This window comes from Paractinoplanes globisporus DSM 43857 (assembly GCF_000379645.1).
In the GTDB taxonomy this organism is placed as follows: Bacteria; Actinomycetota; Actinomycetes; order Mycobacteriales; family Micromonosporaceae; genus Actinoplanes; species Actinoplanes globisporus.
The window spans coordinates 340,351-452,399 of sequence record NZ_KB903295.1; the positions used below are offsets into that span (position 1 = coordinate 340,351).

Annotated in this window: 101 protein-coding genes and 1 riboswitch (2 of these 102 only partly in view); of the genes, 49 read left to right on the top strand and 52 right to left on the bottom strand. The window is 71.4% G+C overall.

What is annotated here, in order from left to right; translation table 11 throughout:
* The 4 genes from A3CQ_RS0108320 to A3CQ_RS0108335 all read right to left on the bottom strand — a co-directional run.
* On the bottom strand, positions 1 to 280 hold the 5' end (the start) of the coding sequence (locus tag A3CQ_RS0108320) for an EamA family transporter (protein ID WP_020510467.1). It extends 551 nt beyond the left edge of the window; the window shows 280 of its 831 coding nt (coding positions 1-280); the start codon lies at positions 278 to 280; the stop codon falls past the left edge of the window.
* Between the two features lie 115 nt (positions 281 to 395).
* The gene (locus A3CQ_RS57175) at positions 396 to 791 is read right to left on the bottom strand and encodes a hypothetical protein (protein ID WP_020510468.1); all 396 of its coding nucleotides are present in this window, start codon (positions 789 to 791) and stop codon (positions 396 to 398) included.
* A 258-nt stretch (positions 792 to 1,049) separates the two neighbouring features.
* A complete protein-coding gene (locus A3CQ_RS0108330; RefSeq protein ID WP_020510469.1) occupies positions 1,050 to 2,423 on the bottom strand; it encodes an MFS transporter in 1,374 nt (457 codons plus the stop codon).
* Between the two features lie 7 nt (positions 2,424 to 2,430).
* Positions 2,431 to 3,003 carry a histidine phosphatase family protein gene (locus tag A3CQ_RS0108335; protein WP_020510470.1) on the bottom strand — a complete coding sequence of 191 codons (573 nt, stop codon included), beginning with the start codon at positions 3,001 to 3,003 and terminating at the stop codon, positions 2,431 to 2,433.
* Between the two features lie 153 nt (positions 3,004 to 3,156).
* Here A3CQ_RS0108335 and A3CQ_RS0108340 point away from each other — a divergent pair, with 153 nt between their 5' ends.
* A complete protein-coding gene (locus tag A3CQ_RS0108340; protein ID WP_020510471.1) occupies positions 3,157 to 3,579 on the top strand; it encodes a hypothetical protein in 423 nt (140 codons plus the stop codon).
* Positions 3,580 to 3,583: 4 nt separating this feature from the next.
* Here A3CQ_RS0108340 and A3CQ_RS0108345 read toward each other — a convergent pair whose 3' ends face one another.
* The 6 genes from A3CQ_RS0108345 to A3CQ_RS0108370 all read right to left on the bottom strand — a co-directional run bounded on the left by A3CQ_RS0108345 (position 3,584) and on the right by A3CQ_RS0108370 (position 8,821).
* Positions 3,584 to 4,225 carry a response regulator gene (locus A3CQ_RS0108345; RefSeq protein ID WP_020510472.1) on the bottom strand — a complete coding sequence of 214 codons (642 nt, stop codon included), beginning with the start codon at positions 4,223 to 4,225 and terminating at the stop codon, positions 3,584 to 3,586.
* Entirely contained in the window at positions 4,222 to 5,484 is a 1,263-nt protein-coding gene (locus A3CQ_RS0108350; RefSeq protein WP_245577121.1) for a sensor histidine kinase, read from the bottom strand. Before A3CQ_RS0108350 ends, A3CQ_RS0108345 begins: the two co-directional genes overlap by 4 nt.
* A gap of 7 nt (positions 5,485 to 5,491) precedes the next feature.
* On the bottom strand, positions 5,492 to 6,223 hold the full coding sequence (locus tag A3CQ_RS0108355; RefSeq protein ID WP_020510474.1) for an ABC transporter permease: 732 nt from the start codon (positions 6,221 to 6,223) through the stop codon (positions 5,492 to 5,494).
* Positions 6,220 to 6,936 (bottom strand): ABC transporter ATP-binding protein, encoded by a 717-nt coding sequence (locus tag A3CQ_RS0108360; RefSeq protein WP_020510475.1) that lies wholly within the window; start codon positions 6,934 to 6,936, stop codon positions 6,220 to 6,222. Before A3CQ_RS0108360 ends, A3CQ_RS0108355 begins: the two co-directional genes overlap by 4 nt.
* Positions 6,937 to 7,106: 170 nt before the next feature.
* Positions 7,107 to 7,718, bottom strand: a complete 612-nt coding sequence (locus A3CQ_RS0108365) for a CE1759 family FMN reductase (protein WP_020510476.1) — start codon at positions 7,716 to 7,718, stop codon at positions 7,107 to 7,109.
* A complete protein-coding gene (locus A3CQ_RS0108370; RefSeq protein WP_020510477.1) occupies positions 7,715 to 8,821 on the bottom strand; it encodes an LLM class flavin-dependent oxidoreductase in 1,107 nt (368 codons plus the stop codon). Before A3CQ_RS0108370 ends, A3CQ_RS0108365 begins: the two co-directional genes overlap by 4 nt.
* A gap of 329 nt (positions 8,822 to 9,150) precedes the next feature.
* Here A3CQ_RS0108370 and A3CQ_RS0108375 point away from each other — a divergent pair, with 329 nt between their 5' ends.
* From A3CQ_RS0108375 to A3CQ_RS0108390, 4 genes are read left to right on the top strand one after another with little or no spacing between them, the layout of a single operon-like run.
* Positions 9,151 to 9,930, top strand: a complete 780-nt coding sequence (locus tag A3CQ_RS0108375) for an SCO2525 family SAM-dependent methyltransferase (protein ID WP_020510478.1) — start codon at positions 9,151 to 9,153, stop codon at positions 9,928 to 9,930.
* 33 nt (positions 9,931 to 9,963) lie between these two features.
* Complete coding sequence (locus A3CQ_RS0108380) at positions 9,964 to 11,820, top strand: SCO2524 family protein (protein ID WP_020510479.1); 1,857 nt, start codon at positions 9,964 to 9,966, stop codon at positions 11,818 to 11,820.
* Positions 11,820 to 12,740: an SCO2523 family variant P-loop protein gene (locus A3CQ_RS0108385; protein WP_020510480.1), complete on the top strand. Its 921-nt coding sequence runs from the start codon at positions 11,820 to 11,822 to the stop codon at positions 12,738 to 12,740. Before A3CQ_RS0108380 ends, A3CQ_RS0108385 begins: the two co-directional genes overlap by 1 nt.
* Positions 12,737 to 13,681: an SCO2522 family protein gene (locus A3CQ_RS0108390; RefSeq protein WP_020510481.1), complete on the top strand. Its 945-nt coding sequence runs from the start codon at positions 12,737 to 12,739 to the stop codon at positions 13,679 to 13,681. Before A3CQ_RS0108385 ends, A3CQ_RS0108390 begins: the two co-directional genes overlap by 4 nt.
* Here the strand turns inward: A3CQ_RS0108390 and A3CQ_RS0108395 are convergent.
* Together A3CQ_RS0108395 and A3CQ_RS0108400 are read right to left on the bottom strand one after the other, a co-directional pair.
* Positions 13,666 to 14,631 carry a DUF6879 family protein gene (locus tag A3CQ_RS0108395; RefSeq protein ID WP_020510482.1) on the bottom strand — a complete coding sequence of 322 codons (966 nt, stop codon included), beginning with the start codon at positions 14,629 to 14,631 and terminating at the stop codon, positions 13,666 to 13,668. The genes A3CQ_RS0108390 and A3CQ_RS0108395 overlap by 16 nt on opposite strands.
* On the bottom strand, positions 14,628 to 15,548 hold the full coding sequence (locus A3CQ_RS0108400; protein WP_020510483.1) for an SCO2521 family protein: 921 nt from the start codon (positions 15,546 to 15,548) through the stop codon (positions 14,628 to 14,630). The genes A3CQ_RS0108395 and A3CQ_RS0108400 overlap by 4 nt, the downstream gene beginning before the upstream one ends.
* Positions 15,549 to 15,855: 307 nt before the next feature.
* Here A3CQ_RS0108400 and A3CQ_RS0108405 point away from each other — a divergent pair, with 307 nt between their 5' ends.
* Positions 15,856 to 16,818 (top strand): FAD-dependent oxidoreductase, encoded by a 963-nt coding sequence (locus A3CQ_RS0108405; protein ID WP_020510484.1) that lies wholly within the window; start codon positions 15,856 to 15,858, stop codon positions 16,816 to 16,818.
* Here the strand turns inward: A3CQ_RS0108405 and A3CQ_RS0108410 are convergent.
* Positions 16,807 to 17,343, bottom strand: a complete 537-nt coding sequence (locus A3CQ_RS0108410) for a helix-turn-helix domain-containing protein (RefSeq protein WP_020510485.1) — start codon at positions 17,341 to 17,343, stop codon at positions 16,807 to 16,809. The genes A3CQ_RS0108405 and A3CQ_RS0108410 overlap by 12 nt on opposite strands.
* A 36-nt stretch (positions 17,344 to 17,379) precedes the next feature.
* Between A3CQ_RS0108410 and A3CQ_RS0108415 the strand changes: the two genes are divergently transcribed.
* Positions 17,380 to 18,222: an alpha/beta fold hydrolase gene (locus tag A3CQ_RS0108415; protein WP_157295513.1), complete on the top strand. Its 843-nt coding sequence runs from the start codon at positions 17,380 to 17,382 to the stop codon at positions 18,220 to 18,222.
* Between the two features lie 637 nt (positions 18,223 to 18,859).
* On the opposite strand, the gene A3CQ_RS0108420 is transcribed toward A3CQ_RS0108415, so the two are convergent.
* The 4 genes from A3CQ_RS0108420 to A3CQ_RS0108435 form a co-directional block, all read right to left on the bottom strand.
* A complete protein-coding gene (locus tag A3CQ_RS0108420; protein WP_026205456.1) occupies positions 18,860 to 20,200 on the bottom strand; it encodes a carbohydrate-binding protein in 1,341 nt (446 codons plus the stop codon).
* A 67-nt stretch (positions 20,201 to 20,267) separates the two neighbouring features.
* Positions 20,268 to 21,350: a winged helix DNA-binding domain-containing protein gene (locus A3CQ_RS0108425; protein ID WP_020510488.1), complete on the bottom strand. Its 1,083-nt coding sequence runs from the start codon at positions 21,348 to 21,350 to the stop codon at positions 20,268 to 20,270.
* Between the two features lie 33 nt (positions 21,351 to 21,383).
* Complete coding sequence (pgi, locus tag A3CQ_RS0108430) at positions 21,384 to 23,018, bottom strand: glucose-6-phosphate isomerase (protein ID WP_020510489.1); 1,635 nt, start codon at positions 23,016 to 23,018, stop codon at positions 21,384 to 21,386.
* 73 nt (positions 23,019 to 23,091) lie between these two features.
* Positions 23,092 to 23,661 carry a TetR/AcrR family transcriptional regulator gene (locus A3CQ_RS0108435; RefSeq protein ID WP_020510490.1) on the bottom strand — a complete coding sequence of 190 codons (570 nt, stop codon included), beginning with the start codon at positions 23,659 to 23,661 and terminating at the stop codon, positions 23,092 to 23,094.
* Positions 23,662 to 23,741: 80 nt separating this feature from the next.
* Between A3CQ_RS0108435 and A3CQ_RS0108440 the strand changes: the two genes are divergently transcribed.
* From A3CQ_RS0108440 to A3CQ_RS52005, 3 genes are all read left to right on the top strand, one after another.
* A complete protein-coding gene (locus A3CQ_RS0108440) occupies positions 23,742 to 24,566 on the top strand; it encodes an SDR family NAD(P)-dependent oxidoreductase (RefSeq protein WP_020510491.1) in 825 nt (274 codons plus the stop codon).
* A 56-nt stretch (positions 24,567 to 24,622) separates the two neighbouring features.
* Positions 24,623 to 26,869 (top strand): ArnT family glycosyltransferase, encoded by a 2,247-nt coding sequence (locus A3CQ_RS0108445; protein WP_026205457.1) that lies wholly within the window; start codon positions 24,623 to 24,625, stop codon positions 26,867 to 26,869.
* A 66-nt stretch (positions 26,870 to 26,935) separates the two neighbouring features.
* Positions 26,936 to 28,174, top strand: a complete 1,239-nt coding sequence (locus A3CQ_RS52005; protein WP_020510493.1) for a benzoate/H(+) symporter BenE family transporter — start codon at positions 26,936 to 26,938, stop codon at positions 28,172 to 28,174.
* Positions 28,175 to 28,306: 132 nt separating this feature from the next.
* Here A3CQ_RS52005 and A3CQ_RS0108455 read toward each other — a convergent pair whose 3' ends face one another.
* Positions 28,307 to 29,218, bottom strand: coding sequence for a LysR family transcriptional regulator (locus A3CQ_RS0108455; protein WP_020510494.1), 912 nt, complete (start codon positions 29,216 to 29,218; stop codon positions 28,307 to 28,309).
* Between the two features lie 151 nt (positions 29,219 to 29,369).
* Between A3CQ_RS0108455 and A3CQ_RS0108460 the strand changes: the two genes are divergently transcribed.
* Both A3CQ_RS0108460 and A3CQ_RS0108465 read left to right on the top strand, forming a co-directional pair.
* The gene (locus A3CQ_RS0108460) at positions 29,370 to 30,116 is read left to right on the top strand and encodes an SDR family NAD(P)-dependent oxidoreductase (protein WP_245577123.1); all 747 of its coding nucleotides are present in this window, start codon (positions 29,370 to 29,372) and stop codon (positions 30,114 to 30,116) included.
* Positions 30,117 to 30,202: 86 nt separating this feature from the next.
* Positions 30,203 to 30,820, top strand: a complete 618-nt coding sequence (locus A3CQ_RS0108465) for an NADPH-dependent F420 reductase (RefSeq protein ID WP_020510496.1) — start codon at positions 30,203 to 30,205, stop codon at positions 30,818 to 30,820.
* 91 nt (positions 30,821 to 30,911) lie between these two features.
* Here the strand turns inward: A3CQ_RS0108465 and A3CQ_RS63900 are convergent, their stop codons facing one another.
* Both A3CQ_RS63900 and A3CQ_RS0108475 read right to left on the bottom strand, forming a co-directional pair.
* Entirely contained in the window at positions 30,912 to 32,825 is a 1,914-nt protein-coding gene (locus A3CQ_RS63900) for a DUF6596 domain-containing protein (RefSeq protein WP_020510497.1), read from the bottom strand.
* A 6-nt stretch (positions 32,826 to 32,831) separates the two neighbouring features.
* The gene (locus tag A3CQ_RS0108475) at positions 32,832 to 33,152 is read right to left on the bottom strand and encodes a YciI family protein (RefSeq protein WP_020510498.1); all 321 of its coding nucleotides are present in this window, start codon (positions 33,150 to 33,152) and stop codon (positions 32,832 to 32,834) included.
* Between the two features lie 114 nt (positions 33,153 to 33,266).
* Here A3CQ_RS0108475 and A3CQ_RS0108480 point away from each other — a divergent pair, with 114 nt between their 5' ends.
* Positions 33,267 to 33,896: a DUF998 domain-containing protein gene (locus A3CQ_RS0108480; RefSeq protein ID WP_020510499.1), complete on the top strand. Its 630-nt coding sequence runs from the start codon at positions 33,267 to 33,269 to the stop codon at positions 33,894 to 33,896.
* A 551-nt stretch (positions 33,897 to 34,447) separates the two neighbouring features.
* Here A3CQ_RS0108480 and A3CQ_RS0108485 read toward each other — a convergent pair.
* Positions 34,448 to 37,015 (bottom strand): putative bifunctional diguanylate cyclase/phosphodiesterase, encoded by a 2,568-nt coding sequence (locus A3CQ_RS0108485; protein ID WP_157295516.1) that lies wholly within the window; start codon positions 37,013 to 37,015, stop codon positions 34,448 to 34,450.
* 518 nt (positions 37,016 to 37,533) lie between these two features.
* Between A3CQ_RS0108485 and A3CQ_RS0108495 the strand changes: the two genes are divergently transcribed.
* From A3CQ_RS0108495 to A3CQ_RS0108515, 5 genes are all read left to right on the top strand, one after another.
* Positions 37,534 to 38,718, top strand: coding sequence for a dipeptidase (locus A3CQ_RS0108495; protein WP_020510502.1), 1,185 nt, complete (start codon positions 37,534 to 37,536; stop codon positions 38,716 to 38,718).
* A gap of 102 nt (positions 38,719 to 38,820) precedes the next feature.
* Positions 38,821 to 39,720, top strand: coding sequence for an ABC transporter ATP-binding protein (locus A3CQ_RS0108500; RefSeq protein WP_020510503.1), 900 nt, complete (start codon positions 38,821 to 38,823; stop codon positions 39,718 to 39,720).
* On the top strand, positions 39,717 to 40,490 hold the full coding sequence (locus A3CQ_RS0108505; RefSeq protein ID WP_020510504.1) for an ABC transporter permease: 774 nt from the start codon (positions 39,717 to 39,719) through the stop codon (positions 40,488 to 40,490). The genes A3CQ_RS0108500 and A3CQ_RS0108505 overlap by 4 nt, the downstream gene beginning before the upstream one ends.
* Positions 40,491 to 40,575: 85 nt before the next feature.
* The gene (locus A3CQ_RS0108510) at positions 40,576 to 40,842 is read left to right on the top strand and encodes a hypothetical protein (protein ID WP_026205459.1); all 267 of its coding nucleotides are present in this window, start codon (positions 40,576 to 40,578) and stop codon (positions 40,840 to 40,842) included.
* A 47-nt stretch (positions 40,843 to 40,889) separates the two neighbouring features.
* Complete coding sequence (locus tag A3CQ_RS0108515) at positions 40,890 to 42,962, top strand: M6 family metallopeptidase (RefSeq protein WP_026205460.1); 2,073 nt, start codon at positions 40,890 to 40,892, stop codon at positions 42,960 to 42,962.
* Positions 42,963 to 42,984: 22 nt separating this feature from the next.
* Here the strand turns inward: A3CQ_RS0108515 and A3CQ_RS0108520 are convergent, their stop codons facing one another.
* A complete protein-coding gene (locus tag A3CQ_RS0108520) occupies positions 42,985 to 43,794 on the bottom strand; it encodes a cyclase family protein (RefSeq protein WP_026205461.1) in 810 nt (269 codons plus the stop codon).
* Between the two features lie 105 nt (positions 43,795 to 43,899).
* Between A3CQ_RS0108520 and A3CQ_RS0108525 the strand changes: the two genes are divergently transcribed.
* A complete protein-coding gene (locus A3CQ_RS0108525; protein WP_040431877.1) occupies positions 43,900 to 44,463 on the top strand; it encodes a MerR family transcriptional regulator in 564 nt (187 codons plus the stop codon).
* Complete coding sequence (locus A3CQ_RS0108530; RefSeq protein ID WP_020510509.1) at positions 44,460 to 46,847, top strand: VIT domain-containing protein; 2,388 nt, start codon at positions 44,460 to 44,462, stop codon at positions 46,845 to 46,847. Before A3CQ_RS0108525 ends, A3CQ_RS0108530 begins: the two co-directional genes overlap by 4 nt.
* A gap of 50 nt (positions 46,848 to 46,897) precedes the next feature.
* Here A3CQ_RS0108530 and A3CQ_RS0108535 read toward each other — a convergent pair whose 3' ends face one another.
* Entirely contained in the window at positions 46,898 to 48,652 is a 1,755-nt protein-coding gene (locus tag A3CQ_RS0108535; RefSeq protein ID WP_020510510.1) for an alpha/beta fold hydrolase, read from the bottom strand.
* Between the two features lie 285 nt (positions 48,653 to 48,937).
* Here A3CQ_RS0108535 and A3CQ_RS0108540 point away from each other — a divergent pair, with 285 nt between their 5' ends.
* A complete protein-coding gene (locus A3CQ_RS0108540) occupies positions 48,938 to 49,927 on the top strand; it encodes a ricin-type beta-trefoil lectin domain protein (protein WP_020510511.1) in 990 nt (329 codons plus the stop codon).
* Between the two features lie 84 nt (positions 49,928 to 50,011).
* Here A3CQ_RS0108540 and A3CQ_RS0108545 read toward each other — a convergent pair whose 3' ends face one another.
* Positions 50,012 to 51,697 (bottom strand): FAD-binding dehydrogenase, encoded by a 1,686-nt coding sequence (locus tag A3CQ_RS0108545; RefSeq protein WP_026205463.1) that lies wholly within the window; start codon positions 51,695 to 51,697, stop codon positions 50,012 to 50,014.
* 49 nt (positions 51,698 to 51,746) lie between these two features.
* On the opposite strand from A3CQ_RS0108545, the gene A3CQ_RS0108550 reads away from it, so the two are divergent.
* Entirely contained in the window at positions 51,747 to 52,343 is a 597-nt protein-coding gene (locus A3CQ_RS0108550) for a TetR/AcrR family transcriptional regulator (protein WP_020510513.1), read from the top strand.
* A gap of 13 nt (positions 52,344 to 52,356) precedes the next feature.
* Here A3CQ_RS0108550 and A3CQ_RS0108555 read toward each other — a convergent pair whose 3' ends face one another.
* Together A3CQ_RS0108555 and A3CQ_RS0108560 are read right to left on the bottom strand one after the other, a co-directional pair.
* Positions 52,357 to 52,719, bottom strand: coding sequence for a group I truncated hemoglobin (locus A3CQ_RS0108555; protein WP_020510514.1), 363 nt, complete (start codon positions 52,717 to 52,719; stop codon positions 52,357 to 52,359).
* A gap of 97 nt (positions 52,720 to 52,816) precedes the next feature.
* Positions 52,817 to 53,278 (bottom strand): MarR family winged helix-turn-helix transcriptional regulator, encoded by a 462-nt coding sequence (locus A3CQ_RS0108560; RefSeq protein WP_020510515.1) that lies wholly within the window; start codon positions 53,276 to 53,278, stop codon positions 52,817 to 52,819.
* Between the two features lie 75 nt (positions 53,279 to 53,353).
* On the opposite strand from A3CQ_RS0108560, the gene A3CQ_RS0108565 reads away from it, so the two are divergent.
* Positions 53,354 to 54,274, top strand: a complete 921-nt coding sequence (locus A3CQ_RS0108565; protein WP_020510516.1) for a quinone oxidoreductase family protein — start codon at positions 53,354 to 53,356, stop codon at positions 54,272 to 54,274.
* A gap of 1 nt (position 54,275) precedes the next feature.
* Here the strand turns inward: A3CQ_RS0108565 and A3CQ_RS0108570 are convergent, their stop codons facing one another.
* The 3 genes from A3CQ_RS0108570 to A3CQ_RS0108580 form a co-directional block, all read right to left on the bottom strand.
* The gene (locus A3CQ_RS0108570) at positions 54,276 to 56,465 is read right to left on the bottom strand and encodes an RICIN domain-containing protein (protein ID WP_020510517.1); all 2,190 of its coding nucleotides are present in this window, start codon (positions 56,463 to 56,465) and stop codon (positions 54,276 to 54,278) included.
* A gap of 14 nt (positions 56,466 to 56,479) precedes the next feature.
* The gene (locus tag A3CQ_RS0108575) at positions 56,480 to 57,541 is read right to left on the bottom strand and encodes an alginate lyase family protein (RefSeq protein ID WP_020510518.1); all 1,062 of its coding nucleotides are present in this window, start codon (positions 57,539 to 57,541) and stop codon (positions 56,480 to 56,482) included.
* A 469-nt stretch (positions 57,542 to 58,010) separates the two neighbouring features.
* A complete protein-coding gene (locus A3CQ_RS0108580; protein ID WP_157295518.1) occupies positions 58,011 to 58,520 on the bottom strand; it encodes a hypothetical protein in 510 nt (169 codons plus the stop codon).
* 35 nt (positions 58,521 to 58,555) lie between these two features.
* Between A3CQ_RS0108580 and A3CQ_RS0108585 the strand changes: the two genes are divergently transcribed.
* The 3 genes from A3CQ_RS0108585 (at position 58,556) to A3CQ_RS52010 (ending at position 60,537) form a co-directional block, all read left to right on the top strand.
* A complete protein-coding gene (locus tag A3CQ_RS0108585; protein WP_020510520.1) occupies positions 58,556 to 58,927 on the top strand; it encodes a VOC family protein in 372 nt (123 codons plus the stop codon).
* Positions 58,928 to 59,285: 358 nt separating this feature from the next.
* The gene (locus A3CQ_RS0108590; RefSeq protein ID WP_020510521.1) at positions 59,286 to 59,846 is read left to right on the top strand and encodes a TetR/AcrR family transcriptional regulator; all 561 of its coding nucleotides are present in this window, start codon (positions 59,286 to 59,288) and stop codon (positions 59,844 to 59,846) included.
* A gap of 1 nt (position 59,847) precedes the next feature.
* A complete protein-coding gene (locus A3CQ_RS52010; RefSeq protein WP_342663652.1) occupies positions 59,848 to 60,537 on the top strand; it encodes a lysophospholipid acyltransferase family protein in 690 nt (229 codons plus the stop codon).
* Here A3CQ_RS52010 and A3CQ_RS0108600 read toward each other — a convergent pair.
* Positions 60,526 to 61,467 carry a DUF4037 domain-containing protein gene (locus A3CQ_RS0108600; protein WP_020510522.1) on the bottom strand — a complete coding sequence of 314 codons (942 nt, stop codon included), beginning with the start codon at positions 61,465 to 61,467 and terminating at the stop codon, positions 60,526 to 60,528. The two genes, A3CQ_RS52010 and A3CQ_RS0108600, sit on opposite strands and share 12 nt — an antisense overlap.
* A 122-nt stretch (positions 61,468 to 61,589) precedes the next feature.
* On the opposite strand from A3CQ_RS0108600, the gene A3CQ_RS52015 reads away from it, so the two are divergent.
* On the top strand, positions 61,590 to 62,531 hold the full coding sequence (locus A3CQ_RS52015; RefSeq protein ID WP_051115186.1) for an SGNH/GDSL hydrolase family protein: 942 nt from the start codon (positions 61,590 to 61,592) through the stop codon (positions 62,529 to 62,531).
* Here the strand turns inward: A3CQ_RS52015 and A3CQ_RS0108610 are convergent.
* Both A3CQ_RS0108610 and A3CQ_RS0108615 read right to left on the bottom strand, forming a co-directional pair.
* Positions 62,528 to 63,055 (bottom strand): EXLDI protein, encoded by a 528-nt coding sequence (locus A3CQ_RS0108610; protein WP_020510523.1) that lies wholly within the window; start codon positions 63,053 to 63,055, stop codon positions 62,528 to 62,530. The two genes, A3CQ_RS52015 and A3CQ_RS0108610, sit on opposite strands and share 4 nt — an antisense overlap.
* 25 nt (positions 63,056 to 63,080) lie before the next feature.
* Positions 63,081 to 64,280: an APC family permease gene (locus A3CQ_RS0108615; protein WP_020510524.1), complete on the bottom strand. Its 1,200-nt coding sequence runs from the start codon at positions 64,278 to 64,280 to the stop codon at positions 63,081 to 63,083.
* Between the two features lie 40 nt (positions 64,281 to 64,320).
* Here A3CQ_RS0108615 and A3CQ_RS0108620 point away from each other — a divergent pair, with 40 nt between their 5' ends.
* Genes A3CQ_RS0108620 through A3CQ_RS0108630 form a run of 3 tightly spaced genes read left to right on the top strand, consistent with a single transcriptional unit; the run spans position 64,321 to position 69,171 of the window.
* Positions 64,321 to 65,763 carry a hypothetical protein gene (locus tag A3CQ_RS0108620; protein WP_020510525.1) on the top strand — a complete coding sequence of 481 codons (1,443 nt, stop codon included), beginning with the start codon at positions 64,321 to 64,323 and terminating at the stop codon, positions 65,761 to 65,763.
* A 58-nt stretch (positions 65,764 to 65,821) separates the two neighbouring features.
* The gene (locus A3CQ_RS0108625; RefSeq protein ID WP_020510526.1) at positions 65,822 to 66,601 is read left to right on the top strand and encodes an FAD binding domain-containing protein; all 780 of its coding nucleotides are present in this window, start codon (positions 65,822 to 65,824) and stop codon (positions 66,599 to 66,601) included.
* Positions 66,598 to 69,171: a molybdopterin-dependent oxidoreductase gene (locus A3CQ_RS0108630; protein WP_020510527.1), complete on the top strand. Its 2,574-nt coding sequence runs from the start codon at positions 66,598 to 66,600 to the stop codon at positions 69,169 to 69,171. The genes A3CQ_RS0108625 and A3CQ_RS0108630 overlap by 4 nt, the downstream gene beginning before the upstream one ends.
* Positions 69,172 to 69,289: 118 nt before the next feature.
* Here A3CQ_RS0108630 and A3CQ_RS0108640 read toward each other — a convergent pair whose 3' ends face one another.
* A complete protein-coding gene (locus tag A3CQ_RS0108640) occupies positions 69,290 to 70,096 on the bottom strand; it encodes a TRADD-N-associated membrane domain-containing protein (protein ID WP_020510529.1) in 807 nt (268 codons plus the stop codon).
* Positions 70,097 to 70,490: 394 nt separating this feature from the next.
* Positions 70,491 to 71,138, bottom strand: coding sequence for a class I SAM-dependent methyltransferase (locus A3CQ_RS0108645; RefSeq protein WP_020510530.1), 648 nt, complete (start codon positions 71,136 to 71,138; stop codon positions 70,491 to 70,493).
* 60 nt (positions 71,139 to 71,198) lie between these two features.
* On the opposite strand from A3CQ_RS0108645, the gene A3CQ_RS0108650 reads away from it, so the two are divergent.
* Entirely contained in the window at positions 71,199 to 71,570 is a 372-nt protein-coding gene (locus A3CQ_RS0108650; protein WP_020510531.1) for a hypothetical protein, read from the top strand.
* Positions 71,571 to 71,583: 13 nt separating this feature from the next.
* Here the strand turns inward: A3CQ_RS0108650 and A3CQ_RS0108655 are convergent, their stop codons facing one another.
* The 6 genes from A3CQ_RS0108655 to A3CQ_RS0108680 all read right to left on the bottom strand — a co-directional run bounded on the left by A3CQ_RS0108655 (position 71,584) and on the right by A3CQ_RS0108680 (position 79,826).
* On the bottom strand, positions 71,584 to 72,303 hold the full coding sequence (locus tag A3CQ_RS0108655; protein ID WP_040431884.1) for an SGNH/GDSL hydrolase family protein: 720 nt from the start codon (positions 72,301 to 72,303) through the stop codon (positions 71,584 to 71,586).
* Positions 72,300 to 73,262 carry an alpha/beta hydrolase gene (locus A3CQ_RS0108660; protein WP_020510533.1) on the bottom strand — a complete coding sequence of 321 codons (963 nt, stop codon included), beginning with the start codon at positions 73,260 to 73,262 and terminating at the stop codon, positions 72,300 to 72,302. Before A3CQ_RS0108660 ends, A3CQ_RS0108655 begins: the two co-directional genes overlap by 4 nt.
* The gene (locus A3CQ_RS0108665) at positions 73,259 to 73,921 is read right to left on the bottom strand and encodes a hypothetical protein (protein ID WP_020510534.1); all 663 of its coding nucleotides are present in this window, start codon (positions 73,919 to 73,921) and stop codon (positions 73,259 to 73,261) included. Before A3CQ_RS0108665 ends, A3CQ_RS0108660 begins: the two co-directional genes overlap by 4 nt.
* A complete protein-coding gene (locus tag A3CQ_RS0108670) occupies positions 73,918 to 75,639 on the bottom strand; it encodes a phosphatidylglycerol lysyltransferase domain-containing protein (RefSeq protein ID WP_020510535.1) in 1,722 nt (573 codons plus the stop codon). Before A3CQ_RS0108670 ends, A3CQ_RS0108665 begins: the two co-directional genes overlap by 4 nt.
* A gap of 51 nt (positions 75,640 to 75,690) precedes the next feature.
* The gene (locus A3CQ_RS0108675) at positions 75,691 to 77,649 is read right to left on the bottom strand and encodes an ATP-binding protein (RefSeq protein ID WP_020510536.1); all 1,959 of its coding nucleotides are present in this window, start codon (positions 77,647 to 77,649) and stop codon (positions 75,691 to 75,693) included.
* Positions 77,650 to 77,735: 86 nt separating this feature from the next.
* The gene (locus A3CQ_RS0108680; protein WP_020510537.1) at positions 77,736 to 79,826 is read right to left on the bottom strand and encodes a transglycosylase domain-containing protein; all 2,091 of its coding nucleotides are present in this window, start codon (positions 79,824 to 79,826) and stop codon (positions 77,736 to 77,738) included.
* A gap of 412 nt (positions 79,827 to 80,238) precedes the next feature.
* Between A3CQ_RS0108680 and A3CQ_RS0108685 the strand changes: the two genes are divergently transcribed.
* Positions 80,239 to 80,859 (top strand): DUF6230 family protein, encoded by a 621-nt coding sequence (locus A3CQ_RS0108685; protein WP_026205466.1) that lies wholly within the window; start codon positions 80,239 to 80,241, stop codon positions 80,857 to 80,859.
* Positions 80,860 to 80,966: 107 nt separating this feature from the next.
* Positions 80,967 to 82,688, top strand: a complete 1,722-nt coding sequence (locus A3CQ_RS63595) for a DUF6114 domain-containing protein (RefSeq protein WP_020510539.1) — start codon at positions 80,967 to 80,969, stop codon at positions 82,686 to 82,688.
* Here A3CQ_RS63595 and A3CQ_RS0108695 read toward each other — a convergent pair.
* Together A3CQ_RS0108695 and A3CQ_RS0108700 are read right to left on the bottom strand one after the other, a co-directional pair.
* Entirely contained in the window at positions 82,685 to 83,071 is a 387-nt protein-coding gene (locus A3CQ_RS0108695; RefSeq protein ID WP_020510540.1) for a DnaJ family domain-containing protein, read from the bottom strand. The two genes, A3CQ_RS63595 and A3CQ_RS0108695, sit on opposite strands and share 4 nt — an antisense overlap.
* Before the next feature lie 11 nt (positions 83,072 to 83,082).
* Positions 83,083 to 83,748 (bottom strand): TetR/AcrR family transcriptional regulator, encoded by a 666-nt coding sequence (locus tag A3CQ_RS0108700; RefSeq protein ID WP_020510541.1) that lies wholly within the window; start codon positions 83,746 to 83,748, stop codon positions 83,083 to 83,085.
* An 80-nt stretch (positions 83,749 to 83,828) separates the two neighbouring features.
* Between A3CQ_RS0108700 and A3CQ_RS0108705 the strand changes: the two genes are divergently transcribed.
* The 5 genes from A3CQ_RS0108705 (at position 83,829) to A3CQ_RS0108725 (ending at position 89,901) form a co-directional block, all read left to right on the top strand.
* Positions 83,829 to 84,569, top strand: coding sequence for a DUF4386 domain-containing protein (locus tag A3CQ_RS0108705; protein WP_020510542.1), 741 nt, complete (start codon positions 83,829 to 83,831; stop codon positions 84,567 to 84,569).
* Between the two features lie 285 nt (positions 84,570 to 84,854).
* Positions 84,855 to 85,124, top strand: a complete 270-nt coding sequence (locus A3CQ_RS0108710; protein ID WP_020510543.1) for a DUF2277 domain-containing protein — start codon at positions 84,855 to 84,857, stop codon at positions 85,122 to 85,124.
* Between the two features lie 895 nt (positions 85,125 to 86,019).
* On the top strand, positions 86,020 to 87,012 hold the full coding sequence (locus A3CQ_RS0108715; protein ID WP_020510544.1) for a polysaccharide deacetylase family protein: 993 nt from the start codon (positions 86,020 to 86,022) through the stop codon (positions 87,010 to 87,012).
* Positions 87,013 to 87,093: 81 nt separating this feature from the next.
* Complete coding sequence (locus A3CQ_RS57180; RefSeq protein WP_020510545.1) at positions 87,094 to 88,788, top strand: family 43 glycosylhydrolase; 1,695 nt, start codon at positions 87,094 to 87,096, stop codon at positions 88,786 to 88,788.
* A gap of 177 nt (positions 88,789 to 88,965) precedes the next feature.
* Positions 88,966 to 89,901, top strand: a complete 936-nt coding sequence (locus A3CQ_RS0108725) for a hypothetical protein (protein WP_026205467.1) — start codon at positions 88,966 to 88,968, stop codon at positions 89,899 to 89,901.
* 103 nt (positions 89,902 to 90,004) lie between these two features.
* Here the strand turns inward: A3CQ_RS0108725 and A3CQ_RS0108730 are convergent, their stop codons facing one another.
* From A3CQ_RS0108730 to A3CQ_RS0108740, 3 genes are all read right to left on the bottom strand, one after another.
* Positions 90,005 to 90,739 (bottom strand): YcnI family protein, encoded by a 735-nt coding sequence (locus A3CQ_RS0108730; RefSeq protein ID WP_020510546.1) that lies wholly within the window; start codon positions 90,737 to 90,739, stop codon positions 90,005 to 90,007.
* Positions 90,740 to 90,848: 109 nt separating this feature from the next.
* Entirely contained in the window at positions 90,849 to 92,204 is a 1,356-nt protein-coding gene (locus tag A3CQ_RS0108735) for a sensor histidine kinase (protein ID WP_020510547.1), read from the bottom strand.
* Position 92,205: 1 nt separating this feature from the next.
* Positions 92,206 to 92,865 (bottom strand): response regulator transcription factor, encoded by a 660-nt coding sequence (locus tag A3CQ_RS0108740; RefSeq protein WP_020510548.1) that lies wholly within the window; start codon positions 92,863 to 92,865, stop codon positions 92,206 to 92,208.
* Between the two features lie 103 nt (positions 92,866 to 92,968).
* Here A3CQ_RS0108740 and A3CQ_RS0108745 point away from each other — a divergent pair, with 103 nt between their 5' ends.
* The 5 genes from A3CQ_RS0108745 (at position 92,969) to nicT (ending at position 98,074) form a co-directional block, all read left to right on the top strand.
* Positions 92,969 to 94,081 carry a LolA family protein gene (locus A3CQ_RS0108745; protein WP_026205469.1) on the top strand — a complete coding sequence of 371 codons (1,113 nt, stop codon included), beginning with the start codon at positions 92,969 to 92,971 and terminating at the stop codon, positions 94,079 to 94,081.
* A gap of 75 nt (positions 94,082 to 94,156) precedes the next feature.
* Positions 94,157 to 95,311, top strand: coding sequence for a tryptophan synthase subunit beta (gene trpB / locus A3CQ_RS0108750; protein WP_020510550.1), 1,155 nt, complete (start codon positions 94,157 to 94,159; stop codon positions 95,309 to 95,311).
* A complete protein-coding gene (trpA, locus tag A3CQ_RS0108755) occupies positions 95,308 to 96,048 on the top strand; it encodes a tryptophan synthase subunit alpha (RefSeq protein ID WP_020510551.1) in 741 nt (246 codons plus the stop codon). The genes trpB and trpA overlap by 4 nt, the downstream gene beginning before the upstream one ends.
* Before the next feature lie 31 nt (positions 96,049 to 96,079).
* Positions 96,080 to 96,844: a GntR family transcriptional regulator gene (locus tag A3CQ_RS0108760; protein ID WP_245577125.1), complete on the top strand. Its 765-nt coding sequence runs from the start codon at positions 96,080 to 96,082 to the stop codon at positions 96,842 to 96,844.
* A 117-nt stretch (positions 96,845 to 96,961) separates the two neighbouring features.
* Positions 96,962 to 98,074, top strand: coding sequence for a Nickel transporter NicT (gene nicT, locus A3CQ_RS0108765; protein ID WP_051115187.1), 1,113 nt, complete (start codon positions 96,962 to 96,964; stop codon positions 98,072 to 98,074).
* Here the strand turns inward: nicT and A3CQ_RS0108770 are convergent.
* A complete protein-coding gene (locus tag A3CQ_RS0108770) occupies positions 98,060 to 98,680 on the bottom strand; it encodes a tyrosine-protein phosphatase (RefSeq protein WP_026205472.1) in 621 nt (206 codons plus the stop codon). The two genes, nicT and A3CQ_RS0108770, sit on opposite strands and share 15 nt — an antisense overlap.
* Positions 98,681 to 98,778: 98 nt before the next feature.
* On the opposite strand from A3CQ_RS0108770, the gene A3CQ_RS0108775 reads away from it, so the two are divergent.
* Complete coding sequence (locus A3CQ_RS0108775; RefSeq protein WP_020510555.1) at positions 98,779 to 99,171, top strand: SCO5389 family protein; 393 nt, start codon at positions 98,779 to 98,781, stop codon at positions 99,169 to 99,171.
* A 277-nt stretch (positions 99,172 to 99,448) separates the two neighbouring features.
* On the opposite strand, the gene A3CQ_RS0108780 is transcribed toward A3CQ_RS0108775, so the two are convergent.
* The 3 genes from A3CQ_RS0108780 to A3CQ_RS0108790 form a co-directional block, all read right to left on the bottom strand.
* Positions 99,449 to 100,477, bottom strand: coding sequence for a tetratricopeptide repeat protein (locus A3CQ_RS0108780; RefSeq protein ID WP_020510556.1), 1,029 nt, complete (start codon positions 100,475 to 100,477; stop codon positions 99,449 to 99,451).
* Between the two features lie 202 nt (positions 100,478 to 100,679).
* Positions 100,680 to 101,921 (bottom strand): AAA family ATPase, encoded by a 1,242-nt coding sequence (locus A3CQ_RS0108785; RefSeq protein WP_020510557.1) that lies wholly within the window; start codon positions 101,919 to 101,921, stop codon positions 100,680 to 100,682.
* Positions 101,922 to 101,957: 36 nt separating this feature from the next.
* Positions 101,958 to 103,040, bottom strand: coding sequence for an epoxide hydrolase family protein (locus A3CQ_RS0108790; RefSeq protein WP_020510558.1), 1,083 nt, complete (start codon positions 103,038 to 103,040; stop codon positions 101,958 to 101,960).
* Between the two features lie 68 nt (positions 103,041 to 103,108).
* Between A3CQ_RS0108790 and A3CQ_RS0108795 the strand changes: the two genes are divergently transcribed.
* Together A3CQ_RS0108795 and A3CQ_RS0108800 are read left to right on the top strand one after the other, a co-directional pair.
* Positions 103,109 to 103,561 (top strand): MarR family winged helix-turn-helix transcriptional regulator, encoded by a 453-nt coding sequence (locus A3CQ_RS0108795; protein ID WP_026205473.1) that lies wholly within the window; start codon positions 103,109 to 103,111, stop codon positions 103,559 to 103,561.
* Between the two features lie 21 nt (positions 103,562 to 103,582).
* Positions 103,583 to 104,920, top strand: coding sequence for a M1 family metallopeptidase (locus A3CQ_RS0108800; protein WP_040431886.1), 1,338 nt, complete (start codon positions 103,583 to 103,585; stop codon positions 104,918 to 104,920).
* 49 nt (positions 104,921 to 104,969) lie between these two features.
* Here A3CQ_RS0108800 and A3CQ_RS0108805 read toward each other — a convergent pair whose 3' ends face one another.
* From A3CQ_RS0108805 to A3CQ_RS0108815, 3 genes are all read right to left on the bottom strand, one after another.
* A complete protein-coding gene (locus A3CQ_RS0108805; RefSeq protein ID WP_020510561.1) occupies positions 104,970 to 105,965 on the bottom strand; it encodes a C40 family peptidase in 996 nt (331 codons plus the stop codon).
* Between the two features lie 14 nt (positions 105,966 to 105,979).
* Positions 105,980 to 106,118, bottom strand: a riboswitch (cyclic di-AMP (ydaO/yuaA leader).
* Between the two features lie 122 nt (positions 106,119 to 106,240).
* Positions 106,241 to 107,143, bottom strand: coding sequence for a M56 family metallopeptidase (locus A3CQ_RS0108810; RefSeq protein ID WP_020510562.1), 903 nt, complete (start codon positions 107,141 to 107,143; stop codon positions 106,241 to 106,243).
* Positions 107,140 to 107,499 (bottom strand): BlaI/MecI/CopY family transcriptional regulator, encoded by a 360-nt coding sequence (locus A3CQ_RS0108815; RefSeq protein WP_020510563.1) that lies wholly within the window; start codon positions 107,497 to 107,499, stop codon positions 107,140 to 107,142. Before A3CQ_RS0108815 ends, A3CQ_RS0108810 begins: the two co-directional genes overlap by 4 nt.
* A gap of 76 nt (positions 107,500 to 107,575) precedes the next feature.
* Here A3CQ_RS0108815 and A3CQ_RS0108820 point away from each other — a divergent pair, with 76 nt between their 5' ends.
* The 3 genes in view from A3CQ_RS0108820 to cydC are tightly spaced (at most 11 nt apart) and all read left to right on the top strand, a layout consistent with a single transcriptional unit that may run on beyond the window.
* On the top strand, positions 107,576 to 108,937 hold the full coding sequence (locus A3CQ_RS0108820) for a cytochrome ubiquinol oxidase subunit I (RefSeq protein ID WP_020510564.1): 1,362 nt from the start codon (positions 107,576 to 107,578) through the stop codon (positions 108,935 to 108,937).
* A gap of 11 nt (positions 108,938 to 108,948) precedes the next feature.
* Positions 108,949 to 109,929, top strand: coding sequence for a cytochrome d ubiquinol oxidase subunit II (gene cydB / locus A3CQ_RS0108825; protein WP_020510565.1), 981 nt, complete (start codon positions 108,949 to 108,951; stop codon positions 109,927 to 109,929).
* A protein-coding gene (gene cydC / locus A3CQ_RS0108830; protein ID WP_020510566.1) for a thiol reductant ABC exporter subunit CydC crosses the window boundary here: on the top strand, positions 109,926 to 112,049 show its 5' portion. It continues 1,284 nt past the right edge of the window; the window shows 2,124 of its 3,408 coding nt (coding positions 1-2,124); it begins with the start codon at positions 109,926 to 109,928; its stop codon lies off the right edge, out of view. Before cydB ends, cydC begins: the two co-directional genes overlap by 4 nt.

The window sequence follows — 112,049 nt, forward strand, 5'->3', positions numbered from 1 at the left end:
GCGCCACCACCGCCGGCGAACCGTCCCGCATCGCCCTGTAGAGCAGCCCCATCGCCGGCAGCCCGGCCAGCCCGGCCGCGACCGCGAGCCACAGCCGCTCGTCCCGGACCGGTGGGACCGCCCGCACCGCCGCGACCACCAGCACCAGCAGCATGGCCGCGATCTTCGAACCGATCAGGATCGTCAGCACCGGCGTGCGGCGGGCCAGCACCCCCGCGAGAAAGTCGGAGACCCCCCAGGCCACAGCCGCCCCCGCCGCGGCCGTCATCGCCCACGCCATGCCGGTTAGGAGGCTTCGCCGTGGGCGCCCGATACACCTGAACTCATGCGCCGATGATGCCGACCACAAAACCGCAGGTCAGTCGCCTGCAGGGGGACGCTCTATCGGGTTAGCCTCAGTAGTTGGGGCAGATGTACTTCTGGACCGTCGCCAGGATCTTCTTGGCGGTGGCCTCCCCGAAGCCCTTCGGGTGCTGGGCGGAGGTGAATCGCTGGTTGGTCCACCACAGCCATTTCGCCTCGTTGCCGGGGAACTCCTCGATCGTCGTGCACTGGTCCCGGGCGAGGTCGACCATCGCGTCCCGCGTCTTCCCCGCGACCAATTCCGGGCTGATGGTCTTCAGCGCGGCCATGTAGGCGTCCGCATACTTCTGGTCCGGCTCGGCCTTGAGACTGGCGAACTCGTTCGGCGAGATCGGCTTGGCATCGGTGGCCGCGGCCGGGGCAGCCTGATCGGCACACCCCGAAACGGCGAAAAGCGCGAGGAGCGGAAGGGGAAGCAGGCGAGTCACCCCCGGGATGCTCCCACCAACGTCAACACAAGACAGTCACCCACTCGGCCGACGCCAATACCCCCTGCAACCTTGAAAACCATTTAAAACACCATATTGTACGATCCGAGCACGAGCGCACGTCGCTCGTGAGCGATCTGGCTGCAACTGCAGGCCGTAGCGCCTCCGCCGGGCTGAAGTGGCCACCAAAACCCCGGACGACGCCTTCCCGGGCTCTTTGTAAAACTTCTGTTACGCAGCGAACAGAGCCGGCGGAGATCAGCGGCCGGCCACGACGTTGCCGGCCTCGCGCGGCAGCAGGAACGCCTCCACGGCGGGCACCGCCAGCAGCAGCGCGAGCAGCACGAACGCGAACCGGTAGGGCCCGTCGCCGTCCGCGCCGACCCCCGCCCCCAGCCGCACGAGCAGGGCGCCGGCCGCGACGCCGAGGCCGCCGCCCAGCTCCTGGACCGTGGACATCAGCGTGTTCGCGCTGGTCATCCGGGGTTGTGGCACGTCGGCGAAGGCAACCGTGTTGTACGTGGTGAAGCCGACCGAGCGGAAGACCCCGCTCAGCGCCAGCAGGCCGAGCAGCAGGAGCAGCGGCGTCGTCGGCTGGAGCCAGGCGATCCCGACCAGGCAGGCGGCCGAGGCCAGCACCGAGCCGAACATCACCGTACGCATCCCGAAGCGGCGCATCAGCGGCGTGGTCGCCGGTTTGATCCCGATATTGCCGGCGAACAGGGCGATCACCAGCAGGCCCGCGTGCGCGGCGCTCCAGCCGAAGCCGAGCTGGAAGAACAGCGGCAGGAGGAACGGGATCGCCGTGATCACCGCCCGGAAGACCGAGCCGCCGAACGCCGTCACCCGATAGGTCCGCACCGCCAGGATCCGCAGGTCGACCAGCGGCCGCTCGGCCCGCATCAGGTGCAGGATCGTCGCGGTCAGCGCGGCCGCCGCCAGCACCAGGGCCGAGAGGGCCAGCGACCACCGCGGGCGCGTCGCGGCGACTCCCTCCAGGCCGAAGACCAGCGCCGCGATGCCGCACGCCGCGAGCAGGAAGCCCCGCACGTCGAGCCGGCCGGCGTCGTCGGAGCGCACCTCCGGCACGAGCCGCAGGGCCAGAGGCAGCGCGATCAGCCCCAGCGGCACGTTGATCAAGAAGATCCACCGCCAGGACGCATACGTGCTCAGCACACCGCCGAGCGCCGGGGCGATGAGCGGGGCGACCAGCGCCGGCCACGTGAGGTACGCGATGGCCCGTACGAGATCGGTCTTCTCGGTCGTCCGGATCACCACGAGCCGCCCGACCGGCACCATCATCGCGCCGCCGACCCCCTGCAGCACCCGGGTCGCCACCAGCATCGGCAGGCTCGTGGCCGCCGCGCACCCGGCCGAGGCCAGCGTGAAGACGACGATCGCGAGGGTGAAGATCCGGCGGGCGCCGAACCGCTCGGTGAGCCACCCGCTGATCGGGATGAGCACGGCCAGCGTCAGGACGTACGCGGTGATGGCGACGTTTATCGAGACGGCCGCGACCCGCAGGTCCTCGGCGATGTGCGGCGCCGCCGGCGCGATGACCGTGGCGTCCAGGATCTCCATGAAGAACGCGCCGGCCACCAGCAGGGCCAGCCAGCGCGCACCTCTCGTCATGAGTAGATCATGATGCACCGGCGTTCCAGGAGTCGATCACCTGGTTGCCGTGCTCGAACCCGAGGGTGGAGAGCGTCGCGGTGCCGAGCTTGAGCTTGCCGCCGCCGGACGCGGGCAGGCCGATCCAGCGCGCGCCGGCGACCCGCAGCGAGTGTCCGTGAGCGATCAGCGCGACATCGCCGAGTGCGGTGAGCTCGAGGGCCCGGGCGAGGACCCGGTCGATGCGTGCCGCGATCTGGTCGGGCGACTCGCCGCCGGGCGCGCCGTCGGTCCACAGCGACCAGCCCGGGTTCGACTCCTGGATGGCGGCGGTGGTGATGCCCTCGTACTCGCCGTAGTTCCACTCGGCCAGGTCGTCGGTCACCTCGGTGACCTCGAGCCCGGCCAGCTCGGCGGTCTTGAGCGCGCGCTTCCGGGGCGAGGAGAAAACCGCGGCGAAGGTACGCCCCGAGAGCCGGCGCCCGGCCTCGCGGGCCTGCCGCTCGCCCTCCGGCGTCAGGTCAAGATCCGTGTACGAGGTGTGGCGCCCGGCCGCGCTCCACTCCGTCTGCCCGTGCCGGATCAGCACGATCTCCGCCATGCCCTTCTTTCTACCCGCCCGCGCGCCCCGGCGCGCCCGGACGTGCCCGCGACCACAGCCAAGATCGATGCTGAGATCCCGTTGCGCGCGGGCATCGCATCTGCTTTTGTCGATCTAATCCTTACTTAAGGCTTCCGCGGATCGGGGGTCGCGATGGGCGTCTCGGTAGCACGATCGTTCGAGACCGAGGTGGCGAAGGCGTTCCGCTTCCTGGTCTCCGAGTACGGCCTGTCCGGCCCGGTCACGGGCCCCGGGCGGGTCGAGTATTTCGCCTTGGGCGTGACGTACGAGGTCGTGCTCGACCCGGTGGCCCGGGCGGTGACGACGCACGTCGGCAAGGAGCTGGGTGCGGTCCGGTTCGATGCCGACCTGCCGGCGCTGGTCGTGGGCGCGGCGCTGGGCATGCCCGAGCACGTCCGCCGCGGCGCGCACTCGCTGACCGAGCTGCGCGCGACGGTGCTGTCCCAGGCCGCGTACGTCCGGCGGCTCCAGCCCTATCTGACCCCGCTCAACGTGCTGCCGCTGATGCGGGCCGCGTACGCCCAGGAAACCCCGCTCACGGTCGAGGCGTCGTGAATTTCTAGGACTTTCCGAGCAGGCCCCGGTTGTAGCCCTCGGCGACCGCCGCCGCGCGATCGTTGACGTCGAGCTTGGCGTAGATGTTGAGCAGGTGCGTCTTGACCGTGGCCTCGGTGATGAACAGCTGGGCGGCCGCCTCCCGGTTCGTGTTGCCCGACGCGACCAGCCGCAGCACGTCCAGCTCGCGCTGGCTCAGCGGCCCGGTCGACGGCGCCGGGGTGCGCAGCCGGCTCATCAGCCGGGCCGCGACCGAGGGCGAGAGCGCCACCTCGCCGCGGGCCGCCGAGCGCACGGCCCGCAGCAGCTCGTCCCGGGGCGCGTCCTTGAGCAGGTAACCGGTCGCCCCGGCCTCGATCGCCGGCAGCACGTGGCTGTCCGTGTCGTACGTGGTCAGCACCAGCACGCGAGCCGGCACGCCGCGCCGGGCCAGCTCGCCGATCGCGGTGACCCCGTCCATCCCGGCCATCCGCAGGTCCATGAGGATCACGTCCGGCCCGAGCGCCTCGGCCAGCCGCACCGCCTCGGCGCCGTCGGACGCCTCGCCGACCACGGTGAACTCGGGGTCGCGGGCGAACATGCTGCTCAGCCCGTCCCGGACGACCGGGTGGTCGTCGGCGATCAGCAGCTTGATCGGGTCGTTCACGAGCGCACCTCCGGCGCGAGCGGGGCGGGCAGGCAGGCCGAGATCCCGGTGCCGACTCCCACCTCCGATTCGATCTGCAACGTCCCCGACAGCGCCTCGATCCGCTGCCGCATGGCCTCCAGCCCGAAGCCGTTGCCGTCCGGGCGGGCCGGGTCGAATCCCCGGCCGTCGTCGCGGACGTCGAGGGCGGTCTCCCGGTCCATGTAGGAGAGCGTGAGGCCGACCCGGCTCGCGGTCGGCGCGTGCTTGGCGACGTTGGCGAGAGCTTCCTGGGCCGTACGCAGGAGCGCCACCTCCGCCTCCGGGCGCATCGCGCGGGTCTCGCCGGTGACGGTGACCCCGGCCGGGATGCCGTGCCGGGCCGACCACTTGGCCGCCACCTCGGTGATCGCGTCGGCCAGGCGCCCGGTCTCCAGCGGCTCCGGCCGCAGCTCGTTCACCGAGCGCCGCGCCTCGGTGAGGCTCTCCCGGGCCAGCGCGGTCGCCGCCGCGTGGTGCCGGCGCCACGCCGGCGGGTCGTCGGCCGCGTGCTCGGCCGCCTGCAGCTGGGTGACGATGCCGGTCAGGCCCTGGGCGAGGGTGTCATGGATCTCCCGGGCCATCCGCGCCCGCTCGTCCAGGACGCCGGCCGCGCGGGCCTGCTCGACCAGCCGCTGCTGCAGCGCCGCGTTCTCGGTCAGCGCCGTGGCCAGCCGCGCGTTGGCCGCCCGGGCCTCCCGCAGCGCCGTCTCCCGGGTGTCGTAGTACTTGGTGCCGATCTCGCCGAACCAGGCGAGCAGGCACATCGGCACGACGTTGGCCGCCAGGACCGCGAGGAACTGCGCGCGGCCGAGCCAGGTGCCGATCTCCACCCCGGTCGCCTGCGCCGTGCCCGCCACCACCGCGGCGCCGGTGATGAAGTACAGCTCGTGCGGCCAGCCGATGATCCGGAACGCGTACAGGTACAGGGCCGTCGAGTAAAAGCCCCACCACGGGTCCCGCACGACCATGACCAGCCCGAACAGGATCAGCCCGGCCAGGAAGGCGCCCATCACGACCGGGCGGTCGCGCCACGCCGGCCGCAGGGTGAACAGCGCGAGGCTCCACGCCGCGGCCGCCGCGCACAGCACGAGGTCGACCGCGAGGGCGCCCGGCTGGCCCCGCCGGAACGCGAGGGTCACGGCGGTCATGACGGCCAGCAGCGCGTACGGGACCACGGTGACCAAGGGCCGGAACCGCCGGTCCCAGCCCTCCGGCCCGGACATCTGCCACGTCGCCATCGCGCTCCTACTCCCAGCGGAACAATCTAGCCGCCAGCACGGCCGCCCCGGCGGCCCACGCGAGCAACGTGACGAGGGCGAGCCAGTGCGGCCAGTGCCCGTTCGAGGCGTCCTGCATCGCGGTGACCGCCGCGCCCATCGGCGTGGCGTGGCTGAGGTGCCGCAGCGTCGCCGGCATCGTCTGGATCGGCAGGAACAGCCCGCCGAGGAACACGAGCGGGTAGAAGACGACGGCGCCGAGCGCGTTCGCCGCCCGCCCGCCGGGCGCGGCCGCCGTGACCAGCAGCCCCACGGCCAGCAGCGCCAGGGCCGCGAGCAGGATCGTCAGCAGGAAGCCGGCGAACTGCCGGGGCAGCACCACGCCGAAGGCGAACCGCGCGACCAGCAGCAGCGCCGCCACCGAGACCACCGCGGTCAGCAGCATGACGATCAGTTGAGCGGCCAGCACCCGGACCGGCCCGACCGGCGTGGTCCGCAGCCGCCGCAGCACTCCCTTCTCCCGGTAACCCGCGAGCACCGGCGGCAACACGTTCAACGCGAGCATCGCCAGCACAAAGGCCACCAGGATCGGGACGTACGTGTCGAGCAAGGTCAGCCCGCCGAGGTCGTCCCGGTGCTTGTTGTAGAACGGCAGGTTCCCGAAGATGACCAGCAGCAGCAGCGGAAGCCCGACGCCGAACGCCGGCCCCGACCTCTCCCGCAGGAACAGCCTGAGCTCGGTCAGGGTCAGCGTGATCATGCGTTCCTCCCGGTGAGCGACACGAACGCGTCCTCCAGCGTCGGCTGCCCCGCCCGCGCGATCAGCTCGCCCGGCGAGCCCGTGACCAGCACCCGCCCCGCGTCGATCAGCGCGATCCGGTCGCAGAGCCGCTCCGCCTCCGGCATGAAGTGCGTGACCAGCACGATCGTCACCCCACCGGCCCTGATCCCGGCGATCAGATCCCACGTGTCCCGCCGCGCGTGCGGATCGAGCCCGGTCGTGAGCTCGTCCAGCACCGCGATCCGGGGCCGCCCGACCAGCGCCAGCGCGATCGACAGACGCTGTTTCTGACCCCCCGAGAGCTTCCCGTACGGCGTTCTCTCCCGCCCGGCCAGCCCGAGCTGGGCGAGCAGTTCCCGGGAGTCGGCCGGCTCCGGATAGAACGACTGATACAGCCGCATCGCCTCACCCACCCGAAGCCGCTCGGGCAGCTGGCTGTCCTGCAGCTGCACCCCCACCCGCCGGGTCACCTCGGCGTGGTCCCGCTGTGGGTCCCGGCCCAGCACCCGGACGGTCCCACGGTCGGGCCTCCGCAGCCCGACCAGGCACTCCACGGTCGTCGTCTTCCCGGCGCCGTTGCGCCCGAGGATCCCGAAGATCTCCCCCTGCCCCACCGTGAACGACACGTCGTCCACGGCCACCGTGCCGCCGTAACTCTTGTGAAGGTGCTCCACCTCGATGACCGAGCCCACGCCGGTTCTCCTCCGCCCGCTCGCTCCTGCTGACGGCACCCAGAGTCCCCGCTACGGCACCCCACCCGGATCGCCCGATCTCCCGGGCCCCCGGTGGAAACATCCGCTCCCGCAAACGGCCGAGCCACTCCACCGATCGGTGGAGTGGCTCGGGCTTCCGGGCGTACGGGCTAATGCTTGAGAAGGTCTTCGAAGTTGACGGTCAGGGCGAAGGGGTCGATCACCGAGACCGGGTCGCGGCGCTCGAGTTCGCGGGCCAGCTCGTCGGCGGCGCGGGTGATGCGGGAGCGCAGGGTGCCGTCGGCCGAGTCGGCGCCGAAGTCGTCGGTGGCGGCGAAGACCGAGGTCGGGATCACCACCGCGTGCAGGTACGCGAAGAGCGGGCGCAGGGCGTGCTCCAGCGCCAGCGAGTGGCGGGCGGTGCCGGCCGTGGCGGCGATCAGGACGGGCTTGCCGGCCAGCGTGTCCTTGTCGAGGACGTCGATGAAGGACTTGAAGAGGCCGCTGTAGCTCGCCGTGAAGATCGGGGAGACGGCGATCACGGCGTCCGCGGCGGCCACCGCGTCCGCGGCCTCCTTCAGGGCCGCCGGCGGGAAGCCGGTGAGCAGGTTGTTCGCGATGTCGTGGGCCAGGTCGCGCAGCTCGACGAACGTCGTGGTCACCTGGAGGCCCTGCTTCGCGGCGGCCTCGACCGTCGCCGCCGCCAGCTGGTCGGCCAGCAGGCGGGTGGACGACGGCTGGCTCAGGCCGGCGGAGATGACTACCACCGTGCGCTGGTTCATGCCGACACCTCCTCGGAAGCGTTCTCGGCTGCGTTCCTGGCCGCCAGCAGGGACGCGTGGGTGGGCGCGTCGGGGACGTGCGCCGGCTTGAGGGCGGCGAACTCCTTGCGGAGGACCGGGACGACCTCGCCGCCGAGCAGGTCCAGCTGCTCGAGGACCGTCTTCAGCGGCAGGCCGGCGTGGTCCAAGAGGAACAGCTGGCGCTGGTAGTCGCCGACGTAGTCGCGGAAGCCGAGCGTGCGGTCGATGACCTGCTGGGGGCTGCCGACGGTCAGCGGGGTCTCCCGGGTGAAGTCCTCGAGGCTCGGGCCGTGGCCGTAGACGGGGGCGTTGTCGAAGTACGGCCGGAACTCGTTGACGGCGTCCTGGCTGTTCTTGCGCATGAAGACCTGGCCGCCGAGGCCGACGATGGCCTGATCGGGGTCGCCGTGGCCGTAGTGGGCGAAGCGCTCGCGGTAGAGCGCGATCATCCGCTGGGTGTGCGACGCGGGCCAGAAGATGTGGTTGGCGAAGAAGCCGTCGCCGTAGTACGCGGCCTGCTCGGCGATCTCGGGCGAGCGGATCGAGCCGTGCCAGACGAACGGCGGGACCTCGTCGAGCGGGCGCGGGGTGGAGGTGAAGCTCTGCAGCGGCGTGCGGAACTTGCCCTGCCAGTCGACGACCTGCTCGCGCCACAGCTGGTGCAGCAGCGAGTAGTTCTCGATCGCCAGCGGGATGCCGGCGCGGATGTCCTTGCCGAACCACGGGTAGACCGGGCCGGTGTTGCCGCGGCCGAGCATCAGGTCGACGCGGCCGTCGGACAGGTGCTGCAGCATCGCGAAGTCCTCGGCGATCTTCACCGGGTCGTTGGTGGTGATCAGCGTGGTGGCGGTGCTCAGCAGCAGCTTGTCGGTCTGCCCGGCGATGTAGCCGAGCGTGGTCGTCGGCGAGGACGAGAAGAACGGCTCGTTGTGGTGCTCGCCGAGGGCGAACACGTCGAGGCCGACCTCCTCGGCGTGCTTGGCGATCGTGACGATGTCCTTGATCCGCTCGCGCTCGCTCGGCGTCCGGCCCGTGGTGGGGTCGGTGGTGATGTCGCTGACGCTGAAGATCCCGAACTGCATGGCCCGCTCCCTCGACTTGTTGCTTACGGCTGCGTCAACGCCGCCAGCCCGGCAAGTATTTCAAATCTAAAGAACCTAGGCTGCGGCGGGGGTCACACCACCTCGGTCGAGTGAGGCGCTTGTAGCAGAATTCAGCAAAAAGGGGCAATCGTGCGTGTGGAGGATGCGTTTCCGGGCACGATATGGAATGTTGGCCGCGCTACTGGCGACGATCGGATGATGGCGCAGTGACTAGGTCGGACTACTCTGAGTAGTGACCTCGGCCGAAGGCGTCCTTCAGCACCCGACCGCCGCGTCTTTGTTTAGGCCTTGAGCTGGAGGAACGCCCGGTGAGCGATAGTGGTACGTCTGGTGGCCTGACGACGATCGGCGCCGGCAACAACGACGCACCCTGGGACTTCTTCGACTCGAAAGAGTACTTCGAGCACAACTACGGGCACCTGCGCGACGACGACCGGCAGATCATCAAGATCGTCACCGACTTCTTCGTCCACTGCTTCGACCGCACCGTGCCGCAGAAGCAGCTCGCCTCCGCGATCGACGTCGGCAGTGGCACCAACCTGTACCCCGCGCTCGCCATGCTGCCGTTCTCGTCGAGCGTGACCCTGTACGAGCACTCCTACACCAACCGGCAGTGGCTGTCGGACCAGCTCGGCAGGCCGAAGCCGTCCTGGAAGAGGGAGTTCTGGCCGGTCATCGCCGGCGCGCGCGGCCCGTACCGGAAGATCAACGACCCGCTCGACCTGCTGGCCAGCTGCGCCGAGGTGACCAAGGGCAACATCTTCGAGCTGCGCCCGAACCAGTACAACCTCGGCACGATGTTCTTCGTGGCCGAGTCGATCACCACCCGGGTTGATGAATTCCGGCGCGCGACGCTGCGGTTCGTCAACTCGCTCAGGCCCGGCGCGCCGTACGCGGCGGCGTTCATGTGCCGGTCGCAGGGCTATTTCGTGGGGTCGACCTTCTTCCCGGCCTGTTCGATCAGCGTCGACGACGTCCGGTCGTGTCTTGCTCCCGTGGCTCGCATACGGGACATTGAGACGGTGGAGAGCCACGGCCTTCGGGACGGTTACGAGGGGATGATCGTGGCTACCGGATGGAAGAAGTAACCAGCCCACGGACGGGTAGGTGACGGCACACCTATGCGGATCCAGCCGCGGCAACAACTGCTCGACATCTGGCAGGCGACGGCCCGCGTGTCCTTTCAGGACGGCGAGTGGGCACCCAACGGCACCGACGGAGGCAACTCGATCAGTGACGCGGAGCAGCTGCTCTGTGTCATGTGGCCGGCCACCGAGATCCCGCTGTTCCGCCTGGACCGGCCCGACGCCGTGGCCGGTGACGTACTCACCAAGCTCAAGATCATGGGCGACAACCGGCAGATCCCGATCCGCCTGATCCGGGCGCTCACCGCCCACATCGACCAGTACACCGGCCCGGACGGCACACCCGTCTTCGCCGGCGGCGCGTACTTCCGGTCGCATGTGGACGGCGAGGAGGTCAAACAGGCCCAGCGCGAGCTCGACGTGGTCGACTCGTTCTCCATCTCGATCACGCTGATGCTGGCGATCATCGGCTTCACCAAGGTCTTCCGTCAGGTGATCACCCGGGAGTCGTTGATCAAGGAGGTCGACGACCTCGAGCAGAAGGCGAGCAAGCGGCTGTCGGCGGCGATGATCGGCCTGCTGCGAAGCTTCGCGGTCAACGTCTTCCCGATCGAGAGCGACTTCGGCCGCGAGCTCGTCCGCGCGGTCAACCAGGAGCGCCGGCCGGTCCACCAGGTGGTGGAGGAGCTGCGCGAGGCGCTACGGGAGATCAACGCCCGGCTGCGTGACGAGGTCAGCATCGGTTCCGGTGCGGCCGAGGGCAGCGAGCTGGACAACCCGAACCGGCTTTTCGAGTGCGGCTGGTCCTGGGGTGTGGTGCGCGAGGCGCCCGACATCGAGACCGTGGCCGAGGTCGGCTCGCAGAAGAAGGGCGTGGCGCAGAACGCGCCCTATCTGTACTTCACGACCGTGGCCCTGGACGCCATCCAGGCGCTCTCCTCCGAGCGCACCCGGCTGCTCGGCCTGCTCGACTCCGAACAGGCCCGTCTCGCCCAGTCGTTGCAGCTGCGCTTCGAGCTCACCCGGTCGTACTGGGCGGCCATCGCCACCTTCGGCGCCGGCCGCTGGCCCCTGGAGGACCTTCCCTGGCGTACGACCGACGGCATCGAGTTCGACTACTTCAGCCTGCTGATCACCGGCATGGTCATGCAGAACATGCAAACCGCCGGATCCCGTACGTCCGACACGGACCGCCGCCGGGTCGCCGGGGTGCTGGAGGAGCTGGCCAACCGGAGCCGCATCACCCGGCGCTCGACGGAACCCGAGACCGCGGTCGACGTGCACCACCCCGGCCTGCGCTTCCCGCTGGAGGGCAGCGAGGAGGTCGGCGGCCCGACCCTGGCCTGGACCGTCTACGACATCTCGCCCAACCTGTTCCGCCGCACGCTGACGCTGGCGCGCATGGTCACCGACACCGGCGCCCGCAGCCGCCTGGTCGAGCTGTCCAATGCGGTCTGGGAGCACCTGAGCTCCCGGATGATCGACGAGGGCGAGGCCCGGGGGCTGTGGGACAAGCCGGCCGGCGCGTTCTCCTATCTGGACGGTCACGGCACCGCCGAGGTCTCCTGGTACTACACCAAGCGCGTGGTGGACTGCCTGGTCACCGCCGCCCAGATGATCCAGGAGGCGTCGCCGCCGAGCGACCTGCTCGGCCGCGTCGCCGAGGAGCTCATGAACGAGGCGGAGTACCTCTACGACCGGGAGCTGCTCAACGGCACCACCACGCGCGGCGAGCCGCTCAAGGCCGAGCTCGACCGGATCGACGCCGACCTGCGCCGGGCCCGCACGGTGCGGCCGGCGCGCCCCGGCGTCGCGGTGGCGCTCGCCGAGGACGTCCTGCGCCGGCTCGACCGGCTCTCCGCGGCCCGCCGGGCGGACAGCGGGGTGACGTGATGCTGCTGTTCGCGACGTCCGACAAGGGCGGCACGGGCCGATCCGTCACCAGCTGCAACCTGGCATACCGGCACGCGTTGCAGGGCAAGGACGCCTGCTATCTGGACTTCGATTTCGGCTCGCCGACGGCCGGTGCGATCTTCGACCTGCCGGAGGCGCTGGCCGGGATCCCGGGCGGCGGCCTGCACAGCTACCTGATCGACGGCGAGACCGAGCCACGCGAGATCAACATCTGGGCGTCGTCGCAGCGGGAGGCGCTGCGGGCGCGGCCCAGCGGCGCCGGCGAGCTGACGCTGCTGCCCGGCGACCGCGGCCGCGGCGAGTTCAGCTCGGGGCCGGGCATCGTCGACCGCTGCGCCGAGCTGCTGCTGCGCCTCGACGAGGAGTACGACCTGGTGCTCGTCGACCTGAGCGCCGGCCGCTCGTACGCGACCGAGATCGTGCTGGAGGCGACCGCGTCGGAGGCGCTGCGCGATCGGGTGATGTCGCGCTGGATCGTGTTCCACCGCTGGACCCGGCAGCACATCATCGCGGCCAGCAACCTCGTGCAGGGGCCGCAGGGCATCCTCGAGACCGGCGCGCAGAAGGGCCACTCCCCCGCCGAGCTGGCCGATCGGATCCGCTTCGTGCGGACGGCGGTGCTCGACCCGTCGGCGCCCGAGCAGGCCGGGCTGCGTCCCGAACAGCTGGCCTGGCTGGACGTGTGCAACCGGCGCCTGCAGGAGCTGGCCAGCCGCAGCGGTGTCGGGCAGGCGAAACTGCTCGGCGAGGTGCCGCTCGACCCGGTCCTGCAGTGGCAGGAACAACTGCTGTCCAACGACGACGTCTGGATGTACCGCACGGCCAACGAGCGCACGGTCAACGCGCTGGAGGAACTGGCCAAGCGGATCGTCGACGACGCCGCGTGGGAGGGTCTGTGACCACGCGGGACGACGTGTTCACCGAGGTGAGCGCGGTCCCGGCGGTCCGGTCGGTCGCCCTGTCGCACCTGTCGGTCGAGTTCGGCCACCTGTACATGGAGGACTACGAGCACGGGCCCGAGCACCTTCGCAGGTACTTCCGGCGGATCGCGCCGTGGGCTCAGGCCGCCGCGAGCACGGTCCCGGTGAAACGTCCCCGGATCAGCACGTGCTTCTTGATCGACGACTACTTCACCCGGTTCTCCTCGCCGCGCGAGGTGGTGCCGGCGGTGGTGACGGCGGCCCGGGAGAGCGGCCTGGAGATCGACTACGTGGCGCGTGAGTCGGGCTGCGCGCGCGTCGGCGAGATCGACCTGGCCGCGGTCGTGCAGGCGCACATCGTGGACGAGCCACCTCGGGACACCAACGGCGGGCGGCCGCCGGCCAGCGTGTCGGGCTGGCTGACCAACGGCGAGCGGTCGCCGTCGGCCGCGGCGTCGGCGATGGCCGCGCCCCGGCAGTGGTCGCCGCCCCGGGAGAGCGCCGCCCGCAACCACTCGATCTTCATCGACGTCGAGCTGTGGAGCGAGGAGCCGGCCGGGCGGAAATGGTCGTGCCCGTTCCTGGCCGCGGTCTGGCAGTTGCAGCGCCTCGGGCTGCTGCGGCACCGGGGCGAGCCGGTCGCCGAACCCGTCCCGGCCGAGCCGGCCTCGCTGCCGCGGGAGTGGGACGAGATGCCGGCGATCGTCAAGGTCAACCCGGCCGCCGCGGCTCTGCGGGCCTATCGCACGTTCAGCGTGCTGGACAGCCGGTTCCTCGCGATCGAGCACGCGGTGCGCACGATACTGGCCCAGGTGGCGGTCGACCCGCTGGTCTCCGCCCAGGTGCTCGAGCGGGCCGGCAACGAGGGCCTCGAGCTGCCGGAGGAGACCGTCGACCGGATCAGCTACCTGTTCGACTGAGCGGGCCGCAGTTCGCGGGAGACGTCCCACAGTTCCCGGAACAGCTGCGTGCACTCCTTCACACGGGAGTCGGTGAGGACCAGGCGGGTCTCGGCGACCTGGGCCATGCGCGGATCGGTGGTCGTCGGCGTCGTCTCGTACGCCAGAATGTCGTCGAAGAGAATGAGGTCGCGGACCTGGACCTGCAACGGGGTCGGCACGGCCGTGCGGTCGAGCAGGCGCACCTCGATCAGCATCTCGCGTTGCTCCTCGTACGCCCGGCGCAGCTCCGGCTCGTACTCCATGTCGGGTGTGTCCAGCACGAAGATCCGCCGCACCCGGCGGCCGTCGCGGGCGGCCCGGCGCTGCGCGTCGAGGTAGCGCTGGCCGATCTCGCTGCGCCACAGGTCGTGGTCGACGGCGGCCATGCTGATCGCGTCGACGCTGGCGGTGGCCGTGCGGGTCAGCCCGAGCAGCCAGTCGCGGTCCTCGCCGTAGTAGGTGACCGTGCCGCCCTCGGCCAGCTGCTTGAGGAAGTCGGACATCTCCTTGATCTTCTGCTGGACGAACCGGTAGACGATCGGCGGCGAGTCGGGCGAGATGTTCGTCGAGTTGCGCACCAGCTGGGTGACCAGATCGGTCTGCAGCGCCGACGCCTCGATCAGCCCGAACAGCGCGGTCGCCTCGCTGATCTCCGAGAAGGCGTCGCCGACCATCTTCTTGATGTCGGCTATGCCGTCGCGCTCGAGCTGCTCGACGGCGGCCAGGCGGTTCTCGAAGTCGACCAGGAAGCGGACCATCAGCGCGATGCCGCCGATCAGGATCGACAGGATGATGCAGATCGCCTGCGGCTGGTCGAGCCCGTTGGTGACCAGGAACGTGACACCGCCGGAGGCGACCGTCAGCACCGCCGTACGGATGACGTTGTTGCTGTTCTCCCGGGACCGCCGGGCCCCCGCGTCGGCGCTCACGAGCGGGTCGCCGCGGACAGGGACTCGGCCAGCATGACCGAGAACTGGTCGCGGATTCGGGTCGCCAGCGTCGTCCACTGCCGGCTGAACCCTGCTCCTCGCTCGAGAACTGTCCACATCGTCTCGGTGAGCTCGTCGGCGCGGGCCGCCGGCATCCACAGGTGCAGCAGGCGGTCGATGGCCGGACCCAGTCGCTGCAGCGTCTCGCCGCGCGGCGCCCGGCCGATCGCGGCCTTGCGCACGTTCTCGATCAGCGTGGAGAGCAGCCAGTCGTGCAGTGCCACGTCCTCGCAGACGGCGGCCAGATCGGCGGGCTTCGCGGCGCCCGCGTCGAAGCGCAGCAGCCGCAGCCGGCGGTCGTGGACCTCGAAACGGATCCCGGTGAGCGGGCCGTCGCCGCCGGTCCGGGCCACCCAGCGCAGCCGGGAGCGGGCCGCGCGGAAATCCTCCTGGCCGCCGCGCGTGCCGTTCTGCACCTCGTCAGTCGCCCGCTGGGCGACCGCGCCGAGATCCAGCGCCGTACGCGGGCGGCCGGGCGACGCCAGTTCGGCGGCGACCTCGTCCCACCGGGGCCGGCCGACCATCTCGATATGGCCGGGACGGGCCAGATAGTGCGACCACGGGCGCCGGGCCGTGTGCTCGGTGGGGACGATCATCGCGTACGCCGAGCCCTGCACCACCTCGTTGTCGGTGATCGCGGCCCGCTGCATCACCGTGCCGATGCCGCGCACCTGCGGGACACCGAGCGGACAGTCCACACCGACCGGGCGCTCCGGGGAACGCACATAGGACCGTGGCCGGGTGGCCACCAGAACCCGTTCGCCGGCGACCAGATCGACCAGGCTCCGGCCGTCGTCACTCGACGACGGGTCCCGCCCGCGCAACAGTCCGGTGTCGACCTCACCCACGACGAGCACGTCGGGTCCCCCATTTCTTCGGCGGCGCGGGGACCTGGGGTGGTACAGAAGACTGTGCGGTCGACGATGACCCTGTCGCGCGCCCCAGCGGCGCGTCCCCGCCCGCATGACGCCAGCCTGTCGATTGCACCCCAAACCCCAGCGGATTGCAACAGTGGGTGATCGATCGGCAGCGGTGAGTGCATATAGCACTCGGGACCGGTGCGAATCAAGCCGGACAGACCGTAGTGCGCATTGTACGCACATTCATGTTCCTCACGTGGCCCGCTCCCGTCATCGGGGCATCGATCACCGTTAGCTTCGAAGGATGGACCGACCCGATGTCCTCATCGTCGGCGCCGGTGTATCCGGGCTGACCACGGGGGTGCGACTGACCGAGCGGGGCGTGCGCGTCCGGATCCGGGCCGCGGAGCCCCCCGGCCGGACGAACTCGGCCGCCGCCGGCGCGATCTGGGACCCGATCTACGCGGAGCACCCGCGGGTCGGCGTCTGGGCCGCGCGCAGCTACGAGGTCTTCTCGCGGATGGCCGCGGAGCAGTTCCCCGGCGTACGCCTCGTCGAGGGCGTCGAGGCCTCCCGCCACCCGATGAAATCCCCCGACTGGGCGCGCGGACTGCCCGGGTACCGGGAGTGCTCGCCGGACGAGTTGCCCACGGGCTTCGTACACGGCTGGCACTACACGGCCCCGATCATCGACATGCCGCCGTACCTGGCCGCCCTGGAGGCGATGGTCCGCTCGTACGGCGCCGACCTGAGCTTCGGACACCGCCTGACGTCGCTGTCCGACGGCTTCGCCCACGCGCCCATCATCGTCAACTGCAGCGGGGCGGGCGCCCGCGAGCTGGTGCCCGACCCGTCGGTCAAGCCGATCCGCGGCCAGCTGGTCGCCATCGAAAACCCCGGCCACCAGGGCTTCTTCGCCGAGCACACGGTCGAGCTCGGCGAGATGATCTACCTACTCCCCCAGGGCGACACGCTGCTGCTGGGCGGCAGCGCCGAGGAGGGCATCGCCGACCCCGAGCCGGATCCCCTGGTCGCCGACGCGATCGTGAAGCGCTGCGGCGACATCTTCCCCGAGATCCGCAACGCGCCCGTCCTGGGCCACCGCGGCGGCATCCGCCCCTCCCGCCCGATGATCCGCCTCGAGCACGAGACCCGCGGCTCGGCCCACCACGTCGTCCACAATTACGGCCACAGCGGCGCGGGCGTGAGCGTCTCCTGGGGCTGTGCGGACGACGTCACCGACATCGTGCTGGGACTACTCGGCTGAGTCGGCCATCGGGAACAGGATGGGGCTCAGCAGGTGGGGTGAGCGGCCCTCGGCCGGCCCGTTGGCGATGACCGGGACGATGGCGTCGCGGAGGCCGGCGATCAGTTTGTCGCGCTCCTCGGTGGTCAGCCAGATCGCGTGCTGGCGATAGCCGACCAGGTCCGTCGCCGGGTCGGCGTCCTCACTGTCCAGATAGGAACCGAACTCGGCCAGCAGGACCGCCATCGCGGTGGCGAAGACCCGGCGGTGGTCGTCGGTCGTAGCGGAGGCGGCGCGGTCGGCGTCGATGACGGCGCGGTCGCGAACCAGGCGGTAGCTGCGCTCGACGAAACCGCGGACTCTCTGCTCGCCGGCGACCTCGAGGATGCCGGCGTCGGTCAGCAGGCCGACGTGGCGGTACACGGTCGCCTGGGAGACGTCGGGCATGCGGGCGCACAGCTGGGCGGTGGTGACGGTCCGGCCGCCGGAGAGTGCGTGCACGATCCGCAGCCGTACGGGATGCAGGAGAAGCTCGACCGGATCCATTCCCCTATGTTCGCACACCTGATAATGTTCGCAGTCATGAGAACAATGGTCGGCGGGGTGGCCACCTCTAGGTTTGGCGAAGGCGGGCCCAGCGTGGTCTACCTGCCCGGGGCCGGGCTGGTCGGGCTCGACTTCCTCAATCTCACGGCGGAGCCCGGGGCGCGGCATCTGCTCTACGACCGTGGCGGAACGGGCTGGAGTGATCCCATTCTGCTGCCGCGCAGTGCCGCCGAGGTGGCGCGGGAGCTGCGCGCGGTCGCCGGCCCGGGGCCGCATGTGCTGGTCGGCCATTCGATGGGTGCGGTCTACGCACGCCGGTTCGCCCAGCTCTTCCCGGAGGCGACCACCGGGCTGCTGCTGCTCGATCCCGGCCACGAGGACCTGTTTGCACACCTGCCGCCAGAAGCGGCAGAGCTCAACGCCGCGATGAAGCCCGACCCGGCCCAGCTGCCCGACCTGACGGCCTCGCAGCGCGCCGCCGCGCGTTCGGGCTGGGGGCAGGTGCTGGCTACCTGGCCTTCAGACCTACGCGATGAGCTGGTCGACAAACACGTAGACCAATGGCGGACCGGGCTGCTGGAGGCCGCAAACCTCGAGTCGGAGGTCTACGACGAGCTCCGCCACGGCGGCCCGGTGCCCGACGTTCCCGCGACAGTCCTCTCAGCCGGCGCGGGCAACCCGGCGTGGGCGGGCTTCGGGTCGCCCGAGCTGATCCGGCAGGCGCTGGAGGGCATCCGCGCCCTGCACACAAAGATCGCCGCCTCCTTCACCGACGGCGAACACCGGGTGATCGACGGCGCCACCCACAACTTCATGCACATCGAACACCAGGACGAGGTACGCGCCGCCCTGCGCGATCTGCTTACACGCCTGCGCTGAGACCCGCGGCCCGGGCACCAGAGACAGCGCCAAGCGGCGCCGGGACGCGAGGCGCGGGCGACCGCCCCACGCGATCTGCTCACACGCCTGCACCGAGACCCGCGGACCGGGCACCAGAGACAGCGCCAAGCGGCGCCGGGACACGAGGCGCGGGCGACCGCCCACGCGATCTGCTCACACGCCTGCACTGAGACCCGCGGGCCGGACACCAGCGCGAAGGGCGAGGGAAGCGCCAAGCGGCGCCCGGACGCGAGGCGCGTGCCGGTCGCCCTGCGCGACCTCCTCGCACGCCTGCGCTGAGACACGCGGGCCGCGTGCCCGGCACGAACGGCGCGCGGCGGGCAGCGACGAGCGGCGCCTTGGGCGCGGGGTGCAAGGCGGGCGCGGGGTGCAAGGCGGGCGCGGGGTGCAAGGCGGGCGCGGGCTGCAAGGCGGGCGCGAGGCACGAGGCGGGCGCGACGCGAGACACGAGCGCGCGGTGCGGGGCGAGCGCCAGGCGCGGAGCGAGCGCGCGGCGCTGGGTGAGGGTGGTGACGGCCGGCGCGGAGCGAGCGCACGGTGTGACGCGAGCGCACGGTGCGGGTGGTGACGGCCGGCCGGTTGCCGCCGGCCGGCCGTCGGGTGCTGGGTTGCAGGGTCAGCGGCCCTCTAGGGCCTTTACGTTGTCGCCGAAGGTCCAGGAGCGGGAGCCGTCCCAGTTGATCGACCAGGTCATCAGGCCCTTGATGGAGCTGACACTGTTGTAGGCCTGGGAGACCAGGGACGGTGACATGTAGCCGCCGCCGGCGCCGGACTGGGCGGGCAGGCCGGGGACCTGCTTGTCGTAGGGGACTCGGATGGTGGTGCCCTGGATGGTCAGGCCGTTGTTGAGGCATTGGGTCTGGACGGTGAAGCCCTGGACCGTGCCGGCCGAGTACGAGTCGCCGGAGCAGCCGTACATCGAGCCGTTGTAGTACTGCATGTTCAGCCACCAGAGGCGGCCGTTGTCGGCGTACTTCTTGATGATCGGGAGGTAGGAGCCCCAGATCGAACCGTAGGTGACGCTGCCGCCGGTGACGTACGCCGTCTCGGGGGCCATGGTGAGGCCGAAGTTGGACGGCATCTGGGCGAGCACGCCGTCGATGATGCGGATCAGGTTGGACTGCGAGGCGGACAGAGTGGTGATGCTGCCGCTGCCGGTCAGGCCGGTCTCGATGTCGATGTCGATGCCGTCGAAGTTGTACTGCTTGAGGATCGGCACGATCGTGGCGACGAAACGGTCGGCGACGGCGGAGGACGACAGGTCGATGCCGGCGGCGGCACCGCCGATCGACATGAGGATCGTGGCGCCGGCGGCCTTGGCCGCGCACATCTCGGCGGGGGTGGAGACCTTCACGCCGGCGTCCATGCCGTTCTCCCACAGCACGGTGCCGTCGGAGCGGATCACCGGGAACGCCGCGGCGAGCACGTTGTAGCCGTGCTGCTTGATCCGGCTGTCATTGATCGGGATCCAGCCGAGGCCGGGGTGCACGCCGTTCGAGGCGCCGTCCCAGTTCTCCCAGTAGCCCTGCAGCACCTTTCCGGCCGGCCGCGACTTGACGGCGCAGGTCGAACCGGTGGGCTGAGTGGTGGGCGAGGTCGTCGGCGGCGTGGTGGGGGTCGTGGTCGGCGGCGTGGTGGTCGGCCGCGTGGTGGGAGCCGTGGTCGGCGTGGTGGTCGGGCCGCCGGTGCACGCCCCGAGGTCCTTCCACAGCGACGGCGTGGCGGCCGGGTTCCACCCGGCGCCGACGTAGGCCGTGTGCGTGACGAGCGCCTGGTACAGATGACCGCTGTAGGTCACCTGCTGCCCGGCCGTATAGGTGACACCCTCGGCCCAAACCGTGCCCGAGCACGCCACCGCCGCGAACGACGTGCCCTCCCCCGCGACGGCCACGGCGAACGCCCCGGCCGCCACCGCCACCCCTGCGACCAGCGCTAACAACCGACGACGGAAGCCCATGACAGCCCCTTTTCATAGACGAACGTGAGCCACGACACCCATATCGTGGCGTTCACATTCGTAAATATCAAGGGTTCTTAACAGTCAGCGGAACTCCGAGGAAGGAAGCGAACGGGGCAAGCGCTTTCTCGACGGCGCGGGCGTCGCGAGCGGTCAGCGAGGCCAGGGGCAGAACGGTCACCGTGACACCGCGGGCGCCGAGGACCCGTTTCCAGGTCGCGACCACCCGGCCGTCGCGCACAAGAGTCGACTGGAACACCCCGTTCCCGCCGGGGATGATCGCGGCGAGATCGTCGGCCGACGCCATCAACGAGCGGTCCTTGTACCCCAGCATGTACTCGTCGAAGCCGGACAACGCGAGCCAGCCGGCAAAGGAGGACGCCGCATCCAGCGCAGCAGTCGAGGCGATCATCTCGACACCGTCGACGTCGACCACCGACAGTTCGTCCCCGGCGGCGGCGATCCCGGTCTTGCAGTCGCCCATCGTCAGGCCGGTCCAGCCGGCGAAGTCCTTCCGCGTCGCCGGCCCGTGGCTCCGGAAGTAGCGCAGGGCGATCAGGCCCAGCGCCTCGTCGCGTTCCGGCCGCGACGGCTCGGGGACCCAGTCGTCCAGGAGCACGAACGTCTGCTCCTTGCCGACGTGCGGCGCGATGGCGGTGACTCCGCGCTGTGCCGCGTACCAGAGCAGGTGGTAGCCCCGCTGCCCACCGACCTCGACGCCGCCCTCGGTCAGGGTGACCATGCACTCGGCTCGCGTCATGCGGCGGCCGCCGGCGAGGGCGAAGCCGAGCAGGTCGACCGCCTTTTCCGCGGTCTGCTCGTCGAGCCCGAGGGTCTCCCGGCGTTTGGCGGCGCCGGCGAGCGCGCGCGACCCCATCAGCTCGAGCATCCAGTGCGCGTCCACCGACGGCACGAGATGCACCGTGCCGCGCATCGGCCACGTGCGCAGGACGTCGCGTTTCTCGAGCGCGGCGTTGACGTCCTCCAGGGTCCAGCCGGGGAGACGCGCGCCGAGGGACCAGAGAATGCTGTTCACGTCCTGCGCCTGCATGGCGCCGAACCACGACACGATCTCCCCGACCGACGACGGGGCGTTGCCGCGCAGGAGAAGGCTCGAAAGCCGCAGCCCTAGGGCCGTCCGACCATCCATGGGAACGACCCTAGAGCGGGGGTACGACAGAAATCAGCCGCGGCCGCGCGCCGACCGGTAAAGGCGGATCAGGTTGTTCGTCGACGAATCGTCGTCGGCCACCGGCGAGGACGACGCGGTCAGCTTGGGCGCGAGCTGGTTGGCCATCACCTTGCCCAGCTCCACGCCCCACTGGTCGAACGAGTTGATCTGCCAGATGGTGCCCTCGGTGAACGTGATGTGCTCGTAGAGGGCGATCAGCTGCCCGAGGATCGCCGGCGTGAGCTTGTCGGCCAGGATCGTCGTGGTCGGGTGGTTGCCCTGCATGACCCGGTGCGGCGCGACCGACGGGCTGCTGCCCTCGGCCTCGACCTGCTCGAGCGTGCGGCCGAACGCCAGTGCCCCGGTCTGCGCGAAGAAGTTCGACATGAACAGGTCGTGCATGCCGTCGATGTCGTGGTTGGGCTGGGCGAAGCCGATGAAGTCGGCCGGGATCAGCTTGGTGCCCTGGTGGATGAGCTGGTAGAAGGCATGCTGCCCGTTGGTGCCGGGCTCGCCCCAGAACACCTCGCCGGTCTGGAAGCTGACCGGGCTGCCGTCGAGGCGTACGGACTTGCCGTTGCTCTCCATGGTCAGCTGCTGGAGGTACGCGGCGAACCGGTGCAGGTACTGCGAGTACGGCAGGATCGCGTGCGACTGCGCGCCGAGGAACGTGTCGTACCAGACGTTGATCAGGCCGAGCAGGGCCGGCACGTTCGACTCGAGCGGCTGGGTGCGGAAGTGCTCGTCGACGGCGTGGTACCCGGCAAGCATCTCGGCGAACTGCTCCTTGCCGACCGCGATCATCACCGACAGGCCGACGGCGCTCGGCAGCGAGTAGCGGCCGCCCACCCAGTCCCAGAAGCCGAACATGTTGGCCGTGTCGATGCCGAAGTCGGCGACCCGCTGGGCGTTGGTCGAGACGGCGACGAAGTGCTTGGCGACCGCGGCCTGATCGCCGCCGAGACCGGCGAGCAGCCAGTTCCGCGCCTCGGTCGCGTTGGTCAGCGTCTCCTGCGTACCGAAAGTCTTGGAGACCACCACGAACAGCGTCGACGCCGGGTCGAGGTCGTGCGTCTTCTCGTACAGGTCGGTGGGGTCGATGTTCGAGATGAAGCGGCACTCGATCTCGGGCGTTTTAAAGGCCTTCAGCGCCTCGTACGCCATGACGGGCCCCAGGTCGGAGCCGCCGATGCCGATGTTCACCACCGTCTTGATGCGCTCGCCGGTGTGGCCGGTCCACTGGCCGGAGCGCACCTTGTCGCTGAACGCGCCCATCCGGTCGAGGACCTCGTGCACCTCGGCCACCACGTCCTGCCCGTCAACGACGAGCGTGGCGTCCCGCGGCAGGCGCAGCGCGGTGTGCAGCACGGCCCGGTCCTCGGTGACGTTGATGTGCTCACCGGCGAACATGGCGGCGATCCGCTCGCTCAGCCGCGCCCGCGAGGCCAGCGCGAGGAGGGAGGAGAGCACCTCCTCGGTCACCAGGTTCTTGCTGTAGTCCACGGTCAGGTCGGCGACGCGCACGGTCAGGCGTTCACCGCGACCCGGGTCGCTGCCGAACAGGTCACGAAGGTGCACCGCCGAGAACTTCTCCGCGTGGCCCTGAAGGACCTGCCACTCGGCGCTGTCGGAAACGTGTTCGCTCATTGCCCCAGTCTCTCCCTTGAACCCGGACTCCCGCTCTCATCCTGGCATGAAACGGAGGCCGCGACCGCGCAGTTCAACCGTCCGTCACGAGGAGATCAGCGAGTCGCATCACAGCCGGCATCAACGCGTCGGGGTCGGGGCCGGCGACGCGCTGCGCGGCCCGGAAACAGGCGATCGCCACCTGGGCGGCGAGCACCGCGATGTCGGCGGCGGCGCCGCGGGCCACGAGGACGCCCTCCATCGCGTCGGCTATCCGCTGCAGCTTGCGGTCGGCCCGGTCGCGCAGCTCGGGGTTGCCGGCGATGAGTTCCTCGTGTTCCGCGTACCGGCTGGGGTCGCCGACGATCAGCGGGGTGACCTGCTCGGTGAGACTGCGGAGCTGGCGCAGGGCGGCGGGCAGCGAGGAGGGTGCCGCGCCGCCGGTGGGCGCCGCGGCGATCGCCTCGAGCAGCTCCTGCTCGCCGGCGAAGACGACCTCCCGCTTGTCGCCGAAGTAGCGGAAGAACGTCGTGCGCCCCACGCCGGCGCGCTCGGCGATGTCGGTGACCGTCACCTGGGCGAAGCCGCGCTCGGCGAACAGCTCGTGGGCCGCGTCGACGATCTGCTCGCGGGCCTGCTGCTGCTTGCGTGCACGGAGGTCCATGTCACGCAGCCTAGCGGATCGGGTACCAAGTCCCGTACGGTACTGAGTACCACTTGGTTCCAAGTACCGGGAGGTACGCAGTGCCAACCATCCTGTTCACCGGCGCGAGCCGCGGCCTCGGCGCCGTCGCCGCCCGCCGCATGCTCGACGACGACCCCGGCCTCCGCCTGATCGTGCTGACCCGCGACGGCCGCACCGACCTCCCCCGCACCACGGCGATCAAGGCCGATCTCGCCAGCATGGAAGCGGTGCGGCGGGCCGCCGGGCAGATCACCGAGCCCCTCGACGGTTTCGTCGGCAACGCCGGCGTCCAGATGCCCACGACCAGGACGGCCACCCCCGACGGCTACGAGACGACCTTCGCGGTGAACGTCCTCGCCAACTACCTGCTGCTCCGCCTCCTGCCGTTCAAGAGCCGGGGCCGCATCGTCATCACCGGCAGCGACAGCCACTTCGGCACCTTCCGGCACACGTTCGGCCTGGTCCCGGCCCCCACCTGGACCGATCCCGAGCGGCTGGCCAGGCCGGGCACCGTGCGCCGGGGCCGCGGCGCCTACTCGACCAGCAAGCTGGGCGTCCTCTACCTGGTGCACGAACTGGCCCGGCGACTGCCCGAGGGCCTCGACGCGTACACGTTCAATCCCGGCTTCACCCCCGGCACCGGCCTGGTCCGCTACGACCGCGCCGGCGACGTCCTGTGGCGCCGCTTCCTGCCACTGATGCCCGGCGTCAACACCGTCGAGCGGGCCGGCCACCAGCTGGCGAAGGCAGCCACCGGCCCTCGACCCGGTCCGTCCGGCGCCTACATCGACCGCTGGGAGGTCGTCCCGTCCTCGGACGAGTCCTACGACGAGGCCCGCGAGAAGGAGCTCTATGAAGCGGCGGCCAAGCTCACCGCCTCATAGAGACCGCACAGCCCGGCCACAACGCCGCCGTAGAAGCCGCGCTGAAGGTAATACCCATGACGACGCTGATGGAACGCCCTCGGGTGGCTTCGCCGAGACACGAAGCACCACCACCGCCGCGCGGTTCGCGACGATGGCCGGTCCTGGTCCTTCTGGCCGCCACCGCGGTGCTCTATCTCTGGGACCTGGGCGCGTCCGGCTGGGGCAACAGCTTCTACGCGGCGGCCGCGCAGGCCGGTTCGCAGAGCTGGAAGGCCTGGTTGTTCGGCTCGCTGGACGCCGGCAACGCCATCACCGTCGACAAGCCGCCCGCCGCGATGTGGGTGATGGGCCTGTCCGCCCGCGTCTTCGGGGTCAACAGCTGGTCGATCCTCGCCCCGCAGGCGCTGATGGGCGTGGCAAGTGTCTATCTGTTGTACCTGACCGTGAAGCGATGGTTCGGCCAAAATACGGCCTTACTCGCCGGCGCGGCGCTCGCGCTGACCCCGGTCGCGGTGCTGATGTTCCGCTACGACAACCCCGACGCGCTGCTCGTGCTGCTGATGACCGCCGGGGCGTACACGACCACCCGCGCGGTGGAGAAAGCCTCGTGGAAGTGGCTGGCGCTCACCGGCATGCTGCTCGGCTTCGGCTTCCTCACCAAGATGATGCAGGCGTTCCTGGTGCTGCCCGGCTTCGCATTGGTCTATCTGATCGCCGCCCCGAACGGTCTGGCCAAACGGATCCGCGACCTGCTCATCGCCGGGCTCGCCCTCGTCGTCTCGGCCGGCTGGTACGTCGCGCTCGTCTCGCTCTGGCCCGCGTCGTCCCGCCCCTACATCGCCGGCTCCACCAACAACACGCTGTGGGAGCTGGCTCTCGGCTACAACGGCCTGGGCCGCATCTTCGGGAGCGAGGGCAACGGCGGCGGAGGAGGTGGCGGGGGAAATTCCGGAAATGTCGGGTTCGGCGGCGCGTCCGGCATCGGCCGTCTCTTCGGATCCGCCATGGGCACCGAGATCTCCTGGCTCCTCCCGGCCGCCCTGATCGCCACGGTCACCGTTCTCGCCATCACGTTCACCGCTCCGCGCATCGACAAGGCTCGGGCCGCGATCGTCATGTGGGGCGGCTGGCTCCTGGTCACCGGTGTCACGTTCTCCTACATGAGCGGCACGATCCACCCGTACTACACCGTCGCCCTGGCCCCCGCGATCGCCGCCCTCGTCGCCATCGGCGGCCGCGTCCTCTGGCTCCACCGCTCCCGCACCTGGGCCCGGGCCCTGCTGGCGGCCATGATCATGACTACGGCGATCTGGAGCTCGGTGCTCATGGGCCGCGCCGACTGGCTGCCCGCCCTCCGCTGGGCGTCGCTCGCCCTCGGCGTACTCCTCGCTCTGGTCCTGCTGGCACCCGCCGCCAAGCTCAAGGGTTTCGCCGTGGTCGCGCTCGCCGCCGCGCTCCTCTCGGCCGGCGCTTCCGGCGCCGCATACGCGGCAGAAACGGCCTCGGTGGCCCACACCGGTTCGATTCCCGCTTCCGGCCCGTCCTCTTTCGGCGGTACGCGTGGCGGGGCCCCCACCAGCATGAGCGGGGCGGGCGGCTTCGGGGGGCCGTCCGGAACCGGCACCGGATCGGACAGCTCCTCGTCGTCGGACAGTTCCTCTTCCTCGTCCAGTGGCGGTGCGTCCAGCGCGACCGGATCGGGTTCGTCCACCGGCTCGGCCACCGGCTCCGCGTCCAGCGGCTCGTCCTCCGGCTCCGCGTCCAGCGGCTCGGCCAGCGACTCGTCCTCCGGCTCCGCGTCCAGCGGCTCGGCCAGCGGCTCGACCGGCGGCTCGACCGGCGGCTCGACCGGCGGCTCGGCCGGCGACTCGGCCGGCGACTCGGCCGGCGACTCGGCCGGCGACTCGGCCGGCGACTCGTCGGCGGCGCAGCAGGCCGGCGGCGGCACGGGCGGCATGGGCGGCGCCGACGGTCAGACCAGCAACAGCAAGCTGGTGGCCCTCCTGAAGGCCAGCACCACCAAATGGTCGGCCGCAATCAGCGGCGCCACCTCCGCCGCCGAGCTCGAGCTGGACAGCGGCACCTCGGTGATCGCCCTCGGCGGCTGGAACGGCAGCGATCCCAGCCCGACCCTCGCCCAGTTCGAGGCCTACGTGGCAAACGGTCAGATCCACTACTACATCGCCGGCGGCGGCATGGGAGGCGGCGGCTCCTCCTCCGACTCGTCGCAGATCGCCGCGTGGGTGGCCTCGCACTACACCTCCACCACGGTCGGCAGCGCCACCGTCTACGACCTGACCCAGGCCGCCACAACCAGCTGATCGGACCCCGATCCGGGAGCCCCGTGCCATCCAGGCGCGGGGCTCCGTCCGTTAGCATCGCCGCACATGACCTGGTTGCGCCTGGCGTTCCCCCTCTCCGCCATCACGGCCGGCCTGCTGGCCACGGTCGTCGGCGTCACCAGTTCCGCGGCGATCGTCTTCAGCGCCGCCCGGGCCGCAGGCGCCGGCGACGCCGAGCTGGCCTCCTGGATGCTCGCCCTGTTCGTCGGGATGGGCGTGACCTGCATCGGCCTCTCCCTGCGCTACAAGGCCCCGATCATCACCGCCTGGTCCACCCCCGGCGCCGCCCTGCTGGCCACCGGCCTGGACGGGGTGGGCCTGCGCGTGGCGACCGGCGCCTTCCTGGTCTCCGCCGCCCTGATCACCCTCTCCGGCGTGACCGGCTGGTTCGCCCGCGTGATGGACCGCGTACCCGTCTCCCTGGCCGCGGCCCTGCTCGGGGGCGTCCTGGTCCAGTTCGGCATCGGCCTGTTCACCCAGATGCAGGACAACTTCGTCCTCGTCTTCACGATGTTCGCCGAATACCTGCTCTGCCGCCGCCTGCTCCCCCGCTACGCCGTCCTCACCGCCCTGGCCGCCGGCGTCCTGGTGGCCGCCTCGACCGGTTCCCTGCATCTCTCCGGCGTACACCTGGCCCTGGCCAAGCCCGTGTTCACCGCGCCCGCCTTCACCTGGCAGGCCGTCTTCGGCATCGCCATCCCGCTGTTCGTGGTCACGATGGCCTCGCAGAACCTCCCCGGCGTGGCGGTTCTGCGCAACGACGGCTACGACGTGCCCGTCTCGCCCCTGATCACCTGGACCGGCGCCACCAACCTGGTCCTGGCTCCGTTCGGCGCCTTCGGCCTCAACCTGGCCGCCATCACCGCCGCCATCTGCACCGGCCCGCAGGCCCACCCCGACCCCCGGCGCCGCTACGTGGCCGGCGTCTGGGCCGGCCTGTTCTACCTGGTGGTGGGCCTGCTGGGCGCCACCGTCGGCTCGCTGCTGACCGCCCTGCCCGCGGCGCTGGTCCTGGGCATAGCCGGCATCGGCCTGCTGGGCACGATCGGCAGCTCGCTGACCTCGGCCCTCACCGACGACCGCTGGCGCGAGGCCGCCGTGGTCACCTTCCTGGCCACCGCCTCCGGCTTCAAGCTGCTGGGCATAGGCTCCGCCTTCTGGGGTCTGCTGGCCGGCCTGCTGACCGCCGCGGCAACTGGAGCCTTCCACCTCCACAAGCCAACTCCCGACGCGCCCACGCCCGCCACCCCCGAGGCGACCCTGGCGGCCTCCACCGACGATTAGCAGCACCCTTCAAGAAGGCCAGCCTTTTACCAGGGTCGACGCCCGGATAGCCGATGTGAGTGCGCTGAGTGTCTGGCGGAATCGATTGCGACACCCACTGCTGCCGGTCGGCCGCTATTTCCTCGGAGTGTCTCAACCGTGCTTTGAAGCGGCATCGCCTTCTAGCCGCCACATTTCATAGTTCCCACATTCTGCCGTGATCTCGGACGTCGCCTGAGCCGCGGAGAGGAAGTCGTCGACCAGCGGCGAGGTGCGCGATTCCGCCACGGCGAGGCACACCTGGTCGGGCGCCAGATCCGGAATGGGCACATAGCTGACCTCCGGATGCGAATAGAATACGGTCGCCGAACGGGCCAGGAACGAAATGCCCCGGCCGGCCGCGACCTGCTCGAGCGTCTCGTCCACCCCGCGCACCCGGTATCCGGCGTCAGGGTGCGGGCGCTTGGTGGGCTGCGTGCTCGTGTCGGCATGCCAGAGCACCGGCTCGCCGGCCAGGTCGGCCTCGGCGATCCGGTCCTTGCCGGCCAGCCGGTGGCCGGCGGGAAGAACTGCTACCCGCGGCTCGGTGTACAGCGAGGTGACGCGCAGGCCGGCCTCGTCGATGGGCAAGCGCACATAGCCGACGTCGATGCGGCCGTCGAGCAGCATCGCGGCCTGGTCGTCTCCTTCGATCCGCCGCAGATCCACCAGCACGTCCGGGTGCCGGATGGCGAACCGCCGTACCGCCGGGGTGACCGCGATGCCCGCCCGGAAGCCGACCATCAGCCGCCGGCTGCCGTGCGCGGCCACGGTCACCCGGCGGCGGACCGCGTGCGCGGAGGCCAGCAGCGGGCCGGCGTCGGTCAGCAACTGCCGGCCGGCGTCGGTCAGCGCCACGCCGTGGCTGTCCCGGGTCAGCAGCGGAGTGCCGAGCTCCTTCTCCAGCGCTCGGATCTGCCGGCTGAGCACCGGCTGCGCGATATGCAGCTCATCGGCGGCCCGGCCGAAGTGCAGCTTGTCGGCGACAGCGGCGAAGTAACGCAACTTGCGCAGGTCCAGATCCATCGAGCCTCCCGGTCCGGCGATGCCTCCAGGGTATCGCAACAGCTGAAAGAGGTCTTGGACAACTGACTCGGGCCAATGGCACGCTGAACAAGCACCTGATGGGCCGGAATTGAATCCGTACGAAAAACCTGACATCGGTACGGTTATGTGAGTGGAGTCAGTGGTGGGAAAGCTCGAGGGCAAGGTTGCGGTCATCACCGGCGCGACAAGTGGCATGGCGCTGGCCGGTGCGAAATTGTTTGTCGACGAAGGAGCCCACGTCTTCATTTCCGGCCGGCGGAAGGACGCGCTGGACGAGGCCGTCAAGCTGATCGGCCGGAATGTGACCGGCGTGCAGGCCGATTCGGCCGACCTCGACGATCTGGACCGTTTGTTCGAGACGGTCAAGCAGGAAAAGGGTGCGGTCGACGTGTTGTGGGCGAGTGCCGGGTCGGGTGAGCAGGGCAGGCTCGGCGAGATCACCGAGGAGCAGTTCGATGCCGCGTTCTCGCTGAACGCACGCGGCACGCTGTTCACGGTCCAGAAGGCGCTGCCGCTGTTCAACGACGGCGGCTCGATCCTCATGACGGGGTCGAACGCGTCGCTGCGGGGCTACCCCGATTGGAGTGTCTACGCGGCGAGCAAGGCCGTGCTGCCCGCCTATGCACGGGTGTGGGTGTCCGAGCTGAGGAACCGGCGGATCCGGGTGAACGTGCTGACGCCCGGCCAGGTCGCCTCGCCGATGATGGAGCAGGTCCTGGACGCGGAAACGAAGGCACTGTTCGAGTCCGTGATCCCGCGGCGAGAGATGGGCCGCCCTGAGGAGATCGCGTCGGTCGCGTTGTTCCTCGCCTCCGACGACTCGAGCTACGTCAACGGCAGGGAACTGGTCGCCGACGGCGGCACCACGGTGATCTGAGCCCGTTCGGCGAACCCTTCGACGTCCGGCCCAGCACGCCGGACCCCCGACCAACTGATTCGTACACAACGAGGGGAACACATGTCATGACCACGATCAGCATCATCGGCTCGGGCAACATGGCCACCGCCATCGGCACCCGGGCGGCGAAGCACGGCCACACCATCGAGCTCATGAGCCGCAACACCGCCAAGGCTCAGGCGCTCGCCGACCAGATCGGCAACGGAGCCGTCGTCGGCACGTTCGGCGCAAGGCCGGTGGGTGACATCGTCATCGTGGCCGTCCTGTACGCCGGCGCGGTCGACGTGGTCGAGCACTACGGCGATGCGCTGGCCGGCAAGGTCCTCATCGACATCACCAACCCGTTCAACGCCGACGCAAGTGGCGTCGTGACGACCGCGGGCAATTCGGTGTCCCAGCAGATCGCCGCCGTCGCCCCCGAGGGCGCACATGTCGTGAAGGCCTTCAACACGATCTTCGGCGGCGTCATCACCGAGGACAAGCCCCTGGACGCGTTCTTCGCCGGCGACAGCGCCGAGGCGAAGGCACAGGTCGCGGCCTTCCTGGAGAGCTTGGGCATGCGGGCCCTCGACGCCGGAGGGCTCGAGATGACCCACGTCCTCGAATGGGCCGGCATCCTCCTGGTAGGCCTGGCCCGCAGCGGCGCCGGCTTCGACATCGCCCTGGGCGCCGAGGTCCACTGAAGCACGGCTACCGGACTACGCCGAACATCTCCCGGGACCACTGGCCAACAGTCGGCGGCAAGCTGTCCCGGGGGCTCGGTTGTCTTCGGCGCTACTGGTCGGCGTGCCTCAGGGTGCGGAGGGTGTGGCCGGTGGCCTGCTTGAACAGGTATTCGGCTCGCTCGTAGGAGAGCCGCGCGCGGCCGGTGTGCGGGCAGCGGTCGGCGCTCGTGGACGGTCCCGGCCGCCGGTCGGTGAGGAACAGCGGGCCCGACGTGCGGCCGGCGACCAGGCCGGGAAGCAGGGCGGCGGCCTCGGAACGCCACGTCACCCAGCGGCCGCCCGAGCGTGCTCGGCGGTCGTTCAGGTCCAGGTCCTCGACGTCGAGGGCGAGCACCGCGCTCACCGGCGCGCCCGACTCGTGCAGCAGGCGCCACAGCGTGCGCTCGCGCAGCGAATGCCGGGGCGAGTCGAGCACGGTCGCCAGGTCCGCGGGTGGGATCGGATCGTTCTCGGGGGGCTTCTCGGTGCGGCGCTCCAACCCGGCCGCTATTCCGGGCAGGGACGACCAGTCGGCGAACGAGCGCACAGTGGACCGATGCCGGTTCCAGGTCTTGGCGGCGGCGCTCCCCCACGCGGTCGTGCAGACGGCGGCTACCCGGTCGGCGGTGAGCTCGTCGAGGGGCAGGCTGTCGCCGAGCGCCCGCCGCAGCCGGGTGAAGGTCTGTCCGTAGGAGCGCACGGTCGCCCGGTCGAGGTCGTCCCGGGCGAGGAACGCGGCGACGGCCGCACCGAGCGTGCCCGAGGCGGCAGGCGCGGCCATCTCGGCTATGCGGCGGCGCAGGAACTCACGCTCGGACTCGTTGCGGGTCAGGGACAGGGCTCGCTCGAACTCCCGTGCCGCCTCGCTGTGGCGGGACGAACGGGCCAGCAGATCGCCCCGGACCGCCGGGAGCAGGTGATAGTCGCGCAGGGACGGATCGGTCAGCAGCGCGTCGGCCTCGGACAGGCCGGCCTCGGGGCCGTACGCCATTCCGATCGCCACGGCCCGGTTCAGCCGGACGACGGGCGTGGGCAGCAGGCGGACCAGGGCGTCGTAGAGCGTCGCTATCCGCGCCCAGTCCGTCTCGTCGGCGGTGCGCGCCTGGGCATGGCAGACCGCGATCGCGGCCTGCAAGACGTACGGGCCGGGCGGCTTGCCCAGAGCGCGCGCCCGGAGCATGGCGGCGAAGCCTCGCTTGATGAGCAGTTGATCCCAGCGGCCGCGGTTCTGCTCGTGCAGCAGGATCAGTTCGCCGGCCGGGCCGGTGCGGGCGGCGAAGCGCGACTCCTGCAGCTCCATGAGCGCGACCAGGCCGTGCACCTCGGCCTCGGCCGGGGCCAACTCGGCGAGCATCCGGCCCAGCCGCAGCGCCTCGCGGCACAGGTCGGCGCGGATCAGGTCCTGGCCGGCCGTGGCCGCGTACCCCTCGTTGAAGACCAGGTAGAGCACCTCGAGGACCGAGCCGATCCGGCCGGGCAGCGCGTCGGTGGACGGGCGCGCGAAGCCGGCGCCCTCCTCGGCCAGCGTCTGCTTGGCGGCGGCGATGCGGCGCACCACCCGCTGCTCGTCGAGCAGGAACGCGCGGGCGATCTCGGCGGCGCTCAACCCGGCCACCAGACGCAGCGTGAGAGCGACGCGGGCCTCGCGGGACAGCGCTGGGTGACAACAGACAACCATTAGCCGCAGTACGTCATCTTGCTGCGGGGCGGGCTCGTCCTCGTACGGGAAATCGGGGTTGATCTCGGAGGTCCGCCGCTCGCGGCGGATATGGTCGACGGCCCGGCGCCTGGCGACGGTGGTCAGCCAGGCACCGGGATTGTCGGGGACGCCCGCCTCGGGCCACTGCTCGAGCGCGGCGACCAGCGCGTCCTGCGCGAGTTCCTCGGCCAGCCCGACGTCGTGCACGAGCCGGGCCAGCCCGCCGACGATCCGCGCGGACTCGAGTTTCCAGACCGCGTCGATCGTGCGGCGGACGTCGGCCATGGCGGCTTAGCCGAACACCTGCTGGATCGTGCTCTCGCCGTCGCCGACGATCTTGCGGAAGCGGCGGGCGAGCTCGATCGCCTCCTCCTTGGAACCGACCTCGACCAGCGCGAAGCCGGCCGCGGCCTCCTTCGCCTCGGCGAACGGACCGTCGGTGACCGTGATCTCGTCACCGACCGACGACAGCAGCACGCCGCCCGGCTCGAGCCCGCCGGTGGCCAGCAGCACGCCGGCCACGGTGAGCTCCTCGATGAACGCGCCCATCTCGGCGAACAGCTTCTCGTCCGGGTGGGTGTCCGACGGCTTCTGGATCATCAGGTAACGCATGATGGTGCTCCCTCGGGATGAGGTGGTGGGTGATGCGGACACCCTCACGTCGGCTCAGCATAGCGACAGGGAATGGCCGCGTTCCCTGTCACATCGCCCGGACGACGTCTAGGCATGACAACTCTTGCGATCACCACCACCCCCATCCGCATCCGTACGCTTCTCACCTGCGGCGCCGTTGCCGCGCCACTGTGGGCGACCGTCTCGCTCACCCAGGCCTTCACCCGCGAGGGCTTCGACATCACCCGTCACCCGCTGAGCATGCTGAGCACCGGCTCCCTCGGCTGGCTGCAGATCGCCAACTTCCTGATCGCCGGCGCGCTGATGGTGGCCGGCGCGGCCGGGCTGCGCGCCACTATCGCCAGCGTGTGGGCGCCCCGGCTGCTCACGGTCACCGGGCTCGGCATGGTCGCCGCCGGCGTGTTCTCGATGGACCCGGCCGACGGCTTCCCGGCCGGCACCCCGGCCGGGCCTGGCGTGGTGACCTGGCACGCGCTCGCCCACTTCGCGAGCGGGACGATCGCCTTCGGCACGCTGATCGCGGGCTGCTATGTGCTGGCTCGCCACTACGCCCGTTCCGGCGACCGGCGGCGTGCGGTCGTCTCGGTCGTGGCGGGCACGGCGCTGCTGGTCGGCAACGGCTGGGCGATGAGCGGGGGCACGGCCGGGTCGCTGACTCTCGCCATCGGCGCCATCTCCGCGATGCTCTGGGTCTCCGCGATCTGCGCCCGCGAGTCACGCTAGACACCCGATCCCCGGGCGCGGCGACCATGGTCGCCGCGCCCCGCCGTTGTCTCGCCCGCTGAACCGCCGTTCCGCGCCGGCCACGCACGGTGGATGACTGGGCTGGGCGCGCCACGGCTCGGGCCGCTGCATGGTCACGCCCGGTGCGGCCCGTCCGGCTCGGTTCAGGGCCGGGCCGCGGGCAAGTTTGAGGGCTTCGTGCGCGTATCGGACGCCGCGTCGCCGCATTTGCCGTGTATCGCCCATCGTGACGGGCCGCACCCGCCGCAACCATGCAGCGGCGCGGGCCATGGCGCGCCCGGCCGGACCACCCGCCAAGCCGTGCGGGCCGCATCCCGCGCGACCAGGCAGCACCCGGGCCGAAGCACGCCCAGCCGACCACCCTCAAGGCCGCGGCGAGCCGCACCCCGCACGGCCGCGCCGGTCACGGGCCGCCGCGCGGAGCATTCGTAGAGCGCCGCGCGGCCGAGCCGGGCGCGCCGTCTGTCACTGGTGGGCCATCGGAGCCGTCGGCGCGTACATGCGAAAGGTTTCCTAGGAGGCTAGGTGAATCATGCCGGCGCCGGGACGGGGAAGGGGAGCCCGCGATCGAGCAGCGCCGTCGCGTCCGGCTCGGGCAGCGGGCGCGAGAGCAGGTACCCCTGGGCGTAGTCGCAGCCCATCTCCTGCAGGATCGCCAGCTGGGTCTCGTTCTCGATGCCCTCGGCGACGGTGTGCATGCCGAAGCGCTGGCCCAGCCGGACGATCGTGCGCACCAGGGCCTCGTCCTCGGACTCGCCGCCGAGGCGGTCGACGAACGAGCGGTCGATCTTGAGTACGTCCATCGGGAAGCGGCGCAGGTAGGCGAGCGACGAGTAGCCGGTGCCGAAGTCGTCCATGGCCAGCTGGACGCCGAGCGCCTTGAGGCTGACGATGCGGGCGAGGTTGTCGTCGGTGTCGGTCAGCAGGACGCTCTCGGTCATCTCCAGAACCAGCCGGCCGGGCGGCATGCCCGTCTCCGCGAGCACGGAAGCGACCATCTCGGCGACGTCGCCGGCCTCGAACTGGCGGACCGAGAGGTTGACGGCCATCTTCAGCGGCCGGTCCCACGCGACCGCCTGCCGGCAGGCCTGGGTGAGCACCCAGCGGCCGAGCGGCACGATCAGGCCGGTCGCCTCGGCGACGCCGATGAAGTCCAGCGGCGGCACCATCCCGCGCACGGGGTGCTGCCAGCGGACCAGCGCCTCGAAGCCGATGATCTCGCCGGTCCGCAGGTCGACCTTGGGCTGGTAGTGCAGCACCAGCTCGTCCCGCTCGAGCGCGAGCCGCAGGTCGGAGGCGAGCTCGAGGCGGCGCACCACGGCGTCGTGCATGCTCGGGTCGTACGCGGCGTAACCGCCACCGCCGGCGTCCTTCGCCCGGTACATGGCCAGGTCGGCGTCGCGCATCAGCTGGTCGAGATCGCCGTTGCCGGAGGCCGGGGCGATGCCGATCGAGGCGCTCACGTACAGCTCGCGGTCGTCGACGTCGATCGGCTCGGTGAGAGCCGCGATGATCTCCATGGCGGTCAGCTCGGCGTCGTCGGCGGCCTCGTCGGCCTCCACGATCACCGCGAACTCGTCGCCGCCGAGCCGCGCCACCACGTGCGGCGCGGGCAGCAGCCGGCGCAGCCGCTCGGCCACGTGCAGCAGCAGGTGGTCGCCGGCGTCGTGGCCCAGGCTGTCGTTGATCTCCTTGAAGCCGTCGAGGTCGAGCTGGAGGATCGCCACCCGCGCGGGGTCGCGGTCGAGCGCCTCGGCCAGCCGCTCCCGGAACCCGGCCCGGCTGGCCAGCCCGGTCAGCGCGTCGTAGTAGGCCTCGCGGCGCAGGCTCTCCTGCAGCTCCTGGGCCTCGCTGATGTCCCGCGTGTTGAAGACGAGACCCTGCACGTGCGGGTCGTCCAGCAGGTTGGTGATGGTCATCTCGGCCAGCCGCGCCTGCCCGTCGGCGTGCCACAGCATGATCTCGAAGACCGTGGTGGCGCCCGGCACGTCCTTGACCTCGTCGATCGCGGCCTGGATGCGGCCGCCGACCTTGCGCCCGGCCAGCTCGCAGAACGGCCTGCCGACCAGGGCCGACGCCGGGTACCCGAAGATCCGCTCGACGGACTCGGACTGGTAGCGCACGGTCGAGTCGGCCTCGAGGATCGCCATCGAGTCGGTGCTCTGCTCGACCAGCGCGCGGAACCGCTGCTCACGCGCCCGCAGATCGGCGGTTCGCTCGATGACCCGGTCCTCGAGCCGGCGGGCGAGCCGCCGGTTCTCCACCATGATCAGCACCTGCCGGGCGACGATCAGGCCGATGCTGATCGACCGGGCCCAGCTGCCCACCATGCTGGGCGTCCCGCCCAGGGCGAGACGAACAAAACCAACAATCAGACCGACAACCACGATGGCGTACGGCAGGAGCACCGTCACCGAAGGGCGACCGTCCGGCTCCGCCTCGGCGTCGACGTCCGCACCCGTGTGCCCGAGAGTCGCCGCGAAGCCCAGCAGCACGAACCCGGCCAGCCACCCGGCGGACGCGGCCGTTTCCAGCCCCGCGTAGGCGACGCTGCTGGACAGCGCGAGGCCGAGCAGGGCCCCGGCGGTCAGCGTGATCGCCCGCAGGTCGGGCACGCCGCGACGCATCCGCGACAGCCCGGCGAGCGCGACGGTCCCGAGAACCACGTTGCCGACCGCGTAGGCCACCGAGAACGAACCGTTCTTCAGCGCCGGGTCGAACAGCAGGTGGTAGCCGAGCCCGATCAGCGCCGACGCGATCAGCAGCGTGTCGATGACCGCCCGCACCCGCTCGATCCCGGTCCGCGGCGGCAACGGCACGAGGAAGATCGCGGCCGCCACCAGCGGAACCATCGCGAGATAGCCCGGTGTCCGATCGCCCAGCACGCCACCGGCGGCCACGCCCAGCCCGAGGGCGCCCCAGACGATGCGCATCCGGCCACGCCGCCGTCCTGCCCGAACCAGGCAGGCCGCGGCCGCGCACAGGGCGGCCACGGTGGTGACGGCGGCGGTGAGGCCGGGCGGGACGGTGGCGGCCAGAAGGCCGGCCAGCGCCAGTACCACCAGGATCACCACAGGAAGAGGACGCCTGACGGTCATCCGACTCACTCCCCCAGGTGCCCTCGAGGCATGCCGGTGCATGCCGTCGAACCCCAGAATCGGGTCCAGCAATTGGCACTTGAGGAGTTCGGCAAGTCTTCGCCGCTTCGGGAGCTGGGCGGTGTGCCCGCTCGACCGGCGGCGGCAACGGTGGGCGGTGAAGCGCGGGGCGGCCCGGAAGTCCGGAGCCGCCCCGCCTGAGGTCACTTCTTCTTCTTGCTCTTCTTGTCCTTCTTCGACTTCTTCGACTTCTTCGCCATGGTGGGCCTCCCTCCGACGCCGACGGCCTCACGGCCGGCCTCGCGCGCGAACGGCCTTCCGCCGCGCGCGGCCGCCGGGGATTCGTTGGCGGCCGACCGTTAACAATACGGAAATGGCAGCCGTCCTGTGCCCTACTCGAGGTGAACGAAAAGTGCGGCGTTCCTAGATCAAACCCGGGTGAGAGCCCACGAAAGCGACGCGAACGACCCGGTGCGACGAGTTGCGCACGGGCCCCTCCAGGAGGTAGCCAGATCCTCATGATGCCGATCATCGACGGGCACAACGACCTGCCCATGCAGCTGCGCGGCCGCTTCGGATACCGGGTCGAGGGCCTCGACGAGCACCGGCCCGAACTGCAGACCGACATCCCCCGCCTGCGCGCCGGCGGGGTCGGCGGGCAGTTCTGGTCGGTCTACGTGCCGTCGCCCCTGAGCGAGCCCGAGGCCGTCGTGGCGACGATGGAGCAGATCGACGCCGTCTACCGGATGGCCGCGGCATACCCCGACGACCTCGCGATCGCCTGCAGCGCCGACGACGTCGAGCGCATCATCGGCGAGGGCCGGATCGCCTCGCTCATCGGCATCGAGGGCGGCCACAGCATCGCCACCTCGCTGGGCGTGCTGCGGGCGTTCGCCCGTCTCGGCGTCCGCTACATGACCCTCACCCACAACGACAACACCTCCTGGGCCGACTCGGCCGCCGCCGAGCCCGCCGTCCAGGGCCTCAACGACGACGGCCGCGCCGTCGTACGCGAGATGCAGCGCGTCGGCATGCTCGTCGATCTGTCCCACGTCGCTCCCGTCACCATGCACGCCGCGCTGGACACGGCGTTCGCTCCGGTCCTCTTCAGCCACTCCGGTTGCCGGGCGCTGCACGACCACCCGCGCAACGTCCCCGACGACGTCCTGACCCGCCTGCGGGACAACGGCGGCGTCATCCAGCTGACCTTCGTCGCCCCGTTCGTCTCGGCCGAGTCCCTCGACTGGATGCGCGCCGCCGACGCCGAGTGGGAGCGCCTCGGCCTGCCCGACGTGTCGGCCATCGCCCTGTGGCCGCGCGCGCCGCGCCCCGCCGAGGACCCGGCCGCCGTTCCGGCGACCCTCGACCTCGACCCGCTGGCCGAGCCCGCCTTCCGCGCCTGGATGGCCGCCCATCCGCGCCCGCTCGTCACCGTGGCCCAGGTGGCCGACCACGTCGACCACGCCCGCGACATCGCCGGCGTGGACCACATCGGCCTCGGCGGCGACTTCGACGGCACGACCGAGCTGCCGGAGGGACTGACCGACGTCGCCGGCTATCCCCTCCTGCTCGCCGAGCTCGCGTCGCGCGGCTGGTCCGAGGCCGACCTCGGCAAGCTGGCCGGCCGCAACGTCCTGCGGGTGCTGCGCGAGTCCGAGCGCCTCGCGCAGGAGCCGCTCTGGCCGCTCGTCCCCGCCCGCTGACCCCGCCGGCCGACCAAAGTCGACGATCCGATCGACCAAAGTCGGCCGCCATCGACCTCCGGGCGACGCGACGAGGCGGCCCGGCCCGGCACGCTGATCGGCATGATCAAGGTTGAACACCTCACCAAGAGGTACGGGAGTCACCCCGCCGTCGAGGATGTGTCGTTCACGTGCGAGCCGGGCACGGTGACCGGTTTCCTGGGGCCCAACGGGGCCGGCAAGTCCACCACCATGCGGATGATCTGCGGGCTCACCCCGCCCACCTCCGGCGCCGCGACCGTCTGCGGCGTCCCCTACCGCCGCCTCGGCAATCCGGGCCGGCGCATCGGCGTCCTGCTCGACGCCTCGGCGCAGCACGGCGGCCGCACCGGCCGCGAGGTGCTGGCCCTGTCCGCGCTCACGATGGGCGTCGACAGCGCCGAGGCGACCCGGGCGCTGGACCGCGTCGGGCTGAACGCGACCGCCGCCCGCCGCCGGGTGAAACGCTATTCGCTCGGCATGCGCCAGCGGCTCGGCCTGGCCCACGCGCTGCTCGGCGATCCGGCCGTGCTGGTTCTCGACGAGCCGGCCAACGGCCTCGACCCCGAGGGCATCTTCTGGATGCGCGGCCTGCTGCGCGAGTTCGCCGACCGCGGCGGCACCGTGCTGCTCTCCTCGCACCTGCTGCGCGAGGTCGAGGCGGTCGCCGACCATCTCGTCGTGATCGGTGGCGGGCGGGTCGTCGCGCAGGGCGCCCGCGACGAGCTTCTCGCCTCGGCCGGCACCCTGGTCCGGGCGCTCGACCCGGCCGCGCTGGGAGCGGCGCTCCATCGGGCCGGTCTGACCGGCACGCCCACGACCGACGGCGGCGTCGTGGTGCGCGCCGGAGCCGAGGCGATCGGCCGGGCCGCGGCCGAGTCCGGCGTGGCGCTGCTCGAGCTGCGTCCGGCCGGCTCCGGCGGACTCGAGCAGATCTTCCTCGAGTTGACGGCGGGCGAGTCGGTGCGGGAGGCGGTCCGATGATCACGGCGACGAAACCGGCCACCATCACCGTCACGACACGAGTGCCACTCACCCGCCTCACCGTCGTCGAGCTGCGCAAGCTCGCCGACACCCGGGCCGGTCTCTGGCTGCTCGTCCTGATCGGCCTGGGCGCCGTCGGCACGGCGGTGATCCTGCTCGGCTGGGCGCCCGACGACGAGCTCACCTTCGCCGGCTTCTTCGCGTTCGGCCTGGTCCCGTCGGCGTTCCTGCTGCCCGTGCTCGGCATCCTGTCGATGACCGGTGAGTGGTCGCAACGCACCGCCCTGACCACCTTCGCGCTGGTGCCCGCCCGCGAGCGGGTCATCGCGGCGAAACTGGCCGCCGGCGTGCTGATCGCGCTGGCCACGACCGCGGCCACGCTGCTGTTCAGCGCCGCGGCCAACCTGCTCGGCATCGCGCTCGGCGGGGACGGCGGCTGGCGGGCCGACGGCTCGCTGATCTGGCAGGGCGCCCTGATGGAGGTGCTGTTCGTGCTGGTGGGCATGGCCTTCGGCGCGCTGCTGCTCAGCTCCCCGCTGGCCATCGTGGCGTTCTTCGCGCTGCCCACGCTGTGGTCGGTGCTGAGCGAGTCGATCCGGGCCCTGCGCCCCGCCGCGCGGTGGCTGGACCTCGGCGTGACCTCGGGCCCGCTCTCCGAGCCTTCGATGACCGCCGGGGAGTACGGGCACCTCGCCGTCTCCTGCCTGCTCTGGCTGGCGCTGCCGCTGCTCCTCGGCTCGTGGCGCATCCTGCGGCGCGAGGTGTCGTGATGCGGCCGGTGTCCCGATGCGGCCGGGTGTCCTGATGCGGCCTGGCCCCTGTTCGCCGGCGGGCCGGCGCGGGTACGCTCCGGCCGTGCCCATCGGAGCCCAGCCGCCCGGCCGGCGCGGCACGGTCGACGAGCCGTTCAGCGCGCTGAACCTGCGGCTCGTGCTGGCCGCCTTCGGCTTCGTCGTCTGCACCCTGCTGTCGATCTGGCTGTTCCACGTCGGCTGGACGCTGCCCGGCTGGCTGCTGGCCGCCTGGGCCGCCGTCGCGGTCGTCGACATGATCGTGGTCCAGCTGCGCCGCCGCGCCCGCCGCCGGGCCGAGGGCGACGGCCACCACTCGCTGTTCGAATAGCGCGTGTTGGCGCTGCTCAGAGCGTCTGACCGGTAGCGTCCATCCTCATGAGTCGCGTCCGTTTCGCAGCTTTTGCGGTGGTCACCCTGGTGACGCCACTTATGTCAGTGCCGGCCTCGGCCGCCACGTCGGGCGACGCCGCTCGGCCGGCCGCCGGCTCCGACGTACGGGAGCTCGATCGGTTGCGTTTCACGCTCGACGGCAAGGCGCTACCCGACCATCCGCGCTTCCATCGGCGGCCGGAATCGCGCGCGGCCGCGGCCGGGACGCCCGCGGTCGGCACCGAGCGGCAGTGGCTCGGCCTCGACGACACCACGGGCCGGTACTACCCGAAGAAGTACAAGCTGCGGGCCGTCGGCAAGCACATCGAGGTGTGGGTGGCCGACGACCTGGCGTTCCCCAAGGCCGACTGCCGGCCGGACGCGGTCGTGGTCGATGACGCCCAGATCGGCCAGCTGATCCACGAGTTCGACGACAACATCTACCCGAAGGAGACGGCCGCCTTCAGCGTCCCGCCCGACCGCGACGGCGCGAACGCGACGATGGACGGCGACTTCACCGGCGACGGGGACAAGACCGTCACTCTCGTCGACAACGTCCGCGACGACAACTACTACACCTTCCCCAAGGCCGCCACGTACGTGGCCGGGTTCTTCTCGGCCGAGCTCAACGAGCTGTTCGACCGCAACGTCATGACCATCGACGCGTACGACTGGAAGCACCGGCTCGGCGCCGACCCGGCCGACGACCCGACCGACGAGCTGTGCACCAGCAGGCCGGCCCACCCCCGCCTGTACGAGGGCACGTTCGCGCACGAGTGGCAGCACCTGCTGGAGTACTACGTCGATCCGGCCGAGGAGTCGTGGGTCAACGAGGGGCTGTCCGACTACGCGCAGACGCTCGTGGGGTACGTGGACGGCCGGGCGACCGTCTACGACCCCGGCAACGACAACCACCTGATCTGCTACCAGGGGTTCGGCTCGGTCAAGACCAAGTACAACGCCAACCCGCGCGAGTGCGGCGGCCCGCAGAACTCGCTGAATCTCTGGAACGAGGGCGCGCCGAGCGAGCTGCTGGCCGACTACGGCAACGCCTACGAGTTCATGCTCTACCTGCGCGACCGGTTCGGGGCCGACACGATCGCGCTGCTGCAGCGGGACGGCCTGCGGCACGGCCTGGCCGGGGTTCAGGCCGCGCTGCCCGCCGGCACGAACCTCTACGACGTGCTGCACGACTACCAGACGATGACGCTGGTCGACAAGATCGTCGGCGAGCCCGGCGGTCAGATGATCGGCGTCCCGCGGAGCCGGGTCACCGCCGCCAGCCTGCGCTCGACGATCAACCTGGCCGGTAAGTCCGATTACGACATGCCGGGCGCCGCGCCCAACGGCGCCGACTTCGTCCCGCTGCCCACGCCGGTCACCTCGGTCTCGTTCACCGGCGCCACGACGTTGCCGCCGCTGCCGATGGGCTGGAGCGTCGCCGACAAGACCCTGTTCTCCGGCAACGACGACGACCTCGACACGCAGGCCGTCCTTCCGGTCACGGTTCCGGCCGGCGCCGCGGCGATCCTGCGGTTCGAGACGTCGTACGGCATCGAGGACTCCTACGACTTCGGCTACGTGACGATCTCTACGGACGGCGGCAGGACGTACACGGCCCTGGGCGGCGACCGCACGGTCCAGGGTCCGCTCGGCCCCGGCCTCACCGGGACGAGCGGCGGCGTGGTGGCCGCGAACTACGACCTCCGGGCGTACGCGGGGAAGAAGGTTTTTCTGGGTCTGCGGTACGTGACCGACGGCGCGGTGAGCCGCGGCGGCTGGCGGATCGGGAAGATCACCCTCGGCGCCCAGGTGCTGAGCGACGGCACGACGCTGAAGGGGTGGCGGTCGCCCTCGGCGATCGTGCCGGCCCCGGTGCACGCCTGGCACGTCGTGCTGGTCGGCCTCGACGGCAAGCGGGCGCGGCTGGTGCCCGTGAACCGCTTCGCCGAGCTCAAGGCGTACCCGAAAATCGTCGCCATCGTCTCCTACGACGAGCCGACCGAAAAGGTCAAGCAGTACGCGCCCTATCGCCTGGTGGTCAACGGCGCCCTCCAGCCCGGCGGTGGACCGATGTGACGGCCCACCGCGGGGCAACCGGTCAGGTGGGCGGGAGGATGCCGTAGATCAGGGCGGTCGAGCCGGCGCCGGCCTTGTTGATGTGGCCGCCGCAGAGGACGTACGCGCCGGTGGGCGGCAGGGCGGCCAGGTTGGCCAGGATCTCCAGGCTGATCCGGTGCCGCTGGTAGACCAGCAGCGAGACGGCGTACGTGGTGTCGGTGCCGACGTCGGGGCTGAACGTGTCGGTGCCGGTGCCGCCGCGGCGGCCGAGCCGGCCGGTGCCGACCAGCCACTGCACCGTGTCGAGGGCGAAGCCGGGCTGGTGCAGGACCCCGTCGGCGTCGAAGTTGGGGTAGGCGTCGGTGCCCCACTTGGCGTCCCAGCCGGTCCAGATGATCACCATGGACTCGGCGGGGATGCGTCCGTGGCGTCGTTCCCACGCCTGGATGTCGGCGATCGTGACCTCGTAGTCGGCGTCGCGGGCGCATTTCGCCCGGACGTCGATCTTCACCGCCGGGAGGAACAGGTCCTCGAGGTCCAGGTCGTCGGCGAGCGGCTCGCCGGCGTTGAAGTGACCGGGCGCGCCCCAATGCGTGCCGGTGTGCTCGCCCTCGCGGACGAACTGCAGGTAGTAGCCGTCGTTCTCGATGGTGGCGATGGTCTCGAGCTCGAACGGCGGGTCGCCGGGATAGACGTTGGTCGTGGCCGGGTCGTTGACGTGGGAGAGGTTGACCAGCCGCAGCCGGTCGAGCCGGACGCCGTCGCGCCCGCCCGCCTCGGCCGCCTGCCCGGTCATCATCGCCCCCGCCAGCCCGGCCGCGGCCGCGCCCATGATCTCGCGTCGTCGCATGCCATTGTGCTTAACGCTCTTGGGCAAGCCCGTCAATGCGCCAACCTCGGCCCGCAACATTGACACTGTCACGATGACAGTGTCAGAATCATCGGCGTGTGGACGATGGATGAGTTGGTCGAACGAGTGCGCGAGGCCCTGGCGGCCGAGTATCCGGGCGCACCCAACGGCCGTGTCCGCGATGTGCCCGATCGTCGCGCCATCCGGTGGTACACGACGATCGGCCTGGTCGACCGCCCGCTCGGCATGCGGGGGCGCACCGCGCTCTACGGCCCGCGTCACCTGCAGCAGCTGGTGGCGATCAAGCGCTGGCAGGCCGAGGGCCGCAGCCTCGCGCAGATCCAGGCCGATTTCGTCTGGCTCAGCCCGCGAGACCTGACCGAGGCCTCCCGCGTGCCCGAGCGCCTGCTGGCCGACGACGTGCCCGAGACGACCGCCGACGAGGCCGAGCCCCGGCCACGTTTCTGGGCCGACACACCGGCAAAGGGAACGGGGACGGCGGTCGCGGCCGGTGTCGCTCCCGTGCACGGGGTGACGCTCGGAGGCGGCGCCATCCTGCTCCTCCCCCACCCCGTCTCCGACGGCGACCGCGCCGAGATCGCCGCGGCCGCCGCACCCCTGCTCGGCCTGCTCGAGTCCCGTGGACTGATCGATGGGAGAACGCCATGACCTTTTCCGTCACGCCGATGAGCCCGGGTGAGCTCGGCCGCATCCGCATCCTGCCCGACGCCGGCTTCGGCAACCTGCGCACCGACCGGGGCAACCTGCCGCTCGACCGGCTCGAGGTGCGCGCCCGCATCAGCGGCCTGGTGGCCCGCACCGTCGTGGTCACCGAGTTCCTCAACGTGCACGACACCGCGCTCGAGGCGACGTACGTGTTCCCCCTGCCCGACCGGGCCGCCGTCACCGCGATGACGATGACCGCCGACGACCGCACGGTCGAGGCCGAGCTGCAGGAGCGCGGCGCCGCCCGGGAGGCGTACGACCAGGCGATCGCCGCCGGCCGGCGCGCCTCGATCGCCGAGGAGGAGCGGCCCGACGTCTTCACCATGCGGGTCGGCAACATCCTGCCCGGCGAGCGCGTGGTGATCGAGCTAAGCCTCGTCGGCCCGCTGCCGTTCGAGGACGGCGCGGCCACGTTCCGCTTCCCGCTGGTCGTGGCGCCGCGCTACGTTCCCGGCAACCCGCTCCCCGGCCCCTACGTCGGCGACGGCCAGACCCCCGACACCGACGCCGTGCCGGACGCGTCGCGCATCTCCCCGCCCGTGCTGCTGCCCGGCTTCCCCAACCCGCTGCGGCTGTCGATCGGGGTCGACATCGACCCGGCCGGCCTGACCCTCGGCGAGGTCCGCTCCAGCCTGCACACGGTCACCGACCGCGACGGCACGCTGAGCATCGAGCCGGGCGAGCGCGCCGACCGCGACTTCGTGCTCCGCATCGGGTACGCGGGCGGAGGCGAGACCGCGATCGCCGTCCCCGACGAGTCGGCCGAGGAGCCGGAGGGCGTCTACCAGCTCGTCGTGCTCCCGCCCGACGACACCGCCGCCGCCCGCCCGAAAGACGTGGTGCTCCTGCTCGACCGTTCCGGCAGCATGGGCGGGTGGAAGATGGTGGCCGCCCGCCGGGCCGCGGCCCGGGTGGTCGACACGCTCACCAGCGCCGACCGGTTCGCCGTGCTCACCTTCGACCACCAGGTCGACCGCCCGGCCGACCTGGGCGAGGGCCTGGCCGAGGCGAGCGACCGCAACCGTTTCCGGGCCGTGGAGCACCTGGCCCGCGCCGACGCCCGCGGCGGCACCGAGCTGCTCGCGCCGCTGACCGCCGGACTGGGCCTGCTGCGCGCGAGCGAGGGCCGCGACCGCGTGCTGGTGCTGGTCACCGACGGCCAGGTCGGCAACGAGGACCAGATCGTCCACGACGTCACCCCGCTGATCGGCAGCACCCGCGTCCACACGATCGGCATCGACCGGGCCGTCAATGCCGGCTTCCTCGGCCGGCTCGCCGCGCTCGGCGCGGGCCGGGCCGAGCTGGTGGAGAGCGAGGACAGGCTGGACGCCGCGATGGAGCAGATCCACCGCCGGATCGGCGCGCCCGTCGTCACCGACCTCGCGGTGACCGCCACCGGCGTGCGCCTGCTCGACGACGAGCGCACCCCGGCCCGGCTGCCCGGCCTCTACCCGGGCGTCCCGCTCGTCGTCTCCGGCCGTTTCGCGGGCAAGCCCGGCGGCAGCCTCACCGTCACCGGCCGTACCCGCGACGACCGCGAGTTCCGCACCACGGTCGAGCTGCGCGAGCGCACCGAGCCCGCGATCACCGCCCAGTGGGCCCGGGCGCGGCTGCGCGACCTGGAGGACGCGTACGCGGCCGGTGACCGTTCCCTGGAGCAGCGGATCGTCGGCACGTCCCTGCGGTACGGCGTGCTGTGCCGGTTCACCGCGTTCGTGGCCGTGGACAGCCGCGTGGTCAACGAGGGCGGCGAGACCCGGCGGGTCACCCAGCCGGTCGAGCTGCCGTCCGGCTGGGAGGGTGGTGGCGGCGTCGCCCCCTCGATGATCAAGCTGGGCTCGGTGGCGCCGCTGCCCCCGCCGTCCGCCGCCGCTCCGGCGCCGGGTGCGCCGGCCCGGTTCGCCCAGCCGCGGGCCGATGCGGGCGGTGGCCCGGGCCGGGCCGGGGTGCCGCGGACGTTCGCGGCCGTGACCGGCGCGATGCGGGTCGGCAAGGCGATGCCCGGTGGCGCGGCGCCGACTCTCGACCAGGTGCGCGAGATCGCCGCGGTCGAGGCGGGCCGCCTGCGCGAGGCGGCCGGCCTGGCCGCCTACGAACGGCGCGACCTGCTCGACGACCTGGCCAGCCGCCTCACGGTCCTGCTCGGCTCGACGCCGGGCGACGAGTTCGCCCCGCTGCGCGACCTCATCACGGCCCTGACCGGCGACGGCACGCTCGACGAAAAATGGGCCGCGGCCGTGGCGGCGCTGACCGCCTTCGGCGAGGGTGCCGCAACGCCCGGTAAGACGGCCGAGGGCCCGTCCCGCAAGGCGTTCTGGAAACGCTGACAAACGACGGATGCCCGCCCCGGCAAGCGGGGCGGGCATCCGGTGGAACGTCAGCGCACGGGCGGCAGCACCTTCGCCGCGCCCGAGGCCGGCAGGCCGTGCGCCGCGATCTCGGCGACCGATGCCGTGCCGAGGTCGAAGGCGTCCGCCGACTTCACCGTCTGCGCGCTCAGCGGCGTGCGGAACGGCTGCTGGTCGCCGACGCAGGTGGTGCCGGCGGCGGGCAGCGAACGATAGAGGAGGTATCGGTCCGTGTAAGCCGTGGCGCAGGCCGAGGTTCCGTACGCGGTGTGGCCCCAGTTGTCGCTCGACAGCAGCCGGCTGTTCGGCAGCAGCCGGGACGACTTGACGGCGTCGGCGTAGTTGGTGGCCGGGTCCCAGAAGCTTCCGACGATCAGAACGGGATACCGGGTGTGCTTGGTGAACGGCCCGGTGTAGGCGTCCTCGTCGTGCACGGTCCAGTTGTCCCGGGCGCACTGCACGCTCGCCCACGCCCAGGCGCGCCCGAAGTAGGTCGCGCGCTTGTCGGCCCGCGCCGCCGCGTTGGCCCACGAGGCGCCGCTGGCCGGGTGCCTGCCGTCGGTGCACATCACGGCCGCGTACGCGTCGAAGCTGTTGTCGTACGGGAAGGCGCGGGCCTGTCGCAGCCGGCCGATCCGCTCCGCGGCCTGGCTCAGCTGGGTTTTGCCGGGCGTGTACCCGGGGGTGGTCAGCTGGTAGAGCTCGGCCGCGAGCCCGGTGACCTCGGCGCCCGCGTCGGGGGCGTAGAGAGCGCTGAGCACCATGCCGATGAAGTCCGCGTAGGTGACCGTGTCCCCGCCCACCGTGAGCGGCTTGCGCTTGAGCCGCTCGGCGAGCACCCGGAAGCGGCGCATCGGACTGTCGCTGAACGCGCAGTTCGCCTTGCCGGCCACGCCGCAGCGGCGCAGCAGCTCGGCGAGCGCCTTCCACGCGCCGTCGGCCGAGCGCAGCCGGTCGTCCTGGATCTGGCCGGCGGTCGCGGCGGTGCCCACCCACGCCTGCGGGTTGATCACCCCGTCCACGGCGATGGCCCGGAATCGGTCCGGGAACATGTTGGCGTAGTACTGCCCGAGCGCCGTGCCGTAACTGAAGCCGAGGTAGGTCAGCTTGCTGTCGCCGACCGCGCGGCGCATGACGTCCATGTCCCGCGCGACCTCGGCCGTCGACATCGAGCCGGCCAGCTCCCGCCCGGTCGTCGAGCAGCCGCGGGCCTCCTGCCCGGCCGCCTTGACGAACGCCCGCTCCTGCCCGGCGCCCCACGGGAAGCCCATGCCGAGCGTGGTCATCGCGGGTGACTGCCGGGCCGCGTCGGGGAAGCAGCTGACCTGGTCGCTGAAGTTGACGCCGCGCGGGTCCATCCCGACCACGTCGAAGCGGTCGAGCAGCGCGTTGCTCAGGAAGTACGGCGCCGCCAGGGCCATCGTGACCCCGGAGCCGCCCGGACCGCCCGGGTTGACGAAAAGGCTGCCGATGCGGTGCTTCTGGTCGCGGGCCTTGACCCGCAGCAGCGCGAGGCTGACCTGCTTGCCGTGCGGCCGGTCGTAGTCGAGCGGCACCTTCGCCGTGGCGCACTCACCCCAGCCGTAACAGGAGTACCAGCGCAGCTTCGGGGTGGCGACCGCGTCGACCCGGCGGCGCTCGGCCGCGCTGGTCCGGGCCGGCGCGAACGCGGAAGCGGCGGGTACCTCCGCGGCGGCCGACGCCGGCGACGGTGCGATGATCATCGCTCCGGCCAGCGCGAGACTCGCGGCGCCGGCCGCGAGCAGACGGGTGGAGAGCGGCATGCGAGACCTTCCTGATAGACCGGCGCCCGTGTCGCCCCGGATGTTCAGAAAGGTAGGTTCGCGGCGGATCTTCTCGGTTCGCCGTATTGGTGTAGCTGCGTTGCCGGTTCCGGGCGTTGTCGCCTACCCGACGCCGCATGCATCGTCGCAGGTCACTGTGTTCCGTCTCGGCCTCAACGGCCGCAACGTGCGGAAAGTCGGATCTTCCGGGGTCAGCGGGCCGCGCGGCACCGGGGGTAGGTTGGGTCGTCGATCGAGAGGCGGCTCGATGGCGGCGGGTGAATCGTGACGGACGACGACCACGGCGAGGAGCAGAACCCCCTGCTCGTCCGTCCCTTCCTGCTTCGCGACGCCGACGCCAGCGCCGCGGGGGCCGGCGACGGCCTTCGCGACAGCGCCGCTGACGAGGAGTCCACGCAGACCTGGCCGTCGGCGACCACCCGCGAGGTCCGCTCGCAGCACGCGTTCGAGGGCGCCGACGCCGCCACCGCCATCCTGCCGCTGGTCACCTCGCCCCGGGCGGGTCGCGGTCCGGCCCGGCGCCGCGGGCGGCGCCGCCTGGTCGTCCTGGTCGCCGTCGGCGCCGCGGTCCTGCTGGGCGCGACCGCCGCCGGGTTCGCCGCGCTGCGCACCGGCGGCCGGCCGTCGGTCTCGGCCGCGCTGCCCGACGCGCCGATCCCGGCGCTGAGCGGCCTGGTTCCGCCCTCTCCCGCCGGGTCGCCGGCCGTCAGCGCGTCCGGCCCGGCGGATCCCACACCGAGCACCCGGCACCAGACCACTGCCCGTCGCGCCGCATCCTCGGCCGCGGCCACCAGCGCGAAGAGCACCGCGACACGTCCGCCGGCCACGAGCGCCGCGGCGGGGAAGACGACGTCACCGCCCGCGGCTCTCGCCCCTCAGGCGCCGGTCGCGCGCACCGGCACGATCCGCGGCCAGAACGGCCTCTGCCTGGACCTCAACGGCGCCGTGACCGTCGACTTCAACCACGTCCAGGTCTTCGACTGCAACAACACCGGCGCCCAGAGCTGGACCCTGGCCACCGACGGCACCCTGCGCGTCCTCGGCAAGTGCGCCCTGGTCGTCGGCGACGACACCGTCCACATCACCACCTGCGACAGCCGCACCACGGCGCAGTGGCGAGTCTCCGGCCAGCTCCTGATCAACGCGGCCGGCGACAAATGCCTCACCGACCCGTCCGGCGGCACGAACTCCGGCACCGCGGTCACGGTCACCCCCTGCGCCGGCCGGGCGGGCCAGCGCTGGTCCCTCCCCTGAACTGAGCGCGACCACTCGGCGAGCGCCCGGCTGACGGCGCGGCCGCCACCGGGGCCCAGCGAGCGATCGACCGCCGACTCGCCGCTACAGCGACTTCGCGAGCGCCTGCCCCGCCGCACGGCCGCTGAACATGCAGCCGCCCAGGAACGTGCCCTCGAGCGCGTTGTACCCGTGTACGCCCCCGCCCCCGAACCCGGCCACCTCGCCGGCGGCGTACAGGCCGGGGAAGACCTCCCCGCTCGGGGTCAGGACGCGGGACTGCAGGTCGGTCTGGATGCCGCCCAGCGACTTGCGGGTCAGGATGTGCAGTTTCACGCCGATCAGCGGGCCGGCCGCCGGGTCCAGGATGCGGTGCGGCGAGACGGTGCGGCCCAGGCGGTCGCCCCGGTAGCGGCGGGAGTTGTGGATGCCCTGGATCTGCGAGTCCTTGCTGTACGGGTTGCGGATCTGGCGGTCGCGGGCCTCGATCTGGGTGCGGATGCGGGCGGCGTCCAGCAGCGGCTCGGCGGTCAGCTTGTTCATGCCGGCGATCAGCTCGTCGAGGCCGTCGGCCACCACGAAGTCGGCGCCGTGGCGCTTGAACGCCTCGACCGGGGCGGGCGCGGACCGGCCGAGGATGCGCTCGCGCACGAAGGCGCGACGGTCCTTGGCCGTGATGTCCGGGTTCTGCTCGGAGCCCGACAGCGCGAACTCCTTGCGGATGATCTTCTGCGTCAGGATGAACCAGGAGTGGTCGTGCTCGGCGATGTCGGGAGTCGTGCGCAGGTGACGCAGCGTGCTCAGCGTGTCGTAACCGGGCAGGCACGGGTCGGGCAGCCGGCGGCCGAGCGCGTCGAACCACATCGACGACGGCGCGGGCAGGATGCGGATGCCGTGGCCGGGCCAGATCGGGTCCCAGTTGCGGATGCCCTCGGTGTAGTGCCACATGCGGTCGCGGTTGACCAGGCGGGCGCCGGCGTCACCCGCGATGTCGAGCATGCGGCCGTCGACGTACTCCGGCACGCCGGTGACCATGCTCCGCGGCGGCTCGCCGAGGCGTGACGGCCAGTGACGACGTACGAGATCATGGTTTCCGCCGATGCCACCCGTGGTGAGCACGACCGCCTGCGCGGTGAGCTCGAAATCCGCGATCTCCTCCCGGTTGGACGGGACGCCGCGCGCGCCGGCATCCGCGGCGAGGACCTTTCCGCGTACGCCCGAAACAGCCGACGCCGAAACGACAAGCTCATCCACCCGGTGGCGGTGATGGAACGTGACGAGGCCGGCCTCGGCGGCCCGCTTGACGGAGGCGACGAAGGGCGCGACCACGCCGGTGCCGGTCCCCCAGGTGACGTGGAAACGCGGCACCGAGTTGCCGTGGCCGTCGGCGCGCAGCGAGCCACGCTCGGCCCAGCCCACGGTCGGCAGCCAGCTCATCCCCAGCGCCGAGAGCCAGGCTCGCTTCTCCCCGGCCGCCCACTCGACGTAGGCGCGGGCCCACTTCACGGCCCACTCGTCCTCGTTCGACGAGCCCGACGGGCCGAGCCGGTCGAACTGCGCGCTCCCCTGCCAGTCCTGCCAGGCGAGGTCGAACGAGTCGCGGACGCCGAGTCGCCGCTGCTCGGGGGTGTCGACGAGGAACAGCCCGCCGAACGACCAGAACGCCTGCCCACCGAGGTTGGCCGCGCTCTCCTGATCGACGAGCGCGACCCGCTTGCCGGCCGCGACGAGCTCATGGGTGGCGGCGAGTCCGGCCAGGCCGGCGCCGACGACGATCACGTCCGCATTCACGATTCAGAAATGTATCGGATACGCCGACGTATTGGGTAGGGTTCGTCGCGTGCGGGTCACGAAACGGCGGGCGGAGACGCGGGCCCGGCTGCTGGAGGCCGCGTTCCGGGTGTTCGCGGCGAAGGGCTTCGGCCCGGCCCGCATCGACGACGTCTGCGAGGCCGCCGGCTACACCCGCGGCGCCTTCTACTCCAACTTCACCACGCTCGACGAGCTCTTCTTCGCCCTTTACGACGAGCGGGCCGCCCTCATCGCCGCGCAGGTCGCCGCGGCACTCACCGCCGACGAGTCGGCCCCCATCGAGCCGTCGATCCACACCGTCATCGCCCGCACCGCCGCGACGCTCCTGCTCGACCGCGACTGGCTTCTGGTCAAGACCGATTTCCTTCTGTACGCGTCCCGGCACCCCGAAGTGGCGACACGCCTCGCCACCCACCGGGCCGAGTTACGCTCCGCGATCGAGGCCCGCCTGCACGCCGTCGAGGGGCGCCTGACCCTCCCGGCCGGCGTGGCGGACATCCCGGCGGCCGCCCGGGCGGTGGTCGCGGCCTACGACGGCGTGACTGTCCAGCTCCTGCTGGACGGCGATCTCCCCGCTGCCCGCGTGTGGCTGACCCAGCTCCTGACGGCCCTGCTCATCCGCTGAACCGCTGGGACCGCTACGCGGCGATGTCGTCGGCCGTGGCGGCCAGCACTGCGCGCACCGCGTCGAGGATCTCGTCGTCGGCGCCGAGACCGGCCAGCACCCCGACCAGGTAGGCGCCCACGAGGTCGTAGTGCTCCCGCGTGATGTCCAGGCCCGCGTGGGCCAGGCGCAGCGCCCGGCCGGAGTAGCCCTCGGGACCTCCGAGGACCTGACTCAACAGCGCGATCATGTGCAACTTCAGCTGCGCGATGTCGACGCCGTCGAAGTAGGGCGACAGGCGGTCGTCGGCGAGGACCACCCGGTAGAGGCGGTCCACGGCCTCGGTCACGGCCGGCTCGGCGCCGATGCGGGCGTAGAAGCTGACGTTGGTGTCCATTGTGGCCTCCCGGCCACAACGTAGCGGACCACGCCCGGCGACGTGGTCCCGCCGGGGTGTCCGAATCGACACAAGGCGATGTATGCCGGCCGCCCGATCACTCGTGGGAGGGCACCAGGGTGTCGAAGAGATCCACGCCGTTCGCCCGTGCGTGCGCCACCAGCAGGCCGCTGACCAGCGACGACAGGCTCTTCCGGTCGGCGTCGGGCAGCAGGGCCAGGATCTCGGTCACGTCGGCCTCGAAGCGCGCCGCCACCTCCGCGGCCAGCGTGCGGCCCTGCTCGGTGAGGCCGACCAGCACCGAGCGCCGGTCGGCGGCGGACGGGATGCGGGTGACCAGGCCCCGGCGCTCGGCCCGGTCGACCAGACCGGAGACACTCGACTTGTCGAGGCCGAGCAGCTTGGCCAGCTCGAGCATGGTGGGGCGCCGATCGCGCAGCACCCCCAGCAGCCGGGTCTGAACGATCGAGAGGTCGTGCTCGGCCGCGCGGCGCTCGAGCCGTCCCAGGACGAGGAACGACAGCTGAGCAAGGCCGTCGACGATGCTGAGAGAAGCCATGCGGGCATCCTACTTGATTTAGTACGTGCCACCAACTAGATTGGTTTGTGCCACGAACTAACTAGGGAGGATGTCATGGAGCAGATGAACGCCGCGGTGGTCACCTCGTTCGACGAGCCGCCGCACTACCGGAGCTTCGAGGTTCCACCGGCCCACGACGGCGAGATCACGGTCGACGTGGTCGCGGTCGGGCTGCACCCGCGCACCCGCAGCGGCGCCGCCGGCCGCCACTACACGAGCACCGGCCGGCTCCCGATGATCCCGGGCATCGACGGGGTGGGCCGGCGCGCCGACGGCAAGCTGGTCTACTTCGTGGCCGACGACGACGTGATCGGCACGATGGCCGAGAAGGCCGTGGTCGACCCGCGCCGCACGGTCGAGCTGCCCGACGGCGCCGGCCCGGCCCGGATAGCCGCCGCCATGAATCCGGCGATGTCCTCCTGGGTGGCGCTGCGCCGCCGGGTGCCGATCCAGCCCGGGCAGACCGTGCTGATCCTCGGCGCGGCGGGCAACGCGGGCGCGATGGCCGTGCAGGTCGCCAAGCTGCTCGGCGCCGGCCGGGTGATCGGGGCCGCCCGGGACGTGACCCGGGCCCGGGGCGACGAGGTCGTCTCGCTCGACGAGGTGGGCAAGGCCGCCGACGCCGACATCGTTCTCGACTACCTGTGGGGCCGGCCGGCGCAGGAGGCGATCGTCGCGATGCTGACCAACCGGTCCGACCGCGGCCGCCTGCTCGACTGGGTGCAGATCGGCTCGGTGGCCGGCCCGACGATCGAGCTGCCGTCGGTGGCACTGCGTTCGGCGAATTTCCGCCTGCAGGGCAACGGGCAGGGCGCGGTCTCTCCCCGGGGGTACCTGGCCGAGCTGCCGGCCCTGATCGACGAGATCGAGGCCGGCCGCATCCGGGTCATGCCCCGGCCCGTGCCGCTGCGGGACGTGGAGCAGGCGTGGGCTCGCCCGGACCAGCCGGGCGAGCGCACCGTATTGATTCCGTGATTTATGGACCGCTGACGATGCTGGTCACCTGGTGGCCGCTGTTCACCGCCGCGCCCGTGTTGTTGATGACGTGGCTGATCGTGCCGGTGCCGCCGAGCGAGACCGTCACCAGGTCGTGGAACTTGACCCCCGACACGGCCGGCACCTCGAAGGCGTGGGCGTTCACCACAGACGAGTTGACGTTGAAGAAGCAGTAGCTGCCCAGCCCCCACGCCTCGTGCGAGGTCACCGAGTCCGCCACCTTGTACGCCGCCCAGCCCTGGGTCGACCCGTTCATGTAGGCCGCCTGGTTCGGCGGGTCGTACGGCATCTCGTTCTGATAGAAGTAGGTCCGGCCGCCGTTGCCGTTCCAGATCGTCTGGTACTGCTGGTAGTGCTCGACGAACAGGCCGTAGAACGTCACGTTCTGCCCGTTGACGATCAGGCCGTTGCGGGCGGTGTTGGTCGTCCATCCCACGGTGCCGCCGTTGCCGTGGTCGGCCCGCCAGATCCAGGCGTGGTCGCCGATGACGTTGTTGCTGTTGATCTCGACGCTGACGGTGGCCTTGCCGGCGATCGAGCCGCCGATGCGGACGAAGACGTCGGAGAGCACGGTCGGGTTGGCCGCGTGCGACGCCGACGAGCCGGCCGGGCCGACCTGCAGCAGAATGTTCGAGTTGGTGGTGCCGGCGTCGAGGAGCAGACCGGCCACCCGTACGCCGTCGACGTCGGCGACGTGCATGGCGTCGACGCCGCCGTCCGGCACGAACGTGGCGAGGCCGAGACCGAGAATGACCGTGCTCGCCCGGTTCACGTTCAGTGTCTGGTTGAGGTGGTAGACACCGGGCGTGACGAGCAGGTTCTTACCGGCCGCGAGGGCCGCGTTGATCGTGGACGCGGTGTCGCCGGACTTGACGACGTAGAACGTGCTGATCGGCAGCGAGGTGCCGGCCGGGTTGCCCGCCGACCAGGTGGTGCCGCTCGCGTTGGACCGCAGGGCGGGGACGAAGACCTGGTACGCGCCGGCGCTGTCGACGTACAGGTAAGGCTTCTCGGCGATCACCGGCGCCGAGCCGACGGTCGTGAACGGCGGCGACGGGAAGCTCTGCGCGGGCGCGCCCGGGCTGCCCACGAAGACCTGGTTCCAGTTCGAGCCGCTCCAGCTGCCCATCTGCGAGTTGCGGGTGAGGAACTGCTGCTGCGACCCGGACTGGATCTGGTTGTCGATCTTGGAATCGGCGATGAAGCCGCCGGACGACCAGCCGCCGTCCGAGAGCGCCAGGCTGCCGCGTACGTGCATGCGGCGGTAGGGCGCGGCCTGCGACACGGCCCACCGGTCGAGCCCGTCACCCGGGGTGACCGACAGGCCCTCGGCCGAGCGCCAGAAGTTCTGCGTGGCGTTCTGCGATCCGTCCGGCCACCAGTCGGCCTCGACGTGCACGTGACCGTTGATGTTCACCTGGTCCGGGGTGAGCCCGAGGCCGGCGACCTGGGTGAAGAAGCCGACGTTGGCGTCGACGTTGTAGCTGCCCGGCTTGAACAGCAGGGCGTACCGCGCGTTGCCGAACTGGTTGCTGACCTGGGAGTTGAAGACGCTGGTCAGCTTGTTCTGGATCGTCGACGCCGACATCGACGGGTCGAAGATACTGACGTTCGGCCCCAGGTCCGGATTTGTCGGGTTGGTTGGCACGGTGCTCGGCGGGGTTGTCGGCGTCGTGGGCGTCGTAGTGCCTCCCGAGTAGGTCCACTTCTGGTTGGCACTGCCGGCGCAGTCCCAGATCTGCAGCTTGGCCCCGTCGGCGGCGTTGTTGTCCTTGATGTCGAGGCACTTGCCGGAGGCGTTGTTGACCAGGTCCTTCGACGCGTTCAGCGTCCATTTCTGGGTGGCGACCGTGTCGAAGCAGTCCCACAGATGCACCACGGCGCCGTTGGCGGTGGAATTGTTCGCGACGTCGAGGCATTTTCCGCGGCCCTGCACCGAACCGTTGTCGGCGAACGTCCACACCTGGTTGGCGTTGCCGGACGTGCAGGACCACATCTGCGGCTGATTGCCGTTGGCGGTAGAACCGTTGGTGACGTCGAGGCATTTTCCGTTCAGCGACGACACGAGCGTGCCGGAGGTGGCCGCGAAGGCGTTCGTGATGCCGACGACGCCGAGTGCGCCGATCACCACCGCCATCACCGCGCCGGCCAGAAGTTTGCGTCTTGCCATGTCATGAGCTCCGATCAGGCCGGGTTGTTGGCGTGGGTGAGGGTCTCCCAGGCGACGAAGAGGTTGTTCGTCCCCTGCGGCCGGTGCGACTCCGTGTACTGCTGCGAGTTGGTCATCGCGATGCCGAGCCGGTTGTGCAGCGCGTTGAACGCGACCTCGGTGATCGGGCCGAGCCCCTTCGTCACGGCGCCGCCGCAGATGTTCGATGGCACCGCCGTACCGTTTTCAAATTTGGTGTGGAAGCCGAGCGCCTGCCGCATCCGCTCCTGCAGCGACGGCCACAGGTCCTCGCCCTGGATCCGGGTGGTCTCCGCGACGTGGCTGATCGCCGAGATCCCGTACCCCGTGTGCGTGAAGTCGCGGCACGTCTCCTGCGACAGCCCGTCGACGAACGTGCTCTGCCCCTGCCAGTAGCTGATCAGCTCGCTGGGCGTGTCGACGCTGCCGACCGGCGGATACTTCGGCTGCGCGCCGTCGGCCGTGATGTAGATGTAGGCCGCCGCCCGCGCCTTGAACCGCGTGATCGCCCGGTCGTAACTGGCCTTGTCGTCGAGGAACACGGAAATCCCGACCGCCGCCTCCATCATCGACAGCTCCCAGTTGCCGTTGCTGGAGCTCCCGACGATCACCACCGGCAGGTACACGGTGCGCAGCATGGTCGCGAACCGAGCCTGGTTCGGCCAGCTCGAGTAGGTGTACTTGATGATCTCCGCAGCCCGCGGCCAGACCGATCCGGCCCATCCGGTCTGCAGCGGGGCGTTGCTGTTGGTGTGCGACTTGATCGTCGCCGACCACGCGTCCATGAGAGCGATGGACTTCTGCGCGTAGGCCGAGTTCCCGGTGATGTACCAGGCCAGCGCGTCGGTGTACGCGGCTATCGCGTCCTCACGCTCGTCGGTGCAGCCGTAGTTCGGGTTCGAGTAGGAGCCGCACTCCACGGTCGCCCGCGGCTTGGGGGTGCGCGCGAGCGAGGCGTACGAGCTGGCCATCATCTGGTTGTAGGCCGCCAGCCACGGCTGAGCGCCGCCGTTGACCTTGCCTTTGACGAAGTCGAGCTGGGCACGGCTGACCAGCACGCCCGGATGGCTGAAAGTGATCGGAGCGGCATCGGCGGCCGCGAGCCGGACGCCAAAGGCGCCTAACCCCGCGACCAAGGCCGTGAAAGCCGCTAATAGGGCGCGTCTGCGCATGGGGGATCTCCCGGAACTGGGGATGGGGAAACCGGAAAGTCCCTTAACAGTTCCCGCCCGGCAACCAGCCGGTCAACCCGAAATCGACCGACTTAAGTTTCTCTTAAAGGTTCCGGAACAGGAGAGCGCTCTCCACCCGGTACCGCTCCCGCAACCGGTTCCACCCAGAATCAAAAGCCGCATATCGTACGCCCCGACGGCTCCCCCACCCGCAGACCACCAGTCCCGCCTTCCGCGCACCCTCGGCGCCGCCCTCGGCCACGGCCGGAACGCGGCCCGGCCGGGAGCGAGCCGGCCGGGCGTCCCGTGGTAGCGCCATCTCAATGGAGTCGGCAGTCGAGCACGGCCGGCAGCGTCAACCGACCGGACGCAGCCCACGCCGAAGAGAGTCGGCCATCTCGTCTCGCCGGCGAAGGGCCGCACGCCAGCCGACCACCTGATGGATGACCCGCTCCCGACCGGGGGTGGTGGCCTCGACGGTCCAGGGCCGGCGGAAGAGCACCCGCGCCACGATCGACGCGGCCAGCAGGATCAGGACGATCGCCAGGTCGAGAACCAGCAGGAGCAACGGGAGAAGGACCCACCAGAAGAGGGCCACCGCCGCCACGAAGGCAATGAAGATCAGAGCGATGACGGCTATCTCGTCACCCAGGCTGTGGCCGCCACCCCCACCACCACCTCCCCCGCCGGACTCGGCGACCTTGGCACCGAAGTTGACGGATTCCCCCGCCGCCTCCGCCGCCTTCCCGGTGCGCTTGGCCCGCCAGCCGCCGAAGCGTCGCGCCAGTGCCCGCCAGCGCGGGGCCCACACCACCCGCACCCTCCACTCGGCGCCTTCGAGGTCGGTGACGGCCACTGTTCGCACCCCCACAAAGTATCGAGTGGAGGCCATGATGAATCATGCCTATCGGCCGCCTGCACCACGTGATATTCGACTGCCCCGACCCGGTCGCGCTGGCCTCCTTCTATTCCGCGCTGCTCGGGTTGCCGATCACCTACCGCGAGGACGACTTCGCCGTGGTCTCCGTCAACGACCGGACGTCCGGGATCGCCTTCCAGCTGGCGCCGGACCATCGAGCTCCCACCTGGCCCGACCCGGCGATACCGCAGCAGATTCACCTCGACGTCATGGTCGACGACCAGGCGACCGCGCACGACCAGGTAATCGCCCTGGGCGCCACACCGCTGGCCGGCGACCACGTCTACGCCGACCCGGCCGGCCACCCCTTCTGCCTGATCCGCCGCCCCCACTGGGCACCACCCGTCAACTGACGTCGCCCCGGAGCCGCCGGAGCTCGTCGGCGATCTCGCCGGGGAGCGAGTGCATGCCGTCCGACCGGCCCGCGAAACGGGCGAGAACGGCGACGTGACCGGCGCCCGGATCACCTCGGCCGGGAAGGTGGCCCGGCCGCTCGCCGAGACCGGCCGAGGGTCTTGGCCGTGTCGTTCAGCGTTTCGGGCGGATCGTGGGATAGCGCTCGGGCGCGTAGCGCGGCGCTGCCGGGCTCGGCGCGGGGGCCCGCGCCACCCGCGATGGCTCTCCCGGCGTCGGCGATTCGCTAGTCATGACGCCGGCTTACTCGGAGCAAGCGCAGTAGACAGTGTCTACGCCCTCTGGTAGACACTGTCCATGCAGTCGGGGGATCTTGAGGGGCGGCTCGTCGCGGCCGGGGTGGCGTTGCTGGCCGAGGGCGGTAGTGACGCGCTTTCGTTGCGCGAGATCGCTCGGCGGGCCGGGGTTTCGCACGGGGCGCCGCGGCGGTACTTCCCTACGCATCAGGCGTTGCTGGCGGCCATCGCCCGGGAGGGGTACCGGGAGCTGGGGCGGCTGGTCGCCGAGAAGATCGGGGAGCACGGGACCGAGCCCCGGGAGGCGTTGCTGGCGCTGGGGCGGCGGTACGTCGCGTTCGCGCGGGACGAGCCGGGGATGTTCGCGTTGATGTTCCGGCACGATCTGCTGCGGGGGAACAACATCGGGCTCCGGGAGGAGAGCACGCCCCTGTTCGGCGTACTCGTGGAACTGCTGAATCGGGCCCGCCTGGCGCAACCCACCGAAAAGGCGGCGGCCCTCTGGGCCGCGCTGCACGGGATCGCCCAGCTGTGGCACTGGGGCACGCTGCAGGTGGTGACCGGGCTCGACACCCCGGAACCCCTGCTGGTGGCGGCCGTCGGCGCTCACCTGGGGAGCTGAGATGCTGAGCGCGGCGCTGCGGTCGATCCTGCTTCCGCTTTCGCGGGTCGCGTTCCGGCCGGAGGTGCACGGGGCCGGGAACGTGCCGCGGACCGGAGCCGTCATTCTCGCGGCCAATCATCTGTCGTTCGTGGACAGCTTCCTCATTCCGCTGATGACGCCCCGCCGGGTCTCCTTCCTCGCCAAGCAGGAGTACTTCCGCAGTGGCGGCGGGCCCAAGCAGTTCGCGACCCGCACGTTTCTGAACGGGATAGATGCGATTCCCGTGCCGCGCGGCGGCTATCGGGCGGCGCAGGAGTCGCTCGAGGCCGCTCTTCGCGTGCTCGAGTCCGGAGGGGCGTTCGGCATTCACCCGGAGGGAAGCCGGTCGCGGGACGGGCGGCTCTATCGCGGCCGGACCGGCGTGGCCTGGCTGGCGATCGCGTCGGGAGCGCCGGTCGTGCCGGTGGCGCTGCGCGGACCGAGCGGATCCAGCCGGTCGGGGCCCGGGCGCCACGGCCGGGAAAGGTGGTCGTGCGATTCGGGGAGCCGATGCGGTTCGCGCAGCCCGCGGACGGGCGTCCGGGACCGGCTCGGCGGGCCGCCACCGACACGATCATGGCGGCCATCGCGGAGCTGTCCGGCCAGCCGGTGGCGGACCAATACAACGAACTATCAGCGGGTACGGCGATCTGACGGTCTAAAGGCCTAACATCGCGGCCGCCGCCCGCCGCCGGGTCACGTCGCCGAGGATGTCCGTCGAGTCGACGGCCTGGTCGATGGTGCCGGGCAGCCGGGGTATCGAACCGTGACGCAGGCCCACCCGGTCGAGAACGCCGCGCAGGACCGGGTCGGTGATCTCGGCGGCCAGCGCGACGGTGTACCGGTCGGCGTTCAGCACGCGGATGTCGCGGGTGTAGTACTGCCGCGGGGACGGGTCGAGCGGCGGGCAGAGGCCCAGCTCGTTCGTGGCCCGGGCGAGCAGGCTTCCGGCCGTACACGTGAATTGCTCTCGATCTTGCCAGGTCTCGGCCGCGAGGGCCGCGGCGAGCGGTGGGTGCAGCTCGGTGGCGATCTCCAGCTCGCCGAACGAACGGACCAACCATTTCCCGTACGGGGCCCAGCACCGCGACACGAGGAAGGCGAGACGCACCAGTTCGCGGACGAGCCGGCCGGCCACGATGCGGGAGCCGAGATCGTCGCCGGTCGAGCCGGTGCGGGCCACGAACGCCTCCTCCTGGCCGACCTTGAGCCAGGCCGCGGCCAGCGCGTACCGCCAGACGTCATCCGGATACCACGCCAGCGCGGCGCGACGACGTGCCAGCTCGCCGGCCGGATCGTGGAAGACGGCGCCACGGGTGAGGCTGGCCAGGATCTGGGTGGGCGTGAGCAGCCAGTCCGCGACGGTCACACCGTCATCGGGGTCGAAGCCCAGCCAGGCGGCGAAGAACTCCCCCACGGTCTCGCCGCCGGCGCGGAAGATCTGCACCCGCTCGCCGAAGTCGTGGTCGGGCGAGACCTCGTCGTCGTAGCCGAGCACCTCGGAACCGGGCCCGAGCAGGGCCGCCGCGTGCGGCACCCCGGCCAGCGAGGGCGCCACCTGGGACGCGTAGTAGCGGCGGGAGATCTCGATGCCGTTCATGGTCCTCATCAGTAGCAGACCGGACGGCGGGTGCGACTTCGGTTGCGAACCGGGGTGAAGTGTCAGAACCCCTAACACGCTGACCGATATGTCAGGCCGACGTCCCCCTAGGCGGAAGGTCCATGATGAGCATCTCGTTCGGCAGGCGGCTCGCCGCGGCCCTGGCCACCGCGTCCCTCGTGCTGATGGGACCGGCGGGGGCAGCGCGGGCGGAGGCCCGGCCGGTGCTCGAGCAGGACTGGCGGGTGCGGGTGATGCCGCTCGGCGACTCGATCACCTGGGGCGTCGGCTCGTCCAGCGAGGACTCGTACCGCAGCGCGCTGTACTGGCGGCTCGCGGCGGCCGGGGTGAACGCCGACTTCGTGGGCTCGCAGCGGTCGGGCGACTCACCGGACCCGGACAACGAGGGCCACAAGGGCTGGACGATCGCGCAGCTCGCCGACCACGTCGACGAGTGGCTGTGGACGTACGAGCCGGATGTGATCCTGCTGCACATCGGCACCAACGACATGGTGCGCGGGGTGCAGGACGCGCCGCGGCAGCTGGACGCGCTGCTCGACAAGATCGCGGAGGACCTGCCGACGGCGCAGGTGTTCGTCGCGAAGATCGTCGGGCTCGGGGACTACTCGGACACGCCGGCGCAGCGGTTCCGGACCGTCGAGTACAACGCGGCGATCCCGGCGATCGTGGCGTCGAAGGGTCCGAACTTCCACCTGGTCGACCAGAGCAATGTGCACGGCATCGACATGTTCAACCGGGAGCACCCCAACGATTACGGCTACCGCAAGATGGCCTGGAATTGGTACTCGGCCCTGAGCACGGTGCTCGACAACGGCGGCGGCGCGTGGCCGTCGGCGGGCAACCCGTACCGGGCCGGCTACGGTTACCGCTGCCTCCAGCGGTCGACGCTGGGCCGCGCCGCGCAGGGCTGCCACACCTGGTACCAGCGGCGGCCCGGGGTCTGGCAGCTGCCGTTCGCGCAGAAGGTGCGATACCGCGTGAAGGTCGGCGGCAAGGTCGTCACCCGGGTGCGCATCGTGACCCGCTGGCTGACCGCCGCCTAGATGTCGAGGTCTTCGATGGGGGGCTGGGCCAGGGTGCCGGCGATCAGCTCGTACAGCTCCGGGGGGATGCTCTCGCGCAGCTTGTCGGCCGTGTCGTAGACCTCGAGGAAGCGCTCGCCGCTGTTGCTCCCCCAGGTCTGGTTGGAGCTGAACGAGTTGAGGAAGTTGCGCCAGGCGCTGTCGGCCGGGCCGTCGCCGGCCGTGTGCACGTAGTCGGGCGAGCGCTCGGTGTGCACCACGAACCGGCCCTTCTGGCTGCGGAACACCCGGTAGGTCTCGACCGTGCGGGAGGTGGAGCGGCTCCACTCGCCGAGCAGCACGCCGGTGAAGCGCACCCGGCGCCCGGGGCCGGGGCCGACCGGGACGGTGATCTCCTGGTAGCCCTCGCGGCGGCCCTCCTCGGCCTCGACGTAGCGCTTGAGGGCGGAGGTGATGGTGGCCGACAAGTTGCCCCCGGAGAGCTCCTGCGCGCGGGAGAACAGTGGGAGATCCTCCTCCGAGACATAGATCGTCTTGTTCGGCATGTGTTTCCCTCGACCGCGCCCTCAGCTACCTACGTACACTATACATATACCACGCCACACCTGCGAGAACCACCACCAACCCGGCCAACGACGAGTGCCAGGGCAGGGTGGCGGCCAGCAGGAGACAGCCGGCCAGACCGGCCACCGGAACGACCTTGGAACGGTCCGGGAGGGTGAACGCGGAGGCGTTGGCGACCGCGTAGTACAGCAGCACGCCGAACGAGGAGAACCCGATCGCGCCGCGCAGGTCGACGGTGGCGACCAGCACCGCGACGAGCAGGCCGACCGCGAGCTCGGCCCGGTGCGGGACGCCGTGCCGGGGGTGGACCGCGGTGAGGGCGCGGGGGAAGAAGCCGTCGCGGGCCATCGCGAAGCCGGTGCGCGAGACCCCGAGGATCAGCGCCAGCAGGGCACCGAGGGCGGCCACGGCGGCGCCGGCCCGGACCGCCGGATCGAGCCAGGCGGGCGCGGCCTCGGCGAGCGGGGCGGTGGTGCCGGCCAGCCCGGCCGGGCCGAGAGCGGCCAGCACGGCGAACGCCACCAGGGCGTAGACGACCAGGACGATCGCGAGGGCGATGGCGATCGCGCGCGGGATCGTGCGGGCCGGGTCGCGCACCTCCTCGCCGAGCGTGGCGATCCGGGCGTACCCGGCGAAGGCGAAGAACAGCAGCCCGGCGGCCTGGAGAATGCCGAGCGGGTGCACCTCGCCGCCGAGCCCGAGGTTCGGGGCGTGCGGGCCGGTCGCGGCGGTCACCACGACGGCGGCCAGCACGATCAGGACGATCGCGACGATCACCCGGCTGGCCTGCACCGAGCGCTGGACGCCGAAGTAGTTGAGGGCGGTCAGCGCCAGCACGGCCGCGACACCGGCCGGGCGCTCGTATCCGGGGGCGGCGTACGCGGCGAAGGTCAGGGCCATCGCGGCGCACGAGGCGGTCTTGCCGACCACGAACGTCCAGCCGGCCAGGTAGCCCCAGAACGGGCCGAGGCGTTCCCGGCCGTACACGTAGGTGCCGCCGCTCTGCGGGTAGATCGCGGCGAGCCGGGCCGACGAGGTCGCGTTGCAGTAGGCGACCACGGCGGCCAGCGCCAGCGCCACCGGGAGCCAGCCCCCGGCCGCGCGGGCCGCCGGGGCGAACGACGCGAACACGCCGGCGCCCAGCATCGCGCCGAGCCCCACCACCACCGCGTCCCGGGTGTCCAGCCGGCGGCTGAGCTCGGTCATTCCGCCTCCCGGCGCCTAGGTCCTCGCCGACGATAGAGGCATGGGCCGGCTGCTGCGCGTCGAGGGGCTGGTGCCGCTGGCCGGGGCGGCCGCGTTCCTGCTGCTGTTCGGCGTGCTCGGCGGCCCCGGCGACCCGGCGCCGCAGGCCCGGTGGGTCGGGCTGGGCGTGCTGCTCGCGCCCGCATTCATGGTGTACGCGCACCGCGGCGCGGCGGCCTGGGCCGGGGTTCTCGCGGCGGTGGTGTGGACGTCGCTGGCGCACTCGGCGGCGGCCGCGCTGGTCTGCTGGGCGTACGCGATCGTGGCGATAGCCCTCACCCGGCGCGACCGGTCCCCGGTGGCCGCGCCGGTCCCCCGGCGGCAACCGCCGGCGCCGAGCGGCCTGCCGATGGTGGCGGTGCCGGCCGAGGTCGCCGGGATCGCCCTGCTCGTGGCCGCGATGGCGGGACTGGTGGCGGTGCTGCTGCGATCGGCGGGAGCGGCCTGGCTCACCGGGGTGATCGCGGTCTTCGGCCTCGGCTGCGCGCTGCTGGCCCGGGTGGTCACGCATCGTGCCCGGCTGCGGCAGCTGTTCGGGACCCAGCAGCCGATGTACGCGGTGCGGGTCGTCGAGCAGACGGGCTATGTCCACGTGCTGCTGCCGTATCCGGGCGGGCTGATCGCCAAGGAGTTCGCGTTCGACGTCGCGCTCTTCAGCGACAAGACGGACGACGAGGAGCCGGTCACCCGCGCCGGAACGCTCTACGGCGAGCCCCGCCCGGGCGGCTGGTGCGCGGTCGAGGTCGACGGCCGTGTGCACGTGCCGGTCGGGCCGGTCGGGCCGGTGATCGAGGTGGCCTACGACGTGGTGCAGGGGCTTCCCCGGGAGATCGAGGACGACGAGGAGCAGCTGGTCGACCCGGCGGCGCTGCGGTCGGAGGATCGCGGGGTGAGCGCGTTCGAGTGCCGCGAGCACCGGATCGCCCCGCAGCGGGCGTGGGCGGCGACTCTGGCCATCGGGCTGGGGGCGGCGCTGGCGGCCGGGGAGCTGGCCACGATCGCGGGCGTGCCACCCGTGATCCTCACGGTGGTCGCCTCGGTGTCGGCGGCCATGGGGTACGAGTTCGGCTGGCGCACCCAGCTCCGGCCGCGACTGCGCTGGCACGCCGGCGGGGTCGCCGCGGTCGGGTTCCGCGGGCCGGACCGGCAGCCCTGGGCCACCGACAGCGCGGTGGTGCACGACGACGCGGGAACGGTGCTGCTGACGGCCGGCGAGTCGGTGCTGACCGTGCCGGTGCCGCCGCCGTGGCCGTCGCCGGACAGCCAGCGGAACGCGGACGAGCTGGTGGCGGCGCTGCGGGACGCGCGGAACCAGTCGTTCGCGATCAGCCCGCTGCCGCCTCCACCGCCGATCGAGGTGCCCCGGCGGCCGCTGGCGCTCTACGCGTCGTGGCTGCTCTCGGTGGCCGTCACCCTGCTGATCCTGCTACCGGCGAAGATCTGAAACGGGGGCGATCCGCTTCTCGCGAAGATCTGAAACAACGGGCGCGTAACGTACGAACGTGGACCTGAACACCGTCGCCGACGTGATCAGCCCGGCCGGGGTGGGCCAGTGGCGGCCGGGCGACGCGTGGCTCGGTGGCGGTACGGCCCTGTTCGCGGAACCGAGGCCGCACCTGACCCGGCTGCTCGATCTCACGGCCGCCGGGTGGCCCGCGCTGACGCTGCGCGAGGACGGGCTCGAGGTGGCCGCGACCTGCACGATCGCCGAGATCGCGGCGTCCGGGTTCGACATCGTGGAGCGGTGCTGCCACGCCTTCCTCGCCTCTTTCAAGATCTGGAACGTGGCGACCGTGGGCGGGAACCTGTGCGCCGCCCTGCCGGCCGGCCCGATGATCGCTCTGGGAGCCGCCCTGGACGGCTCGTGTCTCCTCCTGAGTCCCGATGGATCTCGTACCGTTTTAGTACGAGATTTCGTGACCGGCGAGGGTGAGACGGTTCTGCGGGAGGGCGAGCTGCTGCGGTCCATGCATCTGCCCGCGTCGGCACTGTCGGCAGAGACGGCATATCGCCAGGGCTCCCTGCACGCGCTCGGGCGCTCCGGCGTGCTCGTGATCGGCCGCGTCGCCGATTCCGGGCTGGTCATCACGGTGACCGCGGCCACGAAGCGCCCCTACGTCCTGAGATTTCCGACATATCCTGGGGCCGAGGTCGTGCAGATCGCGCTCACCGAGCGTATTCCCGACGACGCGTACGTCGCCGATGTGCACGGATCGCCGGCGTGGAGGCGGCACCTCACCCGGCTCTACGCCGAGCAGATACGGCAGGAGCTGGACCGGTGAGGATCAACGGCGAGGAGCACGAGCGCCCACCCCGCCCCGGCCAGTGCCTGCGGACCTACCTGCGCGAGGAGGGCTGCTTCGGGGTCAAGAAGGGCTGCGACACCGGCGACTGCGGCGCGTGCACGGTGCATGTCGACGACGTACCGGTGCATTCTTGTGTCTATCCCGCCTTCCGGGCGGAACGACGCAGCGTGACCACCATCGAAGGTCTCGCCGGACCGGAGGGCCTGCATCCCGCCCAGCGGGCGTTCTTCGACGCGCAGGGCTTCCAGTGCGGGTTCTGCACGGCCGGGCTGATCATGACGACGGCCGCGCTCACCGAGGACCAGCGCGCCGATCTTCCCCGTGCCTTCAAAGGCAACCTCTGCCGGTGTACGGGATACCGCGCGATCGCCGACGCCGTGGCGGGCGTGGTCAACGCGGCCACGCCGGCGCCCGGGAGCGCGGTCGGCTCAAGCCTCGGCGCGCCGGCCGGGCCGCAGGTGGTGACCGGACAGGCGCGGTACACGTTCGACCTGGACGTTCCCGGGGTTCTGCACATGAAGGTGCTGCGGTCGCCGCACGCGCACGCCCGGATCGCGGCGATCTCGGTGGAGGCGGCGCTGGCGGTGCCCGGCGTCGAGGCGGTCTTCACCCACGCCGACGCTCCCACCAAGCTGTTCTCGACCGCGCAGCACGAGAACGTCGCCGAGGATCCGGCCGACACCCGCGTACTGGATGATGTGGTTCGTTTCGCGGGCCAGCGGGTCGCGGCGGTGGTGGCCACCTCGGAGGCGGCGGCCGAGGCGGGGTGCCGGGCGATCACGGTCGAGTACGAGCTGCTGCCGGCCGTGCTCGACCCGTTCACGGCCATGCGTCCGGGGGCGCCGCTGGTGCACTCCCCGCTGCCCAACGTCGTCGGCGAGCTGAAGGCGGAGCTCGGGGACGTGGAGGCCGGGTTCGCCGAGGCCGACGCGGTCTACGAGGAGACGTTCTCGTCGGGGCGGGTGCAGCACGCGAGCCTCGAGACGCACGGCGCGGCCGGCTGGCTCGACGACGCCGGGCGGCTGGTGATCCGGTCGAGCACCCAGACGCCGTTCCTCACCCGGCGAGCGGTGGCGTCGCTGTTCGATCTGCCGCCCGAGCGGGTGCGGGTGCTGACCGGAAGGGTCGGCGGTGGCTTCGGCGGCAAGCAGGAGATGCTGGTCGAGGACCTGGTGGCGCTGGCCGTGCTGCGGCTGGGGCGGCCGGTCAAACTCGAGTACACGCGGGCCGAGCAGTTCACCTCGGCGACGACCCGGCACCCGTTCACGGTCACGCTGAAGGCCGGGGCCCGGCAGGACGGCACTCTCACCGCGCTACGGCTGCGGGTGGTCGCGGACACCGGGGCGTACGGAAATCATGGTCCTTCGGTGATGTATCACGGCTGCCACGAGTCCCTCGCGGTCTACCGCTGCCCGAACAAGGCGACCGAGGCGTACTCCGTCTACACGAACAGCGTGCCGTCCGGGGCGTTCCGCGGGTACGGGCTCGGGCAGGTGACCTTCGCGGTGGAGTCGGTTCTGGACGAACTGGCCGCCCAGCTCGGGCTCGACCCCATAACCATGCGAGAGACCAATATCGTACGGCCCGGAGAGCCCCTGCTCTCGCCCGGCGACCACGTGGACGACCTGTCGATCGCCAGCTACGGCCTGGACCAGTGTCTGGGCTTCATCCGTGACGCCGCCGCCTCGCCGGTCGCCGGTCCCGAGGGCTGGCTCGTCGGCGAGGGCATGGCGATCGCGATGATCGCGGCCGGACCGCCCGGCGGGCACATCGCGGACGCCACGGCGACCGTGCTGCCCGGGGGCCGCTACGAGATCGCGGTCGGCACGGCGGAGTTCGGGAACGGCAGCACGACGGTCCACGCCCAGATCGCGGCCGACGCCCTGAACACGACCCCCGACCGCATCTGCGTCCGGCAGTCGGACACCGATGTGGTGCCGCACGACACCGGCGCGTTCGCCTCCACCGGCGTGGTCGTCGCCGGCCGCGCGGTGCTCGACGCCGCCACCGCCCTGCGGAAGAAGATCCTGGCCGCGGGAGACTCCGTTACCGGGCTGAGCGCCACCGGCCACTTCGACGGCACGCCGCGGTCGGTGGCCTTCAACGCCCAATGGTTCCGCGTGGCCGTCGACCCGGAGACCGGCGAGATCCGCATCCTGCGCAGCGTGCACAGCGCCGACGCCGGCACCGTGATGAACCCGCTGCAATGCCGGGGCCAGATCGAGGGCGGCGTAGCCCAGGCCCTCGGTGCGACCATGGCCGAACACGTCGACATCTCCCCCACCGGCCAGGTGACCACCACCAGCTTCCGCCAGTACCACCTGCCGACCTTCGCCGACGTCCCCCGCACCGAGGTCCACTTCGCCGACACCACCGACGCGATCGGCCCGCTCGGCGCCAAGTCGATGAGCGAGAGCCCCTTCAACCCGGTAGCCCCGGCCATGGCCAACGCCCTCCGCGACGCCACCGGCGTCCGCTTCAACGCCCTGCCGTTCACCCGCGACCGCGTCTGGGAGGGCCTGCAGAGAGCCCATCGCTCCCCCTGATCACCCCATCACGCCGCTCAGGCTCCCCACCGCCACGGACACCAGGCCGGCAGCGGCTGCGATCGCCGCCGCGCGGGTCCCGCCCCCATCGACCCGGAACACCCGTCCGACGGCACGATCAGGTCCCGCTGACCGCTTCGGTGCCGAGGAAGGGCTTGCGCGGTTCGGCGTCGTGGAACTGGTGCTTGGGATCCACCAGCTGGAGCAGGTGGTTCTGGGCGTCGTGACCGGCCCGCATGGTGGCGTGGATGAGTTCCTTGTCCAGGCGCGTGGGCTCGCGGCCCAGCTCGGAGGCGCGCTCGCCCAGCCACTCGGCGTGCAGCAGATAACAATGCACCAGCGGCTGGCCGTAGTAGTAGCTCATCTGACGTGAGGTCGCCCGGAACATCCGCATGAAGGTGACGCTGATGAAGCCGAACAGCGCGGTGCCGGCGGCAGTGAGGCCGCCGACCCAGACCTGGGCCGTGCCGGCGGTCAGAAGCATGGCGGTGCCGGTGAGCAGGACCAGCAGCGCGGCGCCGGCCGAGACGGCGCAGAGCAGGTAGGCCGCCTTCGCCTGCATGAGCGCCACGTTGATGAACCGGTCCATGAGCCGGAAGTTGAACGAGATCAGGCCGCCGAGCGCCTCGTCGATGACCTTCCCCGACGCGTTCTCGATCGACTTGAACTCCTTCTCGCTCTGCTCCTGCCGGTGTTCGTGAAACCGGCGCATCCCGATCGCGGCGAACGGCATCGCGACGGCGAGGATGACCAGCCCGCCGGCGAGGAGAAAGAGCACCGTGCCCGGAAGCGTCCTGGGCGGGTGCGCGTCGACATAGGACGCGAGCCAGATCAGAACCCCGGCGCCCAGACCGGACACGAGAGCGATCGCACTCCCGTACGCAATCATGGTGGTGGTCTTCGTCCGGTTTTGCTCCTCAGCCATCCGCGAATAGTCCCATTGATCAACTTCCATTGACCATCGCACACCCGGACGAATCGGTCAGCTGATCATCCAGCCCATTCCGCGGTCACCGCGAGCCGATCTCATGGAGTGGCCAGCCCTCAGCTACAGGTCAGTGGTCCTGGTCCGGACAACTTTGCTCTGCGCACCTATACGCGCGACCTCCTTGCTCTGCTCACCTATACGCACGGCGCGACCCCCTGTGGGCGCCCGGGTAAGCAGAGCAGGGCGTCCCGGTGCGCAGAGCAGGGCGTCCCGGTAAGCAGAGCAGGGCGTCCCGGTAAGCAGAGCGGGGCGTCCTGGTGCGCAGAGCGGGGCGTCCCGGTGCGCAGAGCAAAGTGTTGCGGCTGGTGCGGTGGGCGGGTGAAGGTGGCGGCTAGGGCTTGCGGGCCAGCAGGTGGACCGACTCGAACTGGCGGCGGTCGGTGGGTTCGGGCTGGCGGATCATGCGGGCTACCTCGGTCAGGCCGGCGTCGCGCAGGAGGGTGGCCAGGTGGTCGGGCCACCAGCGGTAGGCGGGGGCGACGGTGTGGTCGAAGACCTGCGTGGGGTGGGACGGGTTCTCGGTTGCGGAGAAGCAGAGTAGGAGGTGGCCGCCGGGGGCCAGCACGCGGTGGAACTCGGCCAGGATGGTGGGGACCACCGGGGGCGGGGTGTGGATGATGGACCAGCGGGAGAGTGCGCCGGCCAGTGTGCCGTCGGCGATGGTCAGCGCGGTCATCGTGCCTACGTCGAACCGCAGGTCCGGATAGGCCTCGCGCGCCAGCTCGATCATCGCGGGAGAGACGTCGAGGCCGAACGCCGGCAGCCCCAGCTCGGCCAGGTAGGCGGTGACATGGCCGGGCCCGCACCCGAGGTCCGCGACCCGGCCGCCGCCACCAGCGATGACTACCGCGGCGAAGGCATCCAGCATCGCGCGGTCCAGCGGACTGTCCTGCAGCGAGTCGCGGAACATCTGGGCGTAGGTGAGGGCCATCGCGTCGTACGCGTCGCGGGTGACGCCGAGGACATCGTGTTCGACCATGATCGCGACAGTAGCGGCTTGCCTCAGGAACGCGGGGCGGGGCCGTGGAGTCGAACCGCCATGCGCGTTCTCCGTGCGGTGGTCGCCGTCCTGCTCGTGTCCGGCTGCTCAGCCGGGCGTGCCTGCCCGATGCATGTCGCGGTGAGCGAGATCCACATCGACGCGACCGCCTATGCGACCGCCCATCCGGACGCCGCCGAGGTGTGCGTTGGCCACGGGCGTTGTCAGCCGATCGACCGGGTGTTTCTCCCGGTGGACGGCCCGGGCACGACTCGGCTCGATCTCGCCGTCACGACCGCCGGCGGCACGGTCCTGCTCGAGGCGACGCCGTCGGTCCAGGTCCGTCACGTCAAGACGGTTCGCGGCTGCTCGAACGCCACCGACACGGCGACGGTGACGATCGCCGCCGACGGCTCCATCACGTCCCGCTGACGGAACGGGCCGACTAACGCGGCGAGGCCGGTGGCGGTGGTGATGCGGGCAGGGGTGGGAGCAGGGCGGCTATCGCGGCGTGGCCGGCGGCGTTGGGGTGGTCGCCGTCGGGGGCCAGCAGGCCGGTGGGGTCGTGGGTGCCGTCCTGGCCGTGGAAGGCGGGGAGCGTGGAGATGTAGGTGGCCTCGGGCGAGGTCTTGGCGGCGGCCTCGAGGGCATTGTTGACCAGGGTGGTGGCCTCGGCGGCGTCGCGGACGCCGTCGGGGCCGTAGGTGTCGGCGCCGACCTGGCCGTCCTCGACCACGTTCCAGTAGCCGAGGACGATCACCGGGACCGGCCGGATCTGCTCGATGGCGGCGATGGTGGCGGTGACGTCGGACTGCACGCCGGCGGCCGCGGCCGTGTACGAGGTGTTGTCGTCGATCGTGTCGGCCACGTCGTTGGCGCCGGTCATGATGACCACCTCGGCGGCCGTGGCGAGGACGTCGCTCTCGGCGGGGATCTCGGCGCGCACGTCGGCGGCGGTGGAGCCGCTCTCCGCGAGGTTGACGTCGACCGCGTGCTGGTCCCGGGCGTACAGCGTGGGGAATGGGTCGCAACCGCAAGCGGCGCCGGCCGGGACCGAATCGCCGAGGGTGACCACCGTGGGCATAAGAGGGTCGCCGGCGGCCACGCGCGGGGAGCTGCACGCTGTCAGCAGGAGGAGGGACAGCAGGACGGCGGCGCGCCTCACGGGAGAGGCCTGGCCAGGTGCGCGGAGAGCCAGTCGAACGACGGCGGTTCCATCTGGATCCAGACCGCGTCGCTGTGACCGCCGTGGGCCACGACCGCCGTGGTCATCGAGAGCGGGGCGTGCGCGGCGGCGGCCAGGCGGCGGGAGTCGCGGGCGGACTCCCGGTCGTCGGCGGCCCAGCCCAGCCACAGGGCGATCGGGGGCTGTGGCAGGTGGTGCAGGCGCCAGCCGGGGTTGTTCGTGGTCTTCTCCGATCCGTCGCCGACGGTGATGCCGGGCGAAGAATATCCGGACATGCTGGCAGCGGCGGCGTACTCGGCGGGATGGCGCAGCGAGAGGTTGATGGCGCAGAACGCGCCGGCCGAGTACCCGGTCAGGCCCCAGGCCGGGCGATCAGCGCGGACGCGGTAGTGGGCGCGGGCGAAGGCGGGCACGTCGACGGTCAGGAAAGTCTCAGCCTGGGCGCCGCCGCGCAGGTTCGTGCATTCGGTGTCGAGCAGGTGCTGCGGGGTCTGATAGGGGAACAGCACGACCGTGGGGGCCATGCGGCCGGCGGCGATCTCCTGATCCAGCGACGACTGGACGTGCAGCCGGGTCAGCCACGTCTTCGGCGAGCCGGGGTAACCGTGCAGCGCCTCGATCACCGGGAAGCGGTGATGGCCGGTGCGGTAGGCGGCGGGCAGGTAGACGTACATCTGCAGGGTGAGCCGGCTCGCACGGCCCGGCACCGTCACGGTGAGCATCTGGCTGCCGGTGGCGGCGGCCGCGGCGCGCGCGGGCACGCCGGCCGTCGGGTAGGCCTCGGTCAGCGTGTTGAGCTCGATCGCCGCGGCCGCGACCACGCTGAGCACGCAGGACAGGATCAGGCCGGAACGGCCGATCACGCGCAGCCGGTTCCAGGCGGCGCCGAGCAGCACGGCGGTCAGCAGCACGGCGACCAGTGCGAGGGCGAGAGTCATGACGTGGGCAACCTCAGCGGGGCGGCGAGGGCGGGCGGCAGGTCGCCGATCGGGCGGTCGCGCTGGGCCAGTCCGGCGGGCGCGCCGGCCGCGAACGCCGCGCCGAGCGCGCGGCCGCCGAGGACGTCCCAGCCGACGGCGGAGACGCGCAGGTCGTGCCGCAGGTCGGACGGGAGGGTGCGGAGAAGTTCGGCGGCGGTGGTGCGGGCGGTGGGCGTGATCGTCACGGTCACGGCATTGTCCGTACGCGGCGCCCGCGTACCCAGCGCCAGCACGACCGGGAACTCCACCCGCGGCCGGTCGCGGTAGTCGGCGGGCAGCGTCACCAGCGGTGGCCCGGCCAGGTGCCAGGCGGCCAGGCCGGGCGGACGCCAGCGGAACGGTCCGGGCGGCAGGTGCTCGTCGAGCAGGCCGGCGTGCACCTGCTCGGTGACCGAGGTCGTGCCGGTGTCGCCGGCCAGCGCCTGCCAGGACGGGTAGAACTGCTGGCTGCGGTTGACCTCGAGCCCGATGGTGAAGACCACGAGGGCCTCGAGCAGCAGCACTCCCCCGACGCGCGCGGCGATCCAGGCGCGCCGCCACAGCCAGACGAGCAGCGCGGCCGTGGCGACCGTGAGCAACCCCGAGAGCGACAGCAAGGGCAGGCCGGTGAGGCTCATGCCAGAACCTCGGTGGCGTCGGCGGCCGGGGCGCGGCGGAGGCTGGGCAAGCGGGGCGTGGGGAGGAAGGCCTCGGCGGTCAGCGCGGCGACCGCGATCCGGGGCAGGTCGCGCGCGGTCGGGAAGCAGAGGTAGCGCGGCGCCCACGACGGCTGGTACTTCGCGTTCGAGCGGTAGAGCGACTCGATCTGCCACAGCTTCGAGGCGAGCAGGAGCAGCCGGTGCCACAGCCGCAGGACCGGTCCGGCGCCGAGCTCGTCCGCGCGCGCGAAGACCGAGCGCAGCACCGCGAAATTCAGCGACACCCGGCGTACGCCCAAATGGTTTGCTTGTTCCAGGACGGCACTGACCATTAGTTCGGTCAGTCCATTGTCGGCGGTGCGGTCGCCGCGCATGAGGTCGAGCGAGAGCCCGTCGGCGCCCCACGGCACGAACTGCAGCAGGCCGCGCAGCACGCCCTGCTCGTCGTGGCAGAGCACGAGCAGGCAGTCGGCGTCGCGCGGGTCGCCGAACCGGGACAGCGCCATCGAGAAGCCACGCTCGACCGGCCCATCGCGGAACAGCTCGGCGGCGCGGACCGCGGCGGCCAGCTCGGTCTCGGTGAGGTCCCGCTGCCGGACGACGCGGCAGGTGTAGCCGGCCCGCCGCATCCGGTTGACCGCCTGCCGCACGCCGCGCATCGGCCGGCCGTTCAGGGAGAACGCCGCGGTGTCCACGATCGCCTCGTCACCAAGTTCCACAACATCAAGACCCCATTTGCGGTACGCCCTCCCGGCCGCGTTGCCGCAGCCCAGGACCGCGGGAGTCCAGCCGTGCCGGTCGGCGTCGGCGAGCCAGGCGCCGATGGCCTCGGGCCAGGCCGACTCCGGCCCGATCGGGTCGCCGGCCGCCAGGCTCACGCCGTTGACGACCCGGTAGGCGACCACGGCGGCCCGGTTCGGGGCCCAGATCAGCGCCTTGTCCGTGCGCAGCGCGAAATAGCCGAGCGAGTCGGCTCCCCCGTACCGCTGAAGGAGCTCGCGCAGGCGCGCCTCGCCGTCACCGTCGCGCTGCGGCCGGCGCGAGCCGGGCCGCAGCAGGATCACCAGGGCCACCCCGGCGGCGAGAAGACCGCACGCGCCGGTGGTGTAGGCGACCGCGTCGGCGCCCAACCGATATCGAAACTCCACCGGACCATCGAGGCCGATCAATCCGAGGGCGGATTCCTTGGCCCAGTCGATCACCCCGGGGGTGCCGTCGAGGCGGTTGGCGCGGACCGCGATCTCGACGAAGCCGAGGACGAAACCGGCCGTCGCGAAGCCGGCCAGCGCGGTGAGCGCGCGCCAGCGGTGGGCCGGATCGGCGATCGTGGTGAACCGGTCCTGGGTGGCCAGCAGCATGATCAGCAGGATCGCGGCCACCCCGGCGGCGCCCAGGTCGAAGCCCTTGACCAGGTGCAGCGCGATCGAGGCGGCGGTCAGGCCGACCGCGACCTGCCAGGCCCGGCGCTTGCCCCGGCGCAGGCCGGCGCCGAGGTAGACCAGCAGCATGCCGACCACGACGGTGGCGGCGTGGGCGGAGAGGACGCCGGCGGCCGGGACGAAATCCATGACCGCTTCCATGCGGCCGCGCGGGTGGGGCACGACCACGGTGAGGATGTCGAACAGGCCGGCCACCTGGACCAGCCTTGCGATCGTCCGCCGCGAGAAGGGCGGGTGTGCCGACCGGGGTTGGATCATCCCGCAATCTTCTGTGCGGGAGCTGTGTACACCACGACAGGAAGCTGCCGATCAGCTGTGTACTGCCTCCACCGCGGCGGGCGACAGCACGGGGAGCGTCACGGTGAAGACCGAGCCCCGCCCGACCTCCGAGCTCGCCGAGACCGTACCACCGTGCTCGGTGACGATGTCGCGGACGATCGCGAGGCCGAGGCCGGGGCCCTGAACCGCCTGGTCCATGGCGTTCGTGGCCCGGTGGAACGGCGTGAACAGGCCGGGCAGGTCGTCGGCGGGGATGCCCATGCCGGTGTCGGTCACGGTGATCGTCGCGGTCGTCTCGTCGGCGGACAGGCGTAGCTCGAAGCGCCCGCCGGCCGGGGTGAACTTGATCGCGTTGTCGACGAGCTTGCGCAGCGCCAGCTCCAGGTGCGGCCCGTCGCCGAGCACCCAGGCCGGCCCCGCGTCGAGCACGCCGGCCACGTTCTTGGCCCGGGCCGCGGCGGCGGCCCCGTCATGCACGCCGGTGAGCATGGCGGCCAGGTCGACCGGGGCCGGGTCGGCGCCGATCCGCTCGCCGGCCCGGTCGAGCAGCAGCAGGTCGGCGACGGTGGCCTGCAGCCGGTGGGCGTTGCGCAGGATCGCGCCGAGGCTGCGCCGCTGCATCGGCGAAAGGCCGTCGTTCTCGCCGTCGGACCCGCCGCCGGACTCGCCGCCGGACTCGCCGTCGGTGAGCATCTCGGTGTAGCCGATGATGCTGGTCAGTGGGGTGCGCAGTTCGTGCGTGACGGTGGAGACGAAGACATCCTTCTGCTCGTCGAGGGTCCGCAGCTCGGTGATGAGCCGGGTCTGCCGCAGGCGCATCCGCTCCTGGCGCACCGCGTGGTCGATCTCCCGGCACAGGGCGGCGAGCTGGGTGCGCTCGGCCTCGGTCCAGTCGCCGCCGGCCCGGGTGACCAGCACGAGGCCGGGCGGGCAGTCGTCGTCGCCGCTGAGCGCCACGGCCAGCCCGGCGTCGAGCTCGCGCACCGTGCCGGGCTCGCCCGCGCGGATGTGCCGCACCAGCTCGGCGGCGGGCGCGGGAGCCTCGTGCGGCCAGGTGACCGCGAGGCCGGCGCCCGGGCCGACGGTGGCCCGGGCGTAGACGGCGTCGCCGCCGAGCGCCTCCGCGATGATCCGGGCGACCCGGTGGCCCTTCTCGGTGAAGTCGCGCTCGCCGCGCAGCTCGGCCGCGACCCGCTGGCGCAGCTCGCCGGCCCGGGCCCGGGACTGCTCGTCGGTGATCAGCCGCTCGGTCTCGGCGGCCAGGTCGTTGAGGGTGCCGACGACCGCGCGCAGCTCCCACGGCCCGGCCGGGCGGGCCCGCGCCGACCGGTCGCCGTCGGCGAGGCGGCGCAGCGTGTGCCGGATGTGCTCGAGCGGGCGCAGCAGGTGCCGCTGGTGCATCCAGGCGAGGCCGAGGCCGGTGAGCAGCACGAGCACGGCGAGCACGGCGAACAGCAGCTGGATGCGGTGGGTGTCGCGGCGGTCGGCGGCCATGACGGCGGCGCGCTCGGTGTCGAGGCGCTGGGTCACGGCGGCGTTGACGGCGCGCAGCTCGTCGAAGATCCGCTTGCCGCGGGCGGCCAGGTCGGGGTCGGCGTCGGCGACACCGGCCGAGACGATCGGGACGCCGTACGCGTTGAGCCACTGCGCCGCCGTGGCGCGCTCGGTGTCGACCAGCCCGTGCAGCGTCCGGCTGGTGGACCCGGCGGCCAGCCGGTCGAGCGCCTCGGACGCGCCGGTCCGGCCGGTGTCGTACGGGGTGAGGTAGGCGCGCTCGCCGGTGAGCTGGAACCCGCGCACCCCGGTCTCGGCGTCGGTCATCGACTGCAGGACCTGGTGGTTGGCGTCGAGCAGGCGCTCGAGGCGACCGAGCCGCCGCTCGTGCTCCTCCTGCAAACGGTCGCCGGCCACGACCTGCAGCAGGACGAGCGCGAGGAAGAGCACGCACAGGATCGCGAATCCCGCGGCGACGCGGTGCCTGAGATTCATGCCGGGCGCTCCCGCTCAGGGGTGGTCACCCTCCTCAATTCGGCAGGTGACCACCCTTTCCTGACCCGTTTCAGCCGCCTTGTGCTTCAGCCGCCGAAGGCGATCTCGTCGCTGGGCGGGGTGAAGTCGGGGTAGTCGCCGTCGCCGACCGCGGCCCGCAGTGCCTTGCCGACCGCGGTGACGACCTGGGACTCGACCGCGCTGCCGACGTGGTCGGACGGGTTCGCCGGATCGGCCGCGATGCCGGCCGCGGCCATCGTGCGGGTGAAGCCGACGAAGGTCTCCGTACGGTTGTCCTCGGTGCTGCCGGTCTTGCCGGCCACCGGCCGCCCGCCCATGATCGAGTCGACCTGGGCGGCGGTGCCGCCGTCGCACCGGCCGAACGCGCCCTGCTGGCCGACCGGGCAGCGGGCCGCATCGGTGGCGGCGCGCGCGATGTCCGGGTCGAGCACCTGCTTGCACGTGCTGGAGACGGCGACCTTCGCCCCGTCGGCGCCGGTGATCGACTGGACCGGCAGCGGCGCGCAGTAGGTGCCCTCGGCGGCCACCGTGGCGTAGGCCGAGGCCAGCTCGAGCGGGGTCGTGTCGATGACGCCGAGGGTGAACGAGCCCCAGCTGTCGGCGCTGTTCTTCGCCATCTCGGCGTCCTGCGGGGAGCCGAAGCTGATGCCCAGCTTCTTGGCCTCGGCCACCGCGGCGGCCGGGCCGACCTGCTCCTCCAGGTGCACGAAGTACGTGTTCACCGAGCGGCCGAACGCGTCCCACATGGTGCGGAAGCCGTCCATCCAGGCCGGGTTGCTGTTGCCCGGGCAGTACTTGCCGCCGCAGCTGTCCGGGCCGCTGTCCGGCCACTCGGTGGGCAGCTTGGCCGGCGCGTCGAAGCCGGTGTCCAGCGGCATGCCGGCCTCGAGCGCGGCCAGCATGGTGAACATCTTGAAGGTGGAGCCCGAGGGGTAGCCGTGCAGGTTGGGACCGCCGCTGACCAGCGGGTTGACCGTGTTCGAGATGCCCTTGGCGGTGCTGTAGTGGCGGTTGACGGCCAGCGCCAGCACCTTGCCGGTGCCCGGTTGGACCACCGCGATCGGCAGCACCTTCTTGCTGTTCAGGCCGTAGACCGAGCGGGACTGCTCGGCGGCGGCCTTCTGCACGTCCGGGTCGAGCGTGGTGACGATCGTGTAGCCGCCGCGGCGCAGGGCCGTGTCGCGCTCGGCGGTGGTCTTGCCGAACTGCGGCTGCGAGTCGAACCAGCTGCGCACGTAGTCGCAGAAGAAGCCCCACCCGTCGGCCGTGCCGGAGGCGTCCACGCACCCGTTGGGCTGAGTCTTGCCGGTGAAGGTGAGCTTCTCGGCGGCGGCCGCCTTCTGCTGGGCTGCGGTGATCATCCCGGCCTTCTGCATGGCGCCCAGCACGTACAGCTGGCGGTCCTTTGCCCGCTTCTTGTCGCCGCTGACCGGGTTGTCGGCGTCGGGTGACTGCACGATGCCGGCGATCATGGCGGCCTGGGCCAGGTCGAGCCGGGCCGGGGTGACGCCGAAGATCCGGCGGGCGGCCGCCTCCACGCCGTATGCGCCGTCGCCGAAGTACACGATGTTCAGGTAGTTCTGCAGGATCTGCTGCTTGCTGAGCCGCTGCTCGAGCTCGATCGCGTACTGGATCTCCTTGAGCTTGCGGCCCGGCGTGTCCGCGGTGGCCTCGGCCCGCTCGGCGGCGGTGAGCGTCGGGTCCTCCTTCAGGACGTTGCGCACCACCTGCATGGTGATCGTCGAGGCGCCCTGCGCGGCCTGGCCGCTCTGCGCGTCGGTGACCAGCGCGCGGACGGCGCCCTTCAGGTCGACGCCGCCGTGCTGGTAGTAGCGGACGTCCTCGGCGGCCACGATCGCCTGCTGCATGACGCCGGCGATCTGGCCGAGCGCGACGTCGTGCCGGTCCTCGTCGTAGAACGTGGTGATCAGCGTCTTGCCGTCGTTCGCGTAGACGCGGGTGACCTGGGCCGTCGGCGGGTTGAGCAGCTGTTCGGGCAGCTCGGCGCGCTGCTGGTCGGACCAGTGCGCGGCCGACAGCAGGATCACGCCCGCCGGTATGGCCGCGACGCCGACGAGGGCGCCGATGAGTATCAGGACGCCGCTCAGCCGGGCCAGGGCGCCCCCACGCCGCAGTCCGGGTTCTTCCGGTGCCATCCCCACGATCCTTCCCCCGAGATCCGTTGAGTGGTCAGACATCTAGTCGGTAGCACCGGTACCTGAGTGCTGGCTGGGTTTCGTTACTGATCCGTAACCTTCGGGGCTCCCTATACACGTGGTGACCATCACATCGGTCATCGGCCACGGTTCTGTCCAAATTAGGTGGGGAAGTCCCGGCGATCCAATGGCGAATGTCACTGTGCGTGATCAACTTTGAGTGAGCTGGGTTACTGACTGGTAGGTCCGCCACTTGTAACCGCTGAGCAGGGGCGGCAACATTTCCCGCACGTTAATCGACGGCATCGACGGACCTCTCTGCTGACGGTGGATTCGACAGGGTCGCCCGTCGATGCGAGCCCATGGCGGTGAGGCCTGCGAGCCGTCTGACATTCCATAGGAGGATCCGTTGATGGATTCGCAAGAGGCGATGGAGGGGCGCACCAACTGGAAGCGCTTCGCGGTCGCAGTGGGTGTGCCCACGGTTGTCGCGGGCGGCCTGGTTGTTGCGCTGGCCCAGGGCGCTCTGGCCGCCAGCTTCACCGTCTCCGGTCAGGACTTCCACCTGACCGCGTCGCACCTGCACGGCGACGGCTTCGTTCAGTACAGCGGCGCCGACATCACCAAGACGGGCGCGAAGGCCGTGGCCGTGTCGGGCATTCAGTCCGCCACGATCAACGACCTGTGCCAGTCGGTCGTCGGCGACACCCCGCTCGGTAAGTTCACCCTGCGTATCGAGGCCGGCAAGACCGCGGACCACAAGCAGGTCAGCGCCACCGACCTGCTGATCGGCATGTCCGACCTCAGTGGTGACGCGACGTTCACGTCGATCAACATCGGCCAGGACGCCAGCACCCTCAACCAGGCCGGCGCCAACGCCCACGGCGCCGTCGGGGGCTTCGGTCAGGGCGCCTCGAGCGTGGACATCGACAACCTGAAGCAGACCGCGACCTCGACCTCGGCGGGGACCTTCTCGCTGCAGGGCATGCACCTGGCGCTGCTGGGCGGCGACCACGACTGCTTCAACGGCTGATACTGCACCCTTCGGGGCTCGCGAGACTGCTCGCGAGCCCCACCCCTTTGTTCGGCTATCTTCTCGACCGGCGTCATGACCGATGTATGTGTGTGGAAGGACTAGTAGTGGCAGCGACTGACGGTTTCTGGGGCAAGTTCCGCCACTGGCGTCGGCGCCGCCCGTTCTGGGGCAGCCTCATCATGCTGATCGCCGGCCTGGAGCTGCTCTACACCGCCAACGCGGACCTCGGCGACCTGAAGGTGCACATCGGCCCGCAGGGCTTCCTCTCCTACGTGGTGCCGCTGGTGATCATCCTGTGCGCGCTGCTGGCCGCGTTCACCCCGGCCCAGCGGTTGTTCTACGGGATCGTCGGGCTGCTGGCCTCGCTCTACTCGTTCATCGGCCTGAACCTCGGCGGCTTCTTCCTCGGCATGCTGCTCGGCATCCTCGGCGGCGCGCTGGTCATCGCCTGGGGACCGCCCAAGCGGCGGCCCGGGACGCCGCTCGCCGGCCCGCCGACCGATGAGCCCACCGACCACCACGAGGACGGCCCGGTCGACGTCGGCGACGACATCTTCAACGAGCGGCGCGACATCGACGAGACCCAGCAGATCGAGATCGCCGGGCACGACGACCGGCCGCACGAGCCCGCCGGGCCGGGCGGGCCCGCCAGCCCGCCCGGCCCGGCCGCACCCGCCGGCTCGCCCGGGCCGCGCGGGGCCGCTGGGTCGCCCGGCCCTGCCGGCTCACCTGGGTCCGCCGGCTCGCCTGTCCGGCCCGCCAGTCAGGGCGCCGCGCCGGAGGAGCCGCCGACGGCCGGGGCGCCCCGCGCGGCGGGCCTGCAGCGCCTGGCCCGCAACCCGCGGGCCATGGTGCTCGCGCTGGTGCCGGTCGCGGTGACCGCCACGATCATCGCCGCCGGAAGCACCCTGCCGGCCAGCGCCGACGACGAGTGCCCCGCGGGCCTGCCCTCGATCGCCACCACGACCACCTCCCCCGCGGCCGCCGACCCCGCCAAGAAGAGCGCGGCCGCCGCGAAGACCACCGAAGCCGCGGCGGAGAAGACGACCGCCGCCGCCGGGAAGACCACGGCCGCCGCGGACCCCACCACCACCGCCACCGCGACTCAGGAGAGCAGCACCCCGATCCTCGACGGCATCGAGGGAGTCGTCGACGGCGTCAGCAACCTGCTCGGGATCGGCGACGAGACCCCGAGCACGTCGCCTTCCCCGTCGGTGACCACCACCACGCCCGCCGCCGATCCCACCACGACGGCGCCGGCCGCCGACCCCACCACCGGTTCCACGACCACCGCCACCAGCGCCGAGCCGACCAAGACCACCAAGGCCGCCGCGGCGACGACCGCCGCGAGCGACGACGTGATCCCCTGCCTCGGCCCCCGCGTCTTCGGCAAGCTGGCCAGCGCCGACGACATCCCGACCGTGGCGAAGAAGCCCGGCGCCATGGAGGTCGACTCCCTGACCATGTACAACTCGACGTACGACGGCGTGGTCGACATGCCGACGGCGGGCGGCGGGTCGTACAAGGCGCTGAAGTTCAGCATGGACAAGGCCGTGAACAAGCCGTTCAAGCTGACCGTCGACGAGCCGAACGGGGCCCAGACGGTGATCTCCAGCAAGGAGCTCACCACGACCGGGACCGTGAAGTTCTACACCCCCGAGTTCAAGGGCAACCTGTTCGGCCTGATCCCGGTCACCTTCACGCCGTCACAGCCGCCGCCGCTGACGCTGCCGGTCCTCTGGTTCACCGACGTGCACATCCAGCTCGCCTTCGTGCGCAGCGACGTTCTCACCGGCGACCCGCTCCACGTGCAGGAGATCAGCTAGGCCCGGCGCTCCCGCCAGCCCGCCACCACCCGGTCGGCGTCTCTCGGCGGGAGCACCACTGGCGGCCCATCCATCAGACCGACGTTCGCCTTGCGGATGCGCTCGTTGAGCTCGGCGACGTAGTCGCGGACCTCACGCTCGGTGCGCAGCCGGTCGACCCGGGCCTCGAGATCCTCCACGTCCCGGCGCAGCGCCAGCGTCGGCGGGATCACGCCCGCGGTGGCGCCCTCACGCTCCAGCCAGTCCTTGACCCACCAGTCCTCCTCGTACTCCCGGCCGTGGCCGGGCAGGGGCTTGCCGGACCCCTGGAGGTTGTCGAACTCGCCGCGCTCGGTGGCCTCGCGCAGCTGCCGGTCGATCGACGACTCGTACCAGTGCACCATGCTTCACAAGTTTATTTCGCCGCCGCCTCGAGCCCGTCGAGCACCCGCCGCAGCCCCCACAGGAACTGCTCGGTGCCGACCCAGGTGGCCATCACGCCGGTGGCGGCGGCCGTGCGGGGGAACGCCTGGGCGGGCACCTCACCCAGAGCGGCGTGGCGCGCCGCAATCCTTTCCGCCTCCGGCGGCAGCGGTCCCGGAGGCCCGTCGGCTACCTCCAGCGCGGCGGCACCCAACACATAGACCATCAGCGTGTACGACGCTCGCGCCGCCGACGCGGCATCGAGGCCACTCGCGGCGAGCAGGTCGAGGAGGAGCTCGCCGAGCCGGAGAGCGTGGGGGCCGTCCATCGGGCCGCCCAGCATGAGCGGGACGGCGCCCGGGTGCGCGACGAGCCGGCTGCGCAGGCCGATCGCGAGCGCCTCGACCGCCGGTCGCCAGTCGCCCTCCGCCGGGGCCTGGACATCCTCGAGGATCCGCTCCACCAGGGCGCGCTCGACGGCGGCCTTGTCGGGGAAGTACGTGTAGACCGCGTTGGGCGCGACCCCCACGGCGGCCGCTATCCGGCGGATCGAGGCGGCCTCGGCACCGCCGGCGTCCAGCAGGGCCAGGGCAGCGTCGACGATCTCCCGCTCGGTGAGGGCCCGGCGCGGTCCCGGCTTCCGCCTCGTCTCGGCCATGCGTGCCATCCTCCTTGACAACATCTCTGCACACCGTACAGCATTGGGTAACTCTGCACGGCGTACAAGATTGGAATGTCATGAGTATTCGCAGGGCAAACGGTCTTTTCTTCCTCATCGCGGCCGTCTCGTTCGGCGTGGCGTCGAGCATTTTGTCGGCCACCTTCGACTGGCCGGACATCCTCCGCGCGCCGGCGCCGACAGTGCTGGCGGCCTTCGAAGGCGGGGGCGATTCGCTGGTGTGGACCTGGTTCGCCACGGCCTGGACTTACGGTCTGCTGGCCATACCGATACTCCTTCTCCCCCGGGCCCTGCGCCTGCCCGCCCCGCGCCTGCCCGCCCTGCGGATGGCGACGTTGATCGGCGCCGCGTCGGTCCTGTTGTCGGTGATCGGCTTCCTGCGGTGGGTCTTCGTGGTCCCGCCGCTGGCCCACTCGTGGACCTCCGGCTCCCCCGTCACCCGCGCCGCGGTGGAGGCCGCGTGGACGGCTCAGCACCAGTTCGGCGGGGCCCTGCTGGGCGAGCATCTGGGGCAGCTGCTGGCCATCGTGTGGTCGGTATCGGTGAGTATGATCGCGCTGCGCGGCGGGGTGCTCCCCCGATGGATCGGCTGGGCCGGGCTGGTGGCGTCAGCGCTCTACCTGCTCAACCAGGGCGATGTGATGGCCACGGCCCTGCCCGGCTTCCCGGTGTGGGACGCGGCCGGGTTCCTCGGCAGCACGGCCTGGGGGCTCTGGATCCTGGCCCTGGGCGTGACGCTGCTGCTGCCGGCCCGCAGCCCCCATGACGTTCCCGCGGAGCGTGCCTTGGCCGCGGCGTAGTGCCGGTCCCAGCCCGCAGGCACCGTCGTTTCGGCCGAGCGTATGTTGGCCGCGGCGTAGCGCCAGTCCCAGCCCGCGGGCCCCGTCGTTTCGGCCGAGCGTATGTTGGCCGCGGCGTAGCGCCGGTCCCAGCCCGCAGGCACCGTCGTTTCGGCCGACCGTGTGCCGGCCGTGGCGTAGCGCCGTTCCCCGCCGGAAGGCCCCCGTCGTTTCGGCCGCCCGCGAAGTTTCTGTCGGACCCTCGGCGTAGGTTGGGCGACAGCCCGAGTGGGAGGACGAGACCCGATGTGCCGGAACATCCACCAGCTGCACAACTTCGAGCCGCCGGCCACCGCGGACGAGATCCGCGCCGCCGCCCTGCAGTATGTGCGGAAGATCGCCGGCACCACCCGGCCATCCCAGATCAACCAGGAGGCTTTCGACCGCGCCGTCGCCGCCGTGGCCGCCGCGACCGCCGACCTGCTGGGCGAACTGACCACCGTCGCCCCGCCCAAAAACCGCGAGATCGAGGCCGCCAAGGCCCGAGCCCGAGCCGAACGCCGCTACGCGTCCTGACACCACGCAGCGCGGCCAGACGTTGCGCCGGCACGCAGCGACGCGCCTAGCCTCGCCCGCCCACGGTGAAGCGCCAGGCCTCGCCGCGCCCCCTTCGTGGTTGCGGCCCTGCCCGGTCACGATGGGCGCTGTCGTGCACGTTCCGTGGGCGGTCGTGCACGTTCCGTGGGCGGTCTTGCCGGGTCGCCACGGCCCAGCCGGTCGTGCCGGGTCGCCACGGCCCGACCGCTGCCCAGCCGCACTTAGCGCGCTCGCGCACGGCCCGCGAGTGGTCGCGCTGAGTGGGCACGGTCCGGCCGCCGCCCGGTCGCACTGAGCGCGGTCGTGCACGGTCCGCGGGAGGTCGGGGCGGTCGCCACGGGCTGGCCGCCGCCCGGTCGCGGTGGACGCGGGCCGGGGCGCTTCGCGGGTGGTTGCTCTGCGTGCCAGGGGCATGGCTTCGGCCGTATTTCTTGATGCTGGCATGCGCCTGGCATGGGGAAACGTTCGGGGTGATTCCGAAACTTCCGGTCACACATCGGTACTGTGGGCGAGGAATGCTGCGTCGTGAGATGTGATCCGTCGGGGATCATCGGGGCCGCATGGGCGGTGGCCTGGGACTATGCGGCGACGAAGCGGCTTTGAGGGGTACCGCTAAGTTTCCGGAAGTTGTTGACATGGCGCGCCGTGCGGGCCAATACTGACGCCATCGACGGGACTCGATCGTCGTCGATGAGTGGGAGGGCCTCCGCGGTCGCGGTGGCCGAATCAATTCTGTGCTGGACATGACTTCGGCTTCCACCGGCCGGGGTGATTCCGGCTGCCCGCACAACAGCCTTGCCGGGGAAAGCCGGCCGCTTGAGAAAGGTTGCCCATGGACGCTCCCCCTGATGGTCGCCGCCGCGGACGCACGCGAATGATGACCAAGCGTTCCCTTCTCACCAGCATCGCCGTCGCGGCACTCGCCGCCGCGGGCACGATCGCCGGGCTCGCGACACCGGCGCAGGCCGCCACCTGCAACGGGTATGTCGGGCTCACCTTCGACGACGGGCCCTCGAACGACCACACCCCGGCCATCCTCAACGCGCTCCGGGCGAACGGGCTGCGCGCCACCATGTTCAACGAGGGCCAGTTCGCGGCCTCCTACCCGGCGCAGGTGCGGGCCGAGATCAGTGCCGGCATGTGGGTCGGCAACCACAGCTACACCCATCCCCACCTGATCCAGCAGAGCCAGGCCCAGATCGACTCGGAGATCTCCCGCACCCAGCAGGCGATAGCCAACGCCGGCGGCGGGACGCCCAAGCTGTTCCGCCCGCCGTACGGGGAGACCAACGGGACGCTGCAGGCGGTGGAGGCGAAGTACGGCCTCACCCAGATCATCTGGGACGTCGACTCGCAGGACTGGAACGGCGCGAGCGTCGACGCGATCGTCGCCGCCAACGCCCGGCTGAGCAATGGTCAGATCATCCTCATGCATGAATGGCCGGCCAATACCCTCTCGGCCATCCCGCGCATCGCCCAGGGCCTGGCGAGCCGGGGCCTGTGCGCCGGCATGATCTCGCCGCAGACCGGCCGGGCCGTGGCCCCGGACGGCAGCGGTGGCGGCGGGGGTGGCGGAGGCGGCGGAGGCGGAGGCGGCGGCGGTAGCTGCACGGCGACGCTGTCGGCCGGCTCGTCCTGGAGCGATCGGTACAACCTCAACGTCGCGGTCACGGGCTCGAACTCGTGGACCGTGACGATGAACGTGCCCTCCCCCGAGAAGATCATCGCCACCTGGAACATCTTGGCGAGCTATCCGAGCGCCCAGGTGCTGGTGGCCAAACCAAATGGCGCGGGAAACAACTGGGGCGTCACCATCCAGACCAATGGGTCGTGGACCTGGCCCACGGTCTCCTGCAGCGTGACCTGATCCTCACCACGACGGAGTGGGGCGCGGACCCGTTCGCGCTCCACTCTGGATTTTCGGCCGGACATTGATGACGATGCCTTCATGCGGAGCGCGGTGCGGGCGTACACCATCATGCTTTTGATCGTCGGTTCTGTCGCGGTGCTGCCGCAGGCGGCCAGCGCGGGCGAACCAACAGTCCAAACGACAGGCGGCGGCACGGCGGTCGGGCGGATCGCCGATGACCCGATCGCGCACGATCCCACGATGATCCGGCAGGGGCGGTACCACTACGCCTTCATCACCGGGGACATCGCGACCCGCACCTACCTGCCGATGAAACGATCCACCGACCTGCTGCACTGGACCGAGCTCGGCCCGGTCTTCACGACGCCGCCGGCCTGGGTCGTCCAGGAGCTAGGCATCACGCCGGGCGACTTCTGGGCACCGGACATTTCCTATTTCAACGGGGAATACCGGCTGTACTATGCGGCCAGCTCGTTCGGGACGAACAACTCGGTGATCGGGCTGGCGACAAATCGCACGCTCGACCCGGCGAGCCCGGACTATCGCTGGGTCGACCGGGGAATGGTGTTCCGCTCGACGACGGCCGACAACTTCAACGCCATCGACCCCGAGCTGACCGTCGACGCGGCGGGACAGCAGTGGCTCGCGTTCGGCTCGTTCTGGGACGGCATCAAGATGCGCCGCCTCGACCGGGCGACCGGCCTGCTCGCCGCCGACGACACCACGCTCTACTCGCTCGCCTCGCGCGGCGGCGCCTCGATCGAGGGCGCGTCGATCGTGCGGCACGGCCGCTACTACTACCTCTTCGAGAGCCTCGACTACTGCTGCCGGGGCATCGAGAGCGACTACCGCGTCGTGGTCGGCCGATCCACCAGCGTCACCGGGCCGTACGTGGACAGTGCGGGCGTGCCGATGCTCTCCGGCGGCGGGATCGAGCTGCTGCGCGGGTACAACGAGTTCCGCGGGCCGGGCGGGGGCGACGTCGACGGCAACCTCTACGTCCACCACTACTACGACCTGTACGACAATGGTCTGCCCAAGCTATCGGTACGACCCATCGAATGGCGTGACGGTTGGCCCACGCTCGGCGATCCGCTCTCGGGCAGCCGCGCGATCGGCCACGGCCCGGCGTACCTGACGCTGGTCAACCGGGTCGACGGGCGCGTGCTGTCGAACCCGTCCTGCGGCTACGAGGGCGCCGACATCGCGCTGGCCACCCCGACCGGCAGCCCGTGCGAGCAGTGGCGGCTGGACCCGCGCGATCCCGGCTACGTCAGCCTCGGCAACCGCTTCAGCAACAAGATCGCCGAGGTGGCGGCGTGCGTGAACGCGGACGGCGCACGGGTCGCCCAGTGGGGCTGGCTGCACAACGACTGCCAGATGTTCGCGATCGACCCGGCCACGGACGGCTGGTCGACGATCCGCAGCAAGCTCAACGGCCGCGTCCTGCAACCGGCGGCGTGCACCGGCGACCTGATCCAGACGGTGACCGCGAACGGCGCCGACTGCCAGCAGTTCCGCCTGCAGCCCACCGGCGACGTGTTGATCGCCGACCCGACCGGCACGAAGGCCCTGGACGCCTGCGGCCGCACGATCACGTTCCGGCCGCCGGGCCGGGCCGCCTGCCAGGAATGGCGTTTCGTGCACGTGGGCGACGGCTACTACCGCGTGATCAGCGGAAAGAAGTGGCTGCCCGGCGAGTGGCGCATCGAGACCACCCGGCTGGTGAACCGGGACGGCACCGCGCTTCCCTCCTATCTGGACACTCCGTGATTCCGGCCCGCTCGGGCACCGCCTCGACCACCGGCCGAACCAAATGTCGGTAGAACCACGGGACGCCGCGTTCGATCAAGAACCGTCGCCCGCGGGGGTGACTTCGCCCGGGTCACACCGGTCGTTGGATCCTGCGCCGCCGCACGCCGGGTGCCGCGAGGAAGCAGTCGACGCGCCATGGGCGAAGAACAGCAGCAGGACAGCCGGGCCGGCGGTACCGGACACTCCAGGCTGACGATCTATCTGATCACCGGGTTGGTCAATGGACTGACCATCGTCGGTTCGTTCGCCGACATCATCTCGTTGTACGCGCTGGACGGGCGGATCCTGCTCGGGCTGGCGGGATTCGGCGTGATCCTCCTGGCGATCACCATGACCATCGGCCGCTACAGCCTGACCCGGCGCGGGATGACGGTCGTCGGCGCCATCCTCGTGCTCTCGGTGGCGGGCGCCTGCGTCGCCGTGTCGCTCGCCAAGGGCAACGAACGCGCCGACAAGCCCATCGCGACGTCGCCGGGGACCCAGCCGGCTCCAGCGCCCCCCGGAGGCCCGTCGGCGATCTCGGTGACACCGAGCGCGCCGGGGACGACCGTGGTTGCGCCCGGCCCGGGCGCCGGAACCGGCGACGACGAAGGCATCCGGGTGGACACGCCGCCCGGTGGCCTGGTGGGTATCCCGCCCTACACGACCGGTCCGGCGCGGCAAACGACCCGCCCATCGCCGACCAAGTCGAAACGGCCGGCAACGTCACCGGCCGCGGGGACCGGCGACGGGCCCAGGCCGAGCGTCGGGATCTTCTTCCCGCAGTCCGGGGACAACGTGCGCCAGGCCCGGAACTCCAACGGGTACCTCGCGAACCTGAGCGCCGGCGACGAGATCTGGGCCCTGGTCCGCGCCGTCTCGGGCGGGCCCTACCGTCCGCAGGGACCGTGCCCGCACGACGCGGGGACGTGGTCCTGCGCGAATGTGCCGTATCCGAGCGCGGACGACTGCCAGCTGAGGGTCGTTGTCGTCGACGCGGCCGGCTCGCGGACACTGGCGGCGCACCGCGAGGACGGCGTCACCGGCGTCGCCGATCCGGCGGCGTGGGCGGACGTGCTTGTGAAGTGCTGAACCGACCACTCAAGCCCGGAACCGGCGCAACGGCCCGGTGTGGCAACCAGGCCGCTGCGCGCGGGCCACGGGACGGATCGATCCCCCGTACGGTAAAAGGAGCTCAACCCTTCGCGGCCGGAACCTTTTCCGCGGAGACGGGGGCCGAGGCCGCAGGCGAGGCCGGTTTGCGGCTCGTGCGCTGGAAGGCGAGCAGGGCCAGGATCAGCGCGAGCAGGCCCGCCACCAGGCCCGCGATGCCGAACGCGTCGGGGCCGTCATTGTCGCTGGACGATGAGGGCGCGGCGGCGGGAACAGCGGCGGCGGGAGCGGCGATCTTCAGGACGGGTGCGGGGTGGTCGGGCTCGGTGCCATCGGTCGACGGCTCGTCGATCCAGCGGACGATCTCGCCGTCGGAGTAGGTCTGCAGGGCCTTGAAGACCATCTGACCGCTGTCGGGGAGCGGGCCCAGCGAGACGTCGAACTCCTGGAACTGGCCGGGCTTGATCGCGGAGGTGGCGTCGGCGGTCCAGGTGATCTTGGAGACGGCCTCGGTGATCTCCGAGTCGTGGGACTTGATCGGGGTGGCGAGCTTGGATTTCACGGCCACGGCGGTCCAGCCGGGCACCGGCTTCACCGAGACCGACGCGATGGGCTGGTCGGCGGGCAGGGTGACCTCGAGCTTGGTGGTGTCGGCGCTGTCCTTCTCGTTGGGGACACGGAACGTCACCTTGGTGTAACCACCGGGAGTGGCGGTGTTGGGGTTGACGGTCACGTGCGCCGCGGCCGGGGCGGCCAGCGCGAGAGTCAGGCCGCCGACGACGGCGGCCACCAGGGCCGAACGCTTGAGCAGGGTCATCGGTGTCGATACCTTCCGCGTGGGTGGTCGCCCGGTGCCGGGCACGCCCCTTTGGTCGGTCTCGGTGTCCGGAAAGTTCCCGGCATACTTTCAGGTGACCGACAGGCTTTCAGGTGACCGGCAGACGGATGTCGACGCGGAGGCCGGGTGCGACGTCGCCGAGCGTGACCGTGCCGCCGTGCCGGCGGACCAGCTCGCGGACGATCGCGAGGCCGAGCCCGGAGCCGCCGCCGTCGCGCGCGCGGGCGTCGTCGAGGCGGGTGAAACGGTCGAAGACGCGTTCCCGGTCGGCGGGCGGGATGCCGGGGCCGTCGTCGCAAACGGTGATTCGTGCGTACCCACCCTCGTCGACCACCTCGACGCCGACCCGCGACCGGGCGTGCCGCTCGGCGTTGTCGAGCAGGTTGGCCACGACCCGGCCGATCGCGTCGGGCTCGACCGTCGCCATCACCGGCTCGGGCGGGCGGGAATAGCCGACATTTTGATAGCGGGAGGCGACGGCGGCGACCACGCCGTCGAGGTCGACCTCGGCCATCCGGGCCGCGGCGGGGCGGCCGGCCGGCACGCCGTCGTCGGAGCGGGCGAGCAGCAGCAGGTCGTCGACGAGGCGGCTGAGGCGGTCGACGTCGGTGAGCAGGTCGGCGGAGACGGCCGGCCAGTCCGTCTCGGGGATGCGCTGGGCGACCTCGATCTCGGTGCGCATGTTGGTCAGGGGGCTGCGCAGCTCGTGCGCGGCGTCGGCGACGAACGCGCGCTGCCGGGCGCGGGCCGCGTCGAGCCGGTAGAGCATGCCGTTGAGTGTCACGGCCAGCCGGTAGATCTCGTCGCGCGACTCGGGCAGCGGCAGGCGGCCGTGCCGGGTGCCGCCGGTGATCTCCTCGGCGCCGGCGCGCAGGGCGTCGACCGGGCGCAGCGCGGCGCCGAGGACGCGCCACATGATCGCCGCGAGCATGGCGACCAGCAGCGGGAACGCGATCAGCAGCGTGATCCGCAGGATGTGCACGCCCTGGCTGAGGTCGTCGGTGGAGCGGGCGACGAGCACCCGGACCGGGTCGCTGGGCGGGCCGGCGGTCACCATCACGACCCGGGCCTCGCCGTCGAGGCCGATGCGGTTGCCGGGGATCCGGGTGACGTCGCCGTCCTTGAGGCCGCGCAGCTCGTCGTCGTGCAGCATCGGGATGAGCCGGTCGGCGCCGGCCGAGACGGAGAGCACCCGGCCCTGACCGTCGATCACCTGGACCTGCATCGCCGGGTTGACCGGGATGGGCTCGCTGAGCGAATGCTGGTCGACCAGCTTGGCGACGCTGTTGGCCGTGTCGAGCGCCTCGGCGTTGACCGCGCGCAGCAGCGTGTAGTTGAGCACGCCGACCAGCAGGATGCCGCCGGCGGCCAGGCCCGCGGTGACCACGGTGACGGTGAGCCAGAGCAGGCGGGCCCGCAGGCTGAACTCGCGAGGCCGGCGCACGTCAGCCGCCCGACAGGCGGTAACCGGCGCCGCGCACGGTCTCGAGCCGTTCTCGGCCGATCTTGCGGCGAAGGTAGCCCACGTAGACCTCCACCGCGTTCGGCGCGGTCTCGACGGCCGCGTCCCACACGTGGTCGAGCAGCTCGATCTTGCTGACCACCTCGCCGGGGCGGCGCATGAGGTATTCCAGCAGGGCGAACTCGCGGGTGGTCAGCACGACCTGCTCCCCCGAGACCAGCACGCGGCGCTCGGCCGGGTCGAGCTCGATGTCGCCGTGGGAGAGCACCGGCGGGCGCTCGTGGGCGCCGCGGCGCAGCAGGGCACGCAGGCGGGCCAGCAGCACGATGTACGAGAAGGGCTTGGTCAGGTAGTCGTCGGCGCCGCAGTCGAGGCCGTCGGCCTGGTCGTACTCCCCGTCCTTGGCCGAGAGCATCAGCACCGGCACCCAGTTGCGCTCGGCGCGCAGCTGCCGCACGATCCGATAGCCGCTGAGCCGGGGCAGCATGACATCCAGGATCATCGCGTCGTACCCGCCGTGGCGGGCCATCTCGAGACCGTCCTGACCGTCGCCGGCCACATCCACCGCGAAACCCTCCGCCTGCAGGCCGCGCTGCAGCGCCGCCGCGAGACGGGCCTCGTCCTCCACCACCAGCAACCGCACGGGACTACCTTTACACGTAAGAGGCCACCCCTAGGGGAACCTCTCAGCGCTGTCACAGCGCTCGCGGCGCACGCTGGGTGGCAGAGAACGGGAGGTGGACATCGTGTCCGTGTTCAGGTCCAGGCCAGCACTGCGTTGGCTCGTACCGTCCGCCGCCGCGGTCATCGTCATCGGGGGTGGCGCCGCGGCCGGCACGATCGTCGCGAGCGCGGACCCATCGCTGCCGGATCGCAGTGCGGCTCAATTGCTCGTCGACATCCAGAACGCGAAGGTCGACGGCTTGTCCGGCACCATCGTCGAGAGCGCCGACCTCGGTCTGCCGGCGATCGCCGGCCTGGCCGGGGGCTCGGGGAGCACCGACGCGGGCGACCTCACCTCGCTGCTCGCGGGCAGCAACACCGCCCGGGTGTGGTACGCGGGTGAGGACAAGATGCGGCTCGCGCTGGTCGGCACCAAGGGCGAGACCGACGTGATCCGCAACCAGAACGACGTCTGGCTGTGGAACAGCGCCGAGAAATCGGCCAACCACCTGAAGCTGCCGGCCGACGGCAAGCCGGGTCACGCCGACCCGCTCGCCGGGCAGGTGCCCAAGACGCCGCAGGAAGCGGCCGACGCGGCGCTGGCCGCGATCGACCCGACCACCACGGTGACCACGACCGGCGCCGCCAAGGTCGCCGGCCGCGACGCGTACGAGCTGGTGCTCAGCCCGAAGGACTCGGCCTCGCTGATCGGCCAGGTGCGCCTGGCGATCGACGCCGAGCACCACATCCCGCTGCGCGTGGATGTGTACGCGAAGAACGCGACGAGCCCCGCCGTGCGGGTGGCGTTCCAGCAGATCAGCTTCGCGGTACCGGACGCCGAGCAGTTCACCTTCAACCCGCCGCCGGACACGAAGGTGACCGAGGGCTCGGCCGAGGGCCTGGCCAAGGAGCACCAGGCCGAGGCGGAAAAGGCGCAGGCCCGGGCCAAGGCCCAGCAGCCGCAGGTGATCGGCGACGGCTGGACGGCGATCGTCGAGGCCAAGCTGCCGAAGTCCGACGGCACCGAGTCGCAGCAGCTGGACAGCGTCCTGAAGATGCTGCCGGCCGTGAGCGGCTCGTGGGGCAGCGGGCACCAGTTCGCGGGGACGCTGTTCACGGTCCTGGTGACCGATGACGGCCGGGTCTTCGCCGGCGCGGTGACCCCCGAGAAGCTGTACGAGGCCGCCGCCAAGTAATACCGACAGTTCTAGAACTCTCCGCCACGTTGTGCAACACTGTGGCGGAGAGTTCTATAACTGTTGGAGGCAGCGATGACCCTCATGGCGGAGCCGGCCGCGGGCCGGTTCGGCGATTTCGGCGGCCGTTACGTGCCCGAGTCCCTGGTCCCGGCCTGTGCCGAGCTGGCCGGGGCGTTCCGGGAGGCGTGGGCCGACAAGACGTTCCGCGACGAGCTCGACCACCTCCTCGCGGTCTACGCCGGGCGGCCCACTCCGCTGACGCCGGCCCTCCGGCTCGGCGGCGAGCTGGGCATCGACCTCTGGCTCAAGCGCGAGGACCTCGCACACACCGGCAGCCACAAAATCAACAACGTGCTCGGGCAGGCGCTGCTGGCCCGGCGGCTCGGCCGCACCCGGCTGATCGCGGAGACCGGCGCCGGCCAGCACGGGGTGGCGACGGCGACGGCGGCCGCGCTGCTCGGCCTGTCCGCGACGATCTTCATGGGCTCGCGGGACATCGAGCGGCAGCGGCTCAACGTCTTCCGGATGGAGATGCTCGGCGCGACCGTGGTGCCGGTGACCAGCGGCAGCCGGACGCTCAAGGACGCGACCAACGAGGCGATGCGCGCGTGGGTGGCGGACGTCCCCCACTCGCACTTCCTGCTCGGGTCGGTCGGCGGGCCGCACCCGTACCCGTGGATGGTTCGGGAATTCCAACGCGTGATCGGCACCGAGGCGCGGTCGCAGGTGCCGTCGGTGCCGGACGTCGTGGTGGCCTGCGTGGGCGGGGGCTCCAACGCCGCCGGGACATTCGCCGGATTTGTCGACACGACGGCACGCCTGATCGGCGTGGAGGCGGCGGGTGGAGCGGCCATGACGGCGGGCGCGCCCGGGGTCGTGCACGGCTCCCGCTCGATGGTGCTGCAGGACGCGGAGGGGCAGATCGCCGAGGCCTCGTCCATCGCGGCCGGGCTCGACTACCCGGGGATCGGGCCGGAGCACGCTCATCTGGGCGCGCTCGGCCGCGCGGAGTATCGGACGGTGACGGACGCGGAGGTGGTCGCGGCGATCCACCGGCTGGCGCGGGCCGAGGGGATCATTTGCGCGCTCGAGTCGGCCCACGCGGTGGCCTGGGTGTTGCGGGCGGCCGGCTCCGCCGACCTGCCGGCCGGGTCGCGCGTGCTGCTCACGCTGTCCGGCCGCGGCGACAAGGACATGGTCACCCTGAGCGAGGGAGCAGACAAATGATTCCGTACGGAGGGAAGGCGCTGGTCCCGTACGTCACGGGCGGGATCACAGCCGACTGGACGTCTTATGTGCTCGCCTACGAGGCGGCGGGGGCGGACGCGATCGAGATCGGCCTGCCCTTCTCGGACCCGATGCTCGACGGCGTCACGATCCAGCAGGCCTCCGACCGCGCCCTGGCCCGAGGCGCGACGGTCGACGGCATCCTGGCCGACCTTTCGGAAATAAAGGTTGGCGTGCCACTTATCGCGATGACGTACGCGAATCTGGTCTTCCGAGCGGGGCCGGCGGTGTTCTGCCGGCGGCTGGCCGGCGCCGGCATCACGGGGTTGATCGTTCCGGACCTGCCGGTCGACGAGGCGGCGGCGGTCTCGGCGGCCGCCGCCGACGCCGGGGTCGCGCTGATCCTGCTGGCCGCGCCGGTCACTCCGGACGACCGGCTCGCCGAGATCGGGGCCCGCAGCCGCGGCTTCGTCTACGCGGTCAGTCTCATGGGCACCACCGGCGAGCGCGACACCCTCGACGCCTCCGCGAGCCGGCTGGCGACCCGGGTCAAGGCCGTCACCGACCTGCCGGTGCTGATCGGTTTCGGCGTCTCCACCCCGGCCCAGGCCGCCACCGCCGCCGAGTCGGCCGACGGCGTCGTGGTCGCCTCCGCGCTCATGCGGCGAGTCCTCGACGGCGCCACCCCGGACGACGTACGCACGGACGTCGCGGCCTTGCGGGCGGCACTCGGTTAATGTCTGGCACGCGGGTCACCGGGTGATCCGCGTGCCAGAGCCCCGGGAGGATTCGCTGACCGCGCCGCGCACGCCCAAGTACCAGGCCATCGCCAGCGACCTGGCGGCGAAGATACGGCATGGCGACCTGCCGCCCGGCTCGGCGCTCCCGCCGCAGAAGGAGCTGAGCGCGACCTACGGCGTCACGCTGGCGACCCTGCGGCAGGCGCTGCAGCGGCTCGAGGACGACGGCCTGGTCTCGCAGCAGGCCGGCCGGGGCACCTTCGTGGCCGAGCCGCGGGCGGCCTATCGCCTCGACTCGCTGCGCGGCTTCGCCGAGGATCTGCGCGCCCAGGGGCAGACCGTCAGCACCCAGATCCTCGGTCAGGCCGTCCGCAAGCCCCCGGCCTGGGTGAGCGCCGAGCTCGGCATCGACAAGGACGCCCGGGTCCTCCGGCTCGAACGACTGCGGTTGCTGGCGGGCCGGCCCGCCGTACACCAGTTGTCGTGGATCCTTGATGTTGATCTTGCCGACGTGGATCTCAGTGGGACGTCGCTGTATGCGGCGCTGGCCGGGCGGGGTGTCGTCGTGCACCGGGCTCGCGAGGTCGTGCGGCCCGGAGTGCTCGACGCGGTGACCGCCGACCTGCTGGGTCATCCGGCCGGTACGCCCGCGTTCGTCTCCGACCGGGTGACCTACGGGCTCGACGACGCGCCGCTGGTCTTCGACCGGGCCACGATCCTCGGGAACCTCCTGGAGATCCGCACCGAGCGAGCCGTCAATGGTCTGTCCATGCAGTGGAGCCGCCAGGTCTGACCAATCCACCGGTCTTGCCGCGCCGAATCCAGCGCGGCGTGAGGTAAGCCACTTCCCTCGCCGCCGGGCTGTTGCAAATAATGTGCAACAGCAAGACTGGGGCACGGGAGGTTGATCGTGACGACATCGACGTTGACCCGCTCTCGCGTACGCGAAGCGGTCGGGCCGAAGGGGTGGGCCAGCCTCGGCGGGATGAGCGCCTTCATCCTGCTGCTGCACGTCGCGGGCTGGGGTCTGCTGTTCTTCGTGATCGTCCCGGCGCACTACCACGTGGGCGCGGCCGGGGTCTACGGCGTCGGCCTCGGCGTCACCGCGTACACGCTGGGCATGCGGCACGCCTTCGACGCCGACCACATCGCCGCGATCGACAACACCACGCGCAAGCTGATGGGCAATCGGAAAAAACCTCTGTCCGTCGGTTTCTGGTTCTCCCTCGGGCACTCCAGTGTCGTGTTCATCCTGTGCCTGCTGCTCGGCCTGGGCGTGCGCTCGCTGGCCGGGCAGGTCGAGAGCGACTCCTCCACCCTGCAGCGGATCACCGGCGTGGTCGGCGTCAGCGTCTCCGGCGTCTTCCTCTACGTCATCGGCATCATCAACCTCGTGCTGCTGGTCGGGATCTGGAAGGTGTTCCGCCGGATGCGGACCGGCAGCTTCGACGAGCAGCAGCTCGAGGCGCACCTCGACAACCGCGGCTTCCTCAACCGCATCCTGTCGCGTACCACGGGCGCGGTCAGCAAGCCGTGGCAGATGTACCCGATCGGCCTGCTGTTCGGGCTCGGCTTCGACACGGCCACCGAGATCTCGCTGCTGGTGCTGGCCGGCGGCGCCGCGGCGTTCGCCCTGCCCTGGTACGCGATCCTGACCCTGCCGATCCTGTTCGCGGCGGGGATGAGCCTGCTCGACACGATCGACGGCTGCTTCATGAATTTCGCGTACGGCTGGGCCAACGCGAAGCCGGTCCGCAAGGTGTACTACAACCTGACCATTACCGGTCTGTCGGTCGCGGTCGCGCTGATCATCGGCACCATCGAGCTGGTCTCGATCGCCACCGACAAGCTCGGCATCACCAGCGGGCCGCTCGCCGCGATCGGCGGCCTCGACCTCAACTACGTGGGCTTCGTGATCGTCGGCCTGTTCGTGGCGACGTGGGCGGTCGCGCTCCTGGTGTGGCGTTACGGCCGCATCGAGGAGAAGTGGAACTCCCGCCTGGCCCGGTCAACCACCGACTAGCCGGCGCCGCACGGCCGCGATGTCGGCGGCCGGCACCCCGATCCGGAGCAGGTAGCTCTCGGCGTCGCCGTAGTTCTCGTCCAGATAGGTCAGCGTGTTTGCCATCGCGACCGGCGGACGCTCCGGGGAACGACCGTAGTCGGCGGCGATCTCCTCGGCCGGCACCCCGGCGATCGCGAGCGCGAGGGCGACCAGCACGCCGGTGCGGTCCCGCCCGCCGTGGCAGTGCACGAGCACGCCTCCGCCGGCGGGTGCGGCCGCCAGCGCGCGGAAGGCGGCGGCGATGCGGCCCTGGTTGTGGTCGAGCATCGGTGCGTACGTGTCGTGCGGCACCTCGTAGGTGAGCTCCTCCTCCAGCATCGGCACGTGCCGGTAGATCGCGTCGCCGGCGAACGGGCTGGGATCGAGGTCGCACTCGCGCTGCCAGCGCAGGTCGATGATCCGGGCGAGGGCGGCCGCGCGGACCGCCGCCATCCCGGCCGTGCTGAGCCGGAACAGTCCGTCGCTGCGGTAGAGGGCGGCGCTCCGCAGGGCCGCGCCGTCCACTGTGGGCAGTCCGCCCAGGTCGCGAGCGTTCTCACACTTCGGCCAGTCGAGGGCTGTCATGGCCTCAGGCTACCGAACGGGTGACGGCTACTTGCTAATGGGAATCGTTTCCAACAAGATGAGCGCAGACCTTTTCCCGATCCGAAAGGAAAAACCGTATGTCGCTCAACGTCTCCCCCACCCTGCTCGCCTCCGCCGAGCGCGGCGAGGTCTCCGACGAGGAGTTCGTCGCCTGCGTGCGCGAGTCCCTCCCGTACGCGTGGGAGGTGGTCAGCCGGGTGATGACCGACCTGCGGGCCGGCGGCGGCGAGTTCGCCGACCACGAGGTGCCGCCGCCCAGCGAGGCCGAGCGCGGGCAGCTGCTGCGGGCCCTGGCCAGCGACGCGATCCGCGGCGGGCTCGAGCGGCACTTCGGCGCCCGGCTCGCTTTCCAGAACTGCCACCGGGTCGCCGCGTTCTCCTACGACGCGGTCGGCGGCGAACGTTTCCAGCGGTTCGTCTCGCCGCGCGGCCAGCTGCTCAACCAGTCACCCGAGCTGCGCAACTGCTGACCTCACCCGGCGCCCCACCGCGCCCGCAAGAACGACCGGCGCGGTGGGTTGCGGGTAACCGTGCGGCCACATGGCGGCCGCACCACCGGCCACGCGGCGTCCGCACCATCGGCCAAGCGGCGCCCGCACCACCGACTCGGGGGTCGCGGGCGCCGCGTCCGGCAACGCGGTGCGCGGCTCGCCCCGCGCGATCTGCCTCTCCCGCACGGAGTCGGGTCGACCGAGCCCGTCGCATGCAACCCACGGGTCGTGCGGCGTGGCGGAGTTCAAGCCCGGGTTATCTCTTGGCGCCGCGCAGCTCGATGAGGCCGAGCGCCCCGAGGACCGGCACCAGGGCCAGGGCGAGGACGGGCGCGATCCACCAGCCGGTCACCGCGTGCAGGATCAGCAGGGCGATCGCGACGGCCATGGTGGCCAGGCCGGCGACGGTGGCGCGGCGCATCATGGCGGGCAGCAGTGGCAGGCAGCGCCACGGGAGGCGTCCGGCGGGGGCCAGCACCCGGACGGCGAAGCCGGTGAGCACGGCGGCTATCACGACCGAGACGATCCGGGCGAAGGTCGCGGCGGGCGGCCACCACCAGTGGCCGACGAGCAGCAGGGCGCAGACGAGCGCGGCGCCGACCGCGAGTCCGCGGCGCAGGCCGCTGAGCACGCCGCGGATCGGCCAGGTCATCGCGATCAGGTCGGGGCGGGCCGGGTTGTCGCGGGCCACGTCGCGCAGGCCGCGCATCGAGCGGCGCACCCGCAGGCGCTCGGCGTCGAGCATGGCGACAAGCCAGCGGCCGTACGTGTTCTCCGGCTCGATCGCGAGCGCGGCCCGGGCGGCGGCGGTGGCGGCCTCCCGATTGCCCGCGTCGCGCTCGACGTCGGCGACCGTGAGCAGGCCCTCGACCGAGCGCGGGCGGAGCGAGAGGCCGTGCGCGGCGGCGACGCGGGCGCGGGCGGAGTCGCGGGCGGCGGCGAGCGCGCGGGCCAGCACGAGGTGGGCCGAGGCGTCGAGCGGCGCAAGGCGGACGGCCTGCTCGGCGGCGGCGACCGCTTCCTTGGCCCGGAGCAGCAGGATCAGGCTCTCGGCCCGCTCGGCGTGCGCCTCGGCCAGCTGCGGGGCCGCCGCAACGGCGGTGTCGGCCGCGGCGAGGGCGGCGGCGTAGTCGCGGCGCAATCGCAATACCGTGGCGAGCAGCGTGAGCAGGCGGCCGTCGTCCGGCGCGGCGGCGAGCCCGTCGCGGGCTGCCCTCTCGGCCTCGTCGAAACGCCCGACCTGGGCGAGTCGATGGGCCCGCCGATATGCCTCGTCGCCGCTCATCTCATCGCAGCACGCGCCGACGCAGGAGCACCCGCCACAGCACACGCCAACGGAGGACCGCCCGCTGCGACACGGCCAACCGCCGCCGCACGCGTCGGCGGAGGAACGCCTGCGGCCGTAAGCGCCGGCACAGGTTCGCCTGCCGCAGCACGCGCCGGCGAAGAAGCGCCCGCCACGGCACGCGCCGACGAGGTAACGCCGCTCATCGGAGCTTGCGCTTTTTCAGGTACGCCGCGAGGTCGTCGTACTCCCCCGACTCGTTGGCGAACATCGCGACGTTGCGGGCGGTGGCGAACCAGGCGTCGGTCGAGGGGCGCACCTCGCGGGCGGCGGCCAGCATGTCCTGCTGGGAGATCATGCGGATCTCGCCGGTGGCGATCGAGTCGCGCATCGCGAACTCGGCGGCCGTCTCGCAGACGTGGGCCAGGTCGGCGCCCGAGTAGTGCTCGGTGGCGTCGGCTACCTTGCCCAGGTCGATGCCTGCCACCGGGCGGTCGCGCAAGTGGTACTCGAGGATGGCGGCACGGGCGGTGCGGTCGGGCGGCAGCACCAGCAGGGTGCGGTCGAGGCGGCCGGGGCGGCGCAGGGCGGAGTCGATGTCCCACGGGGCGTTGGTCGCGGCCAGCACGAAGACGCCGTCGTTGTTGCCGTCGACGCCGTCGAGCTCGGTGAGCAGCTGGTTGACCACTGTACGCATCGAGGACGAGTTGAGCTGGCTGCGCTTGTGGCCGAGCGCGTCGATCTCGTCGAGGAAAAGCACGCACGGCGCGTGCCCGCGGGCGGCCTGGAACAGGTCGTGCAGGTTGCGCTCGGAGCTGCCGACCCACATGTTCAGCACGTCGGTGATCGACAGCGAGATGAACGCGGCGCCCATCTCACCGGCCACGGCCCGGGCCAGGAAGGTCTTGCCGCAGCCGGGCGGACCGTAGAGCAGCAGGCCGCCGCGCAGGCTCTTGCCGAACAGCGACCGCAGCTTGGGGTTGCGCAGCGGGCCGAGGAACGACACCTCCAGGCGTTTCTTGACCTCTTGCATGCCGCCCACGTCGGCGAGGGTGATCACCGAGCGCTCGACGTCGAACACGCGGTCGGCGTGGCCCTGCACGGGGTCGGGCTCGTCGTCGGCCTTGGCGAAGCGGGGCGGCACGATGTCGCCCAGGTCCTCTTCCATGGCGGCCCAGTCGATGGAGCTGTCACCCGAAGGCTGAGCCTGGGCCGGCGGTGCCGACGGGGCGGGCTGCGCGGGCCCACCCAGCGCCGAGGTCATCAGGCGCTGAGCCGTCTCGTTGCCCGGCTCGCGGGCCAGCACCTGGGCGGCGTGCCCGATCGCCTCGGCCCCGCGCCCGGCCCCGACCAGCAGCTCGGCCAGGTGGAGCCGGAGCGTCAGGTCGTCGGGCCGGGCCTCGACGGCCGCGGTGAGGCTGTCGATCAGGGGCGAGTCGCTCATGACAACGAATTATGCCCGCGCCCACTGACAAGATTCTCAGGCGCCCACGGGGAGAAGGGCGAAGAACGACGTGATGTCCGCCGCCAGCAGCTCGGGCACCTCGAGCGCCGCGAAATGCCCGCCCGACGGAAACTCGGTCCACTGCCGCACGTCGTGCCGGAGGTCCACCAGCGGCCGTACCGACTGCACGATGTCCTGCGGGAGCACCGCCACACCCAGCGGCACCGGGCACGGGATCGGCCCGGACCCGAGGCCGCTCTCCTTGATCAAACGCGAAGACGATCCGGCCGTACGAGTGATCCAGTAATGCATGACGTCGGTGAGCACGACCTCGTCCGGAATCGCGTGTGCGGGGTCGGCCCAAGCCCGGAACTTCTCGGCCAGGAACGCCATCTGCCCGACCGGGGAGTCCGTGAACGCGTACGCCATGGTCTGCGGAGTCGCCGCGAAGAGGATCTGATGCGGATGCCGGTTGGCCGCCAGCGCCCGGGTCTTGTCGAGCCGGGCCTGGTCGGAGGGGCTGAGCGGCCCGTCGTACGCGCCCCCGGTCGGCATGAAATTGATGTGGACGCCGATGACATTCGAAGGGGCGGCCGCGGCCAGCAAACGCGAGATGCCGGAGCCCCAGTCGCCACCCTGCGCGCCGTACCGCTCGTACCCCAATCGGGCCATGAGGGTCGCCCAGGCCTGAGCCACCCGCTGCTGGCCCCACCCCCGCGAGCGGGTAGGGCCGGAGAAGCCGAAGCCGGGAATCGCCGGGATCACCAGGTGGAAGCGGTCGGTGAGCAGCGGGATCAGGTCGAGGAACTCGACGACCGAGCCCGGCCAGCCGTGCGTGAGGATCAGCGGGGTCGCATCGGGCGACGCCGAGCGGATGTGCAGGAAGTAGACGTTCTCCCCGTCGATCGTGGTGGTGAACTGCGGGTACGCGTTGAGCCGGTCCTCGTGCGCACGCCAGTCGAGTTTCTCCCACGCGGCGGCGAGCTGCCGGACGCGGTCGAGCGGGATGCCGTAGTCCCAGCCGGCGCCGGGCAGCTCGTCGGGCCAGCGGGTGCGGGCGAGCCGGTCGTGCAGATCGTCGAGGTCGGCCTGGGGAACATGCACGCTGAATTCGTTCATGCGGCTAACGTTAGTCTTCCAAACGTTAGTCAGCCAAACGTTTATACTCCGAATGTTAGGGTCGCCACATGGAACCCGTGGAAAACATGCCGAGCTGGATGCTGACGCAGACCGCGGCGCATGCCGGCCGCCTGGTGAGCGAGGGCTTCGCGGCCGTCGGCGCGCGCGGCTACCACTACCGCGTGCTCTCCGCACTGATCACGGACGGTCCGGCCAGCCAGGCCGACCTCGGCCGGCGCACGGGCATCCACCTCAGCGACATGGTCACGGCCCTGAACGAGCTGGAGGCCTCTGGGTACATCCGGCGCGTGCCCAACCCCGACGACCGCCGCCGGAACATCATCACGATCACCGGCCACGGCATCGAGCGCGCCGAGGCCCTCGCCCTCCAGGCCAGGGCCGTCCAGGAAGAGTTCCTCGCGCCCCTCGACGAGGCCGAGCGCGCGCAGCTCACCGCCCTGCTGCGCAAGCTCTACGACCACCACCTAAGCCAAGGGTTTCCTCCGTTGTCCAAGATGTAGGAACCCATCCATGCTCGTCGAATGATTCGACGAATACTGGCGGGGGTGCTCGCGCTGGCCGCGGGCATCGCCGTGCCGGCGACCCCGGCGCAAGCGGCCACCGACGCGACCCGTACGCCGGCGACCCCGGCGTACACGATCAGCCTGACCAGCAACGCCACCGGCGGGGTCTGGACCGGGCACGAGTCCATCAGCTTCAGCAACGCCTCCGCGGTCCCGCTCACCGAGGTCTACCTGCGGTTGTGGGACAACGCACACGGCACCTGCAGCACGCTGCCCATCAAGGTCACCAATGTCACCGGCGGCACCGCGGGCACGCTCGAGGTCGCCTGCACCGCCCTGAAGATCACGCTGCCCGCGCCGCTGGCGCAGGGCGCGAGCGGCAGTGTCGGCTTCGACCTGTCGATCACGGTGACGGCCGGCATCGACCGGTTCGGGCACGACGGCAGCTACTACTTCATCGGCAACGCGCTCCCGGTGCTGGCCGTGCGGGACGCGGCGGGCTGGCACCTCGATCCGTACACGAACAACGGCGAGTCGTTCTACGCACTGGCCTCGAACTACACGGTCAGCCTCGACCATCCGAGCACGATCTCGGTGCCGGCCACGGGAACCTCCGTCGACCGGGCCGGCAGCTCCGGCCGTACGATCACGACGGCGTCGGGAACGCAGGTGCGTGAGTTCGCCTGGGCCGCCGGACCATTCCGGAAGATCTCGGGCACCACCGCAGGTGGTGTCGCGGTGAATGTTTATTCGGTCAGCTCGATCAGCACCTCGAGCGCCAGCTCCATGCTCAGCACCGCGAGGGCAGCCCTGGACGCGCACGCGGGCCGGCTCGGCGCCTACCCCTACGGCGAGGCCGACGTGGTGCTCGACAACGGCTACTGGTTCGGCGGCATGGAGTACCCGGGCTTCGTGCTCGACGTGGTCAGCTCGACGGCACTCGCGCACGAGCTCGCCCACCAGTGGTTCTACGGGATCGTCGGCGACGACGAGTACACGACGCCCTGGCTCGACGAAGGTTTTACCGACTACATGACCGACCTTTACTTCGGTAAGACCGGCTCCGGCTGCGGGATCACCTGGCAGTCCTCGGCCGAGCGGCTGACCAACTCGATGGCCTACTGGGACGCGCACTCCTCGCGCTACAGCACCGTGGTCTACGGGTACGGCAAGTGCACGCTGCACGACCTGCGCCGGCTCATCGGCACGACCGCGATGACAAACCTCATGCGGTCGTACGCGTCGAGTCACTGGTACGGGATCTCCACGGTGGCCGACTTCAAGGCCGCCGCGCAGGCCGCGGCCGGTTCGACCAGCCTGACCTCGTTCTGGACCACGCACCGCGTCGACGGCTGACATGCAGAGAGGGCCGCCAGCAGGCGGCCCTCTCCGATACTGCGGAAACTCAGCCCGGTCTCCGGAAACCGGCGATCGGTCCCACGTTGTCCATCACGGCCATCCGCACATGGTCGCCCGTGTGCGGGGCGTGTACCACCTTGCCGCCACCTATGTAGATGGCGACGTGATGGAGACTGCCCGGATAGAAGAAGACCAGGTCACCCGGTTGCAGCTCGCTCCGGGAGACCGCCTGGCCCTCGCCCCACTGGTCCTTCGTGTAGTGGTCGAGGAAGACGCCGACGCTGGCCCACGCCGCCTTCGTCAGGCCCGAGCAGTCGTAACTGCCGGGGCCGTCGGCACCGAAGACGTACGGCTTGCCGATGAGGTCGCAGGCCTTCTGCGCCGCACGGCCGCCCTTGTCCTGGCTGTAGGTGACGGGACACGGACCGGTCTTGTACGGACCGTCGGCCTCACCCGACGCGCCGTACGCCTGGATCCGCAGCTTCTGCAGAGCGTCGATCTTCTTCTGGATCTGGGCCTTCTGCGTGGCCAGGTCGGCATCGCGCGCGGCGATCGACTTGGTCAGCACGTCCAGGTCGGACTTCATGCCGGCGTACTTGTCGCGGAGCTTCGCGACACCGGCGATCTGGTCCTGCTGGTGCCGGGCAAGCTGATCGAGGTAGGTCAGCTTGTCGGTCAGGCCGGTCGGGGACCCGCTGACGAGCATGGCGTTGAACGCGTTCGGCGCACCTTGCTTGTACGCGTCGATGGCCAGGCCACGCACCTGGGACAGGGCGACGTCCACCTGCACCTGGAGCGGGGTCAGCTGGGTCGTGAGCTTCTTGAGCTGAGCCTGGTTCTTGAGCAGCTTGCCGTGCACGTCGTTGTACTGCTCGATGACCGGCTCGAGTTGGTTCCACTGCTTGTCGATCTCGGCCTCGATGCTGGCCGGCGAGGGTGCCGCGTTCGCGACGGACGAGCCGGTGAGAACGATCCCGACCGCGGCGACGGCGCAGACAAGGCTGCGCAGAACTGCGGCGCGACGCGCCCCAATCCGTTTCACGTAGGTGCGTTATCCCTTCTTCCGTCAAGCCGCCGACCGGGTTAGCTGACGGGTTCGAGCGGGAAGCGCGCCCGGCCGCGGGAGGATCGCGGCTTCACCCCGACTACTCGGGTCCCCGGTTCGCCGCGCACGGCGATTAGGCGGTGATCCTGCAGATCGGCCGGATGGACGATGGGGGGCTGCCGGACCAGCGACCACCATAGTCCGGATCAACTCGGGAACTGAAGCTGCCACGGCGGGGAAACTTCCTGCACCCTGCACGTGACGCACGGTAATCAGAGTGGCCAGGCATCCAGGGCGCGGTCGAGCCACGGAACGACGAGGATAACCGTGGGTAGCACGAGCAGGGCCAGGGCCGCCGCCACGACCAGGAGATCGAGGGCCACGGACGGGTTCCGGGGCACCGCCAGCCGCTCCATCCGCACCCGCCGTGAATCCGTTTCGGGCGCGACATCCTCCGCCAGGGGGACGGCCTCGGCCAGGCGTTCGAGCGCGCCGCGCAGCGGCGCCGACCCCGTGCGGCGGCGTGCGGCATCGTCGGCCACCATCTCCAGCAGCACGTGTACGGCGTCCAGGGGCGCCCGGCTGCGCAGGAGGCGCGGCACCGCGCGGTAGAAGGCGGTGAACGACTCCATGACCACCTCGTGGCGGTGCCGCAGGTGGGTCTGCTCGTGGGCGATGACCGCGTCGATCTCCTCCCGGTCGAGCAGGCGCAGCGCGCCGTCGCTGAGCACCACCCGCGCCTCCCGGCCCGGCACGCAGTACGCGAGCGGGAGGTTGCCCTGCAGCACCCGGACGTTCCCGGCGTCCAGCTCCTGGCGCTGCTCGGCCCGGTCGAGCAGGTCGACCAGCAGGCGGTGGCGGGCACGGCGGGCGCGGGAACGCTTGCTGACGCCGTACAGCGAGATCAGCAGGCGCAGCACGATGACGGCGGCCACGGCCAGGGCGCCGATCAGGGCGGCGGCGGTGACCGGCCGGCCGGAGCCGAAGGCGCGGGTGAGCTCCTCGGGGGCGGCCAGCACCACGCCGAGGGCGGAGAGCACGGCGGCCAGGGTGACCGCCTGCCAGAGCAGCACGGCGGCGGCCGGGGCCCGGCCCGGCCAGTGCGCCCGGGCGAGCGGGCCGGGCACGACCAGCGAGAGGGTCAGCCCGAGCGCGCCGAGCAGCAGCGCGGTCACCGGTCTTGGCGGGCGGCGGCCTCGATCGCGGCCCTCAGCGCCTCAGGAGGCAACTGGCCGACGAAATGGGCGAGGGCGGCGTCCTGGTCGGGGGTGCCGCTCAGCGCGTCCATCATCACCGAGGCGGTCATCTCCTCGCGGGACTGCGCCGGCGCGTACCGGTAGGCGCGGCCCTCTTTCAGCTGCCGGACGACGCCCTTCTTGGCCAGCCGGTCGAGCACGGTCATGACGGTCGTGTAGGCGAGATCACGGTGGCGCTCCCGGGCCAGCTCCTGGTGCACCTCGCGCACGGTGAGCGGGTCGTACCGCTCCCAGAGAACGGTCATGACCTCGCGTTCCAGGTCTCCCAGCGCCATGTGTCGAAGTCTACTGCACGCCGTCGTACTACGCGTCGTAGTATCTACTACGAGACGTCGTAGATGGGGGTAGCTGATGGACGTGCTTGACCTGACCCGCCTGCAGTTCGCGGTCGTGACGATCTATCACTACTTCTTCGTCCCGCTGTCGATCAGCCTGGCGGCGATCGCGGCCGGCCTCGAGATCACCTGGCTGCGCACCCGCGACGACAAGTGGCGCGACCTCGCGAAATTCGTCGGCAAGCTGCTGATCGTCACGTTCGCGGTCGGCGTGGTCACCGGCCTCGTGCAGGAGTTCCAGTTCGGCATGGCGTGGAGCGCGTTCGCCAAGTTCTACGGCGACGTCTTCGGCCCGACGCTCGCGATCGAGGGCATGCTCGCGTTCTTCCTCGAGGCGACGTTCCTCGCCCTGTGGTACTTCGGCTGGGACCGCCTGCCCCGCCTCGCCCACGCCGCGACCATCGTGATCGTCTCGCTGGGCACGGTCCTGTCGGCGTTCATCATCCTGGCCGCCAACAGCTTCATGCAAAACCCGATCGCGTACGAGATGGATCCCGTCACCGGCCGCGCGCGGCTCACGTCCTTCACCGCCCTCCTGCTGAACAAGGTGAACCTGGCCGCCTTCCCGCACACACTCTCGGGCGCGGCCATGATCGGGGGCGCGCTGCTGCTCGCGATCGCCGTGTGGCGGATGGCGGCCGAGCCGGCGCACCGCACGCTCGCCCGGCTCGGCGCGTGGGTGATGGTGGCCGGCGGCGCCGCGACCGCGCTGACCGGCGACCACCTGGGCAAGGTCATCACCGAGGTCCAGCCGATGAAGATGGCGGCCGCCGAGGCGCTCTACTCGACGACCAGCGGCGCCTCGTTCTCCATCTTCGCGACCGGCAAGCCGCTGCCGCAGTTCTCGATCGAGCTCCCGTACCTGCTCTCGATCCTGGCGAAAGGCTCGCCAACGGCCACGGTGCAGGGCATCGACGACCTCCAGGCGCAGTACGCCGCCCAGTTCGGCCCCGGCAGCTACGTGCCCATGATCCCGGTGGCGTTCTGGACGTTCCGGCTCATGATCGGCGCGGGCATGCTCGCCGCCGTCGTCGGCGCCTTCTACCTGTGGCGTACGCGGAAAAATGGCGACGCTCCCCGCTGGCTGACCCGGTGGCTGCCGTTGATCCCGCTGCTGCCGGCGGCGGCGAACACGCTCGGCTGGATCTTCACCGAGACCGCCCGGCAGCCGTGGATCGCCTTCGGGCTCACCAAGGTCGCCGACGGCATCTCCCCCGGCCTGACCAGCGCCGAGGTCATCGCGTCGCTGACCGGTTTCGCCCTGGTGTACGGGATCGTCGCGGTCGTCTGGTTCCGCCTGATCCGCCATCTGGCCCGTCAGCCGCTGCGGTTGGCAGAGCCAGCGGACAAATCACCCGAACCCGCACCCGTCTACTGAGGGGTCCCGCCGTGATCACCTTCTGGTTCTCGATCGTCGTGCTCGCCTGGGTCCTGTTCTTCGTGCTCGAGGGCTTCGACTTCGGTGTCGGCGTCCTCGGCCCGCTGCTCGGCCGCGACGACCACGAGCGTGGCGCGATAGTCCGCACCATCGGCCCGTTCTGGGACGGCAACGAGGTGTGGCTGGTCGCCGCGATCGGCGTCACCTTCGCGGCGTTCCCGGCGTGGTACGCGGCCCTGCTCTCCGGCCTCTACCTCCCGGTGGCCGCCCTCCTGCTGCTGCTGGCCGTCCGCGGTGTCGCCCTGGAGTTCCGCGGCAAGGGCGACGGCGCCCGCTGGCGGCGCCGCTGCGACGTCCTGCTGGCCGCCAGCTCGGCCGCGATCGTCCTGCTCTGGGGTGCGCTGCTGGCCGTCTTCGTCCGCGGTCTGGCCCTGGGCCCCGACGGCTCGGTCGCCGGCAGCGGCCTGTCCCGCAGCCTCTCCCCGATCCTGACCTGGCAGTCCCTGGCCGGCGCCGGCGCCGCCCTGCTGGCCGCGCTGCTGCTGGGCGCCACGTTCCTGGCCCTGCGCACCAGCGGCCCGGTCCGCCGCCGGGCCCGCGATCTCGCGAGGTGGCTGGGCACCGGCGGCGCCGTCGCCCTGGTCGTCGCCGGGTTCGCCACCGGTTCCCGCCTGACCCTGGCCGCCGCCGCGATCGCCCTGGCCGCCGGCATGCTCGCCCGCCAGGGTCGCGAGGCGCTCGCCTTCGCCCTCACCTGCCTGGGCGTGGCCGGCGCGGTGGTCGCGGTCCTGACCGCGCACGGCTCGGTGCTCCTCCCCAGCACCCTCGACGAGGGCTGGTCGCTCACCATGAGCGCGGCCGCCGCCACCCACTCCGCCCTGACCCTGCTGACGGAGTTCGGCGTCGTCATCCTGCCCGGCGTCCTGGCCTACCAGGCGTACTCGTACTTCGTCTTCCGCCGCCGCGTGGCCAGCGAACGGGTCTCGTCGTGAGCCGCGCGCCGCTCGACCCCCGTCTGCTCCGGCACGCCCGCACCAGCCGGGCCGGCGTGGCGCTGCTCGCCGTCGTGGGCGTCGGCCAGGCAGCGGCCACCCTGCTGGTCGCGGTGGCCCTGACCATGCTGGTGGCAGCCCCCCGCCCGTGGGCCGTCCCCCTGCTCGCCGCCGCGTACGCCCTGCGCGCCTTCCTGTCCTGGGCCGAGCAGGTGATCGCCGCCCGCACCGCGGCCCGGGTGACCGACGAGCTCCGCCGCCGGCTCCTGGCCGTCCTCCCCCGCCGCGGCCCCGCCTGGGTGGCGTCCTTCGGCCCCGGCCGCCTCACCGCCGTCCTGACCTCGGGCCTGGCCGCCCTGCGCCCGTGGTTCGCGGGTTACCTGCCGTCCCTGGTGCTGGGTGTGGCTCTCCCGCCGCTGGTCATCCTCGCCATGGCCTTGGCCGACCCCGCCTCCGCCGTGATCGCCCTGGTCACCCTCCCCCTGATCCCGCTGCTGGGCGCCCTGATCGGCTGGGCCACCGCCGCCCGGGCCCGCGACCGCTGGCAGGCCGACGCCCGCCTGGCCGGCCACTTCCTCGACGTGGTCCAGGGCCTGCCCACCCTCCGCGTCTTCGGCCGCGCCACCCGCCAGACCGAGACCATCGCCGACCTGACCGACAAGCACCGCTCGGCCACCCTGCGGGTCCTACGCGTGGCGTTCCTCTCCTCCACGGCCTTGGACCTGGTGGGCACCCTCTCGGTGGGCCTGATCGCCGTCGAGGCGGGCCTGCGCGCGGCGGCCGGCCACCTCTCCCTGGCGCCGGCCCTCCTGGTAATCCTGCTGGCCCCCGAGGCGTACCGCCCGCTGCGCGAGATGGCCGCCCGCTACCACGCCGCCACGGATGCCACCGCCGTCATAGCCGACGTCGACGAGATCCTCAGCGCGCCTGCGGCGTTCCGCACCCCCGACGCGCACATAGGAGTGGCCGCGGCCGGTTTGCGAGCCCGCTACCTCGGAGCGACCGTCGACGCGCTGGCTCTCCCCGCGCTCACCGTCGCGCCCGGCGAAATCGTCGCGCTCCGAGGCCCGTCCGGCGCGGGCAAGACCACCGCGCTGCGCGTGCTGGCCGGCCTGCACCCCGCGACGGCCGGCGAGTTCACCGCCGCCGCCCCGCTCTACCTCCCGCAACGCCCCGCCCTGCCGCACGCCCGCCGGGTGGCCGACCTGTTCGCGGCAGGCACCACCGACGCGGCCCTGGCCACCGTGGGCCTGACCACCGACCTGACCGCCGACACACCCCTGGGCGAACGCGGCACCGGCGTCTCCGCCGGCCAGCGCCACCGCCTGGCCTTGGCCGCCCTCCTGCAGAAGGCGGCCGCTGCCCCCGCCACCCTGCTGCTCGACGAGCCCACGGCCCACCTGGACGCCGAAACCGAACGCCTGGTCATCACCCGGCTGCGCGAGGCGGCCGACGCGGGCTCGGCCATCCTGGTGGTGGCCCACCGCCCCGCCCTGCTGGCCGCCGCCGACCGCGTCATCGAACTCGCCGCCCCCGCGCTTGGCCCGGCCACTCCAACACGGCCCGCGCCAGCGCCCGCCACCCCAGCCCGGCTCACTTCAGCCTCCTCCGCGCGGGCCGCCGGCACCGGCGCCTCGCCCGTCGCAACCCAGCCCGGGCCCGGAACCGATACTCCATTTCCAATGGCTTGGGGCGCCGGGGTCGCGACTCCTCCCGCCGCCCGATCGGGATGGTGGCCTCGGCGGGGTGCTTGGCCGTGGTGGGTGGCGGTGGCGTTGGGCAGCGGATCGTCCCTCGCCGGCCTGCTGCTGACCGGCGCCGCCGCCTGGCTGCTGGTGCGCGCCGCGACTCTGCCGCCGGTGCTCACGCTCTCGGCGGCGGTCGTCCTGGTGCGCGGCAGCGCCGTGGCCCGCCCGCTGCTGCGCTATGTGGAGCGGTTGGTCGCCCACGACGTGGCCTTCGCGAGGCTGGGCGCCCGCCGGTCGCGGGTCTACGCCGCGCTGATCCCCCGCGTTCCCGGCCCTCGCCTGCGCCGCCGCGGTGACCTGCTCAGCCGTGTGGCCGACGACGTGGACGCCCGAGTCGACGGCCTGCTCCGAGGCCGGCTACCGGCCATCTCG

What these genes read in the sequence shown, in the direction of transcription:
- A3CQ_RS0108330 (WP_020510469.1), bottom strand. Translation starts at nt 2,423, where the DNA reads ATGACGAGAGGTGCGCGCTGGCTGGCCCTGCTGGTGGCCGGCGCGTTC.
- A3CQ_RS0108335 (WP_020510470.1), bottom strand. Translation starts at nt 3,003, where the DNA reads ATGGCGGAGATCGTGCTGATCCGGCACGGGCAGACGGAGTGGAGCGCG.
- A3CQ_RS0108340 (WP_020510471.1), top strand. Translation starts at nt 3,157, where the DNA reads ATGGGCGTCTCGGTAGCACGATCGTTCGAGACCGAGGTGGCGAAGGCG.
- A3CQ_RS0108350 (WP_245577121.1), bottom strand. Translation starts at nt 5,484, where the DNA reads ATGGCGACGTGGCAGATGTCCGGGCCGGAGGGCTGGGACCGGCGGTTC.
- A3CQ_RS0108355 (WP_020510474.1), bottom strand. Translation starts at nt 6,223, where the DNA reads ATGATCACGCTGACCCTGACCGAGCTCAGGCTGTTCCTGCGGGAGAGG.
- A3CQ_RS0108365 (WP_020510476.1), bottom strand. Translation starts at nt 7,718, where the DNA reads ATGAACCAGCGCACGGTGGTAGTCATCTCCGCCGGCCTGAGCCAGCCG.
- A3CQ_RS0108370 (WP_020510477.1), bottom strand. Translation starts at nt 8,821, where the DNA reads ATGCAGTTCGGGATCTTCAGCGTCAGCGACATCACCACCGACCCCACC.
- A3CQ_RS0108380 (WP_020510479.1), top strand. Translation starts at nt 9,964, where the DNA reads ATGCGGATCCAGCCGCGGCAACAACTGCTCGACATCTGGCAGGCGACG.
- A3CQ_RS0108385 (WP_020510480.1), top strand. Translation starts at nt 11,820, where the DNA reads ATGCTGCTGTTCGCGACGTCCGACAAGGGCGGCACGGGCCGATCCGTC.
- A3CQ_RS0108405 (WP_020510484.1), top strand. Translation starts at nt 15,856, where the DNA reads ATGGACCGACCCGATGTCCTCATCGTCGGCGCCGGTGTATCCGGGCTG.
- A3CQ_RS0108410 (WP_020510485.1), bottom strand. Translation starts at nt 17,343, where the DNA reads ATGGATCCGGTCGAGCTTCTCCTGCATCCCGTACGGCTGCGGATCGTG.
- A3CQ_RS0108415 (WP_157295513.1), top strand. Translation starts at nt 17,380, where the DNA reads ATGAGAACAATGGTCGGCGGGGTGGCCACCTCTAGGTTTGGCGAAGGC.
- A3CQ_RS0108420 (WP_026205456.1), bottom strand. Translation starts at nt 20,200, where the DNA reads ATGGGCTTCCGTCGTCGGTTGTTAGCGCTGGTCGCAGGGGTGGCGGTG.
- A3CQ_RS0108425 (WP_020510488.1), bottom strand. Translation starts at nt 21,350, where the DNA reads ATGGATGGTCGGACGGCCCTAGGGCTGCGGCTTTCGAGCCTTCTCCTG.
- pgi (WP_020510489.1), bottom strand. Translation starts at nt 23,018, where the DNA reads ATGAGCGAACACGTTTCCGACAGCGCCGAGTGGCAGGTCCTTCAGGGC.
- A3CQ_RS0108435 (WP_020510490.1), bottom strand. Translation starts at nt 23,661, where the DNA reads ATGGACCTCCGTGCACGCAAGCAGCAGCAGGCCCGCGAGCAGATCGTC.
- A3CQ_RS0108445 (WP_026205457.1), top strand. Translation starts at nt 24,623, where the DNA reads ATGACGACGCTGATGGAACGCCCTCGGGTGGCTTCGCCGAGACACGAA.
- A3CQ_RS52005 (WP_020510493.1), top strand. Translation starts at nt 26,936, where the DNA reads ATGACCTGGTTGCGCCTGGCGTTCCCCCTCTCCGCCATCACGGCCGGC.
- A3CQ_RS0108455 (WP_020510494.1), bottom strand. Translation starts at nt 29,218, where the DNA reads ATGGATCTGGACCTGCGCAAGTTGCGTTACTTCGCCGCTGTCGCCGAC.
- A3CQ_RS0108465 (WP_020510496.1), top strand. Translation starts at nt 30,203, where the DNA reads ATGACCACGATCAGCATCATCGGCTCGGGCAACATGGCCACCGCCATC.
- A3CQ_RS63900 (WP_020510497.1), bottom strand. Translation starts at nt 32,825, where the DNA reads ATGGCCGACGTCCGCCGCACGATCGACGCGGTCTGGAAACTCGAGTCC.
- A3CQ_RS0108475 (WP_020510498.1), bottom strand. Translation starts at nt 33,152, where the DNA reads ATGCGTTACCTGATGATCCAGAAGCCGTCGGACACCCACCCGGACGAG.
- A3CQ_RS0108480 (WP_020510499.1), top strand. Translation starts at nt 33,267, where the DNA reads ATGACAACTCTTGCGATCACCACCACCCCCATCCGCATCCGTACGCTT.
- A3CQ_RS0108485 (WP_157295516.1), bottom strand. Translation starts at nt 37,015, where the DNA reads ATGACCGTCAGGCGTCCTCTTCCTGTGGTGATCCTGGTGGTACTGGCG.
- A3CQ_RS0108495 (WP_020510502.1), top strand. Translation starts at nt 37,534, where the DNA reads ATGATGCCGATCATCGACGGGCACAACGACCTGCCCATGCAGCTGCGC.
- A3CQ_RS0108500 (WP_020510503.1), top strand. Translation starts at nt 38,821, where the DNA reads ATGATCAAGGTTGAACACCTCACCAAGAGGTACGGGAGTCACCCCGCC.
- A3CQ_RS0108505 (WP_020510504.1), top strand. Translation starts at nt 39,717, where the DNA reads ATGATCACGGCGACGAAACCGGCCACCATCACCGTCACGACACGAGTG.
- A3CQ_RS0108515 (WP_026205460.1), top strand. Translation starts at nt 40,890, where the DNA reads ATGAGTCGCGTCCGTTTCGCAGCTTTTGCGGTGGTCACCCTGGTGACG.
- A3CQ_RS0108520 (WP_026205461.1), bottom strand. Translation starts at nt 43,794, where the DNA reads ATGCGACGACGCGAGATCATGGGCGCGGCCGCGGCCGGGCTGGCGGGG.
- A3CQ_RS0108525 (WP_040431877.1), top strand. Translation starts at nt 43,900, where the DNA reads ATGGATGAGTTGGTCGAACGAGTGCGCGAGGCCCTGGCGGCCGAGTAT.
- A3CQ_RS0108530 (WP_020510509.1), top strand. Translation starts at nt 44,460, where the DNA reads ATGACCTTTTCCGTCACGCCGATGAGCCCGGGTGAGCTCGGCCGCATC.
- A3CQ_RS0108535 (WP_020510510.1), bottom strand. Translation starts at nt 48,652, where the DNA reads ATGCCGCTCTCCACCCGTCTGCTCGCGGCCGGCGCCGCGAGTCTCGCG.
- A3CQ_RS0108555 (WP_020510514.1), bottom strand. Translation starts at nt 52,719, where the DNA reads ATGGACACCAACGTCAGCTTCTACGCCCGCATCGGCGCCGAGCCGGCC.
- A3CQ_RS0108560 (WP_020510515.1), bottom strand. Translation starts at nt 53,278, where the DNA reads ATGGCTTCTCTCAGCATCGTCGACGGCCTTGCTCAGCTGTCGTTCCTC.
- A3CQ_RS0108565 (WP_020510516.1), top strand. Translation starts at nt 53,354, where the DNA reads ATGGAGCAGATGAACGCCGCGGTGGTCACCTCGTTCGACGAGCCGCCG.
- A3CQ_RS0108570 (WP_020510517.1), bottom strand. Translation starts at nt 56,465, where the DNA reads ATGGCAAGACGCAAACTTCTGGCCGGCGCGGTGATGGCGGTGGTGATC.
- A3CQ_RS0108585 (WP_020510520.1), top strand. Translation starts at nt 58,556, where the DNA reads ATGCCTATCGGCCGCCTGCACCACGTGATATTCGACTGCCCCGACCCG.
- A3CQ_RS0108590 (WP_020510521.1), top strand. Translation starts at nt 59,286, where the DNA reads ATGCAGTCGGGGGATCTTGAGGGGCGGCTCGTCGCGGCCGGGGTGGCG.
- A3CQ_RS52010 (WP_342663652.1), top strand. Translation starts at nt 59,848, where the DNA reads ATGCTGAGCGCGGCGCTGCGGTCGATCCTGCTTCCGCTTTCGCGGGTC.
- A3CQ_RS0108600 (WP_020510522.1), bottom strand. Translation starts at nt 61,467, where the DNA reads ATGAACGGCATCGAGATCTCCCGCCGCTACTACGCGTCCCAGGTGGCG.
- A3CQ_RS52015 (WP_051115186.1), top strand. Translation starts at nt 61,590, where the DNA reads ATGATGAGCATCTCGTTCGGCAGGCGGCTCGCCGCGGCCCTGGCCACC.
- A3CQ_RS0108610 (WP_020510523.1), bottom strand. Translation starts at nt 63,055, where the DNA reads ATGCCGAACAAGACGATCTATGTCTCGGAGGAGGATCTCCCACTGTTC.
- A3CQ_RS0108615 (WP_020510524.1), bottom strand. Translation starts at nt 64,280, where the DNA reads ATGACCGAGCTCAGCCGCCGGCTGGACACCCGGGACGCGGTGGTGGTG.
- A3CQ_RS0108620 (WP_020510525.1), top strand. Translation starts at nt 64,321, where the DNA reads ATGGGCCGGCTGCTGCGCGTCGAGGGGCTGGTGCCGCTGGCCGGGGCG.
- A3CQ_RS0108640 (WP_020510529.1), bottom strand. Translation starts at nt 70,096, where the DNA reads ATGGCTGAGGAGCAAAACCGGACGAAGACCACCACCATGATTGCGTAC.
- A3CQ_RS0108645 (WP_020510530.1), bottom strand. Translation starts at nt 71,138, where the DNA reads ATGGTCGAACACGATGTCCTCGGCGTCACCCGCGACGCGTACGACGCG.
- A3CQ_RS0108650 (WP_020510531.1), top strand. Translation starts at nt 71,199, where the DNA reads ATGCGCGTTCTCCGTGCGGTGGTCGCCGTCCTGCTCGTGTCCGGCTGC.
- A3CQ_RS0108660 (WP_020510533.1), bottom strand. Translation starts at nt 73,262, where the DNA reads ATGACTCTCGCCCTCGCACTGGTCGCCGTGCTGCTGACCGCCGTGCTG.
- A3CQ_RS0108665 (WP_020510534.1), bottom strand. Translation starts at nt 73,921, where the DNA reads ATGAGCCTCACCGGCCTGCCCTTGCTGTCGCTCTCGGGGTTGCTCACG.
- A3CQ_RS0108670 (WP_020510535.1), bottom strand. Translation starts at nt 75,639, where the DNA reads ATGATCCAACCCCGGTCGGCACACCCGCCCTTCTCGCGGCGGACGATC.
- A3CQ_RS0108675 (WP_020510536.1), bottom strand. Translation starts at nt 77,649, where the DNA reads ATGAATCTCAGGCACCGCGTCGCCGCGGGATTCGCGATCCTGTGCGTG.
- A3CQ_RS0108680 (WP_020510537.1), bottom strand. Translation starts at nt 79,826, where the DNA reads ATGGCACCGGAAGAACCCGGACTGCGGCGTGGGGGCGCCCTGGCCCGG.
- A3CQ_RS0108685 (WP_026205466.1), top strand. Translation starts at nt 80,239, where the DNA reads ATGGATTCGCAAGAGGCGATGGAGGGGCGCACCAACTGGAAGCGCTTC.
- A3CQ_RS0108695 (WP_020510540.1), bottom strand. Translation starts at nt 83,071, where the DNA reads ATGGTGCACTGGTACGAGTCGTCGATCGACCGGCAGCTGCGCGAGGCC.
- A3CQ_RS0108700 (WP_020510541.1), bottom strand. Translation starts at nt 83,748, where the DNA reads ATGGCCGAGACGAGGCGGAAGCCGGGACCGCGCCGGGCCCTCACCGAG.
- A3CQ_RS0108705 (WP_020510542.1), top strand. Translation starts at nt 83,829, where the DNA reads ATGAGTATTCGCAGGGCAAACGGTCTTTTCTTCCTCATCGCGGCCGTC.
- A3CQ_RS0108710 (WP_020510543.1), top strand. Translation starts at nt 84,855, where the DNA reads ATGTGCCGGAACATCCACCAGCTGCACAACTTCGAGCCGCCGGCCACC.
- A3CQ_RS0108715 (WP_020510544.1), top strand. Translation starts at nt 86,020, where the DNA reads ATGATGACCAAGCGTTCCCTTCTCACCAGCATCGCCGTCGCGGCACTC.
- A3CQ_RS57180 (WP_020510545.1), top strand. Translation starts at nt 87,094, where the DNA reads ATGCGGAGCGCGGTGCGGGCGTACACCATCATGCTTTTGATCGTCGGT.
- A3CQ_RS0108725 (WP_026205467.1), top strand. Translation starts at nt 88,966, where the DNA reads ATGGGCGAAGAACAGCAGCAGGACAGCCGGGCCGGCGGTACCGGACAC.
- A3CQ_RS0108730 (WP_020510546.1), bottom strand. Translation starts at nt 90,739, where the DNA reads ATGACCCTGCTCAAGCGTTCGGCCCTGGTGGCCGCCGTCGTCGGCGGC.
- trpB (WP_020510550.1), top strand. Translation starts at nt 94,157, where the DNA reads ATGACCCTCATGGCGGAGCCGGCCGCGGGCCGGTTCGGCGATTTCGGC.
- trpA (WP_020510551.1), top strand. Translation starts at nt 95,308, where the DNA reads ATGATTCCGTACGGAGGGAAGGCGCTGGTCCCGTACGTCACGGGCGGG.
- A3CQ_RS0108770 (WP_026205472.1), bottom strand. Translation starts at nt 98,680, where the DNA reads ATGACAGCCCTCGACTGGCCGAAGTGTGAGAACGCTCGCGACCTGGGC.
- A3CQ_RS0108775 (WP_020510555.1), top strand. Translation starts at nt 98,779, where the DNA reads ATGTCGCTCAACGTCTCCCCCACCCTGCTCGCCTCCGCCGAGCGCGGC.
- A3CQ_RS0108780 (WP_020510556.1), bottom strand. Translation starts at nt 100,477, where the DNA reads ATGAGCGGCGACGAGGCATATCGGCGGGCCCATCGACTCGCCCAGGTC.
- A3CQ_RS0108785 (WP_020510557.1), bottom strand. Translation starts at nt 101,921, where the DNA reads ATGAGCGACTCGCCCCTGATCGACAGCCTCACCGCGGCCGTCGAGGCC.
- A3CQ_RS0108790 (WP_020510558.1), bottom strand. Translation starts at nt 103,040, where the DNA reads ATGAACGAATTCAGCGTGCATGTTCCCCAGGCCGACCTCGACGATCTG.
- A3CQ_RS0108795 (WP_026205473.1), top strand. Translation starts at nt 103,109, where the DNA reads ATGGAACCCGTGGAAAACATGCCGAGCTGGATGCTGACGCAGACCGCG.
- A3CQ_RS0108800 (WP_040431886.1), top strand. Translation starts at nt 103,583, where the DNA reads ATGATTCGACGAATACTGGCGGGGGTGCTCGCGCTGGCCGCGGGCATC.
- A3CQ_RS0108815 (WP_020510563.1), bottom strand. Translation starts at nt 107,499, where the DNA reads ATGGCGCTGGGAGACCTGGAACGCGAGGTCATGACCGTTCTCTGGGAG.
- A3CQ_RS0108820 (WP_020510564.1), top strand. Translation starts at nt 107,576, where the DNA reads ATGGACGTGCTTGACCTGACCCGCCTGCAGTTCGCGGTCGTGACGATC.